Source organism: Pseudoalteromonas sp. APC 3355 (assembly GCF_030407615.1).
In the GTDB taxonomy this organism is placed as follows: Bacteria; Pseudomonadota; Gammaproteobacteria; order Enterobacterales; family Alteromonadaceae; genus Pseudoalteromonas; species Pseudoalteromonas distincta.
This window is the reverse complement of the sequence record NZ_JASDDB010000001.1, coordinates 164,514-271,457: the sequence shown is the minus strand read 5'-3', so window position 1 is coordinate 271,457 and position 106,944 is coordinate 164,514. Positions and strand designations below refer to the sequence as shown.

The 106,944-nt window shown below is 38.6% G+C and carries 92 protein-coding genes, 1 tRNA gene and 2 pseudogenes (1 of these 95 cut by a window edge); 30 read left to right on the top strand and 65 right to left on the bottom strand.

Translation table 11 applies throughout. The annotated features are described in order from the left end of the window. Positions 1-363 precede the first annotated feature (363 nt). The 3 genes from QMA08_RS01155 to QMA08_RS01145 form a co-directional block, all read right to left on the bottom strand. Positions 364-1,152: an FRG domain-containing protein gene (locus tag QMA08_RS01155; protein WP_290173377.1), complete on the bottom strand. Its 789-nt coding sequence runs from the start codon at positions 1,150-1,152 to the stop codon at positions 364-366. A gap of 118 nt (positions 1,153-1,270) precedes the next feature. Further along, positions 1,271-1,786, bottom strand: a complete 516-nt coding sequence (locus QMA08_RS01150; protein WP_290173376.1) for a hypothetical protein — start codon at positions 1,784-1,786, stop codon at positions 1,271-1,273. 252 nt (positions 1,787-2,038) lie between these two features. After that, positions 2,039-2,641 (bottom strand): excalibur calcium-binding domain-containing protein, encoded by a 603-nt coding sequence (locus QMA08_RS01145; protein WP_290173375.1) that lies wholly within the window; start codon positions 2,639-2,641, stop codon positions 2,039-2,041. Between the two features lie 393 nt (positions 2,642-3,034). Between QMA08_RS01145 and QMA08_RS01140 the strand changes: the two genes are divergently transcribed. Continuing rightward, positions 3,035-3,655, top strand: a complete 621-nt coding sequence (locus tag QMA08_RS01140) for a trimeric intracellular cation channel family protein (RefSeq protein WP_007586765.1) — start codon at positions 3,035-3,037, stop codon at positions 3,653-3,655. 71 nt (positions 3,656-3,726) lie between these two features. Here the strand turns inward: QMA08_RS01140 and QMA08_RS01135 are convergent, their stop codons facing one another. After that, a complete protein-coding gene (locus tag QMA08_RS01135) occupies positions 3,727-4,236 on the bottom strand; it encodes a YetF domain-containing protein (protein WP_290173374.1) in 510 nt (169 codons plus the stop codon). A gap of 91 nt (positions 4,237-4,327) precedes the next feature. Continuing rightward, positions 4,328-4,768, bottom strand: a complete 441-nt coding sequence (locus tag QMA08_RS01130; protein ID WP_290173373.1) for a GNAT family N-acetyltransferase — start codon at positions 4,766-4,768, stop codon at positions 4,328-4,330. Between the two features lie 120 nt (positions 4,769-4,888). On the opposite strand from QMA08_RS01130, the gene gloA reads away from it, so the two are divergent. Further along, positions 4,889-5,416 (top strand): lactoylglutathione lyase, encoded by a 528-nt coding sequence (gloA, locus tag QMA08_RS01125; RefSeq protein ID WP_290173372.1) that lies wholly within the window; start codon positions 4,889-4,891, stop codon positions 5,414-5,416. Positions 5,417-5,482: 66 nt separating this feature from the next. On the opposite strand, the gene htpX is transcribed toward gloA, so the two are convergent. From htpX to bioB, 6 genes are all read right to left on the bottom strand, one after another. Further along, positions 5,483-6,346: a protease HtpX gene (gene htpX, locus QMA08_RS01120; protein ID WP_002961248.1), complete on the bottom strand. Its 864-nt coding sequence runs from the start codon at positions 6,344-6,346 to the stop codon at positions 5,483-5,485. Positions 6,347-6,558: 212 nt separating this feature from the next. Next, positions 6,559-8,130 (bottom strand): FAD-dependent oxidoreductase, encoded by a 1,572-nt coding sequence (locus QMA08_RS01115; RefSeq protein ID WP_290173371.1) that lies wholly within the window; start codon positions 8,128-8,130, stop codon positions 6,559-6,561. A 123-nt stretch (positions 8,131-8,253) separates the two neighbouring features. Continuing rightward, complete coding sequence (bioD, locus tag QMA08_RS01110; RefSeq protein WP_096793156.1) at positions 8,254-8,937, bottom strand: dethiobiotin synthase; 684 nt, start codon at positions 8,935-8,937, stop codon at positions 8,254-8,256. A gap of 28 nt (positions 8,938-8,965) precedes the next feature. Then, positions 8,966-9,841, bottom strand: coding sequence for a methyltransferase domain-containing protein (locus QMA08_RS01105; RefSeq protein WP_290173370.1), 876 nt, complete (start codon positions 9,839-9,841; stop codon positions 8,966-8,968). Further along, positions 9,838-10,989 (bottom strand): 8-amino-7-oxononanoate synthase, encoded by a 1,152-nt coding sequence (locus QMA08_RS01100; RefSeq protein WP_290173369.1) that lies wholly within the window; start codon positions 10,987-10,989, stop codon positions 9,838-9,840. The genes QMA08_RS01105 and QMA08_RS01100 overlap by 4 nt, the downstream gene beginning before the upstream one ends. Before the next feature lie 10 nt (positions 10,990-10,999). Beyond that, the gene (gene bioB / locus QMA08_RS01095; RefSeq protein ID WP_002961242.1) at positions 11,000-12,040 is read right to left on the bottom strand and encodes a biotin synthase BioB; all 1,041 of its coding nucleotides are present in this window, start codon (positions 12,038-12,040) and stop codon (positions 11,000-11,002) included. A 95-nt stretch (positions 12,041-12,135) separates the two neighbouring features. Here bioB and bioA point away from each other — a divergent pair, with 95 nt between their 5' ends. The 5 genes and pseudogenes from bioA to QMA08_RS20305 all read left to right on the top strand — a co-directional run. Then, positions 12,136-13,437: an adenosylmethionine--8-amino-7-oxononanoate transaminase gene (bioA, locus tag QMA08_RS01090; RefSeq protein WP_290173368.1), complete on the top strand. Its 1,302-nt coding sequence runs from the start codon at positions 12,136-12,138 to the stop codon at positions 13,435-13,437. A gap of 171 nt (positions 13,438-13,608) precedes the next feature. Continuing rightward, positions 13,609-14,421 carry a hypothetical protein gene (locus QMA08_RS01085; protein WP_290173367.1) on the top strand — a complete coding sequence of 271 codons (813 nt, stop codon included), beginning with the start codon at positions 13,609-13,611 and terminating at the stop codon, positions 14,419-14,421. Beyond that, the gene (locus QMA08_RS01080) at positions 14,422-15,462 is read left to right on the top strand and encodes an extracellular solute-binding protein (RefSeq protein ID WP_290173366.1); all 1,041 of its coding nucleotides are present in this window, start codon (positions 14,422-14,424) and stop codon (positions 15,460-15,462) included. Then, the gene (locus QMA08_RS01075; protein ID WP_290173365.1) at positions 15,462-16,961 is read left to right on the top strand and encodes an iron ABC transporter permease; all 1,500 of its coding nucleotides are present in this window, start codon (positions 15,462-15,464) and stop codon (positions 16,959-16,961) included. The genes QMA08_RS01080 and QMA08_RS01075 overlap by 1 nt, the downstream gene beginning before the upstream one ends. Before the next feature lie 14 nt (positions 16,962-16,975). After that, a pseudogene (locus QMA08_RS20305) lies at positions 16,976-17,425 on the top strand (ATP-binding cassette domain-containing protein); the annotation flags it as partial. Between the two features lie 277 nt (positions 17,426-17,702). On the opposite strand, the pseudogene QMA08_RS20300 reads toward QMA08_RS20305, so the two are convergent. Continuing rightward, positions 17,703-17,798 (bottom strand): annotated as a pseudogene (locus QMA08_RS20300) (hypothetical protein); the annotation flags it as partial. A gap of 283 nt (positions 17,799-18,081) precedes the next feature. Next, entirely contained in the window at positions 18,082-18,516 is a 435-nt protein-coding gene (locus tag QMA08_RS01065) for an ATP-binding protein (RefSeq protein ID WP_002961231.1), read from the bottom strand. Positions 18,517-18,813: 297 nt separating this feature from the next. On the opposite strand from QMA08_RS01065, the gene asnS reads away from it, so the two are divergent. Further along, entirely contained in the window at positions 18,814-20,211 is a 1,398-nt protein-coding gene (asnS, locus tag QMA08_RS01060; protein WP_290173363.1) for an asparagine--tRNA ligase, read from the top strand. Between the two features lie 128 nt (positions 20,212-20,339). Here asnS and QMA08_RS01055 read toward each other — a convergent pair whose 3' ends face one another. Both QMA08_RS01055 and QMA08_RS01050 read right to left on the bottom strand, forming a co-directional pair. Beyond that, the gene (locus tag QMA08_RS01055; protein ID WP_290173362.1) at positions 20,340-21,266 is read right to left on the bottom strand and encodes an FAD-binding protein; all 927 of its coding nucleotides are present in this window, start codon (positions 21,264-21,266) and stop codon (positions 20,340-20,342) included. Next, positions 21,267-22,016 (bottom strand): electron transfer flavoprotein subunit beta/FixA family protein, encoded by a 750-nt coding sequence (locus QMA08_RS01050; RefSeq protein WP_290173361.1) that lies wholly within the window; start codon positions 22,014-22,016, stop codon positions 21,267-21,269. Positions 22,017-22,237: 221 nt separating this feature from the next. Between QMA08_RS01050 and QMA08_RS01045 the strand changes: the two genes are divergently transcribed. From QMA08_RS01045 to QMA08_RS01020, 6 genes are all read left to right on the top strand, one after another. Then, positions 22,238-23,884 (top strand): electron transfer flavoprotein-ubiquinone oxidoreductase, encoded by a 1,647-nt coding sequence (locus QMA08_RS01045; protein ID WP_290173360.1) that lies wholly within the window; start codon positions 22,238-22,240, stop codon positions 23,882-23,884. A gap of 132 nt (positions 23,885-24,016) precedes the next feature. After that, positions 24,017-24,481: an acyl-CoA thioesterase gene (locus QMA08_RS01040; RefSeq protein ID WP_002961226.1), complete on the top strand. Its 465-nt coding sequence runs from the start codon at positions 24,017-24,019 to the stop codon at positions 24,479-24,481. Between the two features lie 259 nt (positions 24,482-24,740). Continuing rightward, a complete protein-coding gene (locus tag QMA08_RS01035) occupies positions 24,741-25,310 on the top strand; it encodes an outer membrane beta-barrel protein (protein WP_002961225.1) in 570 nt (189 codons plus the stop codon). Positions 25,311-25,523: 213 nt separating this feature from the next. Beyond that, a complete protein-coding gene (gene tsaA, locus QMA08_RS01030) occupies positions 25,524-26,228 on the top strand; it encodes a tRNA (N6-threonylcarbamoyladenosine(37)-N6)-methyltransferase TrmO (protein ID WP_002961223.1) in 705 nt (234 codons plus the stop codon). Between the two features lie 90 nt (positions 26,229-26,318). Continuing rightward, on the top strand, positions 26,319-28,043 hold the full coding sequence (locus QMA08_RS01025) for a proline--tRNA ligase (RefSeq protein WP_149602592.1): 1,725 nt from the start codon (positions 26,319-26,321) through the stop codon (positions 28,041-28,043). Positions 28,044-28,260: 217 nt separating this feature from the next. Beyond that, positions 28,261-29,106 (top strand): UDP-2,3-diacylglucosamine diphosphatase, encoded by an 846-nt coding sequence (locus QMA08_RS01020; RefSeq protein ID WP_024596856.1) that lies wholly within the window; start codon positions 28,261-28,263, stop codon positions 29,104-29,106. A gap of 19 nt (positions 29,107-29,125) precedes the next feature. Here the strand turns inward: QMA08_RS01020 and QMA08_RS01015 are convergent, their stop codons facing one another. From QMA08_RS01015 to QMA08_RS01000, 4 genes are all read right to left on the bottom strand, one after another. Then, positions 29,126-32,185 carry an ATP-binding protein gene (locus QMA08_RS01015; protein WP_290173359.1) on the bottom strand — a complete coding sequence of 1,020 codons (3,060 nt, stop codon included), beginning with the start codon at positions 32,183-32,185 and terminating at the stop codon, positions 29,126-29,128. A 278-nt stretch (positions 32,186-32,463) separates the two neighbouring features. Further along, positions 32,464-33,672: an ABC transporter permease gene (locus QMA08_RS01010; RefSeq protein WP_039487952.1), complete on the bottom strand. Its 1,209-nt coding sequence runs from the start codon at positions 33,670-33,672 to the stop codon at positions 32,464-32,466. Continuing rightward, on the bottom strand, positions 33,665-34,453 hold the full coding sequence (locus tag QMA08_RS01005) for an ATP-binding cassette domain-containing protein (RefSeq protein ID WP_024596859.1): 789 nt from the start codon (positions 34,451-34,453) through the stop codon (positions 33,665-33,667). Before QMA08_RS01005 ends, QMA08_RS01010 begins: the two co-directional genes overlap by 8 nt. Further along, positions 34,450-35,262: a DUF3025 domain-containing protein gene (locus tag QMA08_RS01000; protein ID WP_039487953.1), complete on the bottom strand. Its 813-nt coding sequence runs from the start codon at positions 35,260-35,262 to the stop codon at positions 34,450-34,452. Before QMA08_RS01000 ends, QMA08_RS01005 begins: the two co-directional genes overlap by 4 nt. A 113-nt stretch (positions 35,263-35,375) precedes the next feature. Here QMA08_RS01000 and QMA08_RS00995 point away from each other — a divergent pair, with 113 nt between their 5' ends. Both QMA08_RS00995 and QMA08_RS00990 read left to right on the top strand, forming a co-directional pair. Continuing rightward, entirely contained in the window at positions 35,376-37,001 is a 1,626-nt protein-coding gene (locus QMA08_RS00995) for a M28 family metallopeptidase (RefSeq protein ID WP_149602588.1), read from the top strand. 120 nt (positions 37,002-37,121) lie between these two features. Continuing rightward, complete coding sequence (locus tag QMA08_RS00990; protein WP_290173358.1) at positions 37,122-38,291, top strand: putative manganese transporter; 1,170 nt, start codon at positions 37,122-37,124, stop codon at positions 38,289-38,291. A gap of 61 nt (positions 38,292-38,352) precedes the next feature. On the opposite strand, the gene QMA08_RS00985 is transcribed toward QMA08_RS00990, so the two are convergent. The 7 genes from QMA08_RS00985 to seqA all read right to left on the bottom strand — a co-directional run bounded on the left by QMA08_RS00985 (position 38,353) and on the right by seqA (position 46,336). Continuing rightward, positions 38,353-38,718 (bottom strand): DUF805 domain-containing protein, encoded by a 366-nt coding sequence (locus tag QMA08_RS00985; RefSeq protein WP_290173357.1) that lies wholly within the window; start codon positions 38,716-38,718, stop codon positions 38,353-38,355. A 149-nt stretch (positions 38,719-38,867) separates the two neighbouring features. After that, positions 38,868-40,454 carry a dihydrolipoyllysine-residue acetyltransferase gene (locus tag QMA08_RS00980; RefSeq protein ID WP_290173356.1) on the bottom strand — a complete coding sequence of 529 codons (1,587 nt, stop codon included), beginning with the start codon at positions 40,452-40,454 and terminating at the stop codon, positions 38,868-38,870. An 8-nt stretch (positions 40,455-40,462) separates the two neighbouring features. Next, positions 40,463-41,440, bottom strand: coding sequence for a transketolase C-terminal domain-containing protein (locus QMA08_RS00975; protein WP_290173355.1), 978 nt, complete (start codon positions 41,438-41,440; stop codon positions 40,463-40,465). Continuing rightward, positions 41,440-42,654, bottom strand: a complete 1,215-nt coding sequence (locus tag QMA08_RS00970; RefSeq protein WP_002962935.1) for a thiamine pyrophosphate-dependent dehydrogenase E1 component subunit alpha — start codon at positions 42,652-42,654, stop codon at positions 41,440-41,442. The genes QMA08_RS00975 and QMA08_RS00970 overlap by 1 nt, the downstream gene beginning before the upstream one ends. 265 nt (positions 42,655-42,919) lie before the next feature. Beyond that, positions 42,920-43,972: a succinylglutamate desuccinylase gene (gene astE / locus QMA08_RS00965; protein WP_290173354.1), complete on the bottom strand. Its 1,053-nt coding sequence runs from the start codon at positions 43,970-43,972 to the stop codon at positions 42,920-42,922. 120 nt (positions 43,973-44,092) lie between these two features. Continuing rightward, a complete protein-coding gene (gene pgm, locus QMA08_RS00960) occupies positions 44,093-45,730 on the bottom strand; it encodes a phosphoglucomutase (alpha-D-glucose-1,6-bisphosphate-dependent) (protein ID WP_002962933.1) in 1,638 nt (545 codons plus the stop codon). A 9-nt stretch (positions 45,731-45,739) separates the two neighbouring features. Further along, positions 45,740-46,336: a replication initiation negative regulator SeqA gene (gene seqA / locus QMA08_RS00955; RefSeq protein ID WP_039487971.1), complete on the bottom strand. Its 597-nt coding sequence runs from the start codon at positions 46,334-46,336 to the stop codon at positions 45,740-45,742. A 220-nt stretch (positions 46,337-46,556) separates the two neighbouring features. On the opposite strand from seqA, the gene QMA08_RS00950 reads away from it, so the two are divergent. The 5 genes from QMA08_RS00950 to fur all read left to right on the top strand — a co-directional run bounded on the left by QMA08_RS00950 (position 46,557) and on the right by fur (position 49,094). Beyond that, positions 46,557-47,324, top strand: coding sequence for an alpha/beta fold hydrolase (locus QMA08_RS00950; protein WP_002962931.1), 768 nt, complete (start codon positions 46,557-46,559; stop codon positions 47,322-47,324). Between the two features lie 95 nt (positions 47,325-47,419). Beyond that, positions 47,420-47,641 carry a DUF2788 domain-containing protein gene (locus QMA08_RS00945; protein ID WP_002962930.1) on the top strand — a complete coding sequence of 74 codons (222 nt, stop codon included), beginning with the start codon at positions 47,420-47,422 and terminating at the stop codon, positions 47,639-47,641. 2 nt (positions 47,642-47,643) lie between these two features. After that, entirely contained in the window at positions 47,644-47,922 is a 279-nt protein-coding gene (gene ybfE / locus QMA08_RS00940) for a LexA regulated protein (RefSeq protein ID WP_002962928.1), read from the top strand. 14 nt (positions 47,923-47,936) lie between these two features. Beyond that, entirely contained in the window at positions 47,937-48,464 is a 528-nt protein-coding gene (gene fldA, locus QMA08_RS00935; RefSeq protein ID WP_007586856.1) for a flavodoxin FldA, read from the top strand. A gap of 186 nt (positions 48,465-48,650) precedes the next feature. After that, the gene (gene fur, locus QMA08_RS00930) at positions 48,651-49,094 is read left to right on the top strand and encodes a ferric iron uptake transcriptional regulator (protein ID WP_002962922.1); all 444 of its coding nucleotides are present in this window, start codon (positions 48,651-48,653) and stop codon (positions 49,092-49,094) included. 273 nt (positions 49,095-49,367) lie between these two features. On the opposite strand, the gene glnS is transcribed toward fur, so the two are convergent. Then, on the bottom strand, positions 49,368-51,026 hold the full coding sequence (gene glnS / locus QMA08_RS00925; protein ID WP_002961815.1) for a glutamine--tRNA ligase: 1,659 nt from the start codon (positions 51,024-51,026) through the stop codon (positions 49,368-49,370). 218 nt (positions 51,027-51,244) lie between these two features. On the opposite strand from glnS, the gene QMA08_RS00920 reads away from it, so the two are divergent. Next, positions 51,245-52,315 carry a DUF3083 family protein gene (locus QMA08_RS00920; RefSeq protein ID WP_290173353.1) on the top strand — a complete coding sequence of 357 codons (1,071 nt, stop codon included), beginning with the start codon at positions 51,245-51,247 and terminating at the stop codon, positions 52,313-52,315. Between the two features lie 58 nt (positions 52,316-52,373). Here the strand turns inward: QMA08_RS00920 and sucD are convergent, their stop codons facing one another. From sucD to sdhC, 8 genes are all read right to left on the bottom strand, one after another. Continuing rightward, complete coding sequence (gene sucD, locus QMA08_RS00915; protein WP_002961811.1) at positions 52,374-53,246, bottom strand: succinate--CoA ligase subunit alpha; 873 nt, start codon at positions 53,244-53,246, stop codon at positions 52,374-52,376. Next, complete coding sequence (gene sucC / locus QMA08_RS00910; RefSeq protein WP_002961809.1) at positions 53,246-54,412, bottom strand: ADP-forming succinate--CoA ligase subunit beta; 1,167 nt, start codon at positions 54,410-54,412, stop codon at positions 53,246-53,248. The genes sucD and sucC overlap by 1 nt, the downstream gene beginning before the upstream one ends. Positions 54,413-54,589: 177 nt before the next feature. Further along, entirely contained in the window at positions 54,590-56,107 is a 1,518-nt protein-coding gene (gene odhB / locus QMA08_RS00905) for a 2-oxoglutarate dehydrogenase complex dihydrolipoyllysine-residue succinyltransferase (protein ID WP_039487977.1), read from the bottom strand. A gap of 3 nt (positions 56,108-56,110) precedes the next feature. After that, complete coding sequence (gene sucA / locus QMA08_RS00900) at positions 56,111-58,930, bottom strand: 2-oxoglutarate dehydrogenase E1 component (protein ID WP_290173352.1); 2,820 nt, start codon at positions 58,928-58,930, stop codon at positions 56,111-56,113. A 91-nt stretch (positions 58,931-59,021) separates the two neighbouring features. Then, positions 59,022-59,738, bottom strand: coding sequence for a succinate dehydrogenase iron-sulfur subunit (locus QMA08_RS00895; RefSeq protein ID WP_002961804.1), 717 nt, complete (start codon positions 59,736-59,738; stop codon positions 59,022-59,024). 10 nt (positions 59,739-59,748) lie between these two features. Then, positions 59,749-61,521, bottom strand: coding sequence for a succinate dehydrogenase flavoprotein subunit (gene sdhA / locus QMA08_RS00890; RefSeq protein ID WP_002961801.1), 1,773 nt, complete (start codon positions 61,519-61,521; stop codon positions 59,749-59,751). Further along, a complete protein-coding gene (sdhD, locus tag QMA08_RS00885; RefSeq protein WP_002961798.1) occupies positions 61,522-61,869 on the bottom strand; it encodes a succinate dehydrogenase, hydrophobic membrane anchor protein in 348 nt (115 codons plus the stop codon). Further along, a complete protein-coding gene (sdhC, locus tag QMA08_RS00880) occupies positions 61,860-62,237 on the bottom strand; it encodes a succinate dehydrogenase, cytochrome b556 subunit (RefSeq protein WP_122975019.1) in 378 nt (125 codons plus the stop codon). The genes sdhD and sdhC overlap by 10 nt, the downstream gene beginning before the upstream one ends. A 420-nt stretch (positions 62,238-62,657) precedes the next feature. On the opposite strand from sdhC, the gene QMA08_RS00875 reads away from it, so the two are divergent. From QMA08_RS00875 to QMA08_RS00865, 3 genes are all read left to right on the top strand, one after another. Then, positions 62,658-63,944, top strand: a complete 1,287-nt coding sequence (locus tag QMA08_RS00875) for a citrate synthase (RefSeq protein WP_002961796.1) — start codon at positions 62,658-62,660, stop codon at positions 63,942-63,944. A 114-nt stretch (positions 63,945-64,058) separates the two neighbouring features. After that, the gene (locus QMA08_RS00870) at positions 64,059-65,285 is read left to right on the top strand and encodes a SufS family cysteine desulfurase (protein WP_182752034.1); all 1,227 of its coding nucleotides are present in this window, start codon (positions 64,059-64,061) and stop codon (positions 65,283-65,285) included. 33 nt (positions 65,286-65,318) lie between these two features. Further along, positions 65,319-65,735, top strand: coding sequence for a SufE family protein (locus QMA08_RS00865; RefSeq protein WP_182715527.1), 417 nt, complete (start codon positions 65,319-65,321; stop codon positions 65,733-65,735). 6 nt (positions 65,736-65,741) lie between these two features. Here QMA08_RS00865 and tcdA read toward each other — a convergent pair whose 3' ends face one another. Genes tcdA through QMA08_RS00830 form a run of 7 tightly spaced genes read right to left on the bottom strand, consistent with a single transcriptional unit; the run spans position 65,742 to position 73,203 of the window. Beyond that, the gene (gene tcdA, locus QMA08_RS00860; RefSeq protein ID WP_002961793.1) at positions 65,742-66,539 is read right to left on the bottom strand and encodes a tRNA cyclic N6-threonylcarbamoyladenosine(37) synthase TcdA; all 798 of its coding nucleotides are present in this window, start codon (positions 66,537-66,539) and stop codon (positions 65,742-65,744) included. Next, positions 66,540-67,220, bottom strand: a complete 681-nt coding sequence (locus QMA08_RS00855; RefSeq protein ID WP_290173351.1) for a TIGR01621 family pseudouridine synthase — start codon at positions 67,218-67,220, stop codon at positions 66,540-66,542. Beyond that, positions 67,217-67,978: a 3-deoxy-manno-octulosonate cytidylyltransferase gene (gene kdsB, locus QMA08_RS00850; RefSeq protein ID WP_002961791.1), complete on the bottom strand. Its 762-nt coding sequence runs from the start codon at positions 67,976-67,978 to the stop codon at positions 67,217-67,219. The genes QMA08_RS00855 and kdsB overlap by 4 nt, the downstream gene beginning before the upstream one ends. Beyond that, the gene (locus tag QMA08_RS00845; RefSeq protein ID WP_002961789.1) at positions 67,966-68,163 is read right to left on the bottom strand and encodes a Trm112 family protein; all 198 of its coding nucleotides are present in this window, start codon (positions 68,161-68,163) and stop codon (positions 67,966-67,968) included. The genes kdsB and QMA08_RS00845 overlap by 13 nt, the downstream gene beginning before the upstream one ends. Next, positions 68,153-69,133 carry a tetraacyldisaccharide 4'-kinase gene (lpxK, locus tag QMA08_RS00840; RefSeq protein ID WP_182736330.1) on the bottom strand — a complete coding sequence of 327 codons (981 nt, stop codon included), beginning with the start codon at positions 69,131-69,133 and terminating at the stop codon, positions 68,153-68,155. Before lpxK ends, QMA08_RS00845 begins: the two co-directional genes overlap by 11 nt. Then, positions 69,130-70,875 carry a lipid A export permease/ATP-binding protein MsbA gene (msbA, locus tag QMA08_RS00835; protein WP_149602576.1) on the bottom strand — a complete coding sequence of 582 codons (1,746 nt, stop codon included), beginning with the start codon at positions 70,873-70,875 and terminating at the stop codon, positions 69,130-69,132. The genes lpxK and msbA overlap by 4 nt, the downstream gene beginning before the upstream one ends. A gap of 60 nt (positions 70,876-70,935) precedes the next feature. Then, positions 70,936-73,203, bottom strand: a complete 2,268-nt coding sequence (locus QMA08_RS00830) for a DNA internalization-related competence protein ComEC/Rec2 (RefSeq protein ID WP_290173350.1) — start codon at positions 73,201-73,203, stop codon at positions 70,936-70,938. Between QMA08_RS00830 and QMA08_RS00825 the strand changes: the two genes are divergently transcribed. Further along, positions 73,183-73,689: a DUF2062 domain-containing protein gene (locus QMA08_RS00825; RefSeq protein WP_024595571.1), complete on the top strand. Its 507-nt coding sequence runs from the start codon at positions 73,183-73,185 to the stop codon at positions 73,687-73,689. The genes QMA08_RS00830 and QMA08_RS00825 overlap by 21 nt on opposite strands. Positions 73,690-73,791: 102 nt before the next feature. Here QMA08_RS00825 and QMA08_RS00820 read toward each other — a convergent pair whose 3' ends face one another. The 23 genes from QMA08_RS00820 to QMA08_RS00710 form a co-directional block, all read right to left on the bottom strand. After that, positions 73,792-75,549: a DUF3466 family protein gene (locus QMA08_RS00820; protein ID WP_182695654.1), complete on the bottom strand. Its 1,758-nt coding sequence runs from the start codon at positions 75,547-75,549 to the stop codon at positions 73,792-73,794. An 11-nt stretch (positions 75,550-75,560) separates the two neighbouring features. Next, a complete protein-coding gene (locus tag QMA08_RS00815; RefSeq protein WP_002961781.1) occupies positions 75,561-77,474 on the bottom strand; it encodes an ABC transporter ATP-binding protein in 1,914 nt (637 codons plus the stop codon). Between the two features lie 15 nt (positions 77,475-77,489). Beyond that, complete coding sequence (locus QMA08_RS00810; RefSeq protein WP_002961779.1) at positions 77,490-77,729, bottom strand: glutaredoxin family protein; 240 nt, start codon at positions 77,727-77,729, stop codon at positions 77,490-77,492. Then, on the bottom strand, positions 77,722-79,839 hold the full coding sequence (gene rlmKL / locus QMA08_RS00805; protein ID WP_138489126.1) for a bifunctional 23S rRNA (guanine(2069)-N(7))-methyltransferase RlmK/23S rRNA (guanine(2445)-N(2))-methyltransferase RlmL: 2,118 nt from the start codon (positions 79,837-79,839) through the stop codon (positions 77,722-77,724). The genes QMA08_RS00810 and rlmKL overlap by 8 nt, the downstream gene beginning before the upstream one ends. A gap of 92 nt (positions 79,840-79,931) precedes the next feature. Continuing rightward, complete coding sequence (locus QMA08_RS00800; RefSeq protein ID WP_182674343.1) at positions 79,932-80,462, bottom strand: cell division protein ZapC; 531 nt, start codon at positions 80,460-80,462, stop codon at positions 79,932-79,934. A 117-nt stretch (positions 80,463-80,579) separates the two neighbouring features. Beyond that, entirely contained in the window at positions 80,580-81,590 is a 1,011-nt protein-coding gene (gene pyrD, locus QMA08_RS00795) for a quinone-dependent dihydroorotate dehydrogenase (protein WP_002961897.1), read from the bottom strand. A 120-nt stretch (positions 81,591-81,710) separates the two neighbouring features. Beyond that, a complete protein-coding gene (locus QMA08_RS00790) occupies positions 81,711-86,552 on the bottom strand; it encodes an NAD-glutamate dehydrogenase (RefSeq protein WP_290173349.1) in 4,842 nt (1,613 codons plus the stop codon). Positions 86,553-86,760: 208 nt separating this feature from the next. Next, positions 86,761-89,082: an MMPL family transporter gene (locus QMA08_RS00785; protein ID WP_278382664.1), complete on the bottom strand. Its 2,322-nt coding sequence runs from the start codon at positions 89,080-89,082 to the stop codon at positions 86,761-86,763. Then, positions 89,082-90,077: a YCF48-related protein gene (locus QMA08_RS00780; RefSeq protein WP_182674347.1), complete on the bottom strand. Its 996-nt coding sequence runs from the start codon at positions 90,075-90,077 to the stop codon at positions 89,082-89,084. The genes QMA08_RS00785 and QMA08_RS00780 overlap by 1 nt, the downstream gene beginning before the upstream one ends. Positions 90,078-90,203: 126 nt before the next feature. Continuing rightward, entirely contained in the window at positions 90,204-91,568 is a 1,365-nt protein-coding gene (locus QMA08_RS00775) for a DUF1329 domain-containing protein (RefSeq protein ID WP_165721954.1), read from the bottom strand. Between the two features lie 13 nt (positions 91,569-91,581). Beyond that, complete coding sequence (locus QMA08_RS00770) at positions 91,582-93,681, bottom strand: DUF1302 domain-containing protein (RefSeq protein ID WP_182671585.1); 2,100 nt, start codon at positions 93,679-93,681, stop codon at positions 91,582-91,584. Between the two features lie 252 nt (positions 93,682-93,933). Continuing rightward, on the bottom strand, positions 93,934-94,155 hold the full coding sequence (locus QMA08_RS00765) for a DUF2835 family protein (RefSeq protein ID WP_010552655.1): 222 nt from the start codon (positions 94,153-94,155) through the stop codon (positions 93,934-93,936). Beyond that, on the bottom strand, positions 94,156-96,750 hold the full coding sequence (gene pepN / locus QMA08_RS00760) for an aminopeptidase N (RefSeq protein WP_193226511.1): 2,595 nt from the start codon (positions 96,748-96,750) through the stop codon (positions 94,156-94,158). Between the two features lie 47 nt (positions 96,751-96,797). Next, positions 96,798-98,261 (bottom strand): Na+/H+ antiporter NhaC, encoded by a 1,464-nt coding sequence (nhaC, locus tag QMA08_RS00755; RefSeq protein ID WP_002961908.1) that lies wholly within the window; start codon positions 98,259-98,261, stop codon positions 96,798-96,800. 181 nt (positions 98,262-98,442) lie between these two features. After that, positions 98,443-100,467, bottom strand: a complete 2,025-nt coding sequence (gene prc / locus QMA08_RS00750) for a carboxy terminal-processing peptidase (protein ID WP_154903037.1) — start codon at positions 100,465-100,467, stop codon at positions 98,443-98,445. Positions 100,468-100,493: 26 nt separating this feature from the next. After that, a complete protein-coding gene (gene proQ, locus QMA08_RS00745; RefSeq protein WP_002961909.1) occupies positions 100,494-101,144 on the bottom strand; it encodes an RNA chaperone ProQ in 651 nt (216 codons plus the stop codon). A gap of 15 nt (positions 101,145-101,159) precedes the next feature. Then, positions 101,160-101,438, bottom strand: coding sequence for a hypothetical protein (locus tag QMA08_RS00740; protein ID WP_002961910.1), 279 nt, complete (start codon positions 101,436-101,438; stop codon positions 101,160-101,162). Next, positions 101,438-101,896: a GAF domain-containing protein gene (locus QMA08_RS00735; protein WP_138489133.1), complete on the bottom strand. Its 459-nt coding sequence runs from the start codon at positions 101,894-101,896 to the stop codon at positions 101,438-101,440. The genes QMA08_RS00740 and QMA08_RS00735 overlap by 1 nt, the downstream gene beginning before the upstream one ends. Before the next feature lie 128 nt (positions 101,897-102,024). Then, positions 102,025-102,405: a hypothetical protein gene (locus tag QMA08_RS00730; RefSeq protein ID WP_002961912.1), complete on the bottom strand. Its 381-nt coding sequence runs from the start codon at positions 102,403-102,405 to the stop codon at positions 102,025-102,027. Between the two features lie 173 nt (positions 102,406-102,578). Further along, positions 102,579-102,827 (bottom strand): hypothetical protein, encoded by a 249-nt coding sequence (locus tag QMA08_RS00725; RefSeq protein WP_138489135.1) that lies wholly within the window; start codon positions 102,825-102,827, stop codon positions 102,579-102,581. A gap of 13 nt (positions 102,828-102,840) precedes the next feature. Next, a complete protein-coding gene (locus QMA08_RS00720) occupies positions 102,841-103,653 on the bottom strand; it encodes a CPBP family intramembrane glutamic endopeptidase (RefSeq protein WP_272450570.1) in 813 nt (270 codons plus the stop codon). 118 nt (positions 103,654-103,771) lie between these two features. Further along, the gene (locus QMA08_RS00715; protein WP_290173348.1) at positions 103,772-104,551 is read right to left on the bottom strand and encodes a LytTR family DNA-binding domain-containing protein; all 780 of its coding nucleotides are present in this window, start codon (positions 104,549-104,551) and stop codon (positions 103,772-103,774) included. A 488-nt stretch (positions 104,552-105,039) separates the two neighbouring features. Next, positions 105,040-105,130, bottom strand: a tRNA-Ser gene (locus QMA08_RS00710). A 251-nt stretch (positions 105,131-105,381) separates the two neighbouring features. On the opposite strand from QMA08_RS00710, the gene QMA08_RS00705 reads away from it, so the two are divergent. The 4 genes in view from QMA08_RS00705 to QMA08_RS00690 are tightly spaced (at most 55 nt apart) and all read left to right on the top strand, a layout consistent with a single transcriptional unit that may run on beyond the window. Continuing rightward, a complete protein-coding gene (locus QMA08_RS00705; RefSeq protein ID WP_008133668.1) occupies positions 105,382-106,047 on the top strand; it encodes a Bax inhibitor-1/YccA family protein in 666 nt (221 codons plus the stop codon). A 55-nt stretch (positions 106,048-106,102) separates the two neighbouring features. Next, positions 106,103-106,456, top strand: coding sequence for a sulfurtransferase complex subunit TusD (gene tusD, locus QMA08_RS00700; RefSeq protein WP_024607063.1), 354 nt, complete (start codon positions 106,103-106,105; stop codon positions 106,454-106,456). Further along, positions 106,453-106,809, top strand: coding sequence for a sulfurtransferase complex subunit TusC (gene tusC, locus QMA08_RS00695; RefSeq protein WP_002962696.1), 357 nt, complete (start codon positions 106,453-106,455; stop codon positions 106,807-106,809). The genes tusD and tusC overlap by 4 nt, the downstream gene beginning before the upstream one ends. Continuing rightward, positions 106,806-106,944, top strand: the 5' portion of a protein-coding gene (locus tag QMA08_RS00690; protein WP_008133664.1) for a DsrH/TusB family sulfur metabolism protein. It continues 128 nt past the right edge of the window; the window shows 139 of its 267 coding nt (coding positions 1-139); it begins with the start codon at positions 106,806-106,808; its stop codon lies beyond the right edge, outside the window. The genes tusC and QMA08_RS00690 overlap by 4 nt, the downstream gene beginning before the upstream one ends.

The window sequence follows — 106,944 nt, the reverse complement described above, 5'->3', positions numbered from 1 at the left end:
TTCTTGCAATTGCCATAAGACACCCTGCTTTTTTTTTGAACTAATTAAAACGTAGTCCTTAATTTTTAAAAGAGCAAAATTTAGAATGGGTGTCACTGTTAATCATATATATTTCATCTGATATATATTCTAAAGCGAAATATGGCTTACCAGCAAAACCCCACAGCAGTCTAAGTTTCTCTTTTATATCATTCATAAATGTTATAAAAGTGCCATAAGCATCATTTAGTCCACCTTCAATTGCTCGAAAGGCAATACAACTTTTAGGATGGGTGTCTTGTTTATTTGCTCCATTGACTTATATAAAAAACTTTTAACCAATTTAAATTTTGATATATGAAATCAAAATTTGACCCCTTATCTTTAATAGCCATCGATACTTAGTAGCTTATTACAATATTCACTTGCCCCTGTTAAATCAGGAAATAGTGTAGAGTGATTTATATTCATTCTATTTAAATACTTTAGGCATTTTTCAATATCTTTCGTTGGAATAACTATTTTAATTATAGTCATTTCACCACCTTTATAGGTATTGTATTTTTTAACCCAAGATTCGAGATCCATATTGTTAGGAGCTCTTGTAAATAAACCTCTTTGGCTAACAAGCCTACTATTTTCATCACTAAGTGGTCGAATAACTTTTACTGTGGGTTTATGCTTATTGATTAAGGCTACGTCCTTATCGTCTCTGATTGCTTTATTGAAGACTTCAGCACTTCCCTGAAAAAAAGCAAATATAGACATAGATTTACTTTTTGATTTAAATGCTGCTGAAGCCGCAAAATATAGTGCAACAAATGGTGACTCACTCCAATCTAATAGAGGCGTACATAAACCATGATGTTGTCCCAATGCCCACCAATCATTTTCTGATTCCATTAGTGGCGGATGAGATCCCCTTCGACCTCTAGTCTCGAATTTAAATTGTTCTAAGATGGCTTCTCTTTTGGGTGATGTTGAAGAATCCACAAAACGATCTAGAGTAGGTTCTAATTTCCAATTACTATCAGCATGACCTCTGAATACATAACTTTTATGCTCAAGAAGCTCTTGATTAATATAATCTGAGAAGTACTTCCAGGAGCTTAACTCATAAGTAGCTGCTCCTTTGTCGTTAGTGATTTTTTTCCATCGCGGCTTTCTGGACAACTGAACTCTCCATTAAACATAACGGCCATAACAGGCTTAAAATAATTTGTTAAAGTTTTGAGGAACGAAAAACAACAAACGGTTTTAAGTCCTGTTGATTGCTTGTTGTATGGTTTTATTAATTAATTAAAAAACAATATAAAAGCCCCAAGCTTGTAACACTAAATACAATTGGAAATAAAAAATCACTAATCAATTTAACTAAATTAGAAACCCTAACAAAGTTACTTTTGTATTTGTATGTAATTTCTTGATTTTTTCTTCTTATGTCGTTTACTTCTCCGCTCCTTGTTCCCACATCCGGATCGCAGTATTCATTTTCCTCTTCAGGAAAGCATTCATCTTCTGTTAAACCGATTACATCCCCGGTGGTTTTTGCAGTTTTTCTACCAATCAAAGCTGGAAGGTAATACTGAATTAATTCAATAATTGACAAAGTTATAAAACTTACTAAAAAATAGGCTGTAACAGCCAAAACAAACCAACCTGCCATAGTTTCATTTTTAGATAAATCCAAACCAAGGATAGCCACTTTCTGAGGCAAGGCTTGTGTTAGAGCAATAAATAAAGAAATCCCAGACATAACTAAAACTTTAGTTTTTATTTTTTTCAAATCATCATTTAGATTGAACATTTATTGAATTTAACTCCAAACTTTGAGAACCATATAACAGCTTAGTGAACCCTACTCTGGTGGCTTATAACACCCAAAACTGCGTTTATTACGTTGTTCGATAATTACAATTGCTAATCAGTAGCCTTTGTAATTTAACCCCAAAACGACTTTTAATAATGTTATGGGACAAAACTCAAAGAACTGTATTTATACACAGCCATTAATTAAATCTGTTTTTATTTAAAGCTGAAAGCTTTATAACCCGCCCCTTTAAAATCGTGAATCCCTCTCACAAGGCTCTCCATCTCCATCACCATCCATTTTTGTATTCGGGCAGTTGTTAATAAAAAACACCGCCTCTTCGCGTGAGCGCATTTCAGTACAATACTGCCTACCATCACACGTAAAATTTTGCGTGCTTTTAGGAATAACGACTTTTGGGTATGTTTCATCAAAGGTGGCTAAATCGTCATTAGTGGCTAAATCATTGGTGATAATGGGTGTTTGGCTGCTTGAGTGAGTGTTGTATTTATTAATCGCATAAAAACAAAGTGCTGCAATAAGCGCTATTGAGGCAACTTTACCTAAAAAGCTACTGGCAAAATTAGATTTGGCAATGCGGTGCGGCTGGTTATTGTGTTTTTGATAAGGTGCTTTAAGCTCTGCAACGCCTTCTATACGGCAGTTAACTGCTTTGGTTTTACCGTCGGGCTGTGTTGCAACTTCAAAGTAAATAGTGTCGCCCACTTTGGGCTTGCGGCTCATGTGTTTGAGCGCTGATATGTGTATAAACGTGTCGTGTTCTAGGGTGTCTGATTTAATAAAACCAAAACCTTTGTCGGTTTTCCACGACTTTAACAATCCTTTGTTCATGTATCCACCTGCTCTGCTTAAGCTGCGTTTTACGCAAATTCCATTTAGTTAACACTTGTTATTATACGTTCCTAAATTAAAACCATGCAACCAATTATTCATATTGCGTTAATTTTCACGTCTTATCTATTAAACTTAGCTGAAAAATAAGCGTGCTAAAAACAACTAAACCTCAACTTATTTTATTTATAATTTGCGGCCAAATGTCCTTTAATTCATATGAGCTACCGCGCACTCACCGATTAGCTTAACAGCTTGTTTACACTAGGTTTTGTCATTAGCTATTTCTATCTAAATTAACCGTTTTTAGTACGATTTTTCATTCGTTATTTACTTAATTTATCTATACAATCCACACCTTATTTTTACGCACGTATTTTAAGTGATTATCTCATGTTACTAACCGTTGTTTATATTATTGGTATTACCGCAGAAGCCATGACCGGCGCACTTAGCGCAGGACGAATGAAAATGGATTGGTTTGGCGTAGTGCTAGTAGCCAGCGCCACGGCAATTGGCGGTGGTAGCGTTCGAGATATATTACTAGGCAATTACCCGCTTACGTGGGTGCAACACCCAGAGTATTTATTAATTACCTGTATTGCCGGTATTGTCACTACGTGGCTTGCTAAATGGGTGGTTAAATTTAAAGGCATATTTATGCGCCTAGACGCCCTTGGTTTAGCAGCCTTTAGTATTATTGGCTGCCAAGTGGGGCTAAATATGGGGCTGCATTACGGTATTTGTGTAGTGGCTGCGGTTGTAACGGGTGTTTTTGGTGGCTTACTGCGTGATTTAATATGTCGCCAAGCGCCGCTTGTATTACATAACGAGCTATACGCGAGTGTATCGTTACTTGTTGCCTGTTTATACTTAGCATTGCACCATTACAATATTGACGACAACATAAGCATTATTGTAAGCCTTGTTGCAGGCTACTTAATACGTATGGCATCAATACGCTTTAAATGGCGCTTACCTACCTTTAGTTTATTAGAGCAGCACGCTAAATAAAAATAAACTTTAATACAAAATAAGGCAGGTAATATACCTGCCTTAGTTAATATAACTATTAGCGTATTATTTTAATGCCCGCTTACATCACTTAACCCGGTTTTTAACCCGCTGTTATTTTGCTTAAGTACACTAAAACTGCCATCGGTTTCTAGCACTACTGCGGCTACATCTTCTATGGCTAATATACCAGCGCCACGTATAGCTGCGCGAATTTCTGATTTTGTTACGCGCTGCGATTTAAGTGCAGCCGTGCAGTATTCACCATCACTCATTAAAAGCGTGGGTTCTGCTTTTATAAGCGCTGCAAATTTTGACGAGCGCACACTAAGCCACGTAATAACATATTGCAGCCCTATTAATACTACAAAGGCAAGTATGCCCTCAAACAGCGGTACACTTTTTGAAATAATAACCGAGGCTAATATAGAGCCCAGCGCAATGGTGACTACAAAGTCGAACACGTTCCACTTTGAAAGCGTACGTTTACCCGATACACGCAACCAAAACACCAGCGCGATATAACCCAGTACACCTATTGTAAGTACACGTAATAATCCCTGCATATCATCATAAAACATAGTGGTTCCTTGCTATTAAAGGTGGCAATTAGCTTTTGCTTATAACCCTACATGGCGCTAAGTTAAATAACGATGAATAAAGTGCCTGTATTTACTTTGTTAGTTGTTTTACAAACTTAATTTTGCTTAGCTCTGTGCTTTGATTATCAACGTAGCCACAAACGTGATAACCATTAGTGATTAGCATAGTTAGCATTTGAGGAAACCGGTTCATCGATTTAACGTGTATATTGGTAAAACCTTGTTCATAAGCCCACTTTTCTTGTTGGACAAGTAATTTTTTAGCAATACCTAATCTACGATAGTTAAAATGCACTCCACCAAGCCAACTATAAAATTGTGTATTAGATAGCTCATAGCCAATTTTAAAACCAACTAATGTATCTTCTTTATGTGCTACTAATATCAATGCTTTTTTGTTTTCTAAACGGTTACGTAAAGTGTCACTATCAATGGCTGTTAGTAGTTCAGGGACATATTCACTCACTGCGGTTACATCATCAATTGTGCCTGTGGTTATTGTTATAGCCATAAAATTCCTTGTTTTTATTATATGATTTGACCTAGACAGTTTAAATTTAAACTACGGTTGATTATGATGGTTTAAGCATTATATCTTTATTTTCGCTTTATCATTTTTGAAAGGATCACCATGTCTAACTATAACGAATCTCCAGAACAAGTTGAACAGGCCACTCAGGGCTTTGTTATGCAACAAACTATGTTACGTATTAAAGATCCAAAGCCGTCGCTCGAATTTTACCAAAATGTATTAGGTATGAAGCTGTTAGGTAAGTATGACTTTCCTGAAATGAAGTTTACATTGTACTTTTTAGGCTACGAGCCAGAATTGCCACAAGGTGATGATAAAACTAAAGCTAAATGGGTATTTGGTCGCCCTGCACTCATTGAGCTTACCCATAACTGGGGCACAGAAAACGACGACAGCTTTGAGGGATACCACAGCGGTAACCAAGAACCTAAAGGCTTTGGTCACATTGGTATTAGTGTACCCGATGTATACGCAGCCAGTGAACGCTTTGCAAAGTACGATGTAGAATTTGTGAAAAAGCCAGACGATGGCTCAATGAAGGGCTTAGCATTTATAAAAGACCCTGACGGTTACTGGATAGAAATACTCTCACCAGAAGGCATTACCGATATTATTTTTGGTAAATAACCAGCTTACTACACACTAAAAAGCCAGCTATTACGCTGGCTTTTGTGTTTGTAAATAAGAGTTACCTTATTTACGTAGTGCGTCTATTCGCGCATCAAGCGGTGGGTGCGACGAAAACAACTCAGCAACACCTTTGCCACTTGCAATACCAAAGGCCATCATTGAGCCTTCTAATTGCGAAGGATGGTTTTGCTTTAATCGCTCAAGGGCTGAACGCATTTTATCAGCACCAACTAGTTTTGCTGCGCCGCTGTCGGCTGCAAATTCACGTTTACGGCTGTAACTTGCAACTACTATGCTTGCTAGCACGCCAAATAATACTTGGAATAACATATCGAATAAGAAGTATGTCCAGCTACTGCCGCCCTCTTCTTCATCGCTATTAATAAAGTTATCTACAATGCCTGCCAGTACTTTTGCGGCAAATATTACAAAGGTATTTACCACGCCTTGTATTAGCGTAAGCGTTACCATGTCGCCGTTAGCCACGTGCGATACTTCGTGGGCAAGTACGGCTTCGGCCTGATCTTTGGTCATGTTGTGCATTAAGCCTGTGCTTACTGCCACTAACGAATTGTTTTTACTTGGGCCCGTTGCAAATGCGTTCATTTCTGGGCTGTCGTAAATAGCCACTTCTGGCATTTTAATGCCTGCTTTTTGTGCTTGCGCAGATACCGTTTGTACAAGCCAATGTTCGGTTTCGTTTCGAGGCTGCGTAATTACATGCGCGCCTGTTGATTTTTTAGCGATCCATTTCGACATAAATAACGAAATAAACGATCCACCAAAACCAAATACGGTGGCTATAAGTAAAATTCCGCCAAGGCTACGATGGCTTAAGCCCAGCGCACTCATTATTATTGAAAGCACTACACCTAATACCAACATAACCGCTAGGTTAGTTAATAAAAACAAAAATATACGTTTCATATTGTCCTCACAAAAATAGGTTTGATCACCGAACATAAAATTAAATTAGGTTAAAGCAATCACTGCGTTATGACACACTATGTCATAACGTTAACGCTATTCTGTGACAAACTATGTCATAACACAAGTGTTATTTATGTGTTTATTGATAATTTTTTTAAGAAGGGTTTTACAGCAAATTTAAGTATGAGGTTTACTTATAGATCAGCTTTTTACAAGCTGTTATTAAGCTCTGCCATATCAATCGGAAACCCACGCTCGTGTGCCAATATGCGTGCAACTTCGTCAATTTTTTCGCTGCTATTATGTTTAAGATACGACCATTGGTGGGTACTGCGGTGATGATTTACAGCAGGATCGCTACTTATTATTCCTAATTTTATAAACTCACCCACTATTTGATCTGCCGCTATTAACGTTGACGATGCTTTAACATTTTCGGCCCGTGCGTAACTAATATGCGAATATAAACTTACATCGGCTACGCGCAAAGTGTCGTCATCACCCGGGATTTGTTGCCCGCCATACAAGGCATTATTTTGTGTGCTAGCAGTTTTAAATGCAGGCACAAACTCGGCTACATAATCAATTGCTGTTTGGGTACGTGTTTGCAATGCAGCTTTGTCCCATCCATCTTTAATATAATGAAGGTATTTATTGGGAAGTTTAGGTTGTGCGCTCATTGGCGTGGCATCAGCTAAGCCATCATTAAACAATGTAATGTTGTTAGTCATGCCATGTATTTGAAAATACCCGTTAGGGTAAGGCGTTAACTGCGCCATGCCCTCTGGCGTACCACGGTTACCATAAATAATTATTTCGGGTATTTGCCCACCAGCACCTTGCCAATGAGTAATGTAAGAGGCTTTAAATTCAACCATGCGTTTTACATCGACCCCAACGAGGTCGTCAATAATACCGGTTTGAAAACCACACGCATTTATTAGGTAATCTACCTCAATGGTTTGTGAATCGGCTTGTGTATCAGGTTGTTCATCAAGGCTTGGCTCTGATTGGTATTCAATGTGCCATTTAAGTGTTTGCTTATCATTATTGGTATTTATAACTGGCGATACGTTTTTAACACTGGTGCTTGTTAAAACATGAGCGTGTTTGTACTGTGCAAGGGCGAGTTGTGCACTGGCCGATAAACGAAATATATTCCAACCATATTCTTGTGCAACAATAAGCGGAAACTTTAACTTATCTAAATCTAAATGCTTAGCAACGGGTATCATCCACTCATCTAATGACGTGGGTTTGGCTACTTGTTTTTGCTTAGCAAGCTTTAGCATATGCTCATAACTATATAACTGATAATAATGCTCAGGCTCGCCTAATACTTTGTTAGCGCTATCTTGCTCTACAAGGTCGCTGTAGGCTTTTACTAATTTATTTAAACGCGGAAATAAGTCCTCGGGTGCGTCGTCATCACGCTTGGGTACGGCAAATACTGTAGGGCGAACATCTATGGTGTGAGGATAAAGGCGAGCAATATCTATACATTGCTTGAGTAAATCTATGCAGTCTTCATCGGGTATTTCACGGTATAAGTTGCCACCTGCATGCAAATGGCACATTGGAGGGCCATCAATTAACGACTTTTTCTTTTCAAGCACATAAGTTTCTAACCCTAACGCAGCAAGCCTAATGGCTATTGTGGCGCCAGCTGTGCCTCCACCTATTATACCTACGCGTTTTTTAGGTAAGCCATAGTTTAGTGCTTTTGGCTCAGCGCTTACGTGCGCATCTGGGGCGTAGCTTTCAATAAATGGGTGCGTCATATAGTCGTTATGTCCTTAGTAACATTGTCTTTAAGCAAGCTATGTATTTATAAACGTTTATATGTGTACTAAGGCTGACTATTTCAAGATTTACCTAAAAAAGTAACTTTTTTTTAAAACCACTTAAGTGTTTATAGATAACGCACTAAGCAAGCTTTTGTATATTTGTAACTTAGGAGTTTGCTCGCTGTATGGGCTTATGGCAAGTATTGGGAACGGTAAGCGTGCTTTGAGTGAATCAAGGTTTGCTTGGTATTCGTCCATATTTTTATCGACTTGGTTTGCAATCCAGCCAACGCAGTTTATACCCATACTTTGCATATGCGCAGCGGTTAGTAACGCATGATTTAAGCAACCTAGCTTCATACCAACAACAAGTATTACCGGCAGTTGCTCTGCTTTAACCCAGTCGTATAAATAATCGTTTTTATTAATAGGTAATGCCCAACCACCAGCACCTTCGGTAAGTATAATGTCAGCGCCCTGTTGTTTTACGTTTTTATAAGCATCACTAAGTTTATCTACAGTAATACTCACCCCAACTTTCTCCGCTGCTATGTGCGGCGCAATAGGCGGTGCAAACGCAAACGGATTTACTACGTCGTATTTAGCGCTCACTGTTGCACTTTCCATTAGTATGAGGGCATCGGCATTTACTAGTTGATCGAATGCCATTTCGCAGCCAGCAGCAAGGGGTTTAAAGCCAATGGCTTGTTTTTTGTGTTGGGCAAGTAACTTTAATAGCAAACTGGTAACGTGGGTTTTTCCGGCATCGGTGTCGGTGCCTGTTATAAAAAATTCTTTCATGCGTTGCCTTTAATGTCTTTGGGCTTATTTAGTGTTTTTGTAATGATAACAGCACCACATGATAAGACACACATGCTTTGTTATTTATAAGCGGATACGCACTGCATACTTTTTGTAGCGCCGATTTGGTAAGTAATCCTTGGCGCGTATTGGTATGATTTTGTGTCGTTGCACCAATAACCTTAATAGAGGCAATAGCTTTTAAAGGTGTTGTGTATTCATCGGTGTAAATACGCTTTTTAGCGCTGTTAATAGTAAACCCTGCACTTTGGACTGATTGGTTTATATACTGCTCATTATTAAAGGTATTTATGTGGCTGTTAGAATCAAGCGCGGCAAAGGCCGTTTTTATTTCGTTAAGTGAGCCCTCTACCACAGTGCTTATGTACGCCTGCCCGCCTGGTTTTAATATGCTGTAAAGCGATTGCATTAAAGTTGAAAAATTAGCAGACCACTGCACTGCAAAGTTACTGTAAATTATATCAACACTGTTTGCTTGTAGCGGTAAGTTATCCATATCGGCGCATATTTTAGGTGTGGTTAAATCACTACTTTGCAACATGTTTAAGCTCAAATCCATTGCCACAACGCTTTCAAATACGCTTTGTAAGGTAAGTGTATTAACAAGTGGCCCTGCGCCTAAATCAACACAAAGCTTATTTTTATTAATGCCTGGTTTTATGAGTGAAAATAGATCGCTTGCTGCCTGTTTTTGTACATTTGCATGGGTGTTATAACTCGCCGCCGCCTTTGAGAACTTACTTTGTGTAGACTTTTTAAGCTCCTTGTTTAGCTCTCGATTTGGCTCCTTATTTAATTCTTTATTTGAATCGCTACTTACTAGGCACGGTTTTACAAGTTGTGTTTGCACTGGGTCTGTTTTTAATATTGGCTGAGCAGTCATGCTATTGCACCTACTAAATGCTTAACTAAGTGCGTTATATCTTGCTCGGTATGTGCGGCTGTTAAAGTAATGCGCAAACGTGAGGTGTTATGTGCAACTGTGGGCGGTCTAATTGCAGTGAGCCAAATACCCTGTTGTTTAAGTTTATCTGCCGCTTGCAATGTTTGCTCAGCGCAGCCTAATACAATGGGCTGTATGGCTGTGTTTGACTCCATTACAGCAATATTATGACTTTTAGTGAGTTGCTTAAATAATGCAATATTGGCATTTAGCTTATCGCGTTTATCATCAGCTGTTTTTATGTTTTTAATACGCGCAAGTGTGTGGCTTGCCATAAGTGGCGACATAGCGGTTGAATACGTGTAATCGCGATTAAATTGCAGCATGTAATCAATAAACTGTTTACTGCCCAATACACACGTGCCACTACTAGCCACTGCTTTACCAAAGGTAATAACTAATATATCTGGCAGCGTTTGAGTAATAAACGCTTCGCAACTACCCAAACCGGTTTTACCTAATGCACCAAAGCCGTGTGCGTCGTCAATCATTAGCCATGCGTTGTGCTGTTTTGTAAGTGCGAGTAATTCTTTAAGAGGCGCGGTATCGCCATCCATCGAAAATACGCCTTCGCTTATAATTAGCTTGTTTTGCGCTTTTGATTTTTCGAGCCGTGAACGTAAGTGATTCATGTCGTTGTGATTAAAGCGCACTAATGCCGTGTTTGAGTGCATAGCACCGTCAATCAAGCTTGCATGATTTAACTTATCTTGAAAAATAGCGCTGTTTTGCGCAGCTGCTTTATCTTGAAACAATGCTTTAATTACGCTGCTATTAGCGCTAAACCCTGAGTTAAATAGCATTGCTGCGCCATAACCAAATTGCTCACATAAGTATTGTTCAAGCGCTTTTTGCTGAGACTGATAACCCGTAACCAATGCTGAGCTGTGACTCCCTAATGCGTGGGAGTCATTAAGGTTAACAGCCTCATCACCAAAGCCTAAGTAGTCGTTACTGGCAAAATTAATGTAGGCTTTATTATTAACCGTTATGGTTCGCGCTGTTGCATGTTGTACTACGTGGCGTTTACGAAGTAACGCATCTTGCTGGCGAGCCTGCAGATGCGTGTTTATAAAATCAAAAGGCATTGATATAAGCCTACGCTTCATAAAACAATTCAGAGGTTGCTTTGTCGGCTACTTGCGATGAAAGCGAGGCTTCTACTGCTTCGTCTGAATAGTCGTGACGTTTTTCTGGGTTCATGCCTAATTTTTTAATTAGGTTCATATCGGCATCAGCGTCTGGGTTTTCGGTGGTAAGTAGTTTGTCACCATAAAATATTGAGTTAGCGCCTGCAAAAAAGCACATTGATTGCATTTGCTCGTTCATGGCGTTGCGCCCTGCCGATAAACGTACATAACTGTGTGGCATCATAATACGCGCTGTTGCTATGGTACGTATAAATTCAAAGTGATCTAAATCGTCTACGTTTTCAAGCGGTGTGCCTTTAACTTTAACTAACATATTAATAGGCACGCTTTCTGGCTGTTGTGGCAAATTAGCTAGCTGCATAAGTAGTCCAAAGCGGTCGCTTGCTTGCTCGCCCATACCCACTATTCCGCCTGAGCATACTTTCATACCGGCATCACGTACGTGGTCAATGGTATTTAACCTATCTTGAAAAGTACGGGTTGATATAATTTGCTCGTAATACTCAGGTGATGTGTCGAGATTATGGTTGTAGTAATCAAGCCCTGCGTCTCTAAGCTCATGGGCTTTTTCGTTTGTGAGTTTACCAAGCGTCATACAGGTTTCTAACCCTAGCTCTTTTACTTCTTTAACCATTTGCGAAATGTATGGCATGTCTCTGTCTTTTGGATCTGACCATGCAGCCCCCATACAAAAACGGGTAGCGCCTTTTTGTTTTGCGAGGCGTGCTTGTTCTACTACTTTTTCTACTTCTATTAAGCGTTCGCGTTCTAAATCTGTTCGGTAATGGCCCGATTGCGGGCAGTACTTACAATCTTCTGGGCAAGCGCCTGTTTTAATTGATAACAACGTAGAAATTTGCACTTCATTTGGGTTGAAGTTAGCACGGTGAACCGATGCGGCTTTAAACAGTAAATCGTTAAATGGCATTTCAAATAATGCTTTAACTTCAGCGTGGGTCCAATCGTGACGAACAGGTGCAAGTTCCATAATACTCTCTTATTTTTTTTCATAACGGTGATATTGGCTTAGTCTACGAGTTGAAGTACCATTGTCAACGAAGCCCACCAAATTAAAGTTTACATATGATTAAAAAGAATACGATTGACCTTGATTTTGATCGTGAGCACATTTGGCACCCATATACGTCTATGACTAAGCCAATTCCGGTATACCCTGTTACACATGCTAATCACAATATTATTCACCTCGAAACTGGTGAGCAATTAATCGATGGCATGGCCTCGTGGTGGAGCGCAATACATGGCTATAACCACCCTGTTATAAATAACGCCATGATTGAGCAAATTAATAATATGAGCCACATTATGTTTGGCGGTATTACGCATAACAGCGCGGTAGAGCTGTGCAAAAAAATAGTAAATATAACGCCGCCCAGTTTAACTAAAGTGTTTTTAGCCGACAGCGGCTCAGTAAGTGTTGAAGTAGCGATTAAAATGGCGCTGCAGTATTGGTTAAGCCAAGGCATTACAACAAAACAAAAATTAATGACGCCTTACAAGGGCTACCATGGCGACACCTTTGCAGCCATGAGCGTATGCGACCCAGTTAACTCAATGCATAGTTTGTATAGCGGCTTTTTACCTGAGCATGTATTTGTACCCGCACCGGTTAGTCAATTTGGGGGCGAGTTTAACCAAACTGAAGCCCAAGAGCTTGAAGAATACTTTAAAGCAAACCACAACCAAGTAGCCGCCTTTATCATTGAGCCTATTGTACAAAACGCGGGGGGTATGAACTTTTATCACCCTGATTATTTAGCCTGCGTACGTAAATTGTGCACCCAATATAACGTACTGCTAATTTGCGACGAAATTGCCACAGGCTTTGGCCGTACAGGTAAATTATTTGCTGTAGAGCACGCCAATATAGAGCCCGATATAATGTGTATTGGTAAAGCATTAACTGGCGGCTCAATGACGCTATCGGCCACTATCACTAGCGATAAAATAGCCATTGGCATAAGCGAAGGTGAAGCCGGTGTTTTAATGCACGGCCCCACTTTTATGGGCAACCCGCTTGCCTGTGCTGCGGCCTGCGCAAGTATTGATTTATTACTTGAGCAAAACTGGCAACATCGAATAAAGCAAATAAACACCCAGCTACAACAACTTAATAAATGCAGTGAACTAGATGCGGTTGCCAATGTGCGTACCTTAGGTGCAATAGGCGTTGTTGAACTAAACGAGGCTGCTGGCAATGTTGATGTTGCTAAAATTCAGGCTTATTTTGTAGAGCAAGGCGTATGGATACGTCCATTCGGTAAACTAATTTACCTTATGCCACCGTATATAAGTGACGATGCAAGTATAAAAACACTGTGTGATGCCATTTATAATGCCATTAAAGGCAAGCATTACGCTTAATAGTCGGTCTCAATAACTAATCCTAATACAGGTTATAGCGCTATTTGCTGTAACCTACCGCTACATTTAGTGTTTTTATCTATTAAGCGAGTTTGTAGTTATTGATCTCGTTAACCATTAGCTATATGATAATGTCTATCATTTACAATTACCTTTTTGGACTTCTTTGCTATGAAATTACTATTTAAACCAGCCAAAACTTTAGGTGCAAGCCTGTTACTAGCCTCGGCGTTTATGGCTCAACCAGTATTAGCTAACGGCCCTATTGGCGAGCATGTTAATCATCTTCAAGCTAACCTTAAAAGTTACGCAGAAGAAGTAGAATGGATGGTAGGCAAAGTTGATACCATGGTAAGCGACTACGATACTAAAGGCGCAAAATCTGTAAAAACTGATGATTTAATTGAATATTGGGAATCAGTTAAGTTTCACAGTGCAATAGAAACTAACTTTGTACCAGTATACGCTTCTATTTGGCAGGGTCTTTATGGCGTAAAAATGGCCATTGATAATAAAGAGCCTGCTGATGAAGTTCGCAAACAGCAAAAAGCGATGAACATAGCCTTGTGGCAAGGCCTTGGGGCTGTTAAGCTTGCTGCTAAATTCCAGCAAAAAGGCTTGTTAGACACTGTAAAAGCAACCGCTACAGCTCAAATGACACAAAGTGCCACAATTGATGAAATTAAGCACAAATTAGACCGTGTAGTAGCTAAATTTGCTGAGCGTTTACGAGACGAAGCAACTGAAATTGTTCACGATACTTATCTGCACCTGTTTGAAGGCGTTGAAGGTACTCTTATTGAACAAGATGCAAAACTAGTTGAAGTGCTGGAAAAAGACTTTAACGTAACACTGCCACAAGCCATTAAAAACAGCAAAAGCGTAGACGAAGTACGCGATGTGATCAGTGACATGCAAACCAAATTAGACCGCGCTAAGGTTTTAATAGAAAAAGCCGAAAAAGCCCGTAAGGATGTATTTTAAGTGAAGCGTAGGACCTTTATTCAAGGCCTAGCTGCGTTAGGGGTGGTTGGCTCATTGCCACTGCCTCTTTCTCGTGCGCTAGCCGCTGATATAGCACCCCCTGTTTCTGTTGACGATTTACCAAAGCTTAAAGGCGAGTTAACGCTTTATTTAGGCCGAGGTGAAGGTGGTTTGTATGAAAACGTATTACAAGCAATCCAGAAAAAAAATCCAGACTTTAAACTCGGTATACGCCGAGGTCCTACTGCTGCTTTAGCAAATACGATTGTTGCAGAAGCTAAAGCCGGCGTTCGCCGCGCTGATTTATTTTGGGCGGTTGATTCAGGCGCAATTGGCTTAGTAACCGATGCAGGCCTTGCACAACCTATCCCGGGTGATTTATCTGCTCAGTTACAACCACAGTTTAGATATAAAGAGTGGGCACCAGTAACTGGCCGTATTCGTACATTGCCATATAACACGTCGCGTTTGACTAAAGATCAAATTCCAACAAGTATTATGGAAATTGCCGACAGCGATTTAAGTATTGGCTGGGCACCCGCCTACGCTTCTTTTCAATCGTTTGTAACCGCAATGCGAATCTTAGAAGGCGATGACAAAACCGCTAAGTGGCTTAAAAAGATTCAAAAACGTGCTAAAACATACGCCGGCGAGCTAGGTGTTGTTATGGGCGTTGAGCGCGGTGAAGTTGATATTGGTTTTGCAAATCACTATTACACTCTGCGTTTAAAATCAGGTAAGCCTGATGCCAAGCTAGATTTAGCATTTACACAAAATGATGCGGGCTGTTTAGTTAATGCATCGGGTGTATTAGCGCTTAACGACGATCCGCTTGCAACTAACTTTATGCGTTACTTACTAAGTAAAGAAGTACAGGGTTACTTAGCCAGTGAAGCGTACGAAATTCCGTTAGTAAATGGTATTACCCAACCTGAGGGTTTACCGTCACTTGCTAATATTTCTCCACCTAAAGTAGATTTAACACAGCTAGCTGATTTACGCCCTACTATAGATTTGATGCGAAGCAGCGGCGTATTGTAATGAAAATACCTGCCTCTTATCCAATGGCGCTGCTTGCAGCGCTTGTTGCGCTTACCCCTGTTTATGTATTAATTGTGCTTGCAAGTGATGCAAGCTCAGTGTTTGACACCCACAATCTTCAAATTTTAGGTAACACGTTATCGTTAATGGGTTTAACGGTACTCGGATCTATTTTAATTGGTGTGCCACTGGCGTTTATTAGCGCGTATGTGCATTTACCATTTAAAAAGCTCTGGCTGGTTGTATTTGCAGCCCCACTGGCAATTCCCAGTTATATTGGCGCATTTACCCTCTATGCTGCTTTTGGCCCCGGTGGCGAAATAAATACCTTAACAGGAATAGAAACACCATCTATGTATGGCCTAACAGGTGCCGCCATTGTAATGACGCTTTATACCTTCCCGTTTGTAATGATGACAACTCGCTCATCCTTACTAAGCCTTGACGCAAGCATGGTTAACGCTGCGCGTACGCTGGGCATGTCGATGACGCAAAGTATATTCAAAGTGATATTACCGCGCGTAGTTAACGGTATTGCAGCAGGCTCATTGTTAGTCGCGCTTTATACGTTATCTGACTTTGGTACGCCCGCAATGATGCGCTTAGATACCTTTACTCGCGTAATTTATGTTGAATATAACGCCTTTGCGTTAGGACGCGCTGCAATGCTTTCGCTTCAACTGATGGTTATTGTCGGTTTTTTACTTTTAGTTGAATCACAAATAAAAACAGCACCTGAGCGCCATGGTCGCCCGTTAATTTTATTTCCAAGTAAATTACAATTAAGTGCGATGTTTATTACGTTTGCACCTGTTTTACTACTCGCTATTGGCTTGCCTTTGGCTATATTTTCACTTTGGTTAGCTCGCGATGGTTTTAGCTCATTTGATTTTAATATTGCATGGAACTCTACGTATGCATCGGGTATTGCGGCAATTGTAGCTGTTATCGTTGCGATCCCCGTTGCACATGCTGCACTTAGCGGAAAAGCGGGTCGTATAATGGAGCGTGTTACTTACTTTGGTTTTGGTATACCGGGCATAGTAATGGGCACAGCGCTTGTTTACGGTGGTTTGCAGTTACCGTTTTTATATCAAACACTGGGATTGCTTATTATTGCTTATATGCTGCGATTTTTACCACTTGCTGTAGGCTCTGTTAGAACAAGCACCGAACACTTAGATCCAAGCTTAGTAAAGTCTGCGCGCGTATTAGGGGCAAGCCCACGTGAAGTATTTACTCGCATAACACTACCTTTAACTATGCGCGGTATTATTGCCGGTGCAGCACTGGTGTTTTTAGAGTCAATGCGCGAACTAGAAGCCACGCTACTACTTGGTCCTACAGGGTTTGAAACCCTCTCTACATATTTATGGCGTGTATACGAAGCGGGCTATTTTGGTCGCGCCGCGATTCCTGGGTTATTGTTAGTAGTGATATCTGCCTGCGGGTTAGCTATTATGATGTCTGGCGAAAAACGCAACCAGTTTGAACATTAAGGATTTAAGAAACAATGCTATCTGTAAGTCAGTTGTCTATAGATTATGGCAGTAACCGCGTAGTAAGCGATTTAAACTTTTCGCTGGGTGAAAACGAAATCCTTATGCTTGTAGGGCCAACAGGTTGTGGTAAAAGTACAATTTTACAAGCCCTTGCTGGCCTTATACCTATTAGCGAAGGCGAAATAAACACGGGTAAATGGCGCGCTACTCCCAAATTAACACTACCTCCTGAAAAACGCAGTGTAGGTATGGTGTTTCAAGATTTTGCGTTATTTCCGCACTTAACCGTACAGCAAAACATTTGCTTTAGATTAAAAGATACAGCCCCTGCTGAGTATTGGATAAACCTACTTGGACTGAGCGATTTTAGAGACAAAAAACCAGCAACACTTTCTGGCGGACAAAAGCAGCGCGTTGCACTTGCGCGCACCCTTGCCCACCAACCTGACTTTGTATTACTTGATGAGCCGCTTTCAAACTTAGATGCCGCCCTTAAAGACATGCTTCGTTGGGATATTAGAAACGCACTTAAAGCCGCTGGCGTACCCGCTATTTGGGTAACACACGACCAAGAAGAAGCACTCTCAGTTGGCGATCGTGTTGGTGTGCTTAAAGGCGGCGAAATTCAGCAAATTGATACACCCGAGCGCTGTTTTAGTACCCCAAACAATCGCTTTGTGGCACGCTTTTTAGGTGAAGCAAGCTTTATTAAAGGCCAATTTAGCCAAGGACAAGCCACTACCTCAATTGGTAATGCGCCCGCTCATGGCGTTGACTGTGAAAGTGGCGACGTTGATGTACTGCTACGCCCTGACGATGTGTTACTTGTACAAAGCAGTGTTGGCAATAACGGCGAAGTAATTTGGGTACGCTTTGAAGGTGGCAGCCGCTTGTGCGCTGTAAAACTTGCGTGCTCTACGGTTGTAACTAGCCGAGTAAGCCATGAAGTTGTGGTAAACCCTGGCGACGAAGTGCATGTATCACTAAGTACCTCGCACCCATTAGCGGTTTATAAACAAAAAGCTTAATTACCTTGTAACTTACATAAACCAAAAAAGCCCATATATGGGCTTTTTAATAGGTATTGCTATGTATGTTACTAACTAAACTCGAAGTACTACCACTCAAACATGTAGGCCATTTTGCTTATGGTTTTTAGCGGCACATTATGTGAGTTTCGTTTAGCGTATAGGTGCTGCATAGCTTTGTCTTTTACTTCACCCACTATCACTTCTTTTACTTGATAACCTAAAGCAACGGCAGCTTGAGAGTAAGCTATAAATTCCCACTTTTTAATATTGGTGTTATCTACAATTACCAATGGAATGCCTTGAGCAAGTGCATTTATAAAGCGCGCCAAATTTAAATTATGAAATTGTGGTAACTTAAATTTATCAAAATGATATTCGCCCTGCTCATTATTAAAGTAATCATCAGTTGAGCAAATTAGATACTGACTTTCGTCGGCTCCACCTAATTCGTCAGCAAGGCTTTGCGCGTAGTAAGACTTACCACTTCCTGGTAGTCCTCGTAAAATAAAAACTTGTTTCATAGCATCGATTTTTTAAGGGTGAATAAATATTAATTTAGTTTGGATGTTAATAATGCCACAAAATCATTAAATTTCAGAGCAACAAATCATAATAGTGGCAATTAAACTCTAAAAACTGTTTAAAAATAAACCGCATGCATAAAAACTTTTAAAGAGTTGCCCACAATAGTTTTTTTATTTAACTTTACTAGGTAAGATACAGGGTTCAAGTGCAGCGCCGTTTATGTGCAATTTATGCCCGAGTGTTGCGCACAGTTAAAATAAAATAGTTAGGCAACTTATATCATTGGAGTGAAGATGAGCCATTTAGCGATTTCAGAGCTATTAAAAGGCAATGTTGCGGTAGACAGCCAAGTAACAATTAAGGGCTGGATCCGTACTCGCCGCGATTCAAAAGCAGGAATTTCATTTTTAGCCGTTCATGACGGTTCGTGTTTTGATCCTATTCAAGCGGTAGTTCCTAATTCACTGAATAATTATGATGAAGTTACTAGCTTAACAGCCGGTTGTTCTGTGTCGGTTACTGGTGTTTTAGTTCAATCTGCTGGCCAAGGTCAATCTTACGAAATTCAAGCTAACTCAGTGACTGTGTTAGGTTGGGTAGAAAACCCAGATTCATACCCAATGTCGGCAAAGCGCCACAGCATTGAGTACTTACGTGAGCACGCTCACCTTCGCCCTCGTACAAATATGATTGGCGCGGTAACTCGTGTACGTAACTGTTTAGCACAAGCTATTCACCGTTTTTACCACGAGCAAGGCTTTTACTGGATCAGCACGCCAATCATTACGGCAAGTGACTGTGAAGGCGCTGGCGAAATGTTCCGTGTATCTACGCTTGATATGCAAAACTTACCGCTTACAGATAAAGGCGATGTTGATTACAGCGAAGATTTCTTCGGTAAAGAAGCATTCCTTACTGTATCTGGTCAGTTAAATGGCGAAACTTACGCGTCTGCAATGTCAAAAATTTATACATTTGGCCCTACATTCCGTGCAGAGAATTCAAATACATCTCGCCACCTTGCAGAATTTTGGATGGTAGAGCCTGAAGTAGCGTTTGCAGATTTAGAAGACATAGCAAAACTTGCTGAAAACATGCTTAAGTATGTGTTTAAAGCCGTACTTGAAGAGCGCCGTGATGATATGGAATTTTTTGCACAACGTGTAGAAAAAACCGCAATTACGCGTTTAGAAGAATTTGTAGATAAAGACTTTGCACAAGTTGACTACACAGACGCTGTAGAAATCCTTAAAAACTGTGGCAAAAAGTTTGAGTACGCTGTTGAATGGGGCGTAGATTTACAGTCTGAGCACGAGCGTTTCTTAGCTGAAGAGCACTTTAAAGCACCGGTAGTTATTAAAAACTACCCACGTGATATTAAAGCATTCTACATGCGCCAAAACGAAGACGGTAAAACCGTTGCCGCAATGGACGTTGTAGCACCTGGTATTGGTGAGATCATTGGCGGTTCACAGCGTGAAGAACGCCTTGATGTGCTTGATGCACGCTTAGAAGAAATGGGCTTAAACAAAGAAGATTACAGCTGGTACCGCGATTTACGTAAATACGGTAGCGTGCCACATTCAGGCTTTGGTTTAGGCTTTGAACGCTTAGTTGCTTACGTAACAGGTATGGGCAACGTACGTGACGTTATTGCCTTCCCTCGTACTAAAGGCAGCGCAACTTACTAATACTAAGTTAGCCGTAAAAACCAGCCAATTGGCTGGTTTTTTTGTGTCTTGAATTAACCGTATAAAAAAGCCGCAGCACTCAATGAGCACCACGGCTTTCAACCAGAATAAGTTTGTTTATTTGAAGGCTATAAAGCACTCTCTAACTGTGGCAGTACTTCAAACAAATCAGCCACTAACCCGTAATCTGCAACTTGAAAAATAGGTGCGTCTGGGTCTTTATTAATCGCGACGATTACTTTTGAATCTTTCATGCCGGCTAAATGCTGAATAGCACCGCTGATACCTACTGCAATATATAAGTTAGGCGCTACAATTTTACCTGTTTGCCCTACTTGCATGTCGTTAGGTACAAAGCCCGCATCAACTGCAGCGCGCGATGCACCAATAGCTGCACCTAGTTTATCGGCAATACCATTAAGTAATGCAAAGTTTTCACCGTTTTGCATACCGCGACCACCCGATATGACCACACTAGCTGCTGTAAGCTCAGGGCGTTCTGATTCTGTTTGCTCAACACTTACAAAGCTGCTTAATTGCGAATCTGATACTGTATCAATATTTGTTATAGCAGCGGCTGATTGCTCACCTTGTAAATCGAAGCTACTGGCACGTACGGTAATTACTTTTTTACTGTCGAGTGATTTAACCGTGGCGATTGCATTACCTGCATAAATTGGACGTTTAAATGTATCGGCGTCCACTACTGCGATAATTTCAGAAATTTGCGCAACATCTAATAGCGCAGCAACACGTGGCATAAAGTTTTTGCCCGTTGTAGTAGCACTTGCAACAATGTGGCTGTAGTTGTCGCTAATTGATAAAACTAAATCGCTCATGCTCTCAGCTAACTGATGTTCATAAACGCTATTATCAGCAACTAAAACATTAGCTACGCCATCAATGCTGGCCACTTGTGAAATCATTGCGCTTAAGTTGTTACCTGCAATTAGTACATCAATAGGAAAACCCATTTTTACTGCGGCGTTAATAGTTTTTGAGGTTTCTGGTTTTAAGGCACCGTTGTCGTGCTCTGCAATTACGAGTGTTTTCATTTAAATCACCTTTGCCTCTGTTTTTAATTTTTCTACAAGCTGTGCAACGTCTTCAACAATAATTCCTGCGGTGCGTTTAGCTGGCTCTTCTACACTTATTAATTGCATACGCGATGTTAAATCAACACCAAGCGAATCTGCTGCTATTACTTCAAGCGGCTTACGTTTGGCTTTCATAATATTTGGCAGTGATGCATAGCGAGGCTCATTTAAGCGTAAATCAGTTGTAACAACCGCCGGTAAGTTAAGTGCTACCGTTTGCAGCCCGCCATCAACTTCGCGAGTTACGTTTACTTTGCCATTTTCAATAACTACTTTTGATGCAAATGTACCCTGCCCGCGATTAGTTAATGCAGCAAGCATTTGACCTGTTTGATTATTATCTGAGTCAATTGACTGCTTACCTAAAATGACAAGTTCAGGCGTTTCTTGCTCTACAATTTTAGCGAGTAACTTTGCAATATGAAGTGACTCGAGCTTTTCATCGGTTTCGATGTGAATGGCTTTGTCAGCGCCTAATGCTAATGCTGTGCGTAATTGTTCTTGTGCTGCTTTTGGACCAATAGTTACGGCAACCACTTCAGTGGCGGTACCGGCTTCTTTAAGGCGAATTGCTTCTTCTATAGCAATCTCACAAAACGGGTTCATTGCCATTTTAACGTTGGTTAAATCAACGTCGCTGTTATCACTTTTAACGCGTGCTTTTACGTTGTAATCAATCACTCTTTTTATTGGTACGAGAACTTTCATAGGAACTCCATAATTATTTAAACCTACAAGGTAACGTGCACGTCAACCTATTTATTTTATGAAATTAGACTACTTCCTGTTGACGTAAACGTCAACCTAAAATAACCTTTAACTATTCACAGTCTGTAACATTTAATTTGCAAGGTTATAAATAGGCTGTACACCTTATTTAAATGCGTAGTAAACATTCAAATAAGTCCGTCATAGATAAAGAGGTTATTATGGTCGAACGTGAAACCATGGAATTTGATGTAGTAATTGTTGGTGCAGGCCCCGCTGGGCTTTCAAGTGCAATTAAACTCGCACAATTAGCACAAGAAAAACAACAAGAGTGCATGATTTGCGTAGTCGAAAAAGGTTCTGAAGTAGGTGCACATGTACTCTCTGGTGCTGTTTTTGAAACCAAAGCTTTGGATGAACTACTACCTAATTGGCAAGAGCTTGGCGCACCGGTTACAACCAAAGTAACTAACGATGAAATTTATTGGTTTAATAACGAGCAAAAAGCGACATCAATCCCCCACTTTGCTACACCAAAAACATTTCATAATGATGGTAACTACATTGTATCTATGGGCAATGTATGTCGATGGCTTGCAGAGCAAGCTGAAAGCTTAGGCGTAGAGATATTTCCAGGATTTAGCGCACACTCTTTAATAATTGAAGATGAAGCAGTAAAAGGCATTATTACTGGCGATATGGGTGTAGACAAAGACGGGAATGAAAAAGACGGTTACATGCCAGGCATGGAGCTTCGTGCAAAATACACTATTTTTGCTGAAGGTTGCCGAGGTCATTTAGGTAAGCAGCTAATTAATGAGTTTGCACTTGATGCAGATTCATCGCCGCAGCATTACGGTTTAGGCTTTAAAGAAATTTGGCAAATTGATGAAAGTAAGCATGAGCTTGGCAAAGTTGTTCATGGTACAGGTTGGCCACTTAGCGGCGATACTAATGGTGGTGCATTTATGTATCACAGTGAAAACAACCAAGTTGTTGTGGGTTTAATTGTTGATTTAAATTACTCAAACCCACATTTAAGCCCGTTCGATGAGTTTCAGCGAATGAAGCACCATCCAGTATTTAAAAACGTACTTGAAGGCGCTGAACGTGTTGCTTACGGTGCGCGTGCTATTGCTAAGGGCGGTTTACATTCATTACCAAAAATGCATTTTGCAGGTGGCCTACTTGTAGGATGCGATGCAGGCACACTTAATTTTGCAAAAATTAAAGGTAATCACACTGCAATGAAATCGGGAATGGTTGCCGCTGAAGTTATTTTTGAAGCATTGCAAAATGAGTTGGCAAATACCGATTTAACTCATTATCAAACTGCGTTTGAGCAATCGTGGGCATATAAAGAGTTATATCAATCTCGTAACTTTGGCCCTGCAATGCACAAGCTCGGTAAATTTTTAGGTGGTGCGTATAACACGCTTGATCAAAATATTTTTAATGGCGGTTTACCGTTTACATTTAAAGATAATACGCCCGATCACTCTACCCTTGTTGAAGCTAACGCCGCTGACAAAATTGCGTATCCAAAACCAGATGGACACCTTAGCTTTGATAAACTCTCAAGTGTGTTTTTATCAAATACTAACCACGAAGAATCACAGCCGTGTCATTTAAAGCTTAAAGATGCGTCAATTCCTATTAGCGTAAATTTAGTTAAATTTGATGAACCCGCACAACGTTATTGCCCAGCAGGCGTTTACGAAGTACAAGAAATTGCAGGCAATAAAGAGTTTGTTATTAATGCCCAAAACTGTGTGCACTGTAAAACCTGCGATATTAAAGACCCAAGCCAAAACATTACATGGGTAACACCTGAAGGTGCAGGTGGGCCAAATTATCCTAATATGTAACTAAATTATGCGCTGTATAGCTATATAACTACGTTTTTTACATATAAATTATAAACATATCCTAAATTGCAGGGGCTTCGGCCCCTTTTTTACGTTATGCTAATAGTAGTTTTAATAATAAGAGTGTTATTTATGCCGTCGTCAAAAGTTATTTTTCGTTTTTTAGCAGAGCCTACTGATGTTAATTTTGGTGGTAAAGTTCATGGTGGGGCCGTCATGAAGTGGATTGACCAAGCAGGTTATGCGTGCGCTGCAGGTTGGAGTGGTCATTACTGCGTAACTGTTTCGGTTGCGGGTGTTAAATTTAGACGCCCTATTTTAGTGGGTCAAATAGTCGAAGTAGAAGCTAAAATTGCCCATACGGGCAGAAGTAGCATGCAAATATTTATTCAAGTTAGGTGTGGCGATCCAAAAACGCAAAATATGGTTGAAACAAACCATTGTGTTATCAGCTTTATTGCAATGGATGAAACGGGCTACCCAATAGAAGTGCCTTCGTTTAAAGCAGTGACCGATGAAGACATCAAATTAGAAAATTACGCTATAAAAATGAAAGAAATAGCAATTGAAACAGAAAACTTACTTCATGAAGTCTAATTACTTATTTAAATAGAGTAAGGCTATGTAAAAAACTCATTATACTTTGTAAAACATACAACTTATTTTAGAGTACACAATTACACAAAAGTTCACTTTGATTATAAAACACGCTAAATAATGTAAAAACCAATACAAAAGAACTAATTATGGCGTGTTTTTAATCCATTTTAATATTGGCACGCTCGCTGCAAGTAGATAATTGAAGTTTGATTAATGAAATCAAGCATTTGATTATTTTTTGTAAAGGAGCTATTCAATGATTAAAACACTTTCTCTTTCAGCTATTGCACTAGCAACACTGGGTTTTAACTCTGCAGCACACGCTGACATTTCTGATTTCGATTCTCCACGTATTTATACTGGTATCGGTTACGGTCAATATTCTTTTGAATTTGAAGACAGTGATAACGACACTGACTTTGACGACGATGCACAAATGCTTAAAGGCTATATTGGTACTCAGTTTAACGAATACCTAAGCTTAGAACTTGCTTATCAAAACTTTGATGAAGTAAGTGATATAGACAGCAAAGCTGAAATTGATGGCGTATCGCTTGCCGCACGTTTGGGCTACCCAATAACAGAAAGCTTTTCTGTATATGCAAAAGGCGGTTGGCTTGAGTGGGATGCAGATTACACACAAGATTTACCAGTAGGTGGTGTAACAGCGTCTACAGATGGTGGTGATGCATTTTACGGTGCGGGTATTGAATACGCACTTACAACAAATGTACAGTTTCGTTTAGAGTACGAACGCTACAAACTTGATGACGATATTGATCCAGACATGGATGTAGCATCTGTATCAGTTCAATACATGTTTTAATTAATCTTTAACATGTATGAGAGGGGTAAGCTTATGAGCTTGCCCTTTTTTGTTTTAGGTCCTTTTTAAATACATTAATACAAAATATAAACCACTCAGTCTAATAAATGATTTTGAACCGCTTGGTCTATAAGCAATAAACTTACTTACACTAATGCCATAAATACTAAATGCAGGTAGAATAGCGCTCTATTTTATTTGTACCCGAGTACTATGAGCGATTATACCATTTCGGCTATTGGCCACATTGAATCTCCTTATAAACAAAAGTTTGCTATACCTAGGCAGCCTCGTTTAGTGCCACAAGCCAAGGCAAAACTTATTTTTGCACCTGATTTTAATCGCGAAGAGTTTGTACGTGGTTTAGATGAATTTACTCATATTTGGTTGTTATTTCGTTTTCATGAAACGGCCGATAAAGGTTATTCTGCTATGGTGCGCCCACCTCGTTTAGGTGGCAATGAGCGAAAAGGTGTATTTGCTACCCGCGCTACATTTAGACCAAACGCGATTGGTATGAGCGCAGTAAAACTTGAAGGTATCGAGTATAAAAATGGACAACTTAGTTTATTACTCGCTGGCATTGATTTACTTGATGGCACCCCCATTATCGATATTAAACCGTACTTACCCTATTCAGATGCAATGCTTGACGCCAGTGCTGGCTTTGCAGATACACGCCCAGAAACACAAATGACGGTTGAATTTAGCCCACAGGCAATTGAGTTTGTTAATGCGCAAACACAATACCCAGATTTACATGATTTTATAGCTAATGTTTTAAAACAAGATCCCCGCCCTGCCTATAAAAAACAAAAAGACGGCGAGCAAAGCTATGGTATGACTTTGTACAATTATAATATTCGCTGGCAAGTCAATGGCGAGCATAACGTAGTAACAAACATAGAAAAAAACTAAATAACTCACTTAGCGCTTTAGTGTAAAAGCATCCGCTGTTAAACTTAAGCTCTATTAAAAGAACATAATTACTCTATTTCGGAAAAAAACATGCGTACAAGCCAATATATACTCGCAACACTTAAAGAAACGCCATCAGATGCTGAAATCGTATCGCATCAGTTAATGCTTAGAGCCGGTATGATCCGTCGCGTCGCTTCGGGTTTATACACTTGGTTACCCTCTGGTTTACGTGTGCTACGTAAAGTAGAAAACATTGTACGTGAAGAGATGGACAAAGCAGGTGCTATTGAAATGTTAATGCCTGTAATTCAACCCGCTGATTTGTGGGAAGAGTCTGGCCGTTGGAATGAATTTGGTCCTGAGCTTATGCGCTTCACAGACCGTCATAACCGTACGTTTGCACTTGGTCCAACACACGAAGAAGTAATAACTGATTTCGTACGTAAAGAAATAAGCAGCTACAAGCAGTTACCAGTTACTTTGTATCAAGTACAAACTAAAGTACGCGACGAACGTCGCCCTCGCTTTGGTGTGATGCGTGCTCGTGAATTTACAATGAAAGATGCCTACTCTTTTCACTTAAGTGAAGAGTGTTTAGATGCGACTTATCAAGCGATGCACAAAGCATACTGTAACATTTTTGAGCGTTTAGGCCTTGATTACCGCCCTGTACTTGCTGATACTGGGTCTATTGGTGGTAGCTTATCTCACGAGTTTCATGTACTTGCTGAGTCGGGCGAAGATGCAATTGCATTTAGTGATGGCAGTGATTACGCAGCTAATATTGAAAAAGCAGAAGCTCTAGCGCCAAACGATCCACGCCCAGAAGCAAGTAAAGAGTTAAAAGCATTCCCTACTCCTGACGCTAAAACAATTAATGAGCTTAAAAAGCACTACGGTGTAAAACCTCATCGCGGTGTTAAAACCTTAATTGTTTACGGTGCGCCTGATGAAAACGATGTACGTGGTTTAGTGGCGCTTGTACTTCGTGGCGATCATGATTTGAATGAATTGAAGGCTGAAAAGCACCCATTAGTAGACTCTCCGCTTGAAATGGCAACAGAGGCAGATATTGTTGCTGCTATTGGTGCAAAACCTGGCTCATTAGGCCCTGTGGGCTTATCTATGCCTATTATTGTCGATAGAGCCGCTAATATCCTTGCTGATTTTGTTGCCGGTGCTAATAAAGACGACGAGCACTACAGCGGTATTAACTGGGATCGTGACGTAACTGATTACGAAGTTGCTGATATTCGTAATATTGTTGAAGGCGATATGAGCCCATGTGGCCAAGGCGTTTTACAAATAAAACGCGGTATTGAAGTAGGTCATATATTCCAACTTGGCACTAAATACTCAGAAGCAATGAAAGCGGGAGTATTAAACGAAGGTGGTAAAAACCAAACCATGACCATGGGTTGTTACGGTATTGGTGTTTCACGTATTGTTGCTGCTGCTATTGAACAAAACAACGATCAATACGGGATCATTTGGCCAAAATCAATCGCGCCATTCGATTTAGCAATTGTTCCAATGAACATGCACAAATCGCATCGTATTCCTGATATTGCAAATAACCTTTACCAAGGTTTAAAAGATGCAGGTCTTGATGTGTTATTTGATGACCGTAAAGAGCGCCCTGGTGTTATGTTTAATGACATGGAGCTAATTGGTGTACCATTTACGCTGGTAATTGGTGAGCGTAACCTTGACGAGAATAAAGTTGAGCTTAAAAACCGCCGCACCGGTGAGAAGCTAATGATTGATATAGACACTGCAATTGATGCAATTAAAGCGGCTGTTAAAGGTTAATAACACGCACGCTCAAAATAGACTAAAAGGCCGCATTTAAAATGCGGCCTTTTTTATGCGTAATAAAAGCTGCTCAATGACTCACCTTCCCTAGCTTTGTAGAAATCTTTTAATTACGTGCCTTGGTATAAATTGTCATGGAGGCTTCGCTAAAGTGTCTCATAAGTGTCATTAGATTTATCTACAGTGTTTAATTATTACACTATGGATGACGGGCATGACAAACAATCAACTGCGTAAAAAACAACATTATCCAGCCATTTGGATATCTGATGTTCATTTAGGTTACAAAGATTGTAAAGCTGATTACTTACTTGATTTTTTAAACTCGGTAGAATCCGACACACTTTATTTAGTGGGTGATATTATTGACTTATGGTCGATGAAACGACAGTTTTATTGGCACCCTTCTCATTATGAAGTATTAAACTGCATACAGACAAAAGCAGCTAGCGGTACACGTGTCATTTATATTCCCGGTAATCATGATGAAGCGTTTAGAAACTATATAAATCAAACATTATTTGGTGTTGAAATCCACCAGCAGTTTATTCACACCACTAAAGCTAATAAACGGTTTTTACTTATACACGGCGACGACTTTGATTCAGCGACTCGTTATAACAAACTTGTTAGTATTGCGGGGGATGCAGGGTACGACTTTTTATTATTTTTAAATCGCTGGACCAATCGTATACGTAAAATATTTGGTGGTAACTACTACTCGCTTGCATCATGGATAAAAGCTCGGGTACACAAAGCTCGAGAAGCGATTAGTGCCTTTGAAGATGCCGCAGTTCATGAAGCTAAAAAACAAAACGTAGACGGTATTATTTGTGGGCACATTCATCATCCCAAAATAAAAGTGGATGACGGTATTATGTACTGTAACGATGGTGACTGGATTGAGAGCTGTACTGCGCTTGTAGAGCAGCAAGATGGAAAGATAGAATTACTACATTGGTCAGATACACAGTTTATACTCGATAGCGCAGACATAGCTATTCTTAACACGCCTTTAAATACGTCAACAAATACCAAACCAAAAAAATCAGCTGCTTAGCAGCTGATTTTCAAAACGATTAACTTAACCAAGTAATTAGCTTGTCTTTTAAAGTTTGTGGTTTAATTGGTTTAGTAATGTAGTCGTTCATTCCAGCAGCTAAACAACGCTCTCTATCACCTTCCATCGCACTCGCTGTCATAGCGATAATAGGTATGTGAGTATAATCTACTCCGGCCTTACTGTTTCTAATTTCACTTGTTGTATCGTAGCCATTTAAATTAGGCATTTGGCAATCCATTAATATAACATCAAAAGCTTGCTCTTCGTTTAGTCTAAGTGCCTCCAAGGCTTCAATACCGTCTGACGCACAAGTGATTTTTACTTTGGTACGCTTTAATATCGCCTTAGCTACTTCAATGTTTATCATATTATCGTCAACCAATAATATATGATAAGCAGATAGGTCAGGCTCTACTTGTTCCTCTTCCAAGCCTTTAGGTGGCGCTATAATACAGTCACTACTAGCACCAAATAAGCTGGCTAATTTATAGCTGAATTGATCTTGAGTGAGTGGTTTATTTAAAATATGGCTGCCTTCAGGTAATACCGTTTTGATTGGCTTATCTGTCACCATATCTCGTAAAATTAAAACATACTTTTTATTAAACTGTTTACAGTAATCAATTAACGCATCAATTTGAGGATGCTCATCATCAATTAATAATAAATCAGCTTCAAACTCTTTGTGCTCACTAAAGTAGTCAAGTCGTACAATGTTTTCTGCTTTTACTTTACAGGTTAATAACAATAAGTCGCACACGTTTTTGTAAACGTTATCGCGCGCTATTAATGCCGCTACGTTAATACTTGTAGCAAGCTCAATACCTGTGTTTAGTTTTTTCTCTTGTGCTACATGTAGCTCAACCGTTGCTGTAAAGGTACTACCAGCACCCTTTTTACTAATAACCGTAATATTACCACCCATTAACTGAGCAAGTTTTTTACATATAGATAAACCTAAGCCTGTACCACCAAAATGGCGTGTCGTGCTTGAATCTTCTTGTGTAAATACTTCAAATAGTTTGTCTATGTTTTCAGGCGCTATACCAATTCCGGTATCTTTTATTGTAAAGCTCATTAATAACTTTGAGTCAGTTATGTACTTAGAGCCAACAGTTAAACTTACTTCACCTCGGTGGGTAAATTTAAATGCATTATTGACTAAGTTAATTAAAATTTGTTTAAGTCGATGGCTGTCGCCAATAACCATTCTGTCTACTACATCTTTAGTATCTAAAAATACTTCAAGACCTTTGCGTTGGCCCTGTAACGCTAAAGAGCTAATCATATCGCTACATACTGTAACAACATCAAATGTATGGTTATCAATATCAAGCTTACCTGCTTCTATTTTAGAAAAATCAAGAATATCGTTAATCAGATTCATCAATGAATTAGCACTGCTATTTGCTAGTTTTAAATAATGGTATTGTTGATCGGTTAAGCCATCTTCTTTGAGCATTTCAAGCATCCCTAGTACGCCATTCATTGGTGTGCGTATTTCGTGAGAGATATTTGCTACAAAGTCACTTTTTGCTTGGCTTGCTGCTAATGCTTGGTCAATTGCACGTTCTAGTTCAATGGTCCTTTGTGAAACCTTTAGCTCCAGAGTACTGTTTAACGCTTCGAGCTCTGATTGCGTATTTTTTAATGAGCTAATATTTCTTAAAATAGCCGCTACCTGATAACGGTTATTATATACGTCAAAAATACTGCTAAGCGTGATTGAAAAGTATTGTTTGTTGCCATAACCATCTGTGTAGATAGCTTCAAACGGCATTTTTGAACCGTTTGTAATGGTCTCTTGTATACAATTAGTGTCTGCGCTGTTTAAATTAAACAGCGAGACGAAATCAGGATTAGTGCCTGAAATTGAACTACCAAAAACCTCTTTAGCGGTATTATTAAAGTGAACAATTTCGCCGTTTTGTTCAATTGTAAAAATAGCATCCAAAGAATTTTCTATTACTTTATTGTTTTGCTCTTTTAGAGAATTAATTAACAGCTTACGGTTTATAAAGCGTTGGTATAAAAAAGCAATAACTAAAAATACGCTAAAAAATACCACTAACATTGCAATAAAGTTTTGACGTCTCTCATTCACCTTTGCAAATAATGTTTTTGTATCAACACTTACACCAAGCTCTAAAGGTAGCATGGCTATATCACCCTCAAACGAAATTCGTTTTTTTAAAGTGTAAGCCACTGGATAATTACTTATTGGTAAAGTGCCTTGCTCTGTCATGGTGGTTGTAGTGGAAAATTCATCAGACCATGTTTTAGTTTTATTAAATTCAAAACTAAACCGAAGTTGAGGGTTTGGATGATATAAAAATTCACCTTCATTATTCATAAGGTAAATCTGCGTCCCTTGTGGAGATTCAACTGTTAAATCTTCAAGTAACTTATCCGCAAAGTAATTAGTAACTAATATTGCAAATATTTTATTATTTTCATCAAAAACAGGCTTAGCAACACGAAAAGTGCTTATATAAGGTTCTTGTATCTGTCCATTTTCACGGTTGTAGTTAATTGGAGAAATATAAACACTTTTCTTATCAAGCATGCTTGCTTTAATTATGTAGTCGCGTTGGCCTTTTTTTTGTAATTGCAGACCTTGCAGTCGATTAATCTCTCCAAGTTGATTTCGGTCAACTCTAACAATCTCTTGCCCACCATCTTCGAGCATAATATAGCGAGCTTGCAAAATACTGTCATCGGTCTGCATAAAACCAGTAAAAATGCTTGCTAAGCGCTCTTGCCAAACATCTATTGGCGTACCAAGAACGGGATCAATTAGTTTATTTTCTTTAGCGCGGGTAATGCCTTGTATTGGTGGTGTAGCATCTAAAAAGTGAATGGCGGTAACACTGTCTTTAAGATGTTTTTTTAATGAAAGGCTTTTTGTTTCAAGTTCACGCTTTAATTCTATTTGAGCTGAATGGTAAACATCATTTCTTACTTTTTGATCGAACAAATACAGAGATGGTAAAGCTATAAGAACAAATATTATTGTTGCAACGAGCATTAGTTTATTATTTTTTGTCACATTCAAAAAAATATTCCTTTTTAACATTTACCATCACCATAAATTTTTATTGTTATTAGTATAGAGTATTAAAGTGAGAATTGGACCCTCTAACTAATCAGTTATCGTTATAATTTTTATAATAAAAAGACTAAATCATTAGTTTTATTTAGAGCACTCTCTCTATATGAACTATAAATGAATGAGAGTACCCATATCGACTTACACAGATTATAAAATAGTTGTTTCAACCAATCATTCCTTTAAAATATAAAAGGTAGCCAATGCTACCTTTTATATATCTTCAGAGTGCTAAATCTATATAATTACCTAAATAGCACATCTTCTCTGTTAAACCACTTAACACAAAATGCCAATAGTCCTGCAGCAATGATTGCAGTGGCTAAAAATATTAAGCCTACAAATGTGTAATCAACAGTCCCTTTTACTATTTCTTTAATTGCTAATGCTACGTTTGTAACAGGAATGAATGCTGTTTTAGCAGTAAGTTCCATATTTGGCATTATTGAAATAATAATCGGGAAAAATACGCCCATACTAAGTGGTGCCATATAATTTTGCGCTTCTTTAAACGTGCGAGCATAGATAGATATAGCCAGAGCTAAGGCCGAAAAGATAGCTGCAACAGGTAGTAATAGTACAAATATCATCAGTAAATCGGTAACTGCTAATGTACTAAATGCGGCTTTAATAAAATCAAGATCGGCAAATGCGAGCGCCAATGCTATCCAACAGCCCATACTTAAGACGGTTATGGTTGTGGAGGCAATGGATGTAGTTAACAAGGTTATAAACTTACCAAGCACCAACTCTGTACGCGTAATAGGTGTAAGTAGAAGTGTTTCTAGCGTGCCGCGTTCTTTTTCGCCAGCGCCTAAATCAATAGCGGGATAAGTTGCCCCCATCAATACTAATGGAATAAGTAGGTAAGGTAAAAAACCGCCAATTTTTTCGCCAAGATTTTCACGTTTATCGGCTGTATCTACTTTTATTACTTCAATTGGATTAAGAATAGATTTTTGAACAGACTCTTCAATACCAAAACTGATTAGCTTTTGAGTTTGCAGCACGTCACTGTATTCTTTTGCGAGCTCTTTAACGCGTTCGAATAAAAAGTTAATAGATTTTGAATCGTTAAAAACAACCTGCCACTGGCTTTGTTTTCCATCGTCCAATGTTTGCACAGCATGACTTGGTAAATAAATACCCATATCAATATCGCCAGCGATTACACCTGCTTTAAGCTCATCAATATTGTTAAAGGTTTTATCCCCTTTATAAAGCTCAAAACTTTTGTGATAAAACACTTTGTCAGTAAATTCTTGTGCGTATTCACCGTTGATAATCGCGTAAGTATTTACTTTTTGCTCAGCATCCATTGCAGCTTGCGAGCTTATAAATGCCATTACGGCAAACAATAACGGAAATATAGCAACAGGAAGCGCGACAACAAATAATAGCGTTTTTTTATCACGTAATAACTCTCTTAATTCCTTTTTAAAAACCTCAAACATCATGTTTCTCCGTTAATATGTTCATAAACGCTTGGTTAAGCTCATCACTATTGCCTGCTTGTTTAAACTCTTCTACTGTTCCGTCAAAACAGCTAATACCTTCGTTAATTACAGCGACACGGTCACATAAAAGGGCTACTTCATCTAGATGATGGGTTGAGAAAATAACAGGCGTCCCTTGCGCCTTTAAACCTTTGATAAATTTAATAACTGTTTGTGTTGTCATTATATCGAGGCCCGTTGTTGGCTCATCAAGTACCACAACTGCTGGGCGATGAACAACTGCACGCGCTATATTTGCTTTTTGCTTCATACCTGTTGAAAGGTTTTCTGCCCGTTTATCTACAAATTTATGCATATCTAGCAATGTAAATAGCTCATCACAACGCGATGCTATATCGCTTTTGTTCATGCCATGAAGCTTTGCAAAATACTCTATGTTTTCTTTTACAGTTAAGCGGCCATACAGCCCCGTAGAGCCTGATAAAAAACCAATAGACTTACGGCCCAGTAGCGGTTTTTTTACAATATCGTTTCCGGCAATCGTTATTGAGCCTTCATCGGGCTTTAACGCGGTTGAAATCATTCTCAGTGTCGTCGTTTTACCCGCACCATTTGGGCCGAGCAATCCAAGTACCTCACCTTTAGCGCAACTAAAACTAACGTCTCGTACTGAGTGAAAGTAGTCTTTATCTTCACGAGGATCGATGTCGTCTATTTTATTTTTTTTGTGATCTTTAGTTAGCTTAAATTTCTTTTTAAGCCCAGCAACTTCTATCATGTTCGCATCCTTCGTTTCGCTCTAAAATAATCTGTATTGTTGTAAAAAGAGTCGTCTTTGTTTTCGTCATGCCAGCCTGGCACACCTAATAAAGGCAGTGGTGAAAGCTTTTTGTTATCGGCTAAGCAGTTATCTGTACTAATCATCTCATAAAGGGCTTGGTCAAGGTACTGGTATTGAGTTACTAAATCTTTACAAAATATTTCATTAGGTACACAAACAAATAACGCTTTACCCGTTAAACCTATATAGGGCTTTGTTAGCATTTCATAATTAGCATGACCAAACATAAAAGGTTTTATTGTTTTACCCCACTCATGTTTGTGTTCAACGAATGCAGTTTTCCATTGGTGATCGCAAAGCCACTGCTGCCATTTACTCTCACTTATAGCTAATACAACACCACACTCATCAAAAAGCGTTAGTGCATTACGATGCTTAGTACGCTGTTGCAGTCCATGCTCAGCTATATCTTGCACATGTCTATGGTTTATTAACGCTTTGGTTTTAGGAAATAAACACCATATAAACCCACCAAATAAGTCATGCCAGTTTTCACTGCGTGTAGGTACAACACCTGTTTCAAAAATTACTTGCTCATAATACCGCTCGCCAAAGTCTACCTTTGCATCATCTTCAAAAGTAATAGGAATATTATTCTCATTAATAGCAGTTAAAAATGGAGAAAACCACTGCGGCGATGGCCAATCGGTTAGTTCGTTAACTTTAAATAGCTCACGTAAATGCGCAAATGCACCTGTTTCTAAACTACTGATTTGCCACTGCTCGGGGGGAGTAAAACGCTTCATTTAAACCTTTAACAATTTATGCCTATAATTTACGAGAAGTTTACCGCAAAAACTGGTTCTGCTTAATAGAAGTTAATATACTAATCACAACTTAAAACAAAAAAAGAGCTGACATGAAACATTATTTCTCTCTCACACTCCTCGCTACTGCTGTTTTAGCAGGTTGCGCAACAACAAGTATTACCCCGACTGATGTAACAAATGGTTATAACAGTATTCAAGCTGATGAACTGGCTAAACATGTAAAAGTACTCGCATCGGACGAATTTGGTGGCCGTGCTCCTTCATCACCTGGCGAAAAGCTAACGCTTGATTATTTAACTGCGCAGTTTAAAGCTTTAGGCTTAGAACCTGGTAATGGCGACAGTTACCTACAAGAAGTGCCATTGGTTTCTTTAGAAGCTGATTCGAACATGGTGCTTAGTATTGGTGGTAAAGACTATCAATACAAAAAAGACATGGTTATGGGTAGCAGCCGCATTAGCGCACAAGAAGGCATAGAAAATTCTGAACTTGTTTTTGTGGGCTACGGCGTTAATGCACCTGAATACAATTGGAATGACTACGAAGGGTTAGACGTTAAGGGCAAAACGGTTGTAATGCTGGTTAACGATCCGGGCTTTGCAACAAAAGACCCTGCTTTATTTACTGGCGACGCGATGACCTATTACGGTCGTTGGACATACAAATATGAAGAAGCAAGTCGACAAGGTGCAGCTGGCGCAATTATTATTCATGAAACAGCACCTGCGTCATACCCATGGTCAGTAGTTGAAAACTCTTGGAGCGGTGAGCAGTTTGGTTTTCAAAAAGAAAACAACAATATGGACCGCGTAGCCGTTGAAGGCTGGGTTACAACTGACGTAGCAAAAGAGCTTTTTACTAAAGCAGGATTAGATTTTGAGACTGCGAAAGAAAACGCAGCTAAAGGTGCTTACCATGTTGATATGGGCGATTTAACTGCTTCTGTTAATGTTAAAAATACAATTAAAAAATCAGTGTCGTATAACTTTATCGCTACGTTACCAGGAAGCGAGCAACCAGATGAGCATGTTATTTACTCAGCGCATTGGGATCACTTAGGTACAGATAAAACACGTAAAGGCGATCAAATTTACAACGGTGCTCACGACAACGCAACGGGTACAGCTGGGCTTATTGAAGTAGCTGAAGCCTTTACTAAATTACCTAAGCACCCTAGCCGCTCAATGACATTTTTAGCAGTAACTGCTGAAGAGCAAGGCTTACTAGGTTCTAAATACTATGCAGCTAACCCAGTGATTGCAGCTAATAAAACAGTCGCTAACATAAACATGGATAGCTTAAATTTATTAGGCAAAGTAAAAGACATGAATGTGGTTGGTATTGGCAAGTCACAAATGGATGAGTTTTTAGCAACTGCAGCTAAAGAGCAAGGCAGAACAATATCAGGCGATCCTAAACCATCATCTGGTGGCTATTACCGCTCTGATCACTTTGCATTTGCTAATATGGGGATTCCAGCCATGTACGCAGGTGGCGGCACAGTCGCAGCTGACGAAGAGACAGCTAATTACCGTAAACGCATGAGTTTAGTACTTCGCGGTTGTTATCATCAACCATGTGATCGTTACCGTGACGAATGGGATTTATCGGGTGCTGTTCAAGACTTACAATTGTTTTATAAAGTAGGTTTTGATATTTCGGAGCAAGAGCAATGGCCAACGTGGAATGCAAACTCAGAATTTCAACGTAAGTAGCATTGGTTTAACATCGAAAAACTCAAAGAGAGTAATCGATTTAAATAGATGCAAATGATATTGATTATCATTTAATTAAAATATACAGTGTTACTAAGTTTATTTAATTGGTAACACTGTATGATTTTACTCTCTCAAATAGGATTTATTACGCCCGCTTCTAAACGCTTTGTTAGCCAAAATAAACGTTTATTATTACCACTTTTTTTACTGGTATGCTTAGCTGTGCCATCACTTCGTGAAATTACAATAACAGCACTAAGCGATGCTTTTTTTCAAGTTAGCGTATTTGTTGCTGCTACATTATTAATTTATTACTACGCCATAGAGCATTTACCTCAATTAGAACTTAGTTATTTAAGTGCTAAATCGCCGGTATTAGAAATATTTTTTGCTGCCGTTTTAGGTGCCCTTCCTGGATGTGGTGGTGCAATAATAGTGGTTACCCAGTTTACAAAAGGCCAAGCAAGTTTTGGGGCTATTGTTGCTGTTTTAACAGCTACAATGGGAGATGCCGCATTTTTACTCCTTGCCACTCGCCCTACTGAAGGTTTAACCATAATGGCCATTGGCTTAGTCGTAGGCACGCTTTGTGGTGTTATAGTAAATGCCCTACATGCAAAAGACTTTTTACGCCCAACAAAGCAAGAACAAAAACACCAAGTTAAAGTATTGCCAACTCGTATAATTAAAATAAGCAAACCCGTTTGGATGTTCGCTATTATTCCAAGCCTCATTATTGCTTTTTTAATTGCATTTAATGTCAACTTTGATCAATTTGGAAGATACACAGGCACAAGTATTAGTATTTTTGGTGCTGCAATGGCGTTATTTACTGTAACTATATGGGCGTATTCTTCTAAAGGTGAAAGCTATAAAGAAGTAACCTCAGAAGACGATGAATGTAATCCACCTTCTAAAATTATTAAAGTACTTCAAGACACACACTTTGTGACCGCATGGGTAGTGGCATCATTTATGTTGTTTGAGATTTTAGTAAATATTGCAGGGCTTGATTTAAAAAACTGGTTTGCACACTATGCTTATTTAGCGCCACTTATTGCTGTAGTGATTGGTTTTTTACCAGGTTGTGGTCCGCAAATAATTGTTACTACGTTATATATTCAAGGCATTATTCCCTTTAGTGCATTAACTGCTAATGCAATATCTAATGATGGTGATGCGTTATTTCCTGCAATTGCAATGGCACCTAAAGCGGCTGTAATTGCGACTGTGTATACATCTATTCCTGCTTTGGCCGTTGGCTATGGCCTTTACTTTTTAAGTTAAAATTGCCATAAACAAAAAAGCTCAGCTATTGCTGAGCTTTTAGGATGTTAACTTATTTTATTTATACGGCTGCTGGCTCTGCAGCTAGCTCTTTCGGATTTGGGCCATAATCGTTCTCGCCTTCATGTGAGTTTTGTGCAAGAAAAACAATTAAAACAATCCAACCAATTACTGGCACTAACCAAAGTAACTGCCACCAGCCTGAACGACCAGTGTCGTGTAAACGACGTGCACCCGCACTCAATTGAGGGATCAATAAAGCTAAGCTATATATTGAGCTTACGAACATTGTGTTTGTAATACCATCTATAACACTTGTTAAAAGCGAAAAAATAATATTAATTAGCATAAACATCCAAAATGCTTTACGACGATTACGGCCTGAAAAATCTGCGTAGCTACGCAACGCGTTCATATAATGTTCCATGAAATTTCCTTAGTGTTATTTTTTATATTCCCTAACGGGGTTAACTTTATTACTTTTTAGTAACACTTGTATCTTAAATAAAAACAGACTCATTTAAAACAAAAAACCAGCAAATTGCTGGTTTTTATTACATATTAGCAGTTTAGCTATTAACTCATTGCCATCATCATTGCCGAAGGATTTTCTAAGTACGATTTCCATAGGTTATTAAAGCGTGCAATAGTGCCGCCATCAATAACACGATGATCGCCAGACCAACTCACTTGCATTATCGCTTTACTCACAACTTGGCCACTTTCATCAAAACGCGGTAAGTGCTGCAGTTTACCCAATGCAACAATAGCTACTTCTGGTTTATTAATTATAGGGGTCGCAATAGTGCCACCAATCGCACCAATGTTAGAGATACTAATTGTCCCACCTTTTAAATCATCAGGTGCAACACGCCCTTCTCGCGCTGAGTGAGTTAAGCGGGTTAAATCATTAGCCACATCGACAATGCTCTTACTCTGGCACGACTTAATATTAGGCACTAACAAGCCAATTTTTGAATCAACCGCTATACCAATATTATGATCGTTATAATAGGTAAGCTCTGAGCAATCATCATTCACTTTTGAATTCAGTACAGGGTACTCTTTCATTGCTAGCGAGAGTGCTTTTACAAAAAACGGCATCATGGTGAGCTTTACACCTTGTGCTTTGTACTGCTCTTTTAAGGAGCTGCGCAAAGCTATAAGCTGTGTTAAGTCTATTTCATCACTAAACGTAAAGTGCGGAATAGTTGAAACCGAAGCTACCATTTGCTTGGCCATGGCCGCTTTAATGCCTTTAATTTGCTCTACTCGTACGCCACCGCTTTGATTCTGTGTTTGGTTTTGTACAGCACTTTGAGAAGCATCGCTATTAAGCGGTGAAGTATCAATAGTATTTGGGACTTCGCCTTTTACAAACTCTTCAATATCTTGCTTGTAAATACGGCCATTTTTTCCACTACCTGGTACACAGGTTAAATCAACATCTAGCTCACGTGCTTTACGACGAACTGCAGGGGATGCAACCGCTTTTTGATTGATAACCTTTGCAGCTTGCTGTGTTTCAACTGGTGCAACTTTTTCAGCGACGGCATTAGTTTGAGCCTTTACGACCGCTTGGTTTATATCAACATTTGGCTTTACTGCACTGCCTGCAATTGTCATTTGAAACAACGGGCTATGTACTTTTGCTATTTCACCTTTTTGGTAATATAGTTTTTTTACTGTGCCTGTATATTTTGCCGGAATTTGTACTAATGCTTTGTCGGTCATTACGTCACAAACCGCTTGGTCTTCTTCTATTTCATCGCCTTCTGCGACTAACCAATCAACAATCTCACATTCGACAATACCTTCACCAATATCAGGTAGTATAAAGTCCTCAACTACATCAGATGCATTGTTATTAGTTTGATTTGCAGCTTGAACTGGCTCTTCTACTACTTCATTACTCGTACTATCACCAGTTACATCCATAGCAAATAAAGGAGCATGTACTTTAGCAATTTCACCTTTTTGATAATATAACTTAGAAATAATGCCATCATGCACTGCCGGAATTTGTACTAATGCTTTGTCTGTCATCACATCACAAATTGGCTGATCCTCAGATACGGTATCGCCTTCTTGAACTAGCCACTCAACAACTTCGCATTCAACAATGCCTTCACCAATATCGGGTAATATAAAATCTTTCGCCATGGTAACCCCTAAAAATCCATTGATTGTTTAATTGCAGCCAACACTTTTAGTGCATCCGGTACGTATTCTTTTTCAAGTGCCAACGGGTAGGGTGTATCTAGACCACATACACGTAAAATTGGCGACTCTAAATGCAAGAAACACGCTTGTTGTATTGTTGCTGCTATTTCGGCACCAAAGCCATTAGTTACAGGCGCTTCATGGCTCACGATTAAACGGCCGGTTTTAATAACCGATTTAGCAATCGTTTCAACATCCCATGGTAAAATACTACGAAGGTCAATAACTTCACAGCTTATATCTTGCTCGCTTGCTTGCTGTGCTGCCTCTTCAATAATCTCCATTTGAGCACCCCACGCTAAAAGCGTAATATCGGTACCCTCTTGTACTACTTCAGCCGTGCCTAATTCAATACTATAATCTTCTTCTGGCACTTCGCCTGTTGATGCACGATATAAACGCTTAGGCTCAAAAAATATGACAGGGTTATCATCTTTAATAGAGGCACGTAATAACCCCTTAGCTTGATAAGGGTTACGCGGTACAACCACTTTTAAGCCCGGTGTATGTGCAAAATAAGCTTCGGGTGATTGCGAGTGATATAAGCCACCAGCAATACCACCGCCATAAGGCGTACGAATAGTTAAGTTACCTACATTAAATTCATTACCACTGCGATAACGAAATTTAGCGGCTTCATTTACTATTTGATCAAACGCTGGGAATATATAATCAGCAAATTGAATTTCTGCCAATGCAGGCGCACCAAAAGCAGCTAAGCCATTAGCGAAACCTAAAATACCTTGTTCGGTTAAAGGCGTATTAAAAACGCGATGCTTACCGTACTTTTCTTGCAAACCTGATGTTGCTCTAAATACACCACCGAAGTAACCTACATCTTCGCCAAAAATACAGGCTTGAGGGTGTTCGTTCATCGTAATATCGAGGGCAGAGTTAATTGCGTGGAGCATGTTCATTTTAGCCATTACTTAATTCTCCCTGCGGTTACTGGGTAAGCATCTGGATGCTGTTTTATATGTTCTTTTAATTGCTCGTACTGACGTTGCAATAAGGGAATTGGAGTATCGTAAACGTCAGATACCAATTCTTCTAAAGCGGGCTTTGCAACGACTTCAGCACGCTTAAGCGCTGCTAAAATTTCTTCACGAATCGACTCTTTTGCTTTTATGTCGTCCTCTTCGTTTAACCAATCTTGCTTGACCAACCATTTTCTAAATTTATCAATAGGACAGATTTGATTATTTGCTTCTTCATCTTTAGAGCGATAACCACTGGGATCGTCTGATGTAGAATGTGCGCCTAATCGATAAGCAATCGATTCAATAAGCACAGGCTCACCTTGTGTTGAGGCTATTTCGCGTGCTTTTTTAGTCGCTGCATACACTGCAAGTGCATCTGTGCCATCAACACGAATTGTTTTAATACCATAACCTACACCACGCGACGCAATACCATCGCCTTTAAACTGTTCATCAGCAGGGGTAGATATGGCATAGCCGTTATTACGTGCAAAAAATATAACCGGCGCTTTGTGAACAGCCGCCATATTTAAGCCCGCATGAAAGTCACCTTCTGATGCAGCACCTTCGCCAAAGTAACAAATAGTCACGTTATCAATTGTGCTTGCAAGCTCACCTGTTTTAGCGTCGATATGCTTTATTTTTTGACCATATGCATAACCTGTGGCCTGTGGTATTTGCGTACCCAGTGGCGATGAAATCGTCATGTAGTTTAGCGCTTTAGAGCCATAATGGATTGGCATTTGGCGACCTTTACCTAAATCCAATTCATTTGAGAACATTTGGTTCATAAATTGATCGAGTGTAAAACCACGATAATGTAGTGCAGCTTGTTCACGATATTGAGCCATGATCATATCGTCTTGATCAAGTGCAGCAGCAGAGGCTGTAACTGCGGCTTCTTCGCCTAGGCATTGCATATAAAAACTAACACGACCTTGGCGCTGCGCGCCTTGCATACGTTCATCTAACAAACGTATAAAACGCATTGTTTCATATAACTTAATAGCGGTATGTTTTGAAATATCAGGTGCGGTTGCACTAGGATGAATGTCGCCGTCCTCAGTTAAAATACTAAGGGTTGGAATATTAAGTGCTTGGCCATCAATAAATTCAAGCTCGTGGTTAATATTCAGCGATACGTTATTTGGGTTACTCATAACCTACCTTCTTTTGTTGTCGGTAAAACAGTGCCCCTTTAAATTATTATTGTGGGTGATTGTTGCTGGTTAAACTTTGCAACATCTGCACTATCTTTAATTAAAGCTGCCAACACTTTACGTTAACGTAAAGTGTTATTCAACACATCTGGGACGAAACAAAAGCAAATACAGGTTAAATAAGTGGCAAGTTAACGATACGGTTACTTTAATTAATAGTAATCATATAGTTAACTTGAAGTCACCAGTGGTCTGATGAGTTTAATTAGACGAAATTGCTATCAATATCCATTGGAATAACAGTAAGCAGTGCTCTTTGGCCTAATGCTACGCTCGCATTTGGAAATATAATAGCCTCACCTTCAACGTCAGCGTAAATCGCTGTATCACCGTCGGTTGCAAGTAGTTCACCTTTCGCAAAGCCAGTAAAGTTCTCAGCATCATCAGAAAAAGGGAAACTAAAATCATCCTGCGTTCTATTAATTGTGCGGTGCACTGCAAATAACTCAAACTCACTTGCATTAAAATCAGGGTATTTAACTTCATTTTGGCTAATTAATGCAGTTAATGTTTGCTTTGTTTTTTCAAAGCGGGCCATATCATTTTGGCCAAATGGCTTAACTTGACCCAGCTCTACTGTAAACGAGTCTGCACCATGAACAAACGACGAATAATAGCTAAACGTTGTTGCGGGTGATTTCATCATAAGTACGGTATTTACACCACAGCTCAATAAAAATTGTAACTGTGACTTTTTCCATGGCTTACCATGTAAAAATGGATACACAGCAAATTTTTCGTTTTTAGAGCCTCTAATTGCAGTATGTAAATCGTAATGACATCGGCTACTGCCTTGCTGGCCACGGGCATAAAAGTCACTTACGTATTGCTCAAGCTTTGCAGCGCGGTTTCGTTCATTATTCATTGGTACACCTTCAACTGTATGGTGACCATTAAATAATCTATTTAAGTTTTCTTCTACAAAACGCAGGCCAATATTAATTGATTGTGGATTACCATAAATAAATAAAACACGCTGTTTAAGGACTAGCTCACCTTTTATAATTTGTTTAATGAGCGTATCACAAATTTCAATTGGCGCAGTTTCGTTACCGTGTACAGCGCTTGAATAAATTACATCTTTGCTTGTTTTAACAGCAGGTTGAAACTCAATTACGCCGGTATCGTGTATATTTACACAAGTTCCATTATCTAAAACAAATTCACCTGCATCTAAATGCCATTCGTTATTACGGCTAAGCGTTAAAAAATCGCCCGTTTGTTTTAATTCATTTAAGTAAGATGGATTGGCTGACATGTAATAAGCCCTTTAAAAATAATGTGAGAGTAAACTCTTATGCATATATATGCACAAGGTAGAGGTATAGAAACAAAAACGGCTGAATAAATCAGCCGTTTTAAAATAGTTTAAGCAGTGTTAGCTGATCACAGAATCGACTAACTTTTTAGCTTCTTTTTCAAGTAACGCTAAATGCTCTTCACCTTTAAATGATTCAAGGTATATTTTATAAATATCTTCAGTACCTGATGGACGCGCTGCAAACCAGCCATTTTCAGTGACCACTTTTAAACCACCAATTGCCGCATCGTTACCTGGTGCATGAGTCAGTTTTTGCAAAATAGGTTCGCCAGCAAGTGTATCTGCTTTAACATCAGAAGCACTCAATGCTTTTAAACGTGACTTTTGGCCGCTTGAGGCCGGTGCATCAAGGCGTTTATAAATTGGAGAACCAAACTCTTGTTCTAGTTCTTTATATAGCGCTGATGGAGTTTTACCTGTTACTGCAAGTATTTCTGCAGCAAGTAGTCCCATAATAAAGCCGTCTTTATCTGTACACCATACAGAGCCATCAAAACGTAAAAATGCAGCGCCTGCGCTTTCTTCGCCACCAAATGCAAGCTTGCCTTTGCTTAAGCCCTCAACAAACCATTTAAAGCCTACGGGTACTTCTTTTACTTTACGATTATTGCGCGCTGCTACTTTATCGATCATAGAGCTAGAAACCAGTGTTTTACCAATCTCTACTGTTTCATTCCAATCACGGTGTTTAAGTAAGTAATCAATTGCCACTGCTAAAAAGTGGTTTGGATTCATTAAACCATCTGGCGTTACAATACCGTGGCGATCGTAGTCAGGGTCATTACCAATAGACACATCAAAATCATCTTTTAATGCAATAAGGTTCGCCATTGAATAAGGTGATGAACAATCCATACGAATTTTGCCATCTTTATCAAGTGGCATAAAAGCAAAACGTGGGTCAACAACATCATTAACGACGGTTAAATCTAAATTATATTTTTTAGCAATAACAGGCCAAAAATTAATACCTGAACCACCTAGTGGATCGATACCAATTTTGATACCTGCATCGCTAATGGCTTTTAAATTAACGATATTTGCTAAATCATCAATATAAGGAGTCATTAAATCTTCGTAGCGGATAAAGCCTGAACGTGAAGCTTTAGCGAATGGGAATAACTCAACTTCAACCAAGTCTTCTAATAAAAGTTGATTTGCTCTGTCTTCAATCCATTTAGTAACGTCGGTGTCAGCAGGTCCGCCATTAGGTGGGTTGTATTTAAAGCCACCATCTTCAGGAGGGTTATGCGAAGGCGTAACAACAATCCCGTCTGCAAGCTCATTTGGGTGTAGCTTGTTATGGCTAACTATGGCGTGGCTGATAACTGGCGTTGGTGTAAAGTCACCGTTTTCTTGCGTTATCACTTGCACTTCGTTAGCAACTAAAACTTCAATAGCTGAATTAAATGCAGCCTCACTCAGTGCGTGTGTGTCTTTACCTAAAAATAACGGACCAAAAATATCATTTTGTTTTCTATAATCACAAATAGCCTGAGTAATCGCTAAAATGTGTGACTCGTTAAATTTAACATCGTAAGAACAACCACGGTGGCCTGATGTACCAAAAGCAACACAATGCTCTGGATTTTGTTCAAGATCAGGTTCGTTTAAGTAATACGCAGATACTAATTTAGGTACGTTAACCAGTGCTGATTGTGGAGCAGTTTTGCCTGCGCCTGAGTGAATAGCCATTATATTTCCTTACAGGTAATCGCGAATTTTTTCAGCTTGCTCTGCACTATATCCAAGGCAAAGAGCAACTTCATGAAGCATCATTTTTTTACGCGTTGTATTAGAATTTGTCATAACCCAATATTCACTATCAGTTATGTTTTTAGGGTTCATACTACTACCGCTATTTACTAAGGCTTCTTTACTAGTAGCAAAGTAAACACGGTCACGCCCTTTTATATCTAGTACAGCCGAAAAATCAGTTTTATGTGTGCGGTAAAATGCACTTAAAATAAACAAAAAGCGCCCAACAACACCCTTTTGCATTGCCAGCTCTTCTTTATTTAATACATTAAAAACATTATCGCTTTTTTGCTTCACGGGTGCGTGAGCTACAGGCGTTTGTTTTTTTGAAGTCTCAGCAGCAGGTGGCTCTGAGCTTTTTAATGTGGCGGTAGACGTAGTCGCAGTTTGATTATTTTGAGTTAGTTCTACGTTTGCGGTTTGAATTTTTTCGCCGCTCAGATTTAATAAACGACGTAAAATAGTGGATGCACTTTCACCAATACTTTGCGTATTGCTTGCAATATACTGATATAACTCGTCGTCTATGTCGATTTGTTTCATGTTCTTCCTGTCATTACGGGTCACATTTTTTTCTCCCGTGTGATTATACCCAAACCAATCAGAAATGCGAGTTACAACAAGCACTCCCGTAAACATATTAATATTTACTTGATTGTTGTTGATTTAACAAACAAAAGCCCAATTTAATAAATAGTCGCTGTATTTTTTGCTTTTTAGAGCAATGCTCGGCAAACTATGGCGAAATTTTCAGGAGGCGTGTATGCAGTTAAATTACAAGCAACAAGGGCAAGGCCCTAATGTTATCTTGATCCACGGACTTTTTGGATCATTAGAAAACCTAAATGTAATCGCAAAACCATTAAGTGAACACTTTAATGTTATTAACGTTGATTTACGCAACCACGGGCTTTCTCCTCATAGTGATGAAATGAACTACCCTGCAATGGCTCAAGATATTGTCGAGTTATTAGCGCATTTAAACATAGATAAAGCTCATTTAGTTGGACATTCTATGGGTGGGAAAGTCGCAATGGAATTAGCACTGACACACCCTGAACTGGTAAATAAATTGGTTGTACTTGATATCGCACCTGTTAGTTACCCTGCTCGCCACACAAAAATATTACAAGCATTAAAAGCAGTTTCAACGCAGTCAATAGATGATAGAAAGCAAGCTGATGCAATTATGCAGCCTTATATTGAAGAGCTTGGAGTTCGACAATTTTTACTTAAAAGCCTCGCTAAAAATGAAGAAGGTCATTTTGCATGGCGATTTAACCTAAATGTGCTTGATGAAAAATATTCGACAATCACATCCAATGTTAATGAAAACAATTCTTGTTTATGCGATACTCTTTTCATTAAAGGTAATGATTCTGACTATATATTGCCCGAGCATCGTACTGCAATTACAGCACGCTTTAAAAACACCAAGGCTAAAATTATTCATGGCGCAGGTCATTGGCTTCATGCTCAAAAGCCTCTTGCTGTTAATAAAGCGATAAATGACTTTTTAACTGCGGTTTAAAGCAATTTTAATCGCGTGTTTTTGATTCAGCGCACTAAATATATGAATATTTATATGCTATAGTACGCGCCGTTTAATTTAAAGGTTATACGTTGATGGTCAGTCAGTTAATTAACGAATTTGATACCCTAGGGTTGTATTTTGGCTTAGCCGGTATTTTCATATTCATCGGCATGGCAATTAAAGACGTACTAAAAAGTGGCAATGTACCAAAGTTCGGACAATACATTGTTTGGGGCGTGCTCTTTTTAGGTTGTTCAGGCTTTATTGCTAAAGGGCTTATTCAAGTATTTTGGCAAGGCGCAGGTGTAGGTTAAGCATGGCGAAGTCAGAAACAGATAGAACTACACTCGATTTATTTGAATACGAAAAACGCCCAGGCAGACCTAAAACCAATCCCCTTTCTCGGGATATGCAGTTAAAGGTAAATAAACGTAATCAAATAAAAAGAGATAAAGCACGTGGTTTAAAGCGTGTTGAATTTAAAGTTTCATCGCAGTTATATCAAGCATTGAGTGATATGGCAGATGCACAAAATATTAGCCGCAGTGCGCTGATTGAAACGATTTTACAAGAAAGATTGGCTATTGATACATAAAAGGTTTTAAATCCATGGCAAGTGTAGGCATTTTTTTCGGAAGTGACACAGGTAACACAGAACACGTAGCAAAAATGATCCAAAAAGAATTGGGTAAAAAGCTAGTGGCTGTTCATGATATTGCAAAAAGCTCTAAAGAAGAGATTGCTGAATTTGATTTAATCTTATTCGGTATCCCTACTTGGTACTACGGTGAAGCTCAATGTGACTGGGATGACTTTTTCCCAGAACTTGAGGAAGTAGACTTTGAAGGTAAACTTGTTGCTATTTTTGGTTGTGGTGACCAAGAAGATTACGCTGAGTACTTTTTAGATGCAATGGGCATGATCAACGATATTGTTACTGAACGTGGCGCTATTGTTGTGGGCCATTGGCCAAGTGAAAGCTATGACTTTGAAGCGTCTAAAGGAATGGCTGATGATAAGCACTTTGTAGGTTTGGGTATCGACGAAGACCGTCAACCAGAGCTTACAGAACAACGTGTTAAAGCATGGTCTGCTCAAGTATATGAAGAAATGTGTTTAAGTGAATTAGCTGACTAATTTACTCCATATATCGCTAGCTGTTTAAATAATTATCAAACAGTTAGCGTTTTAAGCTTTAGTGGCAATATATATCAATTGTTCTTTGCACTTAACGCTTAGGCACGTTATCCTGTTTGTTGCTAATGTGTCGTGTACATCTTTGCAAGATGTCTAGTATAACCAAATAAAATTGAGACAGATTTAATGACTGATCATAACTTGGAACTTAAAAAAGCCGGTTTAAAAGTAACTTTACCGCGTATTAAAATATTAGAGATTTTACAATCTCCAGATAACCAACACATCAGTGCTGAAGATGTTTACAAAATTCTTTTGGATCTAGGTGAAGAAATTGGTCTTGCAACTGTATACCGCGTACTTAACCAATTTGATGATGCGGGTATTGTAAGCCGTCATCACTTTGAAGGCGGAAAATCAGTATTTGAACTTTCAGGAAGCACTCACCACGATCATTTAGTATGTTTGAAATGTGGCAAAGTAGTAGAGTTTGAAGATGACATGATTGAGCGTCGTCAGCTAGAAATTGCTGAAGAAAATGGTATTACTCTTACAAACCATTCTTTGTATTTATACGGTGAGTGTAATGATAAAGCAGCGTGTAAAGAATTTAGCGACGCTAACAGCTAATACCGCTTTTAAAAGCAATAAAAAAACCTGCTAAGTGCAGGTTTTTTTGTGCCTAAAAGACAATAGTAATGAATATACCCAGTAATTCCTGGGTATATTTTAAGTATTATACCAATCCACAATAATACTTAATCATTTTGCGGGGCTAAACGTGTCGCTACCTGCGTTAAAAAATGCTCATTTAGAATAACTAAATAGCGAATTTTTTGCCTAGCTATCAACACGTTTTTCCAGCCTCAAAATAGATCACTTAATTAAGCGAATTGGTATTACTTATTGAGTTTTAGACCATGAATCGCGAAGACCCACGGTTTGATTAAATACAACGTTCTCTGATTTAGAATCACGAGAAAAATAACCCGTACGCTCAAACTGAAAGCCCTGCTCTGCTTGTGAATTAGCAAGCGATGGTTCTAATTTAGCATTAGGTAAAACAACCAGTGACTCTGGGTTTAGCGTAGTTTCAAATTCCTCTGCAGCTGCTGGATTTGGTACGCTAAACAAACGGTCGTATAAACGAACTTCTGCAGTAATAGACTCTGGTGCTGAAACCCAATGAATAACACCTTTTACTTTACGACCATCACTTGGGTTTTTACCAAGTGTTTCGTTGTCGTAAGTACAGAAGATGGTTGTGATTTCGCCATTTTCGTCTTTTTCAACACGCTGCGCTTTAATAACATAAGCACCACGTAAGCGTACTTCTTTATCAAGTACTAAACGTTTGAATTTGTTATTCGCTTCTTCTTTAAAGTCTTCTCGTTCAATATAGATTTCACGAGTAAATGGAACATCACGACGCCCCATTTCTTCTTTATTTGGGTGATTAGCCACTGATAAAGTTTCAACTTTATCTGCATCGTAGTTTTCAATAACGATTTTAACAGGATCGAGTACAGCCATTGCACGTGGTGCATTTTCGTTTAAGTCTTCACGGATACATGCTTCAAGCATGCCCATTTCAACCATATTCTCTTGTTTTGTTACACCAATACGCAAACAAAATTCACGAATTGAACCTGGTGTATAACCACGACGACGTAAACCTGCAATAGTAGGCATACGAGGGTCATCCCACCCTTCTACATAGTTATTTACTACTAAATCATTTAGCTTACGCTTTGACATAATAGTGTATTCAAGATTTAAGCGCGAAAACTCAATTTGCTGTGGGTGACACTCTAAACTAATGTTATCAAGTACCCAGTCGTATAAACGACGGTTATCTTGGAACTCTAATGTACATAATGAATGTGTAATACCTTCAAGCGCATCAGAAATACAGTGAGTGAAGTCATACATTGGGTAAATGCACCACTTGTCTGCTGTTTGGTGATGATGAGCAAAACGTACACGGTAAATAATTGGATCGCGAAGCACCATAAATGAGCTTGCCATATCAATTTTAGCACGCAGTACACATTCACCTTCTTTGAATTCGCCAGCGCGCATTTTTTCAAATAACGCTAGGTTTTCTTCAACTGAAGTATCTCTATAAGGACTGTTTTTACCTGGCTCTTTTAATGTACCGCGGTACTGTCGTGCTTCGTCTGCAGTTAAAAAACAAACGTACGCTAAGCCTTTTTCAATAAGCTCTACTGCGTAACCATATAAAGTATCAAAATAGTTAGAAGAATACTTTATGTCGCCATCCCAATTAAAGCCTAACCACTGTACATCCTCTTTAATAGAGTTAACGTAGTTAATGTCTTCTTTTTCAGGGTTTGTATCGTCAAAACGTAGGTTACATAAACCGTTGTAGTCTTTTGCGATACCAAAATTCAAACAAATTGATTTGGCATGGCCAATATGTAAAAAACCATTTGGCTCAGGTGGAAAACGTGTATGCGTTGTCGCATGTTTGCCACTTGCTAAGTCTTCATCAATTCGGGTTCTAATAAAGTTACTTGGGCGATTCTCAATTTCCGCCATAGGAGTGTGATCCTCTAAATATTACGTAATAACAAAACTAATGCATTATTACAAAAACATACAATAACATACAGCAATAGATTAAGGTTTATTTTAGATATTGATTAACTTTAATCCACTTGTTCAATTGTTTATGAATAAAATTTGTTTTAACGCAACATTTAGGTCATCAAAGCCAATTATAGTAGCTAAATAACCTACTTTATAAGGATTCTAAGATGGCGACACTTAATCAACACCGTGTATATATTCCAACTAATGCACGCGCTAACCACTATTTATTGGCTGAAATAATACCTAATGAAGCATTTTATAATAGCTTTAGCACTATAAACTGTTGCTATGAGCGTATTGCGCGTCAATTATTTGCATGTTGTGATGAGTATGAACTGCATAATGTACATTTATTAGCAAACGATAAACTACCGGTTGTACGCTTTCATGATGAGTCATATCAATTAGAAACCGACAAGCAGATGTTGTTTTTTTATAACCCTCGTTATCACGAGGCACATAAAATTTATTACTCACCAGATATAAAAAGCAAGAAAATACGTTTCTTGTTTTTAGCCACGGGTGAAGACTTACGTGCAAACTCAGCTTTGTTTCACAATAGAGTGCAAAAAGTATTAAACTTACTCCAAGAACAGTTATTTATAAATCAGCCCCAATTTAAACTTCGCGATCACCAACATCTAACTTACGATTTATTTGCTAAAGATAAGGGAAATAAAGAGAGTTATGGATATAAACTCAGAAGCCTCTACCCTCGTTATCAATCAAGGCAATGTAATATTCCTAGTGACCATGCTGAAATGACTTACGCAACATTTACCATTGCGGTTTCTCGGGCCATCAAAACACAGTTTCAAACAATGGTGAACAATAACGATGTGGAAAAGTTTTATGATTACTTTGCAGATAGTTTTAAACGCGCATGTGAACAAAACAAACTAACACACGGTGCAATGGTAGCTAATGGCGCAATACCCATTGTCCGAAACAGTAAAATAGATAAAAATGAAGGTAATGCAGAGTTACAAAAGTTGAGTTTTGATGTTGAATCAAATGAAAATCAAATTAAGTATTTTTATGAAGCAACAAAATTAGTAGAAACACTACATTTTGTTGTTGTCGCAACGCAGCAGGATAAACATGAAATTGGTTATGGCCGCTTTATGAACCAAGTAGAGAAAACAATTCATGCATTATGTAACGAGCTGGCTATAAATAAACAACGACAAGATTTGACTGTACGCTTTTTTCAGCATATTAGTTATCCGTTCTAAATTTACCTCAATAACAAAAAGGCCCGCATAAGCGGGCCTTTTCAGAGGAAACAAGCAATTACCAGCCTGTTTTCTCTTTAAGTGCTTTACCGATTTCAGCAAGTGAACGTACAGTTTTTACGCCCGCAGCTTCTAATGCAGCAAATTTCTCATCAGCAGTACCTTTACCGCCTGCGATGATTGCGCCAGCGTGACCCATACGCTTACCTTCTGGTGCAGTAACACCAGCAATGTAAGATACTACAGGTTTAGTTACGTTAGCTTTGATGTACTCTGCAGCTTCTTCTTCTGCAGTACCACCAATTTCACCAATCATTACGATTGCTTCAGTTTGTGGATCTTTTTCGAACATTTCTAAAACGTCGATAAAGTTAGTACCTGGGATTGGATCACCACCAATACCAACACACGTAGACTGACCAAAACCAGCATCAGTAGTTTGCTTAACCGCTTCGTACGTTAAAGTACCAGAACGAGAAACAATACCTACTTTACCAGGTTTGTGGATGTGACCAGGCATGATACCAATCTTAGTCTCACCAGGAGTAATAACACCTGGACAGTTAGGACCGATCATACGAGTACCTGTTTGATCTAGTTTAACTTTAACGTCAACCATATCAAGCGTAGGGATACCTTCAGTGATACAAACGATCAGCTCGATGCCAGCATCGATAGCTTCTAAGATTGCATCTTTACAGAAAGGAGCTGGTACGTAGATAACTGAAGCAGTTGCGCCAGTTTCTTGAACAGCATCACGAACTGTGTTGAATACAGGAAGACCAAGGTGCGTTTGACCGCCTTTACCTGGGCTTACACCACCAACCATTTGTGTACCGTACTCAAGCGCTTGCTCTGAGTGGAAAGTACCTTGGCCACCAGTGAAACCTTGACAGATAACTTTTGTATCTTTATTGATTAATACAGACATTATTTGCCCTCCGCAGCAGCTACAACTTTCTCAGCAGCGTCTGTTAGTGATTCAGCAGCAATGATATCTAGACCTGAGTTCTTAAGAACTTCACGACCTAATTCAGCATTAGTACCTTCTAAACGTACAACTACAGGTACATTTACGCCAACTTCTTTAACTGCGCCAATGATACCTTCAGCAATCATGTCACAACGTACGATACCGCCAAAGATGTTTACTAAAACAGCTTTAACATTGTCGTCAGAAAGGATGATTTTGAATGCTTCAGAAACACGTTCTTTAGTCGCGCCGCCGCCAACATCTAGGAAGTTAGCCGGTTTGCCGCCGTGTAGGTTTACGATGTCCATAGTACCCATTGCTAGGCCTGCACCGTTAACCATACAACCAACATTGCCATCTAGAGCAACGTAGTTAAGCTCGAAGCTTGCTGCGTGTGCTTCACGTGCATCTTCTTGAGATGGATCGTGGAACTCACGGATTTTAGGCTGACGGTAAAGTGCATTACCATCAATACCGATTTTTCCGTCAAGACAGTGAAGGTTACCTTCGTCTGTAATTACTAACGGGTTGATTTCAAGTAGTGCGAAATCAAAATCAGTAAACATGTTACCAAGACCCATAAAGATCTTAACAAACTGCTTCATTTGTACTGGGTTAAGACCCAATTTGAAGCCTAGTTCACGTGCTTGGTAAGCTTGAGGACCCACTAATGGATCAATTTCAGCTTTGTGGATAAGCTCTGGTGTTTCTTCTGCAACAGTTTCAATTTCAACGCCGCCTTCAGTAGACGCCATGAAAACTACTTTGCGAGATGCACGGTCAACTACTGCACCTAGGTACAATTCGTTAGCAATGTCAGTACAGCTTTCAACTAAAATTTTAGCTACTGGCTGGCCTTTCTCGTCTGTTTGGTAAGTAACTAGGTTTTTACCCAACCAGTTAGCTGCAAACGCTTTTACTTCGTCGATAGTTTTTACTAGCTTTACACCGCCAGCTTTACCACGTCCACCTGCGTGAACCTGAGTTTTAACAACCCACATATCACCGCCGATTTTTTCAGCAGCTGCTGCAGCTTCTTCAGGTGTATCGCAAGCGAAACCCTGAGAAACTGGTAAACCATATTCGGCAAAAAGTTGTTTTGCCTGATACTCATGCAAATTCATGATGCTTTATCCAATTTTTTATACTAAAAGAGCTGAATATTTTTTCAAATAAACAACTATCCCAAATTGCGCACCTAGTATAGATCCCAAGGCTTAACATGAAAACCCCAGTAAGACCAAAGGCGCAAAAAAAAAGCTGTGAATGTTCATTCACAGCTTACATTTCATACAACTAGATTAAACATCTAGCAATAAGCGAGTTGGATCTTCAAGTAACTCTTTAATAGTCACTAAGAAACCAACAGATTCTTTACCATCAATGATACGGTGGTCATAAGAAAGTGCTAAATACATCATAGGTAGTATTTCTACTTTACCATTTACAGCCATCGGACGGTCTTGGATTTTATGCATACCCAAAATTGAAGACTGTGGCAAGTTAATGATAGGTGTAGATAGTAATGAACCAAATACGCCGCCATTAGTGATAGTGAAATTACCACCGGTCATATCTGCAAGCGTTAGCTTACCATCACGACCTTTAAGTGCTAATTCACGAATACCCTTTTCGATTTCAGCAACAGATAGTTTGTCACAATCTTTAAGTACTGGAGTAACTAGACCACGTGGAGTAGATACTGCAATGCTGATATCAAAATAGTTGTGGTAAACAATATCGTCACCATCAATTGATGCATTAACATCTGGGAAGCGTTTAAGTGCTTCAGTTACCGCTTTCACGTAGAAAGACATGAAACCTAAACGAATACCATGACGCTTTTCAAATACTTCTTGGTACTGCTTACGAAGGCTCATGATTGGTTCCATGTTCACTTCGTTGAATGTTGTTAACATTGCAGTTGAATTTTTTGCTTCAAGAAGACGTGTAGCAATCGTTTTACGTAAACGAGTCATAGGAACACGTTTTTGAGTACGATCGCCCATCGGTGCTGCAGGAGCAGAAGCTTCTGCTTTTTTAGCCGCTGGCGCTGGTGCTTTTAAGAACGTATCAACGTCTTCTTTAGTTACGCGGCCATTTTTACCTGTGCCGTTAATTTTAGAAGCGTCTAAGCCTTTCTCAGCAATTAAACGACGAACTGATGGTGTTAACACATCTGAACTTTCGCTAGAATCTGCTGCTGGCGTTTCGTCTGCTTTTGCAGCTGGAGCCGCTGGTGCACCGCCTGCTTTAACCGAACCAATTACTTGCTCGCCTAGTACAGTATCGCCTTCGTTGTGAATGATATCTCCCATGATGCCATCTTCTTGAGCTACTACTTCAAGAACAACTTTATCTGTTTCAATATCTACCAAGTTTTGGTCGCGTGTTACTGCGTCACCTGGTTGTACATGCCATGTAGCAATTGTTGCGTCTGCAACTGATTCTGGAAGTACAGGTACTTTAATGTCCACTTCTTTACCTTCTGATGCTGGTGCTGATTGCGCCGCTGGCGCGTCTTCTGATTTAGCTGGTGCTGATTCTTCTTTAGATGAACCTTCACTTGCTGGCGCTGCATCAGCATCACCAAGTAAACCCATAACTTGATCGCCAAGTACGGTTGCACCTTCTTCTTGTGATATTTCTGTAATTACACCGTCATGCTGTGCAACAACTTCTAAAACCACTTTATCTGTTTCAATGTCTACTAAGTTTTGATCGCGAGTTACTTTGTCGCCAACACTTACATGCCATGTAGCAACGGTAGCATCTGCAACCGACTCAGGAAGAACAGGAACTTTAATTTCTGTGCTCATTGCTTATCCTTTATTTTCTATAGTAAGCGCGTCGGCAACGAGCGCTTGTTGTTCTTTAGTATGTACTGACATGTAACCACACGCTGGTGATGCAGACGCTTTACGTCCTGCATATTTTAATTTAGCACCTTGTGGGATTGCATCAATAAAGTGATGTTGTGAACAGTACCATGCACCTTGGTTTTGTGGCTCTTCTTGACACCATACAAAATCAGTTACGTGTTGGTAACGCTCCATAATTGTTTGCATTTCGTCATGTGGGAACGGATATAACTGCTCAACACGAACAATAGCAATATTATCTTGCTCAAGCTTACGACGCTCTTGTAATAGTTCGTAATAAACTTTACCACTACAAAATACAACGCGTTCGACTTTCTCAGGGTTAATATCATCAACTTCGTCGATCATATTATGGAAAACACCATGCGATAGCTCTTCAAGCGATGAAGTTGCAAGAGGATGACGAAGCAACGACTTAGGCGTCATAACAATCAACGGACGACGTAGTGGTCGAACTGATTGACGACGAAGCATAGCGTAAACTTGTGCAGGAGTAGATGGAACACATACTTGCATGTTGTGATCAGCACATAGTTGTAGGAAACGCTCTAAACGAGCTGAACTATGTTCTGGACCTTGTCCTTCGTAGCCATGTGGTAACAAAATTGTAAGACCACATAAACGGCCCCATTTTTGCTCACCAGAACTTAGGAATTGGTCAAATACAACCTGTGCACCGTTGGCGAAATCACCAAACTGTGCTTCCCAAAGTACTAATGAAGTAGGCTCTGCAGTTGCATAACCGTATTCAAAAGCAACAACAGCTTCTTCAGATAAAACAGAGTCAAATACTTCAAAAGTACCTTGATCTTCGCTTAAGTGCTGTAGAGGTGTATAAGTAGCGCCGTCTGATTGACTGTGAACAACAGCATGACGATGGAAGAATGTGCCACGCCCTGAATCCTGACCAGTTAAACGAATGTCAGTGCCTTCAGTTGCGATTGTTGCATAAGCAAGTGTTTCTGCCATACCCCAATCTAGAGGTTTCTCACCAGAAGCCATTAATTTACGATCATCGTAAATCTTTTTAACGCGTGACTGTGCTTTATATTGCTCTGGGTAAGAAGAGATTTTCTCACCGAGTGCTTTGAGCTCTTCAACAGGTACGCTGGCATCGTAATCAACATCCCATTCATGGCCAACATACTTTGCCCAATCTGAAGAATGCGATGTCTCTGGTTGAATTTCTGAAACAACACAGTTGCCTTCGTCTAATGCATTACGGTACTCATCAGCAAGTGCTTTTATTTCTTGTTCAGAAAAAGAGCCTTCAGCTATAAGTTGGTCTGCGTATATTAAACGTGGAACTGGGTGTTTTTTAATTTTTTGGTACATAACAGGCTGAGTTGCATTAGGCTCATCAGCTTCATTGTGACCATGGCGACGGTAACATACTAAATCGATTACTACGTCACGTTTAAACTGGTTTCTGAAATCAAGTGCAATTTGAGTAACAAATGCAACTGCTTCAGGGTCATCAGAGTTAACATGGAAGATAGGTGACTGAACCATTTTAGCAATGTCAGTACAGTAATCTGTAGAGCGTACATCGTCTTGTTTTGATGTAGTAAAACCAACTTGGTTATTTACAACAATACGAATACTACCACCACAACTAAACGCGTTAGTTTGTGATAAGTTAAACGTTTCTTGTACAACACCTTGGCCTGTAACCGCAGAATCACCATGAATTGTAATTGGTAAAGCTTTAATACCAGAACTGTCACCTAAGCGGTCAAGACGAGCACGTACTGAGCCCATAACAACTGGGTTTACAATTTCAAGATGAGACGGGTTAAACGCAAGCGCCATATGAACATTGCCACCTTTAGTAGCAAAGTCAGATGAATAACCCATGTGGTATTTAACATCGCCAGAACTTAATGTTTCTTTATGTTTACCAGCAAACTCATCAAATAACTCTGATGGATTTTTACCAAGTACATTTACAAGAACATTTAAACGACCACGGTGAGCCATACCAATAACAGCTTCTTGTTGGCCGCTTTCACCAGCGCGGTGAATAAGCTCTTTTAACATTGGAACTAACGCATCGCCACCTTCAAGTGAGAAACGCTTAGCACCTGGGAACTTAGCCCCTAAATATTTTTCAAGTCCGTCAGCAGCAGTTAATCCTTTTAGGATACGCAGCTTTTCGTCTTTTTCGAATTTTGGCCTAGACTGGACAGATTCTAAACGCTGTTGTAACCAACGCTTTTCCTCTGTTGATGTGATGTGCATATACTCAGCGCCAATTGAACCACAATATGTAGTTTTTAGTGCTTGGTATAGTTCACCTAAAGGCATAGTATCGCGGCCTACGGCAAACGATCCTACGTTAAACTCGCGGTCAAAATCACTTGAAGATAAGTCGTGGTACTCTAGCTCTAAATCTCGTACACGCTCTCGTTGCCAAATACCTAATGGATCTAGGTTTGCATTTTGGTGTCCACGAAAACGGAAAGCATTAATAAGTTGTAGAACTTTAACCTGTTTAAGGTCACCGCCACTACCCTCTGCTACCACTACTTCTCTATGCTTGTTTTTTGCAAGCTGTGCAAACTGCGTTCGAACTTCTGAATGTTTTACTTCAACATCCACACCATCAACTTTAGGTAATTGTTCGAACACTTCTCGCCATTCATCTGGCACAGAAGTCGCATCGTCTAAATACGCTTCATAAAGCTCTTCTACATAAGCAACGTTGCCGCCGTTTAAATGTGAAGATTCTAGCCATGCCTTCATCACACCTTCGTGCATTTATAAGCCCTTTTCTTTAGCGCAGAAATTAATAGTTATCATAACAAGATGGCTAATAATCTGTATTAGCCATCTTACGTTTACTAAGTAATCAAACCGCTCGGTTTAATAACATAGATTTGATTTGCCCAATTGCTTTAGTCGGGTTAAGACCCTTAGGACAAACGCTAACACAGTTCATGATACTGTGGCAACGGAACACACTGAACGCATCGTCTAAATCCGCTAAACGTTCTTCAGTTGCTGTATCTCGGCTATCAGCTAAGAAACGGTAAGCGTGAAGAAGACCTGCTGGACCAATGAACTTGTCTGGATTCCACCAGAACGAAGGACACGATGTCGAACAACATGCACACAAAATACACTCATATAGCCCATCTAATTTATCACGTTCTTCAATAGATTGAAGACGCTCGCCTGCTGCAGGCTGATCATTAATTAAATAAGGTTTAACTTTTTCGTACTGAGTGTAGAACTGACTCATGTCAATAACAAGGTCACGAACCACAGGTAAGCCTGGTAACGGACGTACTACAATTTTACCTTTGCCATTTTTTTGTAGCGTAGATAAAGGAGTAATACATGCTAAACCATTTTTACCATTCATGTTAACACCATCAGATCCACACACACCTTCACGGCATGAACGACGAAAAGATAGTGTAGGATCTTGTTCTTTTAAAAGAATAAGTGCATCTAACACCATCATGTCGTGACCTTCCTCTGTTTGCAAGGTGTATTCTTGCATACGAGGAGCGTTGTCAACATCTGGATTATAACGATAAACTGAAAATTGTACTTGTGCCATCGTCTATCTCCTAGTAAACACGTGCTTTAGGTGGGAAAGCTTCACGCGTTTTAGGCGCATAGTTTACATCACGCTTACTCATTTCATCCGTTACAGGATTGAATACTGAGTGACATAACCAGTTTTCGTCATCACGATCTGGGTAGTCAAAGCGAGAATGTGCACCACGGCTTTCTGTACGGAAGTTTGCAGCTACTGCAGTTGAGTAAGCTGTTTCCATTAAGTTATCTAGTTCAAGACATTCGATACGCTGCGTATTGAAGTCTGATGATTTATCATCAAGACGAGCATGTTGCAGACGTTCACGAATTTCTTTAAGTTCTTGAAGACCTGAAGCCATTGAATCGCCTTCACGGAATACCGAGAAGTTAAGCTGCATACATTGCTGTAGATCTTTTTTGATTTGAACTGGATCTTCACCTTGGCCAGCCGTTGAATTTTCCCAACGGTTGTAACGTGCAAGAGACGCTTCTAAATCTGACTCTGAAGCCGCTTTTGACACTTCAACATCTTTAAGGTATTTACCTAAGAAGTTACCAGCAGCACGGCCAAATACAACTAAATCTAGTAATGAGTTACCACCTAAGCGGTTTGCACCGTGTACAGATACACATGCAATCTCACCAACAGCAAATAAACCTTCAACTACTTTTTCGTTGCCTTGAGCATCGATTTGTAGTGCTTGTCCATTTACGTTAGTAGGAACACCACCCATCATATAATGACAAGTAGGAATTACTGGAATTGGTTCTTTAGCTGGATCAACGTGAGCGAAAGTTTTAGCTAGGTCACATACGCCAGGAAGACGTAGGTTAAGCGTTTCTTCACCTAAATGGTCAAGTTTCAGCTTGATATGAGGACCCCAAGGACCATCACAACCACGACCTTCACGGATTTCAGTCATCATTGAACGCGCAACAACATCGCGAGACGCTAAGTCTTTTGCGTTTGGTGCGTAACGTTCCATGAAGCGCTCGCCATCTTTATTTAAAAGATAACCGCCTTCACCACGACAACCTTCAGTTACTAGCGTACCAGCACCTGCAATACCCGTTGGGTGGAACTGCCACATTTCCATGTCTTGCATAGAAATACCAGCGCGTGTTGCCATACCAACACCGTCGCCGGTGTTAATGTGAGCATTTGTTGTTGATGCGAATATACGACCTGCACCACCAGTGGCTAATACAACTGCTTTAGATTTGAAGAAAGTGATTTCACCTGTTTCAATCTCAATTGCTGTACACCCTACTACATCGCCATTGTCGTTTTTAACTAAGTCAAGTGCATACCACTCAGAGAATACATTTGTTTTGTTTTTAACGTTTTGTTGATATAGAAGATGAAGTAAAGCATGACCAGTACGGTCAGCAGCAGCGGCAGTACGTGCAGCTTGTTCACCACCAAAGTTTTTCGATTGACCACCGAAAGGACGTTGGTAAACACGGCCATTTTCAAAACGAGAAAATGGTAGTCCCATGTTTTCTAATTCAGTAATAGCTTCTGGGCCAGTTTGACACATGTATTCAATAGCGTCTTGGTCGCCGATAAAATCGGAACCCTTAACGGTATCGTACATATGCCATTCCCAGTTGTCTTCGTGTGAATTACCTAGCGCTACTGTAATACCACCTTGAGCAGATACAGTGTGTGAGCGCGTTGGAAATACTTTAGATATTAATGCACACGTTTTGCCAGATTCTGTAATTGCTAAAGCAGCGCGCATACCAGCACCACCTGCACCAATTACTACGGCGTCAAATTCACGAACAGAATATTTCACTTAAACACCCCATAAAACGATTAGACCAATAGCTACGTAAGCAACGGCCATTAGGTTTAAAACAAAACCTAAAACAGCACGCAACTTCGAACACTTAACATAGTCTGTAAGAACTTGCCAAAGGCCAATGCGGGTATGAACCATAATGCAAATAAGGGTAATTAAAGTAAACCCTTTCATTGCTAGGTTAGAGAAGAGGCCTGTCCAGGCTTCGAAAGTGACTTCTGGCGTCGCTAAAAAATAGCCGATAATAAAAATCGCGTACGCGCTGATTATTAATGCCGTGGTACGTAAAGATACGAAATCTTGTACACCATCACGTTTTAGAGTTGCTTGATTTAAAACCATATCCACACCCCTGCCAATACGGCAAACACAACACCAAGAGCCATTGATACTTTAGCGCTGAGGTTACCTGATTCAAGTTCTTCCCAATGTCCCATATCCATAATCATATGACGGATGCCACCAATAAGGTGATAACCTAATACAGAAACAGTGCCCCAAGCTATAAATTTGGCAATGAATCCGTTAAACAGACCCTTGACGAATTCAAAACCTTCAGCTGAAGAGAGAGACTCAGACCAAGCCCAAATGACAAACGTTAAAGCAAAAAACAATGCAACACCGGTGACGCGGTGAAAAATTGAAGCTTTAGCCGTTGCCGGCATAGATATAGTTGTTAGATCTAGATTTACAGGTCTTTGCTTTTTCACAGTTACTTGCCCATCTTTGCTCACAGTGGAGCTCATCTACTTGTTTTTCTAAAAACCCACCAAATATTACTGATGGAACTATCAGAATAAACGTATCAAAATAGTTAAAGTTCACAAAACAGTAAATTTTAAGCTGTTAAGAATATGTTTACCCAAATACAATACGGTTTAAAACCACCGTTAGTATATATACCCACAGGACTTTTTACAATTCTTGTTTATTTAGAGATGTTTGCGAATTAGCCAATAGTATTATATTTAATTAATACCGAATATTTATTATACATATATGCATAATGTTTATAAAAATTGACTTTAACCCCCTCTTTCACGTTAAAATGCGAAGATGTGCTTAAAACAGATTTCAGAACTTTAAAATCTAAAAATCAGAATAGATATCTTAATAGGAGATACATAGCGATGGCAGATAAAAAAGCCACAGTCCATATTGATGGACTAGATCCAATCGAACTTCCAATTTATCAAGGCACTGCTGGCCAAGATGTAATCGACGTACGTACGTTAGGTTCACATGGCCACTTTACTTATGACCCAGGTTTCATGTCGACTGGTTCTTGTGAATCTGCAATCACCTATATTGATGGTGGTAAAGGTGTACTACTTCACCGTGGTTACCCAATTGAGCAATTAGCTGAAGATTCTAACTATATTGAGCTTTGCTACTTACTTTTAAATGGTGAGTTACCTTCTAAAGAACAATACGAAGTTTTTAAGAATGAAATCACTACAAGCACTATGCTTGACGAGAAGATTGCTAACTTTTTCCAAGGTTTCCGCTTTGACGCTCACCCAATGGCCATGCTTTGTGGCGTAGTGGGTGCGTTATCATCTTTTTATCATGAAGACCTTGATATTACTGATGCAGAACAACGTAAAACAAGTGCAGTTAAGCTAGTTGCTAAGTTACCAACTATTGCTGCAATGGCTTATAAAACAAACATCGGCCAACCGTTTGTATACCCACGTAACGATTTAAGCTACGCAGAAAACTTCTTACACATGATGTTCTCTGTACCTGCTGAAGAATATAAAGTTAACCCTGTAACTGCTAAAGCTATGGATAAAATCTTTATGCTTCATGCAGATCATGAGCAAAATGCATCGACTTCAACAGTGCGTCTTGCTGGTTCATCAGGTGCTAACCCGTATGCATGTATTGCAGCTGGTATTGCTTCTTTATGGGGACCTGCTCACGGCGGCGCTAACGAAGCATGTTTAAACATGTTAGAAGAAATTGGCTCTGTGGACCGTATTGATGAATACGTTGCTAAAGCTAAAGACAAAGCTGACCCATTCCGCCTTATGGGCTTTGGTCACCGCGTTTACAAAAACTTCGATCCACGCGCTACAGTAATGCGTCAAACGTGTCATGAAGTTTTAGCTGAGCTAAATATCCAAGATCCACTTCTTGATATTGCTATGAAGCTTGAGCAAATTGCCCTTGAAGACCCGTACTTTGTAGAGAAGAAACTATACCCTAACGTAGATTTCTACTCTGGTATTATCTTAAAAGCCATTGGTATTCCAACAAGCATGTTCACTGTAATTTTTGCAATGGCACGTACTGTTGGTTGGATCACTCACTGGGATGAGATGCTATCTCAGCCTGGTCATAAGATCAGCCGTCCTCGCCAAATGTATACTGGTTACACTCAACGTGACTACGTATCAACTGACAAGCGTTAATTAACGCTGGTTAGTTTAAAAGGCCGCATTTTGCGGCCTTTTTTATTAACAGCACTTGAGAATTATCATAAACCGATTACAATCCCTGCCTTAAAAACACTATGTAGATGAGCTATGCCTACTTTAAAGTTTGATATAAATAAAATTAGAAAAGACTTCCCGACATTAAATCAAACAATAAACGGCTGCCCGCTTGTTTATTTAGACTCAGCAGCAACCTCACAAAAGCCTCAATCAGTTATAGATACAATTACTGAGTTTTATACGTCTCAAAATGCAAATGTACACCGTGGACGCCATACACTTAGCGAGCAAGCCACTTATTCTTATGAACAAGTCCGGGATAAAACTGCAAGGTTTTTTAATGTCTTAAGTAAAGAGATTGTATGGACTAAAGGTGCTACAGAAGCCATAAATTTGGTCGCTAACGGCTTAAAAAAGCGTTTAGATGAAAGTCATACCATAATAATATCTCCGCTTGAGCATCACGCAAACATAGTGCCTTGGCAACTAGTAAGCCAACAGACGGGAGCTAAATTAGTCTCTCTGCCGCTAAATAATAACGGCACGCTAAACACCCAACAATGCTGTGAATTTATAAAAGAAACAAAACCTGCCTTATTAGCTATTACACAAGCATCGAACACACTGGGTAATATCACTGATTTAAAGCCACTAATTGTAGCTGCAAAAGAGGTGAATTCGCTTGTTTTAGTGGACGGAGCCCAAGGTGCACTGCATTTAAAACCCGATTTACGTGAATTAAACTGTGACTTTTATGTTTGCTCAAGCCATAAAATGCTCGGTCCAACAGGCTTAGGTGTACTTTATGGCCAATATGAAGAGCTAAATACGCTAGATATTTACCAATCCGGCGGTGAAATGATCGATAAAGTTTACTTAACTCATAGCACTTATCGCCCTGCGCCTGCAAAATTTGAAACTGGCACACCAAATATTTCTGGAGTTTTAGGCTTTGGTGCCGCATTAGACTATTTAAATGAATTAGATCACGTGCAAATACAGCAATATGAACAAGAATTGTTTAGTTACGCGGCACAAAAATTGGTAAAGGTGGATGGCATTACCATATTCAGCAACCTATCTGACAATATTGGTACACTCTGTTTTAATTTTAAAGATGAACATCCTTATGATTTGGCAACTTTACTTGACGGATATGGGGTTGCAGTCAGAAGTGGACACCATTGTACGCAACCATTAATGACACATTTAGGGCTTAATGGAACGTTAAGAGCGAGTTTTTCTTTTTATAATACCTACAAAGATGTAGATATATTCATTGATTCACTTAAAAAATGTATCGCTTTATTAGATTGAACGCCAGTTTAATAGAATTAATTAGGATAACTCATGACAAATACGTTTAACAAAGTCACAGAATCTATAAAAAATGCACCTGCTTGGCAGCAAAAATATCGTGAAATAATGCTTTTAGGAAAAACGTTACCGGCTTTAGCTGATGTTTTGAAAACTGATGATGCACTTGTACCAGGCTGTGAAAGCAAAGTATGGATGTTCGTTGAATTTGACTTAACCGAAAATACACTTGTTGTAATAGGTGACTCTGATACTCGTATAGTAAAAGGATTATTAGCCATTATTTTAGCACTTTACAACGGGCTTACACCAGAACAGGTAGTGAATAAAAATGCGTATGAAGAATTTGAAAAGCTCGGCCTTATAAGCCACTTAAGCGCATCACGTGGTAATGGTATTAAAGCCATGGTTGATAAGATACAAACCATGGCACAACACAAGCTTAGTTAACGAAAACTAAGCTTGTGAGCGTTGTTTTTTATCTAGGTATTTACGTACAGCTTTAGCAGCAACAAAAAAACCAAAGCTTCCTGTGATCATAGTCACAGAGCCAAAACCATTATTACAGTCCATATTCATCGTGCCATCAGCACTTTGCTTAGCATGACATACGCTGCCATCGCTTCCTGGGTAAACCAATTGCTCTGTTGAGTAAACACAATCAATATTAAACTTACGTTTAGGATTATTACTAAAATTATATTGCTTGCGCAAAATATAGCGCACCTTTGCAAGTAATGGGTCTTGCGTAGTTTTAGCTACATCACCAAAAGTTATTTGGCTAGGATCTGTTTGCCCGCCAGCTCCACCTGTTGTAATTATAGGTAGTTTATTACGTTTACAGTGAGCAATTAATGCTGCTTTTTCTTTAACTGCATCAATACAATCAATTACATAATCAAAACCTTGAATATGCTCTTGAATATTATCAAGTGTAATAAAATCATCTATTACACTAATTTGGCATTCTGGGTTAATGAGCTCGCAGCGCGCTTTCATTGCATCGACTTTAGCTTGACCAATAGTGCCCGTTAACGCGTGAATTTGTCTATTGACGTTAGTGGCGCAAATATCATCCAAATCAATCAATGTTATTTTACCAACACCAGTACGTGCAAGTGCTTCTGCTGTCCAACTTCCTACACCACCAATACCTACTACACAAAAATGTGCTTCTTGAAGCCAATCAAACTGTTGATGACCATATAAACGTTTAATACCACCAAAACGTATATCTGTAACTTTTTCGCTCATTTACCAATCCAGTTGCCATGGCGATTGCCATGCTTGAAAATCTTGATGTTTAATTAACGCCAAATACTCATCACCATTATCGGGTAATAAAGTTAGCTGTATTTGTTCACTTTGCCATAAAAAGCTCAATGCATATGCATGTAAATAGGTACGATTTGATGGCGTGCCTGAATACATTGCATCGCCAAAAATAGCTGCGCCCACACTTTTTAGTGCCACTCTTAGTTGATGCGTCTTTCCTGAATAAGGTTTTAAAATATACCCTCTAAATCCTGGCTTATAACTCAGAGAATAGAATCGGGTGATTGCAGGGTTAAGTGTACTCGTTAGTAACTTAAATGAGCCACGGCGAGACTTAGCCATATCGCCTTTTATCCACCCTTGCTTCTTTTTAGGTTTAGCATCACTAATCGCTAAATAAAATTTAGCAATCGCATGCTCAGTAAACATAACAGTAAAGGCGGCTGCAGCGGATTTGTTTCGCGCTAAAATAATCAGCCCTGATGTCACTTTATCTAAACGATGAACGGCATAAAGCTTTTGCGATAATTGTTGTTCGGCTAAAACAACAAAACCAGGCCCTTCTTCAGAATGAAAATTAAGACCCGCTGGCTTTTCTAAAATATAAAAATCGTTATGTGTATAAACAACTTTTAATATCTTACTTACTTGCTCACTCACACGTTTTTACTTTTAATATGCGCTATCACTTTAGCTAAGTCATCAGGCGTATCTACACCTGCATGAGGGGCTATTTGAGCTTGTTCTATTTTAATTTTATAACCGTGATACAAAACACGTAACTGCTCAAGTGATTCAAGTAATTCTAGTGGTGATACACTCAGCTCTATGTATTGTTTAATAAAACCCGCTCTGTACGCATAAATACCTACATGGCGTTGAAACGGGGCTAAATTAAGGGCAGTGCTATCACCCATCATCGTATTTCTATCAAACGGTATACTTGCACGAGAGAAATACAGGGCATTTTTATTTATATCGCTAACCACTTTAACGGCATTAGGATTAAATACTTCATCACGTTCTTCAATAGCAACACTTAACGTTGCCATTGGTGCTGTTGAATCACTTAATAGTGCAGCAACTTGAGATACGTTTTCTGGTGCAAGTAATGGCTCATCGCCTTGTACATTAACCACAATTGTATTGCTATCAAGTTTAAGCAAATCAACCACTTCAGCTAATCGTTCAGTACCCGACTGGTGATCTTCACGCGTCATTACTACATCATTAGTAAACATACTTACTGCATCAAATACTTTTTGATGATCGGTTGCTATAACTACTTTACTAGCACCTGATAAACATGCTTTTTCGTAAACGTGTTGAACCATTGGCTTGCCACAAATATCAGCAAGCGGTTTACCTGGTAGTCGGGTCGATGCAAAACGAGCAGGAATTACAACTACGAATTCCACTTTTCAACCTCTTCTAAAGATAACTCACGTGCTTCATTTTCAAGTAATACTGGAATATCGTCTTGAACAGGATAAGCAAGCTTAGCTGCTGTGCTAATTAGTTCGTTGTTTTCTCTGTCAAAGCGTAATTTTCCCTTACAAACAGGGCACGCAATTATCTCGAGTAATTTTGTATCAAAGGCCATTGAGTATTCCTTTTTCTTTTAATATTGAATTTAATGTGTTTATTACGCTATCGGTAGGTTGTGCATCTACTGGTAAATAATACCAATTAGGCTTTGCAAAGGACTTACATTTAACGGCATCTTTTTCGGTCATTATAATGCAATCATCACCAAATTGGGCAAAATCATCTACTGTATAAGCATAATGATCTCTAAAATGATGAGTCGATAATAACGTAATATCTTGTGCTTCTAATGAGTTTTCAAACCGTTTAGGGTTCCCAATTGCACTTATTGCATGTGCTTCACTTACGTTACTTTTTGCATAATCGCTTGAATTAACCAAGCGAAGATTACTTACTTGTAATGTGTAGCTATTATTAGCCTCACCACCATTTTCAATTACTATATCAACACTTTGCAAACGTTTAGTTGTTTCACGAAGTGGCCCTGCTGGCATAACAAAGCCATTACCAAAACGACGCTCACTATCAACAATACAACACTCAATGCTACGAGGCATTTTATAATGCTGCATTCCATCATCAGAAATAATAACATCGAGTGTATAATTATTTTCTAATAAATCGATATTGTGTTGTCTATTAGGCCCAACCGCTATTGGGCACTTTAAACGATGGTATAAAAGTACGGGCTCATCTCCAGCCTGCTGAGCATCTACAAGCTCAGTAACTAACAGCGGGTAATTTTTTGATTGCCCACCATATCCTCTACTAATAATTCCCACTGATAAACCTTGCTGTGTTAAATGACCATACAGCCACAAAACAAAAGGCGTTTTACCATTACCGCCAACACTTATATTGCCAACTACAATTACAGGCGTTTTGCACTCAAAAGGTTTAAGTATTTTAGCGCTGTATAAGTATTTTCGAAATGACGATACAACCCAAAACAAAGCACTTAATGGTAATAACAGTAAAGTAATTAGACCAAATGGTTTATACCAGCTTTGTTCTATTTTACTCACGCCTGATCACCAAACTGCATTTTGCAAAGGGCTGAATAAGTACCGTCATTTGCTAATAAACTATTGTGATCGCCACTTTCTATTACACGACCATTATCAATAACATAGATTCGGTCACTGTTTTCGATAGTAGATAAGCGGTGCGCAATAACAATTGAGGTTTTATCTTTCATTAGCGTTTCTAATGCTTGCTGAATAAGCTTTTCAGATTCGGTATCAAGTGCTGATGTAGCCTCGTCTAAAATCAAAATAGGTGCGTCTTTTAATATTGCCCGTGCTATCGCTATACGCTGACGTTGACCGCCGGAGAGCATTACACCATTTTCACCTACCATGGTGTTTAATTGCTCTGGCAGGTCTTTAACAAACTCCCAAACATGCGCTTGTTTAGCAACTTGCTCTAATTCTTCCTCAGACACATCATGCTTTATGCCATAACAAATATTGTTAGCAATCGTATCGTTAAATAACACGACTTGTTGAGACACTAAAGCAAATTGGCGACGCAAATCTGTTAATTTATAATCCTGCAGGGCTATACCATCAAGTAATATTTCACTCGGTAACTCTAGGTCATAGTAGCGTGGTAATAAATTAGAAATTGTTGATTTACCCGAGCCTGAGCGCCCTACTAAGGCAATACTTTCACCCGCTTTAATCGTTAGCGACAAATCGTTTAATACGGCTTCATCTTTTGTTGGGTACTTAAAGGTTACATTTTTAACTTCAATTAACCCTTTAACTTTATCGACTGAAACGGTGCCAGTATCTTTTTCCATTTCTTCATCTAAAACTAAAAATATACTTTGTGCAGCAGAGATACCACGCTGCATATCACTATTAACATTAGCGAGTTGTTTTAGCGGTCGCAATAGCATCATCATTGAGGCAATTAATGCCATGAAGTCACCAGAGGTAATCGTATCAATCATTGATGGAAGAGATACAGCCCATAAAATAACAGCCATAGCACTTGCTGCTAATATTTGAATAATTGATACACTTAAAGCTTTTGTCGCATCCATTTTAATGCGCTGCTGGCGGTTATGATTATTAATCTTTGAGAAATGGTTTATTTCTTGGTCTTGTCCGCCAAATCCATGAATAACTTTATGTCCGCTAAGCATCTGTTCAGAGCTACGTGTAACCTGCCCCATAGCTGATTGGATACTTTTAGAAATATGGCGAAAACGTTTCGATACAACCGCTACAATAATGGCAACGAGAGGGATGATGACTAAAAATATAAGTGAGAGCTTCCAACTGGTATAAAACATTACACCAAGTAAAAAGACAACAAAGGCTCCTTCACGTACAACAATAAGTAACGCTTTAGTAATTGCTTGTTGAACTTGCTCTGTGTCAAAAGTGATTTTTGAAATTAAATCGCCTGTTGAGTTTTTGTCATGAAAAGAAACGGGTAAATGCAATATGTGCTCAAATAACTCTTGGCGTAAAGAGCGTACAACTTGAGAGCCCACATAACTTAAACAGTACGAAGACATAAAGTTAAAAACACCACGCCCTAGTACTAACGCGATAACTACAAAAGGAGCGTACTTTAAAACTTCTGTATTTCGCTGGTTTAAACCTTGATCAATAAACGGCTTCATTAATTGAATGAATAAAGCATCCATTGCTGAATAGCCTATCATCCCAACAATTGCGATAAAAGCGACGCTTTTGTATGCGCCAACATACGAAACAAGACGTTTATAAATTTGTGCAGTACTTTGATCCATAACACTCTCTAAATACAGTAACTCCCTGTATTGTATCCTTCGATGAGATAAAACTAAACGTCAATCTTTGATAAACCAATAACTTTCCTGCCCTCTTGCTGTTTCTATGACCAAATTGTTTGAGTAGAATTTAATACTAATTTGTCCTTCAACGCCTGTTGTAAATTGCTCGGCGCTTATTGCTTTGTAACGCTCGACAACAACGGGCTTGGGAAATTCCCACTGTCCTTTATAAGCACTTGAATGAATCACAACTTTAGGAGCTACATCACTAATAAAATTAACACTTGAGGATGTATCACTGCCATGATGCGGGCTTAACATGACTGTACTTTTCAACGGTGTATTATTCGCTAATAAGGAGGCTTCACGAGATTTTGATATATCACCTGTAAATAACACACTATGAGTATTACTCGATACTCTAACAACGCATGAATCGTCGTTTTCATTCCCATACCCTCTAGTGCTAAAGCTTTCTACTCTTAAACCGAAAAAATCAACACTTTGAACTTCACACAAATTAAGTGTATTTTCAGGATGAAATTGCTTTAATGTTTCCCCAAATCCAGCTTCAATAAAATGCTGTATTCCTCCAGCGTGATCGCTGTCTTCATGACTTAGAATCGCTGTTTTTACTGTGAAATTATTTGCTTTTATATAAGGCAATAAAATACTTCGCGTACGGCTAAAACGATTAAAATAACTTGGACCAAAATCATAGATAAGCACTTGGTTATCTTTTTCAATTAATGCCATGAGACCATGCCCAACATCAAACACATGAAGTTGCCAGTTAGGCTTTTCTTTTAGAAGATTATTCAATAAAAGTACTGTTAAAGGAATGAAACAGAGCAATTTATAGGGGAGGAAGTAAATCATCAACATAGTAATATAGGTAAAAATGACGAATATTAACTCGATTCTTCCTGTTGTCAGCCATCTTAACGACTCGGGTATTTCATAAAGTAATTTAAATAACGCATATAACCCTGTATCAAACAAATGTATTAAATTACCTATATCTATAAAAGTACTCAGTAATGTAAAAACAATCAAAAATGGTAAAATAATGATGGAAAGAAACGGTATCGCAATTAAGTTAATGACTAGGCCCGCAATACTCACGCCATTAAAAAAATAAAGTGAAAGTGGTAATAAACCGATAAACAATGCTACTTGAATAACAAATAACGCAATAATTTTGTTTTTTATTCGTGTATTTAATATTGGTAATTTATTAATAACAGTAAAAATTATAGCGACCGCTAAAAATGAAAAATACAGACCTGGATTAAGTAAATTAAATGGGTTAACAGCAAGCACTATAACCAAGGCAAATAAAATACTACGCCAACGCAGCGGCTGTTTAGCAAGAAAATAAAGTAACAAATAACAACCCAGCATAATTAGCGCTCGCGTTGCTGATACTAAAAAGTCACTTAAATATACGTAAACTAATGCAGCTATAAAACCGAACGAACTGTAGTAAAGTGTAAGGTTAAATGATTGACCAATTGAAAAGTTTATTTTCGTACAGATAAATCGAATGAATAAATAACCAAAGCTAAAAATCAAACCAATATGTAAGCCCGATATAGCTAGTAAATGACTTAACCCAAGTGATTGCATTAATTGTTTATCTGTATAGCTCATTAACGATTTATCACCACTGAGTAATGCATAATAGAGCCACTGCAATCTTGTATTTGTATAGGTATTTTTAATGAAGTTTTGATAATCTAGTACGATGCTTTGTTTATCGCTGTGTATTATATTAAGCTCTTTATTGAGAACTTTTCCTTTAAATAATATTCTATTTATAAATGCATAACGTTCAGTATCAAACACATTAAAATTTTTATTACTGCGAAAATATTTTAAATGGATTAATGCAGAGAATTCATCCCCGACTGTAAAAGGCTGTGCAGAATTAACACTGAGCATTGCTTTGGGTGCTCTAAAATTCGAAAAACTACTCCCGTCTAATGCCACTATTTTGGCTTTGATATACTGAGGTTTTTTATCAGAAATAACCTCTTCAACAACCAATGTAGAATCAAGTGCATACTTTTCGTTCGGTTTTGGTATTTCAAAACTATAAAAAAGGTAAAAATGCATACCAACAAAGCAAATTGCACAAATAAAGCCTAACAATACGTTTAAAAACGGCTTAAAATAAGCGCTCACTATTACAATGAAAATTGTGAAGACTGTAAATTCGAGAGTTTGATAATAAAACACGGTTGCTACACAGCCAATTACAAACCCAAGACTTATCCACACTGATGTAAATGGTTGCTTTAAATGGCTAAAAAAACGATCCAAAGATTTTTACCTGATCCAAATAAAATTAGACATCATAAATCACTAAAAATATTTGGACGGCTTTTACAAGACGCAAATCTTTGGCATTTAAATAGACGTTCAGCTCGAGGGGCCTTCGCGGTTGGGTTATTTTTTGCTTTCATCCCTGTTCCTTTTCAAATGGTTTTAGCCGCAGCAGGTGCTATATTATTTAGGGTTAATTTACCCATATCAGTTGCTTTAGTATGGCTTACGAATCCATTAACCATGCCACCTATCTTTTATGGCTCATACTTAGTGGGTACGTTAATACTTAATCAGCCAGAACAACACTTTGTATTTGAAGCAAGTTGGTCTTGGTTTTTAGAAAGTATAGAAACAATTGGTCCTGCATTTTTATTAGGTTCATTAGTATGTGCTTCTATTGCATCAATTATAGGATATTTTGGTATTGATATAATTTGGCGCCGCTCTGTGAAAAAAGCATGGTTATCACGAAATAATTAGTGGCGTTAAAGCTAAATAATCGCTGCAATTCTAATCTAATAAAATATTATAGACGAAAAAAAACCAACTTTATCAAGTTGGTTTTTTTATAATCAATAAACTTTAAAAGCGAAATACACGCCTTAAGCCAACCAGTGGTAATAACAATAATGTATACCAAGGGAAGCTAGCAGAGTTACGCTCATAAACTTCAGCTTCTACTGGAGCACAGCTTTCTACTTCACCATTTGCAATTGGCGTTAGTTTAACTGCTATTGCAATACTCTCATATTCAATTTCACCATTAATATCAGTTACTACACCGCCTAATGAATCTAGCTTTTCAACTGTTTTAGTCGCAGTACCAAATATTTCATTATTTTCGTTGATAGCAGTCGCTTCAACCATAGTATAAGCGTAATCAGTTTCACCATCGGTGTCATAACAAGGCAGTAAATCGTTTAGATTAGTGATTTTGTCTTCACCAATTTTGTAAATAAAGGCCTCTTTGAGTCGCGAGCTATCAGAAACACCCACTTCCCCTTCACCTACAATATAACCTTGGTTGTTTATATCGTTACCGTAAGAACTTGAGCTTGAAAAGTAATCAGTAGGGAAAACCGTACTACCCGTTGCTATATCATGGTAAAAGAATTTATTACGAAGAGTACCTTCAATACGTTTAGTTGCATAACCTGTAATTACATCGTTATCATTAATAGCAATTGATTTACCAGACTGCCAGTCATCTTCTTGATTAATAAAATCAACAACCGCACCGTCTTTAAAATAAACTGGCATTGTAAGAATTGTATCGTCATTTTTGTAATAACGTGTATTCGATGAACCTACAATTGTCCCGTTGCTGTTCACTGCTAAAGCAGTACTTGTAAATGCATCATCTTCCGCTTCACCTTCATCAGGTGTCAGTGCCATACCAAGCTCTTCAACAGACGTGATATTAAGTGATTCATCAAGTTCCCATTTAACAGCGCGCTTATTAAATAAGCCTCGTGTAATATTTGAATTTAACAAGTTGATACATACTGACGTAGGTTCGTCTTCATTATCACAGTTATCATCGATATTATCTTGTCTGTCATCTGGAATGCTTGTAGACATATTACCTACAACGGTATAACCACTGTTAGTTTTAACAATATCGTTAGCGCGGCTTGTGCCACCGTATTCATTAAACTCAGGCTCTAACTCAACACTTACACTGCCATCAGCGCTTATTACAATCCCACGTTCTATAAATTCATGAGTAAACCACGTTTCTGCATCATCTTCGCCATCAGGTGTAAAAGATACTTTATCGTATGGGGCGCTACCCCAACCGACTGTAACGCCATCTTCACTTACTGCATTTAAAAGATTGACAGTAGAACGAGTTAATCCATCATAATCAACAGAAGCTATATCAAAAATCGGTTGTTCAGTAATCTCTGATTCGTTAAATTTAATCCCAACTAAAGAACTCATTTTTTGATATTCAAAGTTAGACGGAATTCCTAAATTCGAATTTGCCAAAAAACTAACCATAAAAGCATGAGCATCAGGATTAGTGCTTACGGCATCATTATTTTCAATGTCATCAAGTGTGAAAGTAATTTCTTTATCACTTAATTCATATGCTGCTTCTGTGCTGTCGTAAGCACTTTCAATAACATTTTCAGTAAAATCTATATAGCTTGTATCAATAGGTAAATTGTATAAACCATTTGCGAAACCAATAATATGCCCGCTTTCGCTTACATCTGTTACATAAGAATATTTAGCGTCTTCAAGAGTCCCTAATTCACTTAACTGGTACGTTGCACTTGTTGCTGAAGTGCTTAATGTCGCTAAAATACTGGCAGCGAGTAATTTATATTTCATTTTAGTCCTTACTACTGATTCTGTAATTCTTCAAGTTCTTCCCAGCGCTCAAGGGCAGCTTCAAGGTCAGACTCAAGTTGTGCTAAATGGTTCAATGCTTTAGTTGTTACATCACTCTCTTGTTTAAAAAAGTTTGCGTCACTCACTACAGCTTGTTGAGCTTCAATTTCAGCTTCTAGTTTTTCCATTTTATTCGGTAGTTGCTCTAATTCAAGTTTTAATTTGTAAGAGAGTTTATTTGTCTTAGCTGCTGGTTTTGCAGCTGGAGCGGCTACTTTTTCAACTTTTTTTACTGGTTGTTGCTGAATTTTTTTTTCTTGTTCAGCTAAGTAACCAACATAAGCTTCATAGTCGCTATAACCACCGACGATATCTGTTACTTTACCATTGCCTTCAAATGCCCATACACTAGAACATGTATTATCAATAAATTCTCGGTCATGGCTTACAATCAGCACTGTACCTTGATATTGATTAATAATGTCCTCTAGTAACTCTAACGTTTCAATGTCCAAGTCATTCGTTGGCTCATCAAGAACAAGTATATTAGATGGTTTTAAAAACAGTTTAGCTAATAGCAGTCTATTTTTTTCACCACCAGAGAGTGCTTTAACCGGGGTTCGAGCGCGTGCTGGAGGGAATAAAAAGTCTTGCAGGTAACCTAAAACATGGCGTGAACGACCGCCCATCATCACTTCTTGTTTACCTTCGGCAACGTTATCTTGAACAGTTGCTTCTTCGTCAAGTTTTTCACGGTATTGGTCAAAGTAAGCAAACTCTAAATTAACACCTTGCTTAGTAATACCACTATCTGGTTCTAAATCACCAAACATTAGTTTTAATAGTGTTGTTTTACCAATACCATTTGGGCCTACTAAGCCAATTCTGTCGCCACGCATTACAAGTGTCGAAAAATCATCAGCAATAACTTTGTCTTTAAATGCATGGCAAAGGTTCTTAGCTTCAAATACCAACTTACCTGAGCGATCAGCTGTTTCAATATTAAAGTCAGTTTTTCCAACTTGATCAACACGTTGCTTGCGCTCATTACGTAGCTGTTTTAGCTCTCGAACACGCCCTTCGTTACGCGTTCTTCGCGCTTTAACACCTTGGCGAATCCACGTTTCTTCTTCAGCTAAACGCTTATCAAACAATGCATTTTGCGCTTCTTCTACTTTTAAATCATGCGCTTTTTGCTCTAGATAAGTCGCGTAATCACCTGGGTACGAAATAAGTTTACCGCGATCTAAATCTAAAATACGCGTAGCGACAGCGCGAATAAACGCACGGTCATGCGATATAAATACAATGCCGCCTTTGAATTCTTTTAAAAACTGTTCGAGCCACATTACACTTGCCATATCTAAATGGTTTGTTGGCTCATCTAGTAATAATAAGTCAGGCTCACTTACAAGTGCACGCGCAAGTGCTACTTTACGTAACCAGCCACCAGAAAGAGACTCAAGTTTAGCCTCTGGTGTTAATTCTAACTGTGTCAAAACTAATTGAATTCGGCTATCAAAGCGCCAACCATCAGCGGCTTCAAGTTGGTTTGATAAACGTTCAAGTTTATTTAATAACTTATCAGTACATTGTGTTTGCAGTTCGTTGCTAACATGATGAAAATCAATGAGTAGGTTAGCAATTTCCGGCATACCCTGCGCAACGTAATCAAATACAGTTCCGCTTGCACCTTTTGGTGGATCTTGCTCTAAACGAGAAATTCGAATGCCACCAAGCTGATTTATCTCACCGTCATCTAAAACAACTTGTCCATCTAGCACTTTTAATAACGTTGACTTACCCGCGCCATTTCGACCAACTACACACACTCTTTCGCCACTTTCTATAACGGCGTCTGCTTTGTTAAGCAAAGCATGTGTACCAAAAGCAAGTTGTGCTTTTAAAATTCTTATTAAATCCATAGTTCTTATTTGCTCTTATTCTGCTTGTGCTAAAAATTCGCGCACAGAGTGTAAAGTAAAAGGCCAATATAATTTCTCGCCTTTTTCACTTTTTAATACAGGAATAGTAATTTGATACTCAGCAATAAGCTGCTCATCAGTCATAATATCGATTAGTAATAACTCACTGTTGTCATTTAGTACATCAGTGATAAGTTGCTCAGCCTGTTCGCACAAGTGGCAACCATCAGTATGATATAAAATCCATTTAGCCATGCGTAATTAGCCAGCTATTATGGATTTTTTTATTACGTTTGAAGTCTGGTGATAGCGTTTTATCTGAGATATTAACGGCTTTTAAACCTAAACCAATCAGGCCAACTTCATCCATTACAAAACCACGTTTGTTATTAGAGAAAATCAAAGTACCTGATGGACTTAAGATCTTTTTAACCCACGTTAATAATTTAATGTGATCACTTTGCACATCAAACGCGTCTTTCATACGTTTTGAGTTTGAGAACGTTGGAGGGTCTAAAAATATCAAATCATATTGTGCTGTCGCATGCTCTAACCACTTTAAACAATCTGCTTGTTCAAAACGGTAACGTGTATTACTGATATTGTTTAAATCGAAGTTATCTTGGCCCCATTTTAAATAGGTTTTAGATAAATCAACTGTTGTAATTGCTTTAGCGCCACCAAGTGCAGCATGCACAGAGGCAGTACCTGTGTATGCAAACAAGTTTAAAAAGCGCTTATCTTTCGCATTTTCTTGAATATAACGACGCATTAAACGGTGATCTAAAAACAAACCTGTGTCTAAGTAGTCAAATAAATTAACTTTAAACTTAGCACCAAACTCTTCAACTACCATAGTTCGGTTTTGTTTAGACATGGCCGTATACTGCTCTTCGCCCTTTTGCTTTTTACGCACTTTTACAGCAATATTTTCAGGTGAGATATCAAGTTGTTGCGAAGTCAATGTTATTACGTCTTGCAGGCGTTTTTCTGATGTTTTTTCATCAATTTCTTTAGGCGCTGCATATTCAAAAATAACCGCAGAATCACCGTAAATATCTACAGCAACATTGTACTCAGGGATATCCGCTTCATAAACACGATAAGCGTCTACTTTATTTTGTTTAAGCCAGTTTTTTAAGCCTTGCTTATTCTTTTTCAATCTATTTGCGAATGACGTAGAACCTTCAAAATTAAGCGCTTTTTTATCATCGGTGGTCAAACTTACTTGCTTATCATCTAATTGATATAAGTTAAGTTCAACATCAAGTGGGCCATTTTTAAACTTATAACGCTTAAGGCGCACAAGTTTTAAAAGTTTAAATAAGCTCTCGTCCATACCTAGTAAGGCAAGTTTCCAATGATTAAAGTGCTTTTTAAAGCCAACACCTAAATTACGGTGTAAATCAACAAGCTCAGCCATAGAACCAATACGTTCACCATAAGGTAAGTTTGAAATTACAACACCCGGTAATTTTGCAACAGCAGTAAGTTTAGTTGCATCACTTTGCTTAAACTTAATAACATCATCAAGCTCAGCACGTTTGGCATTATCAATCGCTTTATTTAAAACTTGTTCATCGTAATCGTGGCCAATTAACCACAATTTAGGATCGGTAATGTTAGCAAGTAACTCTTCTTTAAGTTCTTTAAACTTAGCGGCTCTAAAACTGGGTAAACGCTCAAAAGCAAAGCCTTCACGAAATAATCCCGGTGCTTCGTTTCGTGCCATGCCAGCCGCTTCGATTAAAATAGTACCCGCACCACAACATGGATCGAATAAAGGTTGTTTTACATTATCAAGCCAACCACTTCGTTTAATTAATGCAGCAGCTAAATGTTCTTTAATTGGTGCTTTACCTTGACCTTGACGGTAACCACGTTCAGACAAACGAGGGCCCGAATAGTCAATATACATAGAAACGCCGTAACGATTTAATCGCGCAACAACACGCACATTTGCATCTTGCTTATCAACGTTAGGACGCTGCTCGTATAAATCATTAAAGTAGTCGACAATCGCATCTTTTATTACAAGACCCGAAAATTGTGTGTTTTTTAATGAGTCATTGGTACCGTTGAAGTCGACAGCGAATGTTTGAGTTGGTCCAAACCACTCTTGCCAAGGTTGCGAGCGAGCAAAATTATACAGGCTATTCTTGTCATCTACGCCTTCTTTTTCTTCAATAAGCATAAGCACACGCGTTGCAAAACGACTTGATAAACAAACCTTTTGCGCCAGTAATGAGTCAGCCTCAAAACGAACAGAACCAACAGTTTGCTTAGACACAGTTGCGCCAAGTTCTGTTAGTTCATCAACCAATAAATTTTCGATTCCGATAGAAGTAAGTGCGATAAATTGCAAAGTAATAACCCTTAATAGCTAATTGCGCAGGATTATAACATAGGTTGGGCGACAAACACGCCATAAAGGCACGCTTAAAAACTTAAATTTGGTTAGGCGGTTTGACTTTGATATTGCTGATTTAGAATGGGGTGTACTCGATTATTCAAAATACGGATTACTTCAAATTGTGCTAAAGATAAATTTTCGTCTAATTTAAAGGTTTCGCTTAAATTTAAGCAAATAGATGCATCAGGGCAATGCTCTACAATTAAAAAATCGCCAGTCTGCGCTTTAGATATTAATTTAACTATTGCTTCTACACTTGGCTCTGTTCCAGTGTATTCTTCAAAAAACCAGCTTTTTGATAAAACGGGTTTTAAGTGATACTTAACAGCGGTTGCATTTAGCGATATTTGACAAATTTGAGCAGCAGTCCACAATTCAAACCCATCTAAATAGTTATAAACTTGTTCATAAAATGCAGCATCTTCTAAACTAAAACGTGGATTTTTAAAAACAGAATCGGTGAGTTGTCTTAACTTATAGGGCGTACATAATTGCATGTCGTCATTTAAATCAAGTAACAAACGATTTTTATTAGGACAAGTAATCCACTGCCATTGCTTTGATGCTTGTAACATTTACTCCTCCTTGGGTATGTTGAATAATTATTGCTCACAGCATAACCGCTTTTGACCACTTTTAAAATGCTTGCTTAGAACATTTATCGAACGATCAAAAGCTTAGATAACTGATCCTTATAAGCCGTTAACGATCGACTTTACCAATTGTGGACCTTTGTAGATGAACCCAGTATAAACTTGGACTAAATTTGCGCCTGCATCGAACTTTTCTTTTGCAGATTGCGCATCATCTATTCCGCCTACTCCGATGATTGGTAACTTACCTTGTGTTAAGCGTTTCAATTCACTCACTACCTCTGTAGAACGCATTCTAACTGGGTGACCTGATAAACCGCCGGCTTCTTCTGCATATTGCTGGCCCATAACTGCAGCTCGCTCAAGCGTGGTATTGGTGGCAATTACACCATCGATTTTATTATTTAAAAGTGATTCACTTACTTGCTCTATTTGTATTTGATCTAGATCCGGTGCAATTTTTACAAGCATAGGCACTTGTTTATTGTGCTTTGCAACTAAATCTAACTGTTCGTTTTTAAGACTTTGCAGTAAATCATCAAGTGCAGCGCCATATTGCAAATCACGCAAGCCAGGTGTATTTGGTGATGAAATATTTACCGTAATATATGAGGCATGTTCAAATACTTTACGCATACAATGAATATAGTCATCTTTACCTTGTTCATTTGGCGTATCTTTATTTTTACCAATATTAATACCGAGTATGCCACTGTATTTTGCTGCTTTTACATTTGCGACTAAGTTATCAACGCCTTTATTATTAAAACCCATGCGGTTAATAATAGCGTTTGATTCTGGCAACCTAAAAATACGAGGTTTATCATTACCCGCTTGAGCACGCGGCGTAATAGTGCCAACTTCAATAAAACCAAAGCCCATTTGGCTAAATGCATCAATACATTCCGCATTTTTATCAAGGCCAGCTGCTAGCCCTACAGGGTTTTTAAATTTCAGACCCAAAAAATCGACTGGCTTATCAGAAATATTTTGCGACCAAGCTAAATTTAAAGGTGTATTGGTAAAACGACGAAGATTATTAAGTGCAAACTCATGCGCCCACTCCGCATCACGGGTAAACATAAAACGGCGAGCTAAATCATAAAACATCAATATAATCCTCTTTTTAAATTTTAGACAAAAAAATACCTCAGACAAGGCTGAGGTATTGTATAACAATTTTAACAATCAGTTATTTATTTACTAAACAATTAACTGATTAAAGCTAAATTATTTTCCTGATGTATCACAATTGTGGCTTAACAACATAAGTTCACGAAGTGCAACCGAGAACTTAGCAAAGTCGTGGCTTTGTGATGTTTTAAACTCAGCCAGCATTTGTTTCCAGCGTTGAAGTAATAAATCTTGGCTATCCATCCACTCGTCTATTTGACTATCAACATCGCTCTCATCACCTTCAAAGCTATTTAATACAACTTCAGATAACGTACGTTGCTGCCAATCAAGCTCTTCTCGATAAGACGAGCGAGCAAGTGCTTGCCAATGATTCGCTACTGGTTGCTTAGTTATTTGCTCTAAGAACCAATGCAGACCCATTCTTGCACCTAGTTTAAAGTAAGTATTGGACACCATCGAAATACTCTTACCTGAACTATTCGCAACTTCTGCTAAATCCATCACAGAGAATAAGCTTGATAAAGAAACAATACGACTAGCTATATCTGTTGGAACGCCCGCGTCAATTAACTTATTGGCCTCAATTACAATACGATCATTTTCTTTTTCAATCATATACGTATTTAAGTTATCGCTTAAATCTTTAAAGGTTGGCGCAAAGAATTCAATTCCTTGCTCAATCGTTTGTGACTTATTACGATGACGTAAGAACCAACGCGTTGCTCGGCGCACAGTACGACGAAGTTGGTAAAGCATTTCAGTTTGAACTGCTGCTGGTATTTTATTATCAAGTGCACTAATAGAAGACCATGTTTCACGCATTTCAAATATTTCGCTAGCAATTGAGTAACACATTGCTATCTCAGCTTCATTAGCACCAGTTTCTTCATGCATACGTACCATGAAGTTTAAACCCATATCGTTAACGATACTGTTAGCAAGTTTAGTTGCAATAATTTCTTTACGAAGTGGGTGGTTGTTCATCGCATCGTTAAACTTCTCACGCAATGGACGTGGGAATGACTTAACAAGCAATTGGCGATAGTAAGGGTTTTCAGTAATTTCATCACTTACTAAAGACTCTTTTAATACCATTTTTGCGTAAGACACTAGCACTGAAAGCTCAGGACGAGTTAAGTCTTTACCTGCAGCGGCGCGTTCTGCCAATTCTTCATCACTTGGAATAAATTCGATAGCACGGTTTAACTTGCCTTCTTTTTCAAGCGCATGAATAAAGCGAATCTTTTCTTTGAGCGTTGAAGTTCCTTTAGACTGTGTAATTGAAATAGTATGTGTTTGACGGTAACAGTCTTTTAGTACTAATTCAGAAACTTCATCTGTCATTGAATAAAGTAGCTCATCACGTTGTTTACGTGTTAGGTCACCTTCAGCGACTAAGCCATTAAGTAAAATCTTAATGTTTACTTCGTTATCAGAACAGGCAACACCCCCTACGTTATCAATGAAGTCAGTATTAACGCGACCACCTTTAGCTGCAAATTCAACACGACCTAATTGCGTTGCACCTAAGTTACCGCCCTCACCTATTATTTTAGCGCCTAAATCTCTACCATTGATACGTAGTGCATCGTTTGCACGATCCCCTACATCGGCATCAGTTTCTTTAGAGTGTTTAATGTATGTACCAATACCGCCATTCCACAGTAAATCAAACTCCATCATTAATGAGGCTTTCATTAACTCATTTGGTGTCATACTAGCTTTTTTAGTGCCCAACATTTTTTTCATTTCTGGGCTAAGCGTAATTGATTTAGCTGCACGAGAGAACACACCGCCACCGGCAGAAATTAGCTCTTTATTGTAATCTTCCCAAGAAGAACGCGGCATATTAAATAAACGTTCGCGCTCAGGGTAAGATGTAGCAGCATCTGGATTAGGGTCAACAAAAATGTGCATATGGTTAAAGGCAACTTGTAGACGAATATGCTTAGATAACAGCATACCATTACCAAATACATCGCCTGCCATATCGCCAATTGCTACGACTGTAAAGTCGGTAGTTTGACAATCAATATCCATTTCACGGAAATGTCGTTTAACTGACTCCCATGCGCCTTTTGCTGTGATACCCATTTTCTTATGGTCATAACCAACCGAGCCACCTGATGCAAATGCATCACCTAGCCAGAAATTGTATTCGTTAGCAATGCCATTTGCGATATCAGAGAAAGTAGCGGTTCCTTTATCGGCTGCAACTACTAGGTAAGCATCATCTTCATCGTGACGAACAACATCGCGCGCTGGTACTATTTCACCACGCTCAATATTATCAGTAATATCTAAAAGACCACGGATAAAGATTTTATAACACTCTTGGCCTTCTTTGATAAACGCTTCACGCTCAGTCGGTAGTTGTTTACATACAAAGCCACCTTTAGAACCAACAGGTACGATTACCGTATTTTTAACTTGTTGTGCTTTAACTAAGCCAAGTACTTCAGTACGGAAGTCTTCACGACGGTCGGACCAACGCAGACCACCACGCGCTACTTTGCCGTAACGTAAATGCACACCTTCTACGCGCGGAGAATAAACAAAAATTTCAAACGCAGGTAAAGGAAGTGGTACATCAGGGATTAAGCTAGGTTGTATTTTAAACGACACATAAGACTTAAACTGTCCAGCATCGTCTTTTTGGAAATAGTTAGTACGCAGCGTCGCAACAATCATATCTACGTATAAACGTATAATACGGTCATCATCAAGGTTTGCTACATTTTCAAGCTCTAAATAAATTTGCGTGCTTAGCTTTTCAAGTGTTTTAGCACTTGCAGGGCTTTTAACTGAGAACTTTTTAGCAAACAAGTTAACAATTTGCGCTGCGATATTTGGATAATTTGCAAATGTACTTTCTATGTAGCTTTGTGAGAACGTTACACCTATTTGACGCATGTATTTAGCGTACGCACGTAAAATAGAGGCTTCGCGGCCTGTTAAGCCACCCATTAACACTAAACGGTTAAAACCATCGTTTTCAAGGCGGTTGCCCCAAACATTTGTTAATGCAGCACGAAAACGTGCTGAGATTTTATCAAAATCCGCCATCCCTTTGCTGTCAATAAGCATCGAGAAGTCCATGATCCAGTTGATACGACCATCGCTAGTTTTAACTGAATATGGTGTTTCACCAACAACGCGAAGGCCAAAGTTTTCAAGCATTGGCATGACATCAGATAAGTGAATCGGCTCATCTTTATGGAATAAGCTTAATCGTACAATATTGCTGTTTGCTTCTTCTTGAGGACGATAAAACAGCATTTCTAGTTTGTTTTCATCGCTAAGTAGTTCTAACTTTTCAATATCAACAACCGCAGCACTTGGAAGCACTTCATCTTTGTATGAGCGTGCAAACGCGTTACAGTATTTACGATTTAAATCGTTACCACGAGCTTCACCCGCAGACTCTAAAAGAGCAGATTGAAGTTTATCTTCCCACGTACGTGCAGCTTCTACTAAATTGTTTTCGATGTCTTTCACGTTATATTCGATCTTGTTGTCGGTCACACGAACGGTGTAATGAGTACGCGCCAGTGTTGACTCAGAGAAATAAGTAGTAAATTCGACTTTATCGTCAGAATTAAATGCATTAGCTAATATATCTTGCGTTTCACGACGAAGAGCCGTGTTATAACGCTCGCGAGGTACATAAACCATACAAGATAAAAAACGACCATACGCATCTTTACGTACAAACAAGCGACACATATCGCGCTCTTGTACTTGTAACACACCCATAGCAACTTCAAGTAGCTCACCTTCGCGCGCTTGAACTAGCTCATCACGTGGGTAGGTTTCTAAAATATTTAAAACAGCTTTGTAAGCGTGAGTACCTTTAGCAAAATCACACATTTCCATAATGCGATTAATTTTACTTTTTAACACAGGCACATCAGTAGCACTGTTATTGTAAAAGCTTGATGAGAATAAACCGATAAAACGGTCTTCACCAATTACATTGCCTTCATCATCAAAACGCTTAATGCCTACATAATCAATGTAAGCTGGACGATGAACACGAGAAACAGAGTTAGTTTTTGTTAAAATCAGTAGGTTGCTGCTACGAGCTTCTTGACGTGCAACTTCAGGTAATTCTGATAATAAGCGAGTGTGTTCTTCAGTTGAGTTTTTCATCAAGCCTAGGCTTGTATCCATTTTACCTTTTAGTTGGTAATCACCTTGAACTGGGCTTAACTCATATTCCCGGTAACCCATTAGGGTAAAATTATCTTTAGCTAACCAATCTAAAAACTCAGTTGTTTCTGAAACTTCATCTTTACTTTTATTATGATGACGTTTAGGTAACTCTTTAGTCACTGCAATTAATTTTTTACGGATTGGTTGCCAATCATCAACAGCAACTGATACATCAACAAGCACAGACTCTAATTCTTTTTTGAAAGACTCAATCACAGAAGAATCTGTTTGACGGTCAATTTCAATAAAAAATACTGTTTTAGTAGATGAAGATTCTTGCTCTGCTTTTAAATTTGATAATCCAGAAATTTTAGCGTTTTCATCACGCTTAATTTTTAATGGGCAGTGAAGTAATAAGTGAGAGGCGATATTTTCACGAGTCATGGCCATACGAACAGAATCAACTAAGAACGGCATATCTTTAGTGATAATTTCAACGATTGTATGTGATGACTGCCAGCCATCTTTTGCCACTTCTGGATTGAAAACGCGGATAACAGCGTCGTCAGTAGTATTTTTTTCTAGCGAGTTCCAAAGGCTTAATGCTGCGCCATATAGGTCACTATCGTTGCGGTTTGCCAAATCCTCTTTAGACATATTGCTGTACAAGGCTTTGGCGAATTTCTCAACGAGTAACACATTATCAGCGCGAACTTTTTTCTGGATCAGCTTACAGACATTATCTAGGATAACCGAGGCTTGGCCTTCATTTCGTGTCATTGTATGTTCCTTAATCTATTACTGCTAAAAGCAGAATATTTGTACAGCGTATTATTAGCGTGGAGTCAGTTAAATTCTAACCCTTTTACAGCTAATAAACAGCCTTTTCGATGAAAACATTTTAAGCATTTCAGCTATTTGGTCATCTATTCACAAAATATAGATATAAATGGCCATTACTGGCCATTTAGGAGCAAAAGTATTCACATTATTTTTTCTGGTCAGTCCAGAGGAGGCTGCCAATTGCGGGTAATAACAACACTGCACCTAACATATTCACTAAAAACATGAAGGTTAATAGTATACCCATATCAACTTGGAATTTAAGATCTGAGAATATCCAAGTGCTCACACCAATAGCTAATGTAATACCAGTAAATAGAACCGCGCTGCCACGCTCAACAAGCGCATTTCGATAAGCAACACTAAGCGGTACGTTTTGCTTAAGCTGCCCCATCATCGACGACAGTATATAAATACCGTAATCAACACCAATACCTACACCTAATGCAATTACAGGTAAAGTAGAAACAGTTAAGCCTATTTCCAGCTGTACCATAAGTGCTTGGGCAAGGGTTGATACAATATAAAGCGGTAATACCACGGCTATTGTTGCTTTTACGCTTCTAAAGCTCATTAAACATAAAATAATAACGGCACCATAAACGTAAAGCATCATGGGTATTTGTGCTTCTGATACAGACTCATTAGTCGCGGCCATTACGCCCACAGGTCCTGACGCTAATTTAAATGCCAATTTATCAGTGCCCTCTTCTTGGGCAAATTGCTTAACACTCTTAATTACGGTATCGATAGTTTGTGCTTTATGATCATCTAAGAATATAATCACAGGCATAACAGAACAATCACCGTTAAGTAAGCCTGTACTAGTTTCAACTCGAGACGTTGACTGTACTAAGCTCGCTGAATTTCTTGGCAAACTCTGCCATTTTAAATTGCCTTCGTTGTAGCCCGCGTTAACCGATTGAGCTACAGAGCTCAAACTTACAGCAGACTGCACACCGGCCACATTCTCAACTTTGTATTGAAAACGGCTTATACGCTCCATCACATCATGCTCAGTACATGCTGCAGGATACGCCTCTACAATTACTTTTAAAATATCAGACGAGATAGTGTACTTATCCGATATTAAAAACGTGTCTTGGTTGTAACGGGCATCTTGATGCAGAGATGGTGCGCCTGCGTGTAAGTCACCTATACGCATTTTATCTGCTTGCCAGTAGCCTAGAGCAAATAAAACAAGAGTAAAACCGATAATCATTTTAGCGATTTTAGGATCGGTTGCTTTTACTAAAATGTCTCTGATCTTATCAAGTATATTAGGCTTCTCAGCATCACCAGATTGAATATGTACACTGTTTTCAAAGTTCATGTACGACGCCCAAACTGGCAGCAAAATTAAATTTGTAAATATAATTACTGCCACACCTAAACTCGCTGTAATAGCAAGTTCGCGGATAATACCAATATCAATAGTAAGTAACGTTAAAAAGCCTACGGTGTCTGAAAGCAGTGCAATACCACCAGGTATTAATAAAGCCCTGAAACTTGACTGACAACAAATTCGCGTACTTTTTCCTTCACCTACTTTTTTGCCAATCGCATTGATCATCTGCACACCATGGCTTACACCAATAGCAAAGACTAAAAACGGCACCAAAATAGACATAGGGTCTAGTCCAAACCCTAAACTTGAAAGCAGGCCTAATTGCCAAATAACGGCAATAATAGAACACGCGATAGGCAAAATAGTTAGCTTTAAACTGCCACAAAATAGCCAAACCATAATAAAGGTAAAGGCGATAGCAATGGCAAAAAATACGACTACCCCTTTTGCGCCTTCAGCTATATCACCAGCCATTTTTGCAAAGCCAATAATATGAATACTTACTTTGTCTGTACTTAAAGGCTCTCTTAAATCACTTTCTAGCTTTTGTGCAAAAGCTAATGTGTCTAATTTTTGTTGTGTTTGAGGATCTGTTTCTAAAAGTTGAGCCGTTACCATTGCACACGAGTAATCGCTGGCAATCATACGCCCTACAACTTTTGCTTTTTCAATGTTTTCCTTTACTACACCTAATCCACGCGTATCTGCTTTAAAGTTTGCAGGAATAATTGGACCACCGGCAAAGCCATCCTCTACTACTTCTACAAAGCGAGCACTAGGTGAAAATATAGAATTCACTAAAGGACGATTTACACCAGGAATAAAATAAAGCTGATCGTGAACCGCTTTTAATTGAGTAAAAAATTCTGGATTAAATATATCTCCGCTGTCGTCACATACTGAAATTAAAATACTGTTTGCACCACCAAACTGTTTTTCATGTTTAGTGTATACCTTCATGTAATCGTGATTTAACGGGATATTTTTATTAAACGATGCATCAAGTTGAATTTGAGTCGCTTTAAATACAAGTAAACAGGTTATAAGTGCAAAACTTATAAGCATAATTAAGCGATGTCTAAAAATCGCCTTTTCAATAAAATCGAGTAACTTATGCATTAAGGGGTTAACTCCTTCACTTTAATGCCATCTTCTGTAGCCATGATCAATCTGTTATCTAAAATTACACCATCAAGAATCGCTTTACCGTCAGCAAGCTGCTCATGGGTGAGTAACCCATCTTGAAGATGAAAAATAACGCCACTATTAGCGAGCATGAGCCATTGTTTGTTATTATAATTAATGATGTTGTTAATCGTCGCTGTTTTAACATTTTCAAAATGCTGCCACTGCTTTTCGCCACTTTGCTTTGCAAAAACATTACCTCGTAGCCCCGCCACAATTTCTTGAGTGCTATCAGAGGCAACTGCAAAGAATGAACCGGGATAAACTTCTTCTATTCTTTGCCAAGTTTGACCATCGTCAATGCTTCTGGCCATTAAACCCATTTCACCAACGAGCATTAATCCATTGTCTGTTTTTTCTATACGATTAAAGTGCGGTAAAATAGAAGCAGTTTCCGCTTCGTATCCTTGTGGGTCATTTTCTTTTAAATCGTTTAAGTAATCACGATCATCACTAAAAAGTAGCGAATCTAAAAAGCGTTTTTGCCAATGTTGACCACCGTCTGTAGTTTGATAAAACATGCCATATGCGCCCACTGCAAAACCTTTTAAGTCATCTTCAAATAAAATATCTAAACATGGCTTGTCTAATTCAGGTAATGCTTGTTGTAGCTGCCAATTAACGCCACCGTCAGTAGTATTTATGATTGTTGCATCGTGGCCACACGCCCATCCATTATTTTCGTTACTAAAATCAACGGCAGTTAAGAGCACTTGAGTTGGAACTAGCTCAGCTTGTTGCCATGAATCACCCGATGTACTTTTAATAACAGTACCGTGTTTACCAACAGCAATTAAGCCATTACCCGTGTTAGTTATATCGGTGAGTAAGGTTTTAGCTGCATTTGTTGCACTGATTGCATAGTTAGGGGCTTCTTGTGCAACACTCGCACCGCTTATTATCAGGCTGGCATATACCAAATACTTCATAAATTTTAATCGCCTTGTACGAGAGAGTTGTTTGTCTTTTTACTAGGGAGTGCGTTGCGCGCTGTAAGACAAACGCGATGAGAAAGGAAAAGGCACTTAACATATTGTTAAGTGCCTAGTTTAATACTATCTACCTGCGCGACGTAAAGCGCTTGAAGTAAATTCGTTATCGTTAAACGACTGTGAAAAATCGTACATTTTTTCTTGGTTATCTAAACCAATTGCTAAATAACGACGAGAATTCAAATCATGATAAACCTCAAGCGTACTCCACTGTGTAGGAACTTCGTAATAGTTAAGGCCATAAGCCATGGCTACACGGTAAAGTTGGTCGCGGTTATCATAAATATCAGTTACCTGTACTTGCCAGCTATCTTCATCAATGTAAAACACACGCTTTTTATAGATATGGCGTGTATCATCTTTTAAGTTAGCTTCAACAACCCAAACACGATGTTTTTCGTAACGTGTATGTTCTGGGTTAATATGGCCAGGCATTAAAATATCATCGTACTCTAGCTTGTCGCTATGAAGTTTATAGCTGTTGTAAGGTATATATAACTCTTGCTTACCTTTCAGCGTCCAGTTGTAACGATTTGGTGAGCCATTAAACATATCAAAATCATCGGTAGTGCGCAGGCTATCTGCAGCTGTGCCTGGTGCATCATATGCAACATTAGGTGCACGACGAACACGACGTTGTCCCGAGTTATAAGTCCATGCTTGGCGCGGCGTTAATATTTGGTCCATTGTTTCATGAACTAATAATGCAGTACCCGCTAAACGTGCAGGCTCTGTAACGCTTTGTTTAAACTTAAACAAAATATTTGAGTCTTGTAGCTCTGCTGGTGTAGCGCTTGGGTCTGAGTATTTAACTAATAGCTGCTCATCAAAACCAACATAGTTGTAAGAACCAGATGCAGTCGGTGCAGCTTGACCACCAAAACGCTCAATAGACTGGCCACGGTAACGTAATAAGTGATTCCAAATTGCCTCTAAACCTGTTTTAGGGATAGGGAAAGGAATACCTATCGCGGTATTTTTAATACCGTTACCGCCTTCGATTAATTCAGCAGTTGGTGCAAACTTTTTAGTCGCGTCATAAACAAACTGAGGGTACGAAGCTGAGCGGCGTGTTTCATACACTGGCATTTTAAATGTATCTGGGTATGCTTCAAATAAAGCAATTTGACCCGGACTTAAATTGGCTTTGTACTTTTCAATATTACTTTTATCGATAGTGAAAAGCACTTTATCAGCTGTAAATGGGTCGAGGTGATGCATACCAGCTTCATAACCTGCAGGCGCTGTTGTAATTCCGTTATTCCACGCTGGAATAGAACCATCAGCATTCGCAGCTTTTTCTGCACCCATTGGCGTTAAGTTTTGACCTAATTGAGCAACTTCATCAGCGTTTAATTTAGCCAAGGCTGCGCTGCTTGCAAACAAACTACAAAATGCTGTAGCGATGAGGGTAGGTTTTTTAATCATAGTAATGTTACCCCTAAATAGAATATTTTAAGTTAAAAGAAACGTAATCGCGGTCTGAGAATGTATTAACACCGCCACCGCCCCAAAACGAGTTATAGCTCACATCAAGTGACCACGCATTTTGGTAGTTAAAGTTCATCGTAGCACCTAAAGATTTACGATCTTCAATAAATAAGAACATAGGATCTGGTGTATTACCGTTTACGTCATGAGAAAATACAAAACGTGGTGAAAAGTTAATACCTTTGTAAAAGTTGAAGTAATCGCCTTTAGCAATTAGGCGGTAACCCCAAGACGATGCTGTAGCGAATGATTTTTCTTCAGCGCCATTTGAAAGACCAAGTTGCAATGTTGAATAATCAGTAGTACCTGGGCCTGTTATTGTGCCACTACGGCCAGTACCGGATACATTTAAACGCATTTCGTCATAGTCAGGCATATCATGAATTTTAACTGCACCCACTTCACCAACTACAGCCCAGCTATCAGCACCTAATGAAGGACCAAATAAATGTGTTGCTGTAAATTGAATTTGTGATGTATCGCGTTCAATGTAGCCTTTGGCAACTTCACCTGCACCAACTGAGCTTACCGCATCGCCTATACTCATTTGCGAAATACCCGCAAAATCAGGACGAATACCAGCAACCGCTAATTGTTCAGGCATAGCTGTGTAAAGTAACTCTACGTCATCAATTTGTAGCGGTTCATCTTGGCGAAAAGCAAATTCACCCGCGAAGGCTGTTTCGCCGATAGTCGTATTAAAACTTAAACCATATAACTTAATATCTTCAGGGTACTCGTTTTCAGCTTTAGAAAAAGCAGTTAAATCAGCAACATTATCTGACGTGATTTCTGTTGTCATGATCATCGCTAAATCTTGGGCAATTGCAGCTTGTGAAAAGTTTGATACGCGACCAGATATAAGCGGACGACGGCTATGGTAATTCACATGATAGAGTGCAATCTCAGTATCATTAAATTCAGGTAAAAATACACCTAAACGTAAACCATACTGACCGCCATCTTCAGGCTCTGTTTTACCATTATCCCCTTTACCTTTTAAAGCAACTTTAGTTGGGTATGCAAGATACATTTGAGCTAATAAAGCACTTCCTTCTGCACTTGAAGGATCAATACCTTGTGCTGCTGCGGCTAATGCAAAATCAGATGTTAAGTTATTCAAGCTATCTGTTAAAAAAGCAACATCAATATCAGGATTAGACGTAAAACCTAATTGAACATTCTGCTGATAACCATTTTCTGCTGCAAAGTCATTAGTCGAAAAATACGTACCAGCTGCTGGTAAACGCGTTTCTTGCCATTGGTATTGGTAGAAACCTTCAAGGGTAATGTTGTCAGTAATGCCAAGCGATGCCCAAAGCATGCCTACAGGTATGAATGCTTCTTTAAGCTCAGCACCTGGCGCTTTCAATCGGTCAATATCAACTGGGTTTACGTTAATACCATGAGATATAAGTGTACTCTCACCCCAGTTAACTACTTGTTGACCTAAACGGACAGATAAAGGGTTATTACCATCATTTAAATCAAAATCAGCCCACACAAACGCATCTAATAAACGAATATCTGCACAACTTTGCGCTTTAGTGTCTTTATCATCACACGGATCAACCCCCTGCCCTGATGTTGGATTTGAATATGCATGATAGCCATCCATCAACGCAAAGTCATAAAAATACATGAAACGAGTGAACAAACCGTAGTTATCTTTATTTATTGAAAGGTCGTGTGTTCCCTTCAAAAGTTTTGAAAATGAGTCACCACTGTCAAAATTTAAATTACCAGCATCACCATTATTTGAATAAGAGCCAGGTTGAGCCCATACATCTTGAGATGAGTAAATAGTGTTGTTTAGCGCAGGGTTGTAACCTGTCCAATCAAATGCCGGATTGTTACTTTTACCAATTAGGCTAAAGTCTCTGTCTTCTACGCGAACACTTTGCCCATATGAAAAGGTTGAATCGAAGGTAATATCAAAACCTCCAGCTTCAAATGTTACAGCTTGTGTACTTGCTGCAGATAAACCTAAGCTAGCGGCTGCTATACCTATAGCGATTCTATTTTTAACAAAAAGCGATCTTCTTATCATTTTGGTTCCCCCCTGTCGCGGGTCATTTTGTGTGATCAAGTTATTGTTTTTAGTGTAATCATAACGATAGAAGCGAATCAGTGAAATTACAAATACTCGCTCTAATCTTCCGTATACTTTATATTTTGGTTGACGCTTACGTATTGGTAAGACGTCGTACCAGATAATTTATACACGTAATTTAACAATAGGACAAATTGAAATTAACAAAAATACAATATTTTTATGTATATATAACATAAAAACCGAGTGTCAGGCCACTCGCTCTAGGCGGATAAACTTGTTTTCGGGGGTTAATAAGAGTCTAAAACGGCCACGTACACCTAAACTTGAAATGAAGGGCCTCAAATGTGTAGCAGCAAAACGAATCGTTTTACCGCCATCTTCTACAACTTGTAAAGAGCTAAAACGGCCATGGTAGTAATCCATGCACTCGTTATAGCTCAATCTTAAGGTAAAATAATACTCAATCATTTATGCGAGCGCTTTTTCAACCTTTTCATACAAATCAGCACTTAGCCCATCTAGATTAGCTAAGCGTTGTAATTGCAGTTTCATTGCTTGAGAGCGAACATCATCGTAACGCTTCCATGACATGAACGGTGTTAGCATACGAGACGCATTTTGTGGATTAATTGCATTAAGTTTTATTAGTAAGTCACCTAATAACGTATAGCCTTGGGCATCTGAGCGATGAAATTGTGCTGTATTAAAGTGACTAAAGCTTCCTACAAGTGCACGTACACGGTTCGGGTTTGAAAAATCAAAACACGGATGTTCGTAAAGTGCCTTAATATTATCTATAGCTTTATTGCCTGACTGCATAGCTTGCAGTGCAAACCACTTATCCATCACTAAAACATCATGGCGCCATTGACTATCAAAATGATTCAAAAGCTCTTCTTGTATAGGGTGGGATGCTTTTACTACTGCGCTTAGTGCACCAAGTACATTGGTCATATTAGTCGAACTTGCGGCTTCTTTAATAAAGCTTACAGCCTCTGGCTTTTGAGTTTTAGCCAAATAATGCAAGCATATTTGTTTTAAAGCGCGCTTAGCAACGGAGCTTGCACTTATACTGCCATCATCTTCAAGAGATTCGTAACAAGCAAGCAGTTCATCAGCAAGTTCGTCAGCAATTTGTTGCTCAAACTTTTCTGTTATTTCAATAATCTCATCAACAGGTATTACTTCAAATTCAGCGGCTAATGTATCAAAACTTGGCAGTTTAAACAGCTCTGCAATTAAGGCTAAATCGCCCTCTTTGGTGTTAATAAGTACACGTAGCGCATTTATAGTTTCACTGCTTAACACGCTATTAGATGTGTCGGTAATCTGAGATTTAATCGCTTTAATAAATAGCTGCTGTTGTGCATCCCAACGTGAAAAATCACTGCGTGCAAAACGCATAATATGCAATAGTTCGGGCTCTGTTGTTTGCTGATTTAAAATGCAAGGTGCAGAAAAATCTTCTAGTAAAACCGCAACGGGCTTTTCTAAGATATTGTCAAAGCTAAATGTTTGAGTCGTACTTGTTACATCAAGCACATGATCTAGTTTTTTACCTTTGTATTGCAGAGCAATACTTTCCCCATTCGCATCAAGTAGTTCAATAGCAAAAGGTATATGAAGTGGTTTATTGTCTGGCTGATTGTCCGGTGCTGCTTGTTCTATTGTTAATGTATACGTATTTGAACTGCTATCAAAATGTTGTATTGCATTTAAGCGCGGGGTACCCGATTGACTATACCACAGCTTAAATTGCTCTAAATTTACACCTGATGCATCGCTCATTGCACTGACAAAGTCATCACATGTTACTGCTTGCCCATCGTGGCGCTCAAAGTAAAGTGTCATCCCTTTTTGAAAATTAGTTTCACCCAGTAACGTGTGCATCATACGGATAACTTCAGCACCTTTATCGTATACAGTTACAGTATAAAAGTTATTCATTTCAATAACTTTTTCAGGACGAATTGGATGCGCCATAGGGCCTGCATCTTCGCTAAACTGATGCGTACGCATTACTTTAACAGCATCAATTCGGTTAAGTGCACGAGAACCTAAATCACTACTAAACTCTTGGTCTCTAAATACGGTTAACCCTTCTTTTAGCGATAACTGAAACCAGTCTCTACAAGTAACTCGGTTACCTGTCCAGTTGTGAAAATATTCGTGCCCTACAATGGATTCAATCGTATGGTAGTCTTTGTCTGTCGCTGTTTCTTGATTGGCTAATACACATTTACTATTAAAAACGTTTAGCCCTTTATTTTCCATCGCGCCCATGTTGAAAAAATCGACGGCTACAATCATATAAATATCAAGGTCATACTCTAAATTAAAGCGTTCTTCATCCCATTGCATTGCTTTTTTAAGTGAAGCAATAGCATGAGGTGTTTTAGATAAATTACCCTTATCAACAAATAATGCTAACTCTACGTCTTTGCCGCTTTTAGTCGTGTACGTATCTTTTAAAACATCAAAATCGCCCGCTACAAGTGCAAATAAATAGCTCGGCTTTTTAAATGGGTCTTGCCATTTCACAAAATGACGACCATCTGATGTTTCACCGCTATCTACTTGATTACCATTAGAAAGAAGTTGTAGATACTTTTTATCGGCAATAATAGTTACATCAAACGTGGCAAGTACGTCAGGGCGATCCATGTAATAGGTGATTTTTCTAAATCCCTGCGCTTCGCACTGTGTGCAGTACGCACCGCCCGATAAATATAAACCTTCTAAAGAAGTATTCGTCTCAGGTGATATCTCGGTCACAATACTTAATTGGCAACTATCCGGTAGGTTATTAATTATTAGCTGCTCACCAACAATTTCATAATCCGTTATATCAACTGTATCAACAGATAAAGACAGTAAACGCAAATCAATACCATCAAGCACTAAAGGTGCTTTTTTATCACCAACTCGGGTAAGTGTTAGTAAAGAGCTTACTTTGGTTGATAAAGGCTGTAAGTCAAATGTTAGCTCTGTGTGGTCAATTAAAAAGTCAGGAGCTTTGTAGTCTTTAAGATATTGTGCTTGAGGTTTACTTGATTCAGTCATAGATACTCCAAAGCAGCTCCTTTTAAGTTAAAAGGAGCTGCTTAAAATTAGGCAGATTGTTTTGGCTTAATACGTAAAATTTTAATGCCTAAGTAGGCATAAACAACCGCTAAAACAGGGTTAATTAAGTTAAAGAAAGCGTAGAGTGCATAATCAAAAGGGTTTATAAGTAAAACGCTTTGCATGTATGCGCCACACGTATTCCATGGAATTAGTGGGCTAGTAATTGTACCGCCATCTTCCAATGTACGAGATAAGTTAACAGGCTTCAAACCACGTTTTTCGTATTCATCTTTAAACATACGTCCAGGTACAACAATCGCTATATATTGATCGGCCGCTATTACGTTAGTTCCTATACACGTAGCTATTGTCGCCGCAATTAACGACCCCGTGCTTTTAGCTATTTTAAGTATGCTTTTTACAAAAATATCCAAAAGACCTGTTTTTTCCATAATGGCACCAAACATCAGTGCAGTCATAATCAGCCATGTAGTTGTAAGCATACCGGCCATACCGCCACCGCTGAGTAACGAATCCATCTTATCATCGCCGGTACTTATGCTAAAACCATCAAAGAAAGTAGTCCAAACAAGTTTGAAGTAGCCAACTAGCTGTCCTTGAGAAACATCAATTTGGCTAGCAATTAGATCAGACTGAAACAACATAGCCCAAACAGCGCCCACAACAGCACCAATTGAGATAGCAGGAAATGCTGGCATTTTTTTAATAGCTAAAACTAAAAGTACGATTAGCGGGATCAGCATTTCAAAACCAATATTAAAGTTTTGCTGTAAAATAGCCGTTATTTCATCAATGCGCCCTGCTTCGCTTGAAGCTGTTGCATTAAAGCCCATGAATATAAATATAATTAGTGCAATTACAAAACTCGGTACTGTCGTCCACAGCATATGTTGAATATGCTCAAACAAATCAGCGCCAACAACTGCTGGTGCTAGATTGGTTGTTTCTGACAGCGGGCTTAGCTTATCACCAAAGTACGCGCCAGATATAACTGCACCTGCGGTTACTGTTTGCTCAAGTCCAAGACCCGTAGCAACACCTAATAAAGCAACACCTATCGTAGCAGCCGTGGTCCAAGAACTACCAATACTCATTGCTACAATGCCGCAAATTAAACAACTCGCTGCATAAAACCAACTTGGATTTATAACTTGTAAGCCATAATAAATTAGAGTTGGTACAGTCCCAGAAAGTAGCCAAGTACCAATTAATGCACCTACCATAAGTAAAATTAAAATAGCACCAAGTGAAAGCGTTATGCCTTCGATCATAGCTTGTTCTAATTTTTTCCATGTGTAACCGTTTTTAAGACCAATTAAAGCCGCTGCAAAAGTGGCAAATAAAAGTGCTATTTGGTTAGGACCGGATGAAGAGTTGTCACCGAATAAGTATACAGCCGCGCCAAGTAAACAGATTAATACAGAGATAGGAATTAATGCATCAAAAAACGAGGCGGGTTTGATTGGTTTATCTTCCAATGGCTTCAAAATAGAGACTCCTACACACACTTGCTGTGTGTTTAATTATTATTTTTAGCACGTAAAGCGCATTAATTGAGCGTCATTAATCCAGCTCAACTTTATGTAATCGAAGATTATAACAATTTAGTAAATTTTAGGTAGTAAAAAAGGCGCCAATGCGCCTTTTTTACAAAGGTAAAACCAGTTATTACTTCTTAGCTATACGACCATAATTAATATAATCTTGAGTAATTAATGCAGCCTCTTCCAAAAATGGGTCAAGCTCTTCGATTACTTCTGGTATATCGTCTAAGTTTTCTACCGGATCTTTACCTAAACGCTTAAGACGTTCGTTAGTACGTACAAGTGCACGTGCTTCACCTTCATCTTTTTCTTTAATACGGTCTGCTTCAACTAAAGAGATAGTTTTACGGTCTTTCTCTTCGTTGTATAAGGTAATGTCATTAAATACATAACCAAATTCTGGCTCTGATTTAATTCGTACTTCGTGTTGTTTTTCAAGGTACGTAATAATAGGTGTTAGATTACCTAGTTTTTTATATTTCGCTTTAACAATGCTGTCCCAAGGAAGTGCATTATCTTGCTTACTTTCGCCCCACTGTGCAGGATCGATTGCTGATGGAAACGAAATATCAGGGATAACACCTTTATGTTGCGTGCTACCACCGTTAATACGATAAAACTTAGCAATAGTATACTGTACACTGCCTAGCGCATTATCGTATAGGTCATAAGCACGGCCTAAGCCTTTGTGCTGCTGTACAGTACCCTTACCAAATGTTTGCTCACCAATAATTACAGCGCGACCGTAATCTTGCATTGCTGCTGCGAATATTTCAGAAGCAGAAGCACTGTAACGATCAACTAACACAGTTAAAGGGCCGTCATAGTAAGTTATACCATCACGATCTTTTTGCTCTTCAATACGGTTATTTAAGGTATGAATTTGAACAACAGGGCCCTGGTCAAAAAACAAACCTGACAATTGTGTTGCTTCATATAAAGAACCACCACCATTTTGGCGCAAGTCGATAATAATACCATCAACCTTTTCTTCTTTAAGCTTAGCAAGTTCTACTTTTACATCTTTCGAAAGATTATTGTAAAAGCCAGGAATTTCAATCACCCCAATTTTACTTGTTAGATCAGAGTATTTTGCTTCAAATACTTCTGATTTAGCCGCTCTATCTTCAAGTCGAATTTTATCGCGAGTGATTTCTACAACTTTCGGAGCGCCGTGAGCATCAACACCTTTTAAATACTGTAGACGTACTTTAGTCCCTTTAGGACCTTTAATTAAATCAACTACGTCATCTAAACGCCAGCCAATTACATCTACAAACTCTTCTCCATCTTGAGCAACACCAATAATGCGATCATCAGCTTTAATTTGATCTGTTTTATCTGCAGGGCCTCCCGGCACTAAGCTGCGAATAACAGTGTAATCTTCATCAGGGCTTAATACGGCACCAATGCCCTCAAGCTCTAAGTCCATATCCATTTTGAATTGCTCTGCACGACGTGGCGATAAATAAGACGTATGCGCCTCAATACTGCGTGCTAGCGAATTCATAACAATTTGAAATGCATCTTCTGAATTTGATTGTACTAAACGTTTTTCTGCATTTTTGTAGCGTTTGGTCAGCACCTCTTTAATGCCTTCCCAATCTTTACCCGTCATTTTTAAACGCAGTGCGTCGTACTTTACACGCTCACGCCAAATTTCATCAAGCTCAGCTTGTGACGCAGGCCATGCTGAATCTTCACGGTCAAAAAAGTATTCATCTTCTTTATCAAACGTCATCTCTTTTTCAAGCAGAGTAAGTGAATACTCGTAACGTTCAAAACGGCGTTTAAGACTTAAGTTAAAAATATCAAACGTAAAGTCTAATTTACCGGTAGTAATAGCGTTATCAAAGTCATCACGATATTGCTCAAATGAGGCGATATCACTGGCTAAGAAAACGCTTTTATTAAAATCAAGGGATTCGATATAACGATCGTACACTTTACTAGAAAGCTCATCGTTAAATCGAACCGGTGTATAGTGTGAACGAGCAAATAAGCTAGCCACTCGTTTGCTAGCAGTACCATGTTGACTCTCTTGCTTGAGCTGGGGTAAATCGTCAATAGTGACGGCTTCTACAGCAGCAAATAATGAACCTGAAAACAGGGCAGCAACTAACGGAATGAGCGTAAACTTTTTACTCATACACAACTCCTTAATTTAATTACAACTTAAACAATGTATAAGCTGTCAGCTTTGGTTTTAACTTGCATACCTGTTACTAACTCAACATGAACATCATCTTTGTTCACTTCAGTTATTACTGCATTTACAAGTGCTTGGCCAAGTTTAACCTTAACCTTATTATTAACCTTGACCTCAGTTGCTGGCAAAGGTTCAATTTTTCCTGAACGCTTAGCCGGCGCTGCTTTAGCAGGTTTGTTAGCTGCAGGAGCGTTTTTATCGCCTGGTTTGCTAGCATGAGCTGGTTTTTTCTTGAAAGATTTAGAATCAGAATCTTGGCGAGGACGCTGTTGTTTTTTGCGTTTAGCCATTTTAGCGCGGCTTTCTTCCAATGCTTTTTGCGCATGGTCGATATGCTCTTGCTCAACTTTTTCACCTTGATTACCATCAAGATCAATACGAAACTCTGACTTGGTCACAGCTTCTAAATAACGCCAGTTAGACGTGTATTTTCTAAGCGCTTGACGAACTTGAGTCTTACTTACTTTTTCAGACCCTTCAATACGCTCAGCAATATCTTTAAAAATACCTACTTTAAGCGGCTTGATGCCATCTTTTTGTTTAAAACATTGTGGGAATTCTTGATATAAAAATTCCAACACTTCATTAATATCTTTTAGCTTGTTTGTGGTTTCCATTTTAGAACCTATTTTTCACATCTTTTCATCAAGGGACGAATCGACGTAGTGTGTTACCCAGTCGACCAACTCTTCGAAATCGGCTTCTATAACAGCCATATCACCTCGAAGGTGTTCCCAAATACCATTAATTGTTTCATCAATAAATTCACATTCTGAATCATCTGGAAGACGATCCCATGCAATATGAATCAAATCATTGAGCGTTTCCGCTACATGTTCTTCTTCGCCTTCCCAATCGCCAACATCTTGTACAGCAAATAGGTAGTCTTGAACATTTAGCAAATCTTTCATTACAAGCTCGCCTCTAAGCATTTTACTAATGCTTCTAGACCGGCTTTATCGTCAGCATCAAATCGACCAATACTCGGACTATCAATGTCTAGTACAGCAAATACTTTACCATGTTTCATGATAGGTACAACTACTTCAGAATTAGACGCTGCATCACAGGCTATGTGGCCGTCAAAAGCGTGAACATCTTCAATTAATTGTGTTTCTTCGGTTGCCGCAGCAGTTCCGCATACACCCTTTCCTACTGGAATACGAATGCATGCAGGGTTACCTTGAAACGGACCAAGTACTAATTCAGTAGGAGAATCCATAAAGTAAAAGCCCGCCCAATTCACATCCTCTAAAGAGGTAAATAACAGCGCGCTTATGTTTGCCATATTGGCAATTACATTGGATTCACCAGCTATCAGCGATTCAGTTTGCTTAACTAATGACTGGTAAAAATCGTGCTTTTGCATACCAAACTACTTCTTATTAAACATACAGTAGCTAAAGGTACTCTTTGTCGTGAAAAATTGGAACCTTTTGGAGGTAAAAAAAAGGAAATCACACCGTTTATCAGTGCGCTTGGTTAATAATGCTGCGATTATTTTTTTGCCGTTTTACGAAGACCAAACAAAAACAGTCCAGCAGCGAATGCTGACATTACACTATTGATCAAAAATATCTCGCCAGTTGTGGCACTTAATAAGTAACTAAATATCGCTCCGCCTAACAATCCAAGAGTTAAGACCCCTGAATAATTAACTTTAGAATACTTAAACATGAGTAAATACCCAGGCACAACAAAAGCAGCCATTGTTAAACCTACTATGTGTGCATTTGATATAGCAGTCATTAATAAGGTAAGAAATATTGATACAAACTCGCCTTCAAGCGTAAGTGAGTAATAAACACCAAGTAAACTGCCTACAATAACAGGCGATAATAACGAAAGCCCTACGCTTTTTGCTAGCTGATGTTTCATTTAAAATCCTTAATACACAAATCTAAATTCTATGTATAAAGCATGCACCAAGATCTAAAGGTTAGAAACAGAGACTATGGTCGTAATTTATGATTAAAAATAAACCTTATTGCAGTATGAGCCTATTACTTTATTAATAGGCTCATAAGTTTGGGTAACACTTATCAAAATGCTTATAACTTAGCTATTTTATTTGATAACTCAAAATGGCGAGATGTTACTATTTCCTCAAGCACTGCCACCCTTTTGCTCAACATCGCTGTTTGTTCCTCTAATTTTGTTATCTTGTTATTATTATTTAGCCCTTTAAATTTTGCGTGTGCTGCCATTATTGTAGTTTTATAGGAGAAATAACGTTTAGTAATAATAAGAATCAAAAAGGGTGAGCTAAATATAATTATTACAATAAATAATTCTAGCATGGTCGTTTCCCAATCAATTTAAGTTAGCTTGTTGCGTGTAAAGGCCATTTTTAGTGCATCGAAATAATTTTGATAATGTAACTTCGCGCTGCTTTCCTCGTCGAATTAGCATCTCAACATACACAATACTTAACACAATGGCTGTTGCTTTAAATAAGTTACCTTGTAGATCACCTACTGCGCCGCCCGACATACCAAATATTCCGTAAGATGCATTCATAAAAATATGCATCCACATAGGAAACCAAATACGATAACCACATTCACAATATAGCCACGCAAACCATGTACCTGCTACAGTAGTGATTGCAACCGCCATCAATGCAGAAATCGTATCATTGCCTTGATAAATATGGCCCAAGCCAAATATTACTGAACTAATTAATGCCGCTGGCACAAAGCCCCATCTACAATATTTAAATAAAACACCAAACAATGCAGCCCTAAAAATTAGCTCTTCAAAAAAACCCGCATAAACTGAGCCAGTTATTATTGCTGGTATTGATAGGTTAAGTTCATCACTCAAAAATCCATAACCTATTGCCATAGGAGTACAACAAATAATTGCTGCAAGTGCATAGTTAATAAAACCAGAGGAATTGAGCCCTATAGATTCAAAAGGCTCACTTTGTTTAAACAAAATAATAGCCGCAATAACTAACGGTCCATATAAAAAAGTATATTTAGCGGGGGTAAATAAAATGCCAGTTAGATTATCAAGTTCAGACAACCAGCTAGACCAACCTTCTCCCCAAAACTGCCTCATTACATAGTGGCAAAATACAAATATAGAAATTATTACAAGTGCCTTGATAGCGTATTTCATATCTACTTTTCTCGTTAAGTTGTAAATTTCAACTTAATCTTGGCAATAGTAAAAATACAAAGCGACCTATTAGGTCTCAATTACAAGACTAGGTATAAAGCCCATGTTTTAGGGGGGATTAACATGTTTTTGGGATTAATGACAAAGCATCTTTTATTACTTTTACATAAGAACGAGACACCGGAATTTTAATATCAATTGTATGTAGCGATAATTGTAACCCTCCAGCATTACCACTGTAGTGCTGAATGTTTTGCAGGTTGACCGCATAAGAACGGTGGCATCGTAATATGATTGTATTTTCTGGAAGCTGCTTTAATAAACCGCTAAGAGATACACGTAATAGTTTACGTGAAGTTGAAGCTCCTTCCTGTATTGTTATTTCACAATAGTTGTCTGAAGATTTAATAAATAAAATATGGTGATGAGCCGTGTTAATTTCGTCGTTTTTGTTATCACCTTTGAGAGTAATTGTCTTTAATTCAACTTCTCTCAACTGCTCTTGATCAACGCTAACTTTACTTGGCTTAGTTAAATCTATTACATGCCTATTTACCACAAGTAAAAAAATAAGAGGAAATACACCAATACAAAAAATATACCCTACAAAAAGTAATTGATTCTGCCAATGCCAAGATCCAAGTACAGCAACCACAAAATACCCATGATTGAATATCGCAGTAATTAAAATATATGTGATAGGAATAATAATTAAACGGTTTAATTTACTTAGCTTAAACTTAAGTAACACTATTTCTATGAAACCTGACAATAGCAAAGCACAAAAGGTTACTAACCCATAGCCAAAAAGTCGCAGAAACTTGTAAGACTCGGTATCGATTGAAGTGCCAAAAGGTTGAAATACAAAAAGTACAAAAAGCGTTATAAACGAAAACATGACGGCACGATATAAAACTAACTTTCTCGAATCTAGATCATCTTTGAGCCACAACATCCTATTTTGCATACCTTTAATACACTAATATTTAAAAATAACACACATTAATACGTGCATTCCAACTCATTTAAAGTTTTTTGTGATGGTAGTTTTATTAAAAACAAAAATAGGAAGAGAACATCAACGTTTTTTAACATCAGAAGATGATGTGTGAGCAATTCTATCTGCTTTTAAGATTTTACTAATAAGAGATAAGAGATGTAATACCAATTTGCTTAATGAAGTGATCTATTTTGAGGGCGGAAAAACGTATTGATAGCTAGGCAATAAATTCGCTATTTAGTTGTTCAAAATGAGAATTTTTTAACGCAGGGAGCGACACGTTTAGCCCCGCAAAATGATTAAGTATTATTGCGGATTGTTATAAGTGCACTGATTTTGTTCCAAACACAAAAAAGCCCGCTAAATTAGCGGGCTATTCTGTTATATGGTGGAGAGATAGGGATTTGAACCCTAGATGGGCTATAAACCCATGCCGGTTTTCAAGACCGGTGCATTCGACCACTCTGCCATCTCTCCGCACGGCCTGCATAATAGGGAAACCCATCCCTTTTGTGAAGCTTTTTTTTAAATTAATTGTTTAAGTGCCTAAAAAACAATTAATTTGTTTAAAGTTAAAACAAAATGTTTTTAATTTAGCCGTCAATATACTTTTATTTAAATATTTAACTCTATTGATCTACAAAGGTTTGCCCAAACATATAAGAGTTGGTAATCTAATTTTAGTTAAATTATCGAAACACACATGTTTCACTTAAAGGAGCTCTACAATGGCGTTTAATCAATCGTACAATACCGCGAAACCGGTAATGTCTACCATTGAAACAAACAAGGTACTTAAAAACACCTACTTTTTACTAGCTATGACACTTGCATTTAGTGCAGTTACAGCCGGTATTTCAATGGCACTACAATTACCTTACTTTATGGGAATTGTGTTTACACTCGTTTCGTTCGGTTTATTATTTGTTGTAAATAAAAAAGCAGATACAGCATCTGGTGTATTTTGGGTGTTTGCTTTCACAGGTTTAATGGGGGCAGGCTTAGGTCCATTGCTTAACCATTATGCTGCATTACCTAATGGCCCAATGCTTATTATGCAAGCCTTAGGTTCTACAGCGCTTATCTTTTTTGGTTTATCTGCTTATGCACTAAATACTAAAAAAGACTTCTCATTCATGGGTGGCTTTTTAACTGTTGGCTTAATCGTTGTGATTGTAGCAAGCATCGTTAATATTTTTATTGGCAGTTCATTGATGTTTATGGTGCTTAATGCAGCAGTTGTACTGATTATGTCTGGTTTGATTTTATTTGATACAAGCCGAATCATAAACGGTGGTGAAACTAACTACATTCGCGCAACAGTGTCTTTATACCTAAGCGTATATAACTTATTTACTTCTTTACTTGCTCTACTTGGCGCAAGTGATGACTAATTAAATAGTTCTGTTAAAATAGCCCCTTTATTGGGGCTTTTTTATTGGAATTGTTTTGGCACGATTTGTTCTTTCATTACATACACCACCATCCGATCACGATACCACGCAACGCATAGTTAAATTTGCGAATGCATGTTTAGCCCAAGGGCACACCATTGATGCTATTTTTTTATACCAGCAAGGTATTTATCATGCATCTACCCACTTTGATTTATCCTCAGACGAGCTTCAAATTTCAGCACTTTGGCAGCAACTCGCTGATCAAAATTTAAATTTAATGCTGTGTGTTACCGCCGCGCAAAAGCGCGGGTTAGATATTAAAAACACAGGTGTATTTAAAGTCGCAGGGTTAGCTGAATTTGCAATGCTTGCAAGCGACGCAGATAAATGGGTGCAATTTAAATGATAAACGTATTAGTAATGAGTCAGTGCAGCCCATTTGACGATTTAAATATTCGTGATGCACTAGATATGACATTGATATTTGCTGCTGTTGATCAAAATGTAAGTTGGTTGTTTAGCGGCCCCGCCGTTTTAGCTTTAAAAAAGCATCAACAACCAAACAATATTGGCTTAAAAGACTTTTTTAAAAATATTAAAACACTCGAAATATATGATGTTGAAAACATTTTCGTGTGTGAAAAATCATTGCTTGATTATGGTTTAAATAAACATGATTTACTCATAGAAGCAAAAGCTCTTAACTTTAGTCAACAACAAACACTAATCAAAGCGCAGCAACATGTGGTGAACCTATGAGTACGTTACATATTTTTTCAAAGCCGCTTAACTATTATTCGGCAAATCAGCTTGAGAATTTAATTTTATCAGGCGATAAGGTACTACTTGTTGGTGATGCCTGCTTTGCAAAAAAACAATTTAGACAATTTGCAG

What these genes read in the sequence shown, in the direction of transcription:
- QMA08_RS01050 (WP_290173361.1), bottom strand. Translation starts at nt 22,016, where the DNA reads ATGAAAGTTCTCGTACCAATAAAAAGAGTGATTGATTACAACGTAAAA.
- QMA08_RS00775 (WP_165721954.1), bottom strand. Translation starts at nt 91,568, where the DNA reads ATGATTAAAAAACCTACCCTCATCGCTACAGCATTTTGTAGTTTGTTT.
- QMA08_RS01025 (WP_149602592.1), top strand. Translation starts at nt 26,319, where the DNA reads ATGCGTACAAGCCAATATATACTCGCAACACTTAAAGAAACGCCATCA.
- QMA08_RS01065 (WP_002961231.1), bottom strand. Translation starts at nt 18,516, where the DNA reads ATGAAACAAGTTTTTATTTTACGAGGACTACCAGGAAGTGGTAAGTCT.
- QMA08_RS01130 (WP_290173373.1), bottom strand. Translation starts at nt 4,768, where the DNA reads ATGGCTATAACAATAACCACAGGCACAATTGATGATGTAACCGCAGTG.
- QMA08_RS01100 (WP_290173369.1), bottom strand. Translation starts at nt 10,989, where the DNA reads ATGCCTTTTGATTTTATAAACACGCATCTGCAGGCTCGCCAGCAAGAT.
- bioD (WP_096793156.1), bottom strand. Translation starts at nt 8,937, where the DNA reads ATGAAAGAATTTTTTATAACAGGCACCGACACCGATGCCGGAAAAACC.
- QMA08_RS01135 (WP_290173374.1), bottom strand. Translation starts at nt 4,236, where the DNA reads ATGTTTTATGATGATATGCAGGGATTATTACGTGTACTTACAATAGGT.
- fldA (WP_007586856.1), top strand. Translation starts at nt 47,937, where the DNA reads ATGGCAAGTGTAGGCATTTTTTTCGGAAGTGACACAGGTAACACAGAA.
- QMA08_RS00740 (WP_002961910.1), bottom strand. Translation starts at nt 101,438, where the DNA reads ATGAAAGATTTGCTAAATGTTCAAGACTACCTATTTGCTGTACAAGAT.
- QMA08_RS00765 (WP_010552655.1), bottom strand. Translation starts at nt 94,155, where the DNA reads ATGATTGAGTATTATTTTACCTTAAGATTGAGCTATAACGAGTGCATG.
- QMA08_RS00720 (WP_272450570.1), bottom strand. Translation starts at nt 103,653, where the DNA reads ATGAAATACGCTATCAAGGCACTTGTAATAATTTCTATATTTGTATTT.
- odhB (WP_039487977.1), bottom strand. Translation starts at nt 56,107, where the DNA reads ATGAGCACAGAAATTAAAGTTCCTGTTCTTCCTGAGTCGGTTGCAGAT.
- tusC (WP_002962696.1), top strand. Translation starts at nt 106,453, where the DNA reads ATGATAAACGTATTAGTAATGAGTCAGTGCAGCCCATTTGACGATTTA.
- QMA08_RS00975 (WP_290173355.1), bottom strand. Translation starts at nt 41,440, where the DNA reads ATGGCTAAAATGAACATGCTCCACGCAATTAACTCTGCCCTCGATATT.
- QMA08_RS00770 (WP_182671585.1), bottom strand. Translation starts at nt 93,681, where the DNA reads ATGATAAGAAGATCGCTTTTTGTTAAAAATAGAATCGCTATAGGTATA.
- sdhD (WP_002961798.1), bottom strand. Translation starts at nt 61,869, where the DNA reads ATGGTTTTAAATCAAGCAACTCTAAAACGTGATGGTGTACAAGATTTC.
- QMA08_RS00970 (WP_002962935.1), bottom strand. Translation starts at nt 42,654, where the DNA reads ATGAGTAACCCAAATAACGTATCGCTGAATATTAACCACGAGCTTGAA.
- QMA08_RS00985 (WP_290173357.1), bottom strand. Translation starts at nt 38,718, where the DNA reads ATGGAACATTATATGAACGCGTTGCGTAGCTACGCAGATTTTTCAGGC.
- QMA08_RS00800 (WP_182674343.1), bottom strand. Translation starts at nt 80,462, where the DNA reads ATGTTACAAGCATCAAAGCAATGGCAGTGGATTACTTGTCCTAATAAA.
- QMA08_RS00945 (WP_002962930.1), top strand. Translation starts at nt 47,420, where the DNA reads ATGGTCAGTCAGTTAATTAACGAATTTGATACCCTAGGGTTGTATTTT.
- QMA08_RS00705 (WP_008133668.1), top strand. Translation starts at nt 105,382, where the DNA reads ATGGCGTTTAATCAATCGTACAATACCGCGAAACCGGTAATGTCTACC.
- QMA08_RS00895 (WP_002961804.1), bottom strand. Translation starts at nt 59,738, where the DNA reads ATGGCACAAGTACAATTTTCAGTTTATCGTTATAATCCAGATGTTGAC.
- QMA08_RS01085 (WP_290173367.1), top strand. Translation starts at nt 13,609, where the DNA reads ATGAAATTACTATTTAAACCAGCCAAAACTTTAGGTGCAAGCCTGTTA.
- QMA08_RS01005 (WP_024596859.1), bottom strand. Translation starts at nt 34,453, where the DNA reads ATGATAGAAGTTGCTGGGCTTAAAAAGAAATTTAAGCTAACTAAAGAT.
- QMA08_RS00980 (WP_290173356.1), bottom strand. Translation starts at nt 40,454, where the DNA reads ATGGCGAAAGATTTTATATTACCCGATATTGGTGAAGGCATTGTTGAA.
- fur (WP_002962922.1), top strand. Translation starts at nt 48,651, where the DNA reads ATGACTGATCATAACTTGGAACTTAAAAAAGCCGGTTTAAAAGTAACT.
- QMA08_RS01020 (WP_024596856.1), top strand. Translation starts at nt 28,261, where the DNA reads ATGACAAACAATCAACTGCGTAAAAAACAACATTATCCAGCCATTTGG.
- QMA08_RS01075 (WP_290173365.1), top strand. Translation starts at nt 15,462, where the DNA reads ATGAAAATACCTGCCTCTTATCCAATGGCGCTGCTTGCAGCGCTTGTT.
- QMA08_RS01045 (WP_290173360.1), top strand. Translation starts at nt 22,238, where the DNA reads ATGGTCGAACGTGAAACCATGGAATTTGATGTAGTAATTGTTGGTGCA.
- QMA08_RS00715 (WP_290173348.1), bottom strand. Translation starts at nt 104,551, where the DNA reads ATGTTTTCGTTTATAACGCTTTTTGTACTTTTTGTATTTCAACCTTTT.
- tcdA (WP_002961793.1), bottom strand. Translation starts at nt 66,539, where the DNA reads ATGAGCGAAAAAGTTACAGATATACGTTTTGGTGGTATTAAACGTTTA.
- QMA08_RS00785 (WP_278382664.1), bottom strand. Translation starts at nt 89,082, where the DNA reads ATGCATAAGTTACTCGATTTTATTGAAAAGGCGATTTTTAGACATCGC.
- astE (WP_290173354.1), bottom strand. Translation starts at nt 43,972, where the DNA reads ATGTCAGCCAATCCATCTTACTTAAATGAATTAAAACAAACGGGCGAT.
- QMA08_RS00790 (WP_290173349.1), bottom strand. Translation starts at nt 86,552, where the DNA reads ATGACACGAAATGAAGGCCAAGCCTCGGTTATCCTAGATAATGTCTGT.
- gloA (WP_290173372.1), top strand. Translation starts at nt 4,889, where the DNA reads ATGTCTAACTATAACGAATCTCCAGAACAAGTTGAACAGGCCACTCAG.
- prc (WP_154903037.1), bottom strand. Translation starts at nt 100,467, where the DNA reads ATGAGTAAAAAGTTTACGCTCATTCCGTTAGTTGCTGCCCTGTTTTCA.
- QMA08_RS00990 (WP_290173358.1), top strand. Translation starts at nt 37,122, where the DNA reads ATGATTTTACTCTCTCAAATAGGATTTATTACGCCCGCTTCTAAACGC.
- glnS (WP_002961815.1), bottom strand. Translation starts at nt 51,026, where the DNA reads ATGGCGGAAATTGAGAATCGCCCAAGTAACTTTATTAGAACCCGAATT.
- QMA08_RS00950 (WP_002962931.1), top strand. Translation starts at nt 46,557, where the DNA reads ATGCAGTTAAATTACAAGCAACAAGGGCAAGGCCCTAATGTTATCTTG.
- pgm (WP_002962933.1), bottom strand. Translation starts at nt 45,730, where the DNA reads ATGGCTATTCACTCAGGCGCAGGCAAAACTGCTCCACAATCAGCACTG.
- QMA08_RS00810 (WP_002961779.1), bottom strand. Translation starts at nt 77,729, where the DNA reads ATGGCTAAATGGATTTTATATCATACTGATGGTTGCCACTTGTGCGAA.
- QMA08_RS01010 (WP_039487952.1), bottom strand. Translation starts at nt 33,672, where the DNA reads ATGTTTGAGGTTTTTAAAAAGGAATTAAGAGAGTTATTACGTGATAAA.
- sucD (WP_002961811.1), bottom strand. Translation starts at nt 53,246, where the DNA reads ATGTCTGTATTAATCAATAAAGATACAAAAGTTATCTGTCAAGGTTTC.
- msbA (WP_149602576.1), bottom strand. Translation starts at nt 70,875, where the DNA reads ATGGATCAAAGTACTGCACAAATTTATAAACGTCTTGTTTCGTATGTT.
- QMA08_RS00995 (WP_149602588.1), top strand. Translation starts at nt 35,376, where the DNA reads ATGAAACATTATTTCTCTCTCACACTCCTCGCTACTGCTGTTTTAGCA.
- QMA08_RS00735 (WP_138489133.1), bottom strand. Translation starts at nt 101,896, where the DNA reads ATGCAAAAGCACGATTTTTACCAGTCATTAGTTAAGCAAACTGAATCG.
- QMA08_RS01150 (WP_290173376.1), bottom strand. Translation starts at nt 1,786, where the DNA reads ATGTTCAATCTAAATGATGATTTGAAAAAAATAAAAACTAAAGTTTTA.
- QMA08_RS01040 (WP_002961226.1), top strand. Translation starts at nt 24,017, where the DNA reads ATGCCGTCGTCAAAAGTTATTTTTCGTTTTTTAGCAGAGCCTACTGAT.
- QMA08_RS01140 (WP_007586765.1), top strand. Translation starts at nt 3,035, where the DNA reads ATGTTACTAACCGTTGTTTATATTATTGGTATTACCGCAGAAGCCATG.
- QMA08_RS00725 (WP_138489135.1), bottom strand. Translation starts at nt 102,827, where the DNA reads ATGCTAGAATTATTTATTGTAATAATTATATTTAGCTCACCCTTTTTG.
- QMA08_RS00815 (WP_002961781.1), bottom strand. Translation starts at nt 77,474, where the DNA reads ATGGATTTAATAAGAATTTTAAAAGCACAACTTGCTTTTGGTACACAT.
- sucA (WP_290173352.1), bottom strand. Translation starts at nt 58,930, where the DNA reads ATGCACGAAGGTGTGATGAAGGCATGGCTAGAATCTTCACATTTAAAC.
- bioB (WP_002961242.1), bottom strand. Translation starts at nt 12,040, where the DNA reads ATGGAACTTGCACCTGTTCGTCACGATTGGACCCACGCTGAAGTTAAA.
- sucC (WP_002961809.1), bottom strand. Translation starts at nt 54,412, where the DNA reads ATGAATTTGCATGAGTATCAGGCAAAACAACTTTTTGCCGAATATGGT.
- bioA (WP_290173368.1), top strand. Translation starts at nt 12,136, where the DNA reads ATGATTAAAAAGAATACGATTGACCTTGATTTTGATCGTGAGCACATT.
- pyrD (WP_002961897.1), bottom strand. Translation starts at nt 81,590, where the DNA reads ATGTTTTATGATTTAGCTCGCCGTTTTATGTTTACCCGTGATGCGGAG.
- QMA08_RS00820 (WP_182695654.1), bottom strand. Translation starts at nt 75,549, where the DNA reads ATGAAATATAAATTACTCGCTGCCAGTATTTTAGCGACATTAAGCACT.
- seqA (WP_039487971.1), bottom strand. Translation starts at nt 46,336, where the DNA reads ATGAAACAAATCGACATAGACGACGAGTTATATCAGTATATTGCAAGC.
- QMA08_RS00870 (WP_182752034.1), top strand. Translation starts at nt 64,059, where the DNA reads ATGCCTACTTTAAAGTTTGATATAAATAAAATTAGAAAAGACTTCCCG.
- QMA08_RS01035 (WP_002961225.1), top strand. Translation starts at nt 24,741, where the DNA reads ATGATTAAAACACTTTCTCTTTCAGCTATTGCACTAGCAACACTGGGT.
- asnS (WP_290173363.1), top strand. Translation starts at nt 18,814, where the DNA reads ATGAGCCATTTAGCGATTTCAGAGCTATTAAAAGGCAATGTTGCGGTA.
- htpX (WP_002961248.1), bottom strand. Translation starts at nt 6,346, where the DNA reads ATGAAACGTATATTTTTGTTTTTATTAACTAACCTAGCGGTTATGTTG.
- QMA08_RS00865 (WP_182715527.1), top strand. Translation starts at nt 65,319, where the DNA reads ATGACAAATACGTTTAACAAAGTCACAGAATCTATAAAAAATGCACCT.
- QMA08_RS01105 (WP_290173370.1), bottom strand. Translation starts at nt 9,841, where the DNA reads ATGACTGCTCAGCCAATATTAAAAACAGACCCAGTGCAAACACAACTT.
- QMA08_RS01115 (WP_290173371.1), bottom strand. Translation starts at nt 8,130, where the DNA reads ATGACGCACCCATTTATTGAAAGCTACGCCCCAGATGCGCACGTAAGC.
- tsaA (WP_002961223.1), top strand. Translation starts at nt 25,524, where the DNA reads ATGAGCGATTATACCATTTCGGCTATTGGCCACATTGAATCTCCTTAT.
- proQ (WP_002961909.1), bottom strand. Translation starts at nt 101,144, where the DNA reads ATGGAAACCACAAACAAGCTAAAAGATATTAATGAAGTGTTGGAATTT.
- pepN (WP_193226511.1), bottom strand. Translation starts at nt 96,750, where the DNA reads ATGACTGAATCAAGTAAACCTCAAGCACAATATCTTAAAGACTACAAA.
- QMA08_RS00920 (WP_290173353.1), top strand. Translation starts at nt 51,245, where the DNA reads ATGGCGACACTTAATCAACACCGTGTATATATTCCAACTAATGCACGC.
- QMA08_RS00875 (WP_002961796.1), top strand. Translation starts at nt 62,658, where the DNA reads ATGGCAGATAAAAAAGCCACAGTCCATATTGATGGACTAGATCCAATC.
- QMA08_RS00845 (WP_002961789.1), bottom strand. Translation starts at nt 68,163, where the DNA reads ATGGCCTTTGATACAAAATTACTCGAGATAATTGCGTGCCCTGTTTGT.
- QMA08_RS01000 (WP_039487953.1), bottom strand. Translation starts at nt 35,262, where the DNA reads ATGAAGCGTTTTACTCCCCCCGAGCAGTGGCAAATCAGTAGTTTAGAA.
- QMA08_RS01015 (WP_290173359.1), bottom strand. Translation starts at nt 32,185, where the DNA reads ATGTTAAAAAGGAATATTTTTTTGAATGTGACAAAAAATAATAAACTA.
- ybfE (WP_002962928.1), top strand. Translation starts at nt 47,644, where the DNA reads ATGGCGAAGTCAGAAACAGATAGAACTACACTCGATTTATTTGAATAC.
- QMA08_RS00780 (WP_182674347.1), bottom strand. Translation starts at nt 90,077, where the DNA reads ATGAAGTATTTGGTATATGCCAGCCTGATAATAAGCGGTGCGAGTGTT.
- QMA08_RS01145 (WP_290173375.1), bottom strand. Translation starts at nt 2,641, where the DNA reads ATGAACAAAGGATTGTTAAAGTCGTGGAAAACCGACAAAGGTTTTGGT.
- QMA08_RS00730 (WP_002961912.1), bottom strand. Translation starts at nt 102,405, where the DNA reads ATGAAACATCAGCTAGCAAAAAGCGTAGGGCTTTCGTTATTATCGCCT.
- QMA08_RS00825 (WP_024595571.1), top strand. Translation starts at nt 73,183, where the DNA reads ATGGCTAAAAAAACGATCCAAAGATTTTTACCTGATCCAAATAAAATT.
- QMA08_RS01055 (WP_290173362.1), bottom strand. Translation starts at nt 21,266, where the DNA reads ATGAAAACACTCGTAATTGCAGAGCACGACAACGGTGCCTTAAAACCA.